Annotated in this window: 98 protein-coding genes and 2 riboswitches (2 of these 100 cut by a window edge); of the genes, 56 read left to right on the forward strand and 42 right to left on the reverse strand. The window is 33.0% G+C overall.

Annotated features, from left to right (window positions below; all coding sequences use genetic code 11):
• The 3 genes from ACFSC2_RS12835 to ACFSC2_RS12845 all read left to right on the forward strand — a co-directional run.
• Positions 1-600: the 3' portion of a hemolysin family protein gene (locus ACFSC2_RS12835; RefSeq protein WP_379815033.1), read on the forward strand. It extends 657 nt beyond the left edge of the window; only the last 600 of its 1,257 coding nucleotides appear in the window; its start codon lies beyond the left edge, outside the window; the stop codon is at positions 598-600.
• Positions 601-707: 107 nt separating this feature from the next.
• Positions 708-2,807, forward strand: a complete 2,100-nt coding sequence (locus ACFSC2_RS12840; protein WP_379815032.1) for a peptidylprolyl isomerase — start codon at positions 708-710, stop codon at positions 2,805-2,807.
• 264 nt (positions 2,808-3,071) lie between these two features.
• Positions 3,072-3,518 carry a hypothetical protein gene (locus ACFSC2_RS12845; RefSeq protein WP_379815031.1) on the forward strand — a complete coding sequence of 149 codons (447 nt, stop codon included), beginning with the start codon at positions 3,072-3,074 and terminating at the stop codon, positions 3,516-3,518.
• 20 nt (positions 3,519-3,538) lie between these two features.
• Here ACFSC2_RS12845 and ACFSC2_RS12850 read toward each other — a convergent pair whose 3' ends face one another.
• Positions 3,539-4,447, reverse strand: coding sequence for a GYDIA family GHMP kinase (locus tag ACFSC2_RS12850; RefSeq protein ID WP_379815030.1), 909 nt, complete (start codon positions 4,445-4,447; stop codon positions 3,539-3,541).
• 111 nt (positions 4,448-4,558) lie between these two features.
• Complete coding sequence (locus ACFSC2_RS12855) at positions 4,559-5,872, reverse strand: hydroxymethylglutaryl-CoA reductase, degradative (protein WP_379815029.1); 1,314 nt, start codon at positions 5,870-5,872, stop codon at positions 4,559-4,561.
• Between the two features lie 180 nt (positions 5,873-6,052).
• On the opposite strand from ACFSC2_RS12855, the gene ACFSC2_RS12860 reads away from it, so the two are divergent.
• The 6 genes from ACFSC2_RS12860 (at position 6,053) to ACFSC2_RS12885 (ending at position 13,320) form a co-directional block, all read left to right on the forward strand.
• The gene (locus tag ACFSC2_RS12860; protein WP_379815027.1) at positions 6,053-8,224 is read left to right on the forward strand and encodes a S9 family peptidase; all 2,172 of its coding nucleotides are present in this window, start codon (positions 6,053-6,055) and stop codon (positions 8,222-8,224) included.
• 35 nt (positions 8,225-8,259) lie between these two features.
• Positions 8,260-9,936 carry a peptide MFS transporter gene (locus tag ACFSC2_RS12865; protein ID WP_379815025.1) on the forward strand — a complete coding sequence of 559 codons (1,677 nt, stop codon included), beginning with the start codon at positions 8,260-8,262 and terminating at the stop codon, positions 9,934-9,936.
• 1 nt (position 9,937) lies between these two features.
• The gene (locus ACFSC2_RS12870; protein ID WP_379815024.1) at positions 9,938-11,422 is read left to right on the forward strand and encodes a peptide MFS transporter; all 1,485 of its coding nucleotides are present in this window, start codon (positions 9,938-9,940) and stop codon (positions 11,420-11,422) included.
• A 47-nt stretch (positions 11,423-11,469) separates the two neighbouring features.
• The gene (locus ACFSC2_RS12875) at positions 11,470-11,940 is read left to right on the forward strand and encodes a thioredoxin family protein (protein ID WP_379815023.1); all 471 of its coding nucleotides are present in this window, start codon (positions 11,470-11,472) and stop codon (positions 11,938-11,940) included.
• Between the two features lie 216 nt (positions 11,941-12,156).
• Entirely contained in the window at positions 12,157-12,609 is a 453-nt protein-coding gene (locus ACFSC2_RS12880; RefSeq protein WP_379815022.1) for a thioredoxin family protein, read from the forward strand.
• Between the two features lie 261 nt (positions 12,610-12,870).
• Positions 12,871-13,320: a thioredoxin family protein gene (locus ACFSC2_RS12885; RefSeq protein WP_379815021.1), complete on the forward strand. Its 450-nt coding sequence runs from the start codon at positions 12,871-12,873 to the stop codon at positions 13,318-13,320.
• Between the two features lie 3 nt (positions 13,321-13,323).
• Here the strand turns inward: ACFSC2_RS12885 and ACFSC2_RS12890 are convergent, their stop codons facing one another.
• From ACFSC2_RS12890 to surE, 5 genes are all read right to left on the reverse strand, one after another.
• Positions 13,324-15,354, reverse strand: a complete 2,031-nt coding sequence (locus ACFSC2_RS12890) for a ComEC/Rec2 family competence protein (RefSeq protein ID WP_379815019.1) — start codon at positions 15,352-15,354, stop codon at positions 13,324-13,326.
• A gap of 56 nt (positions 15,355-15,410) precedes the next feature.
• Entirely contained in the window at positions 15,411-15,896 is a 486-nt protein-coding gene (locus ACFSC2_RS12895; protein ID WP_379815018.1) for a C40 family peptidase, read from the reverse strand.
• A 7-nt stretch (positions 15,897-15,903) separates the two neighbouring features.
• Positions 15,904-17,022 carry a lipid-A-disaccharide synthase gene (gene lpxB, locus ACFSC2_RS12900; RefSeq protein WP_379815017.1) on the reverse strand — a complete coding sequence of 373 codons (1,119 nt, stop codon included), beginning with the start codon at positions 17,020-17,022 and terminating at the stop codon, positions 15,904-15,906.
• A gap of 61 nt (positions 17,023-17,083) precedes the next feature.
• Positions 17,084-17,356: a hypothetical protein gene (locus ACFSC2_RS12905; protein WP_379815016.1), complete on the reverse strand. Its 273-nt coding sequence runs from the start codon at positions 17,354-17,356 to the stop codon at positions 17,084-17,086.
• On the reverse strand, positions 17,349-18,128 hold the full coding sequence (gene surE, locus ACFSC2_RS12910) for a 5'/3'-nucleotidase SurE (RefSeq protein WP_379815015.1): 780 nt from the start codon (positions 18,126-18,128) through the stop codon (positions 17,349-17,351). The genes ACFSC2_RS12905 and surE overlap by 8 nt, the downstream gene beginning before the upstream one ends.
• Positions 18,129-18,341: 213 nt before the next feature.
• On the opposite strand from surE, the gene ACFSC2_RS12915 reads away from it, so the two are divergent.
• Together ACFSC2_RS12915 and ACFSC2_RS12920 are read left to right on the forward strand one after the other, a co-directional pair.
• Complete coding sequence (locus ACFSC2_RS12915) at positions 18,342-20,525, forward strand: carboxy terminal-processing peptidase (RefSeq protein ID WP_379815014.1); 2,184 nt, start codon at positions 18,342-18,344, stop codon at positions 20,523-20,525.
• Positions 20,526-20,619: 94 nt separating this feature from the next.
• Positions 20,620-21,408, forward strand: a complete 789-nt coding sequence (locus ACFSC2_RS12920; protein WP_379815013.1) for a DNA/RNA non-specific endonuclease — start codon at positions 20,620-20,622, stop codon at positions 21,406-21,408.
• Here ACFSC2_RS12920 and rpe read toward each other — a convergent pair.
• The 7 genes from rpe to ACFSC2_RS12955 form a co-directional block, all read right to left on the reverse strand.
• The gene (gene rpe / locus ACFSC2_RS12925; RefSeq protein WP_379815012.1) at positions 21,385-22,047 is read right to left on the reverse strand and encodes a ribulose-phosphate 3-epimerase; all 663 of its coding nucleotides are present in this window, start codon (positions 22,045-22,047) and stop codon (positions 21,385-21,387) included. The genes ACFSC2_RS12920 and rpe overlap by 24 nt on opposite strands.
• A 398-nt stretch (positions 22,048-22,445) precedes the next feature.
• On the reverse strand, positions 22,446-23,309 hold the full coding sequence (locus ACFSC2_RS12930) for a sigma-70 family RNA polymerase sigma factor (RefSeq protein ID WP_007804760.1): 864 nt from the start codon (positions 23,307-23,309) through the stop codon (positions 22,446-22,448).
• 145 nt (positions 23,310-23,454) lie between these two features.
• Positions 23,455-25,170: a hypothetical protein gene (locus ACFSC2_RS12935; RefSeq protein ID WP_379815011.1), complete on the reverse strand. Its 1,716-nt coding sequence runs from the start codon at positions 25,168-25,170 to the stop codon at positions 23,455-23,457.
• Complete coding sequence (locus ACFSC2_RS12940) at positions 25,158-26,339, reverse strand: DUF4249 domain-containing protein (RefSeq protein ID WP_379815010.1); 1,182 nt, start codon at positions 26,337-26,339, stop codon at positions 25,158-25,160. Before ACFSC2_RS12940 ends, ACFSC2_RS12935 begins: the two co-directional genes overlap by 13 nt.
• Before the next feature lie 6 nt (positions 26,340-26,345).
• The gene (locus ACFSC2_RS12945; protein ID WP_379815009.1) at positions 26,346-29,078 is read right to left on the reverse strand and encodes a TonB-dependent receptor; all 2,733 of its coding nucleotides are present in this window, start codon (positions 29,076-29,078) and stop codon (positions 26,346-26,348) included.
• 19 nt (positions 29,079-29,097) lie between these two features.
• The gene (locus ACFSC2_RS12950; RefSeq protein WP_379815008.1) at positions 29,098-29,817 is read right to left on the reverse strand and encodes a hypothetical protein; all 720 of its coding nucleotides are present in this window, start codon (positions 29,815-29,817) and stop codon (positions 29,098-29,100) included.
• A gap of 239 nt (positions 29,818-30,056) precedes the next feature.
• Complete coding sequence (locus ACFSC2_RS12955) at positions 30,057-31,019, reverse strand: hypothetical protein (protein WP_379815007.1); 963 nt, start codon at positions 31,017-31,019, stop codon at positions 30,057-30,059.
• Positions 31,020-31,123: 104 nt separating this feature from the next.
• Here ACFSC2_RS12955 and ACFSC2_RS12960 point away from each other — a divergent pair, with 104 nt between their 5' ends.
• The 3 genes from ACFSC2_RS12960 to ACFSC2_RS12970 all read left to right on the forward strand — a co-directional run bounded on the left by ACFSC2_RS12960 (position 31,124) and on the right by ACFSC2_RS12970 (position 33,263).
• Positions 31,124-32,200, forward strand: a complete 1,077-nt coding sequence (locus ACFSC2_RS12960; protein WP_379815006.1) for a fatty acid desaturase family protein — start codon at positions 31,124-31,126, stop codon at positions 32,198-32,200.
• 204 nt (positions 32,201-32,404) lie between these two features.
• Positions 32,405-32,575 (forward strand): hypothetical protein, encoded by a 171-nt coding sequence (locus ACFSC2_RS12965; RefSeq protein ID WP_379815005.1) that lies wholly within the window; start codon positions 32,405-32,407, stop codon positions 32,573-32,575.
• A 97-nt stretch (positions 32,576-32,672) separates the two neighbouring features.
• The gene (locus ACFSC2_RS12970; protein ID WP_379815004.1) at positions 32,673-33,263 is read left to right on the forward strand and encodes a hypothetical protein; all 591 of its coding nucleotides are present in this window, start codon (positions 32,673-32,675) and stop codon (positions 33,261-33,263) included.
• Positions 33,264-33,360: 97 nt separating this feature from the next.
• Here the strand turns inward: ACFSC2_RS12970 and ACFSC2_RS12975 are convergent, their stop codons facing one another.
• The 5 genes from ACFSC2_RS12975 to ACFSC2_RS12995 all read right to left on the reverse strand — a co-directional run bounded on the left by ACFSC2_RS12975 (position 33,361) and on the right by ACFSC2_RS12995 (position 38,234).
• Positions 33,361-35,496: a polyribonucleotide nucleotidyltransferase gene (locus ACFSC2_RS12975; RefSeq protein WP_379815003.1), complete on the reverse strand. Its 2,136-nt coding sequence runs from the start codon at positions 35,494-35,496 to the stop codon at positions 33,361-33,363.
• Between the two features lie 180 nt (positions 35,497-35,676).
• Positions 35,677-35,943, reverse strand: coding sequence for a 30S ribosomal protein S15 (gene rpsO / locus ACFSC2_RS12980; RefSeq protein ID WP_099710550.1), 267 nt, complete (start codon positions 35,941-35,943; stop codon positions 35,677-35,679).
• 160 nt (positions 35,944-36,103) lie between these two features.
• Positions 36,104-37,006 carry a TonB family protein gene (locus ACFSC2_RS12985; protein WP_379815002.1) on the reverse strand — a complete coding sequence of 301 codons (903 nt, stop codon included), beginning with the start codon at positions 37,004-37,006 and terminating at the stop codon, positions 36,104-36,106.
• Between the two features lie 64 nt (positions 37,007-37,070).
• On the reverse strand, positions 37,071-37,745 hold the full coding sequence (locus ACFSC2_RS12990; protein ID WP_379815001.1) for a toxin-antitoxin system YwqK family antitoxin: 675 nt from the start codon (positions 37,743-37,745) through the stop codon (positions 37,071-37,073).
• A 33-nt stretch (positions 37,746-37,778) separates the two neighbouring features.
• On the reverse strand, positions 37,779-38,234 hold the full coding sequence (locus ACFSC2_RS12995) for a GAF domain-containing protein (RefSeq protein WP_379815000.1): 456 nt from the start codon (positions 38,232-38,234) through the stop codon (positions 37,779-37,781).
• Between the two features lie 71 nt (positions 38,235-38,305).
• Here ACFSC2_RS12995 and xrtF point away from each other — a divergent pair, with 71 nt between their 5' ends.
• The 6 genes from xrtF to ACFSC2_RS13025 all read left to right on the forward strand — a co-directional run bounded on the left by xrtF (position 38,306) and on the right by ACFSC2_RS13025 (position 43,066).
• Complete coding sequence (xrtF, locus tag ACFSC2_RS13000) at positions 38,306-38,842, forward strand: exosortase family protein XrtF (protein ID WP_379814999.1); 537 nt, start codon at positions 38,306-38,308, stop codon at positions 38,840-38,842.
• On the forward strand, positions 38,832-39,278 hold the full coding sequence (locus tag ACFSC2_RS13005; protein WP_379814998.1) for an exosortase F system-associated membrane protein: 447 nt from the start codon (positions 38,832-38,834) through the stop codon (positions 39,276-39,278). Before xrtF ends, ACFSC2_RS13005 begins: the two co-directional genes overlap by 11 nt.
• A gap of 46 nt (positions 39,279-39,324) precedes the next feature.
• A complete protein-coding gene (locus ACFSC2_RS13010; RefSeq protein WP_379814997.1) occupies positions 39,325-39,723 on the forward strand; it encodes an HYC_CC_PP family protein in 399 nt (132 codons plus the stop codon).
• Between the two features lie 118 nt (positions 39,724-39,841).
• On the forward strand, positions 39,842-41,848 hold the full coding sequence (locus ACFSC2_RS13015) for a TonB-dependent receptor plug domain-containing protein (protein ID WP_379814996.1): 2,007 nt from the start codon (positions 39,842-39,844) through the stop codon (positions 41,846-41,848).
• A gap of 64 nt (positions 41,849-41,912) precedes the next feature.
• A complete protein-coding gene (locus ACFSC2_RS13020) occupies positions 41,913-42,254 on the forward strand; it encodes a heavy-metal-associated domain-containing protein (protein WP_379814995.1) in 342 nt (113 codons plus the stop codon).
• Positions 42,255-42,385: 131 nt separating this feature from the next.
• Positions 42,386-43,066 carry a DedA family protein gene (locus ACFSC2_RS13025; RefSeq protein WP_379814994.1) on the forward strand — a complete coding sequence of 227 codons (681 nt, stop codon included), beginning with the start codon at positions 42,386-42,388 and terminating at the stop codon, positions 43,064-43,066.
• A gap of 207 nt (positions 43,067-43,273) precedes the next feature.
• Here the strand turns inward: ACFSC2_RS13025 and rodA are convergent, their stop codons facing one another.
• The 6 genes from rodA to purH all read right to left on the reverse strand — a co-directional run bounded on the left by rodA (position 43,274) and on the right by purH (position 50,543).
• Complete coding sequence (rodA, locus tag ACFSC2_RS13030) at positions 43,274-44,509, reverse strand: rod shape-determining protein RodA (protein ID WP_379814992.1); 1,236 nt, start codon at positions 44,507-44,509, stop codon at positions 43,274-43,276.
• Positions 44,510-44,524: 15 nt separating this feature from the next.
• Positions 44,525-46,498 carry a penicillin-binding protein 2 gene (gene mrdA / locus ACFSC2_RS13035; protein WP_379814991.1) on the reverse strand — a complete coding sequence of 658 codons (1,974 nt, stop codon included), beginning with the start codon at positions 46,496-46,498 and terminating at the stop codon, positions 44,525-44,527.
• Positions 46,495-47,001, reverse strand: coding sequence for a rod shape-determining protein MreD (locus tag ACFSC2_RS13040; protein WP_379814990.1), 507 nt, complete (start codon positions 46,999-47,001; stop codon positions 46,495-46,497). Before ACFSC2_RS13040 ends, mrdA begins: the two co-directional genes overlap by 4 nt.
• The gene (mreC, locus tag ACFSC2_RS13045) at positions 46,994-47,824 is read right to left on the reverse strand and encodes a rod shape-determining protein MreC (protein WP_379814989.1); all 831 of its coding nucleotides are present in this window, start codon (positions 47,822-47,824) and stop codon (positions 46,994-46,996) included. The genes ACFSC2_RS13040 and mreC overlap by 8 nt, the downstream gene beginning before the upstream one ends.
• Positions 47,825-47,931: 107 nt before the next feature.
• Positions 47,932-48,960 (reverse strand): rod shape-determining protein, encoded by a 1,029-nt coding sequence (locus tag ACFSC2_RS13050; protein ID WP_008466528.1) that lies wholly within the window; start codon positions 48,958-48,960, stop codon positions 47,932-47,934.
• Between the two features lie 56 nt (positions 48,961-49,016).
• Complete coding sequence (gene purH, locus ACFSC2_RS13055) at positions 49,017-50,543, reverse strand: bifunctional phosphoribosylaminoimidazolecarboxamide formyltransferase/IMP cyclohydrolase (RefSeq protein ID WP_379814988.1); 1,527 nt, start codon at positions 50,541-50,543, stop codon at positions 49,017-49,019.
• 164 nt (positions 50,544-50,707) lie between these two features.
• Here purH and ACFSC2_RS13060 point away from each other — a divergent pair, with 164 nt between their 5' ends.
• Positions 50,708-51,955 (forward strand): ABC transporter permease, encoded by a 1,248-nt coding sequence (locus ACFSC2_RS13060; protein WP_379814987.1) that lies wholly within the window; start codon positions 50,708-50,710, stop codon positions 51,953-51,955.
• A 168-nt stretch (positions 51,956-52,123) separates the two neighbouring features.
• Here the strand turns inward: ACFSC2_RS13060 and ACFSC2_RS13065 are convergent, their stop codons facing one another.
• From ACFSC2_RS13065 to tamL, 5 genes are all read right to left on the reverse strand, one after another.
• Complete coding sequence (locus ACFSC2_RS13065; protein WP_379814986.1) at positions 52,124-52,720, reverse strand: hypothetical protein; 597 nt, start codon at positions 52,718-52,720, stop codon at positions 52,124-52,126.
• A gap of 89 nt (positions 52,721-52,809) precedes the next feature.
• Positions 52,810-53,211 carry a helix-turn-helix domain-containing protein gene (locus tag ACFSC2_RS13070; RefSeq protein ID WP_379814984.1) on the reverse strand — a complete coding sequence of 134 codons (402 nt, stop codon included), beginning with the start codon at positions 53,209-53,211 and terminating at the stop codon, positions 52,810-52,812.
• 288 nt (positions 53,212-53,499) lie between these two features.
• Positions 53,500-54,354 (reverse strand): acetyl-CoA carboxylase, carboxyltransferase subunit beta, encoded by an 855-nt coding sequence (gene accD, locus ACFSC2_RS13075; RefSeq protein ID WP_026728501.1) that lies wholly within the window; start codon positions 54,352-54,354, stop codon positions 53,500-53,502.
• 85 nt (positions 54,355-54,439) lie between these two features.
• Complete coding sequence (fbaA, locus tag ACFSC2_RS13080; RefSeq protein WP_035645669.1) at positions 54,440-55,507, reverse strand: class II fructose-bisphosphate aldolase; 1,068 nt, start codon at positions 55,505-55,507, stop codon at positions 54,440-54,442.
• Between the two features lie 61 nt (positions 55,508-55,568).
• Entirely contained in the window at positions 55,569-58,121 is a 2,553-nt protein-coding gene (tamL, locus tag ACFSC2_RS13085) for a translocation and assembly module lipoprotein TamL (RefSeq protein ID WP_379814983.1), read from the reverse strand.
• Between the two features lie 37 nt (positions 58,122-58,158).
• Between tamL and ACFSC2_RS13090 the strand changes: the two genes are divergently transcribed.
• Positions 58,159-58,887, forward strand: a complete 729-nt coding sequence (locus ACFSC2_RS13090; RefSeq protein WP_379814982.1) for a TrmH family RNA methyltransferase — start codon at positions 58,159-58,161, stop codon at positions 58,885-58,887.
• Between the two features lie 9 nt (positions 58,888-58,896).
• On the opposite strand, the gene porT is transcribed toward ACFSC2_RS13090, so the two are convergent.
• The 4 genes from porT to ACFSC2_RS13110 form a co-directional block, all read right to left on the reverse strand.
• A complete protein-coding gene (gene porT, locus ACFSC2_RS13095; RefSeq protein ID WP_379814980.1) occupies positions 58,897-59,613 on the reverse strand; it encodes a type IX secretion/gliding motility protein PorT/SprT in 717 nt (238 codons plus the stop codon).
• A gap of 1 nt (position 59,614) precedes the next feature.
• On the reverse strand, positions 59,615-60,346 hold the full coding sequence (gene ubiE, locus ACFSC2_RS13100; protein ID WP_379814979.1) for a bifunctional demethylmenaquinone methyltransferase/2-methoxy-6-polyprenyl-1,4-benzoquinol methylase UbiE: 732 nt from the start codon (positions 60,344-60,346) through the stop codon (positions 59,615-59,617).
• 578 nt (positions 60,347-60,924) lie between these two features.
• Positions 60,925-61,407: a dihydrofolate reductase gene (locus tag ACFSC2_RS13105; protein WP_379814978.1), complete on the reverse strand. Its 483-nt coding sequence runs from the start codon at positions 61,405-61,407 to the stop codon at positions 60,925-60,927.
• A gap of 12 nt (positions 61,408-61,419) precedes the next feature.
• Positions 61,420-61,764, reverse strand: coding sequence for a 2TM domain-containing protein (locus tag ACFSC2_RS13110; protein WP_379814977.1), 345 nt, complete (start codon positions 61,762-61,764; stop codon positions 61,420-61,422).
• A gap of 237 nt (positions 61,765-62,001) precedes the next feature.
• Here ACFSC2_RS13110 and ACFSC2_RS13115 point away from each other — a divergent pair, with 237 nt between their 5' ends.
• Complete coding sequence (locus ACFSC2_RS13115; protein ID WP_379814976.1) at positions 62,002-62,298, forward strand: isoamylase early set domain-containing protein; 297 nt, start codon at positions 62,002-62,004, stop codon at positions 62,296-62,298.
• 35 nt (positions 62,299-62,333) lie between these two features.
• On the opposite strand, the gene ACFSC2_RS13120 is transcribed toward ACFSC2_RS13115, so the two are convergent.
• The 4 genes from ACFSC2_RS13120 to ACFSC2_RS13135 form a co-directional block, all read right to left on the reverse strand.
• Entirely contained in the window at positions 62,334-63,185 is an 852-nt protein-coding gene (locus ACFSC2_RS13120) for a thymidylate synthase (RefSeq protein WP_379814975.1), read from the reverse strand.
• Positions 63,186-63,236: 51 nt separating this feature from the next.
• The gene (locus ACFSC2_RS13125; RefSeq protein ID WP_008466556.1) at positions 63,237-63,860 is read right to left on the reverse strand and encodes a bifunctional nuclease family protein; all 624 of its coding nucleotides are present in this window, start codon (positions 63,858-63,860) and stop codon (positions 63,237-63,239) included.
• A gap of 163 nt (positions 63,861-64,023) precedes the next feature.
• A complete protein-coding gene (locus ACFSC2_RS13130; RefSeq protein WP_379814974.1) occupies positions 64,024-64,992 on the reverse strand; it encodes an electron transfer flavoprotein subunit alpha/FixB family protein in 969 nt (322 codons plus the stop codon).
• Positions 64,993-65,132: 140 nt separating this feature from the next.
• Positions 65,133-65,879, reverse strand: coding sequence for an electron transfer flavoprotein subunit beta/FixA family protein (locus tag ACFSC2_RS13135; RefSeq protein ID WP_379814973.1), 747 nt, complete (start codon positions 65,877-65,879; stop codon positions 65,133-65,135).
• 501 nt (positions 65,880-66,380) lie between these two features.
• On the opposite strand from ACFSC2_RS13135, the gene ACFSC2_RS13140 reads away from it, so the two are divergent.
• From ACFSC2_RS13140 to ACFSC2_RS13160, 5 genes are all read left to right on the forward strand, one after another.
• The gene (locus ACFSC2_RS13140) at positions 66,381-67,358 is read left to right on the forward strand and encodes a pyruvate dehydrogenase complex E1 component subunit beta (protein WP_379814971.1); all 978 of its coding nucleotides are present in this window, start codon (positions 66,381-66,383) and stop codon (positions 67,356-67,358) included.
• Positions 67,359-67,428: 70 nt separating this feature from the next.
• Positions 67,429-69,930, forward strand: coding sequence for a DUF5686 and carboxypeptidase-like regulatory domain-containing protein (locus ACFSC2_RS13145; RefSeq protein ID WP_379814970.1), 2,502 nt, complete (start codon positions 67,429-67,431; stop codon positions 69,928-69,930).
• A gap of 207 nt (positions 69,931-70,137) precedes the next feature.
• Positions 70,138-70,737 (forward strand): DNA-3-methyladenine glycosylase family protein, encoded by a 600-nt coding sequence (locus ACFSC2_RS13150; protein ID WP_379814969.1) that lies wholly within the window; start codon positions 70,138-70,140, stop codon positions 70,735-70,737.
• 107 nt (positions 70,738-70,844) lie between these two features.
• Entirely contained in the window at positions 70,845-71,375 is a 531-nt protein-coding gene (locus ACFSC2_RS13155) for an inorganic diphosphatase (RefSeq protein ID WP_379814968.1), read from the forward strand.
• 111 nt (positions 71,376-71,486) lie between these two features.
• Positions 71,487-74,009, forward strand: coding sequence for a sodium-translocating pyrophosphatase (locus ACFSC2_RS13160; protein ID WP_379814967.1), 2,523 nt, complete (start codon positions 71,487-71,489; stop codon positions 74,007-74,009).
• 174 nt (positions 74,010-74,183) lie between these two features.
• Here the strand turns inward: ACFSC2_RS13160 and ACFSC2_RS13165 are convergent, their stop codons facing one another.
• Complete coding sequence (locus ACFSC2_RS13165; protein WP_379814966.1) at positions 74,184-74,798, reverse strand: deoxynucleoside kinase; 615 nt, start codon at positions 74,796-74,798, stop codon at positions 74,184-74,186.
• On the reverse strand, positions 74,798-75,613 hold the full coding sequence (locus ACFSC2_RS13170) for a hypothetical protein (RefSeq protein ID WP_379814965.1): 816 nt from the start codon (positions 75,611-75,613) through the stop codon (positions 74,798-74,800). Before ACFSC2_RS13170 ends, ACFSC2_RS13165 begins: the two co-directional genes overlap by 1 nt.
• A 212-nt stretch (positions 75,614-75,825) precedes the next feature.
• Between ACFSC2_RS13170 and ACFSC2_RS13175 the strand changes: the two genes are divergently transcribed.
• The 5 genes from ACFSC2_RS13175 (at position 75,826) to ACFSC2_RS13195 (ending at position 85,100) form a co-directional block, all read left to right on the forward strand.
• Entirely contained in the window at positions 75,826-76,728 is a 903-nt protein-coding gene (locus ACFSC2_RS13175) for a GLPGLI family protein (protein ID WP_379814964.1), read from the forward strand.
• A 31-nt stretch (positions 76,729-76,759) separates the two neighbouring features.
• The gene (locus ACFSC2_RS13180; protein WP_379814963.1) at positions 76,760-79,447 is read left to right on the forward strand and encodes a carboxypeptidase-like regulatory domain-containing protein; all 2,688 of its coding nucleotides are present in this window, start codon (positions 76,760-76,762) and stop codon (positions 79,445-79,447) included.
• A 94-nt stretch (positions 79,448-79,541) separates the two neighbouring features.
• Positions 79,542-81,812, forward strand: coding sequence for a hypothetical protein (locus tag ACFSC2_RS13185; protein WP_379814962.1), 2,271 nt, complete (start codon positions 79,542-79,544; stop codon positions 81,810-81,812).
• Between the two features lie 173 nt (positions 81,813-81,985).
• Positions 81,986-83,488: a hypothetical protein gene (locus ACFSC2_RS13190; protein ID WP_379814961.1), complete on the forward strand. Its 1,503-nt coding sequence runs from the start codon at positions 81,986-81,988 to the stop codon at positions 83,486-83,488.
• A 145-nt stretch (positions 83,489-83,633) separates the two neighbouring features.
• The gene (locus ACFSC2_RS13195; protein WP_379814960.1) at positions 83,634-85,100 is read left to right on the forward strand and encodes a M28 family metallopeptidase; all 1,467 of its coding nucleotides are present in this window, start codon (positions 83,634-83,636) and stop codon (positions 85,098-85,100) included.
• A 235-nt stretch (positions 85,101-85,335) separates the two neighbouring features.
• Here the strand turns inward: ACFSC2_RS13195 and metK are convergent, their stop codons facing one another.
• Positions 85,336-86,586 (reverse strand): methionine adenosyltransferase, encoded by a 1,251-nt coding sequence (gene metK / locus ACFSC2_RS13200; protein ID WP_379814959.1) that lies wholly within the window; start codon positions 86,584-86,586, stop codon positions 85,336-85,338.
• A gap of 540 nt (positions 86,587-87,126) precedes the next feature.
• Here metK and ACFSC2_RS13205 point away from each other — a divergent pair.
• The 11 genes from ACFSC2_RS13205 to ACFSC2_RS13255 all read left to right on the forward strand — a co-directional run bounded on the left by ACFSC2_RS13205 (position 87,127) and on the right by ACFSC2_RS13255 (position 100,828).
• Positions 87,127-89,970, forward strand: coding sequence for a TonB-dependent receptor plug domain-containing protein (locus tag ACFSC2_RS13205; protein ID WP_379814958.1), 2,844 nt, complete (start codon positions 87,127-87,129; stop codon positions 89,968-89,970).
• Positions 89,971-90,302: 332 nt separating this feature from the next.
• Positions 90,303-90,491: a hypothetical protein gene (locus ACFSC2_RS13210; RefSeq protein WP_379814957.1), complete on the forward strand. Its 189-nt coding sequence runs from the start codon at positions 90,303-90,305 to the stop codon at positions 90,489-90,491.
• A gap of 55 nt (positions 90,492-90,546) precedes the next feature.
• Positions 90,547-91,851 carry an O-acetylhomoserine aminocarboxypropyltransferase/cysteine synthase family protein gene (locus ACFSC2_RS13215; protein ID WP_379814956.1) on the forward strand — a complete coding sequence of 435 codons (1,305 nt, stop codon included), beginning with the start codon at positions 90,547-90,549 and terminating at the stop codon, positions 91,849-91,851.
• Positions 91,852-92,079: 228 nt separating this feature from the next.
• Positions 92,080-93,168, forward strand: a complete 1,089-nt coding sequence (locus tag ACFSC2_RS13220) for a homoserine dehydrogenase family protein (protein WP_379814955.1) — start codon at positions 92,080-92,082, stop codon at positions 93,166-93,168.
• A gap of 624 nt (positions 93,169-93,792) precedes the next feature.
• The gene (locus ACFSC2_RS13225) at positions 93,793-93,993 is read left to right on the forward strand and encodes a hypothetical protein (protein ID WP_379814954.1); all 201 of its coding nucleotides are present in this window, start codon (positions 93,793-93,795) and stop codon (positions 93,991-93,993) included.
• 188 nt (positions 93,994-94,181) lie between these two features.
• Positions 94,182-94,290, forward strand: a riboswitch (SAM riboswitch).
• 78 nt (positions 94,291-94,368) lie between these two features.
• Positions 94,369-95,352, forward strand: coding sequence for an alpha/beta fold hydrolase (locus tag ACFSC2_RS13230; RefSeq protein ID WP_379814953.1), 984 nt, complete (start codon positions 94,369-94,371; stop codon positions 95,350-95,352).
• A 1-nt stretch (position 95,353) separates the two neighbouring features.
• Positions 95,354-97,768 (forward strand): bifunctional aspartate kinase/homoserine dehydrogenase I, encoded by a 2,415-nt coding sequence (gene thrA / locus ACFSC2_RS13235; protein WP_379814952.1) that lies wholly within the window; start codon positions 95,354-95,356, stop codon positions 97,766-97,768.
• Positions 97,769-97,867: 99 nt separating this feature from the next.
• Positions 97,868-98,293, forward strand: a complete 426-nt coding sequence (locus ACFSC2_RS13240) for an OsmC family protein (protein ID WP_091493828.1) — start codon at positions 97,868-97,870, stop codon at positions 98,291-98,293.
• 147 nt (positions 98,294-98,440) lie between these two features.
• Positions 98,441-99,613: a trans-sulfuration enzyme family protein gene (locus ACFSC2_RS13245; RefSeq protein ID WP_379814951.1), complete on the forward strand. Its 1,173-nt coding sequence runs from the start codon at positions 98,441-98,443 to the stop codon at positions 99,611-99,613.
• A 164-nt stretch (positions 99,614-99,777) separates the two neighbouring features.
• Positions 99,778-100,290, forward strand: a complete 513-nt coding sequence (locus tag ACFSC2_RS13250) for an RDD family protein (RefSeq protein WP_379814950.1) — start codon at positions 99,778-99,780, stop codon at positions 100,288-100,290.
• A 127-nt stretch (positions 100,291-100,417) separates the two neighbouring features.
• The gene (locus ACFSC2_RS13255; protein WP_095952585.1) at positions 100,418-100,828 is read left to right on the forward strand and encodes an RrF2 family transcriptional regulator; all 411 of its coding nucleotides are present in this window, start codon (positions 100,418-100,420) and stop codon (positions 100,826-100,828) included.
• Between the two features lie 184 nt (positions 100,829-101,012).
• Here ACFSC2_RS13255 and ACFSC2_RS13260 read toward each other — a convergent pair whose 3' ends face one another.
• The gene (locus ACFSC2_RS13260) at positions 101,013-101,795 is read right to left on the reverse strand and encodes a sulfite exporter TauE/SafE family protein (RefSeq protein ID WP_379814949.1); all 783 of its coding nucleotides are present in this window, start codon (positions 101,793-101,795) and stop codon (positions 101,013-101,015) included.
• A 310-nt stretch (positions 101,796-102,105) separates the two neighbouring features.
• Between ACFSC2_RS13260 and ACFSC2_RS13265 the strand changes: the two genes are divergently transcribed.
• The 12 genes from ACFSC2_RS13265 to metH all read left to right on the forward strand — a co-directional run.
• The gene (locus tag ACFSC2_RS13265; protein ID WP_379814948.1) at positions 102,106-103,008 is read left to right on the forward strand and encodes a TSUP family transporter; all 903 of its coding nucleotides are present in this window, start codon (positions 102,106-102,108) and stop codon (positions 103,006-103,008) included.
• A gap of 22 nt (positions 103,009-103,030) precedes the next feature.
• Complete coding sequence (locus ACFSC2_RS13270; protein WP_379814947.1) at positions 103,031-103,741, forward strand: phosphoadenylyl-sulfate reductase; 711 nt, start codon at positions 103,031-103,033, stop codon at positions 103,739-103,741.
• 103 nt (positions 103,742-103,844) lie between these two features.
• Complete coding sequence (cysD, locus tag ACFSC2_RS13275) at positions 103,845-104,744, forward strand: sulfate adenylyltransferase subunit CysD (protein ID WP_012023580.1); 900 nt, start codon at positions 103,845-103,847, stop codon at positions 104,742-104,744.
• A 112-nt stretch (positions 104,745-104,856) separates the two neighbouring features.
• Positions 104,857-106,101 (forward strand): sulfate adenylyltransferase subunit 1, encoded by a 1,245-nt coding sequence (locus ACFSC2_RS13280; RefSeq protein WP_379814946.1) that lies wholly within the window; start codon positions 104,857-104,859, stop codon positions 106,099-106,101.
• Between the two features lie 83 nt (positions 106,102-106,184).
• Positions 106,185-108,275, forward strand: a complete 2,091-nt coding sequence (locus ACFSC2_RS13285) for a HEPN domain-containing protein (protein WP_379814945.1) — start codon at positions 106,185-106,187, stop codon at positions 108,273-108,275.
• Complete coding sequence (cobA, locus tag ACFSC2_RS13290; RefSeq protein WP_379814944.1) at positions 108,268-109,080, forward strand: uroporphyrinogen-III C-methyltransferase; 813 nt, start codon at positions 108,268-108,270, stop codon at positions 109,078-109,080. Before ACFSC2_RS13285 ends, cobA begins: the two co-directional genes overlap by 8 nt.
• A gap of 138 nt (positions 109,081-109,218) precedes the next feature.
• Positions 109,219-109,800: a precorrin-2 dehydrogenase/sirohydrochlorin ferrochelatase family protein gene (locus ACFSC2_RS13295; protein WP_379814943.1), complete on the forward strand. Its 582-nt coding sequence runs from the start codon at positions 109,219-109,221 to the stop codon at positions 109,798-109,800.
• Between the two features lie 97 nt (positions 109,801-109,897).
• Positions 109,898-110,950, forward strand: coding sequence for an NAD(P)/FAD-dependent oxidoreductase (locus ACFSC2_RS13300; protein WP_035645583.1), 1,053 nt, complete (start codon positions 109,898-109,900; stop codon positions 110,948-110,950).
• A gap of 457 nt (positions 110,951-111,407) precedes the next feature.
• The gene (locus ACFSC2_RS13305; RefSeq protein ID WP_379814942.1) at positions 111,408-111,539 is read left to right on the forward strand and encodes a hypothetical protein; all 132 of its coding nucleotides are present in this window, start codon (positions 111,408-111,410) and stop codon (positions 111,537-111,539) included.
• A 222-nt stretch (positions 111,540-111,761) separates the two neighbouring features.
• Positions 111,762-111,877, forward strand: a riboswitch (SAM riboswitch).
• Between the two features lie 333 nt (positions 111,878-112,210).
• Positions 112,211-113,209, forward strand: a complete 999-nt coding sequence (locus ACFSC2_RS13310) for a homocysteine S-methyltransferase family protein (RefSeq protein ID WP_379814941.1) — start codon at positions 112,211-112,213, stop codon at positions 113,207-113,209.
• A 14-nt stretch (positions 113,210-113,223) separates the two neighbouring features.
• Positions 113,224-113,733 (forward strand): hypothetical protein, encoded by a 510-nt coding sequence (locus tag ACFSC2_RS13315; protein WP_379814940.1) that lies wholly within the window; start codon positions 113,224-113,226, stop codon positions 113,731-113,733.
• A 248-nt stretch (positions 113,734-113,981) separates the two neighbouring features.
• On the forward strand, positions 113,982-115,343 hold the 5' portion of the coding sequence (gene metH / locus ACFSC2_RS13320; protein WP_379814939.1) for a methionine synthase. 1,314 nt of this gene lie beyond the right edge of the window; the window shows 1,362 of its 2,676 coding nt (coding positions 1-1,362); its start codon is at positions 113,982-113,984; the stop codon falls past the right edge of the window.

The raw sequence follows: 115,343 nt of genomic DNA on the forward strand, positions 1-115,343 counted from the left end.
GTAGATATCGATCTTTTTGATTCTGTTGATGATCTAAAAGCATTATTTATAGAAACAGGATATTCGAAAATTATTATTAGTCAAAATTCTTTAGACGATATCGTTGGATACGTGCATTCATTTGATTTGTTTAAAAAGCCAAGCACAATCAAATCAGTTTTGATGACGGTTGAGAATGTTCCAGAAACAATTTTAATTAAAGATGTTCTGAGTCTGCTGATAAAAAAACGAAAAAATGTCGCAGTTGTTCTTGATGAATACGGAGGGACTTCTGGAATACTTACGATTGAAGATATTGTAGAAGAGCTTTTTGGAGAAATTGAAGATGAACACGATTTGGATGAAGAATTAATCGAACAAGAATTAGAAGAAGGCAAGTATTTGTTTTCTACACGTTTAGATGTGGAATATCTAAATGAAACCTATAAATTGATGATTCCAGAAGAAGATGCGTACGGCACTTTAGGAGGTTTTATTGTGTATCATACCAAAGAAATTCCGCAGAAAGGAGATAAAATTGTAATAGATAAATATCATTTTGTCATCAAAGAAGCTTCAAATAAGAAGATTGAACTAGTGAAATTGACAGTTAAAGAATGATTTTTTAAATTAATGAAAAAAAATGTCGAAAATAAAACGCTAGTTGTATTGTTATTAACTAGATAATTGTATTTTCGCAAACTGAATATAAAATTAATAACAATAAAATGGCAGTTTTAGCAAAAATTAGACAGCGTTCCGCTTTATTGATTGGAGTTATTGCACTTGCATTATTTGCATTTATAATACAAGATCTTATCGGTAAAGGAACATTTAGTCAAAGTTCAAAAGATGTAGGAAGCATCGATGGAAAAGATATTTCATTTGAAGACTTTAGAATTAAAGTTAGTAATGTTGAAAAAAGTGGTCAAGGAATTACTTCCACTGAAGCTGCAAACCGAGTTTGGGATCAAGAGGTTTCAATCGCATTGTTGTCAACACAATTCGAAAAATTAGGATTAAGAGTAGGTGAAAAACACCTTATCGAAGTTTTAAAAGCAGATCCAAATATTGGTAAAAACCCTATGTTTTTAAACGCAGCGGGAATTTTTGATATTGTAAAATTCAAAGATTACTTTAAAGCAAATCCAGAAGCAGCACAATTTATTGCTGAAAAAGAAAAAGATGCTGAGTTAAACGCAAAATTTCAAATCTATAATACTTTAATCAAATCTGGACTTTATACTACAGCAAGCGAAGGAAAGTTGAAATATGAAATGGAGTCAAACAAAGTAAACTTTGCTTATGCTGCAGCTTTATATTCTTCTATAAAAGACAGTGAAGTAAAAATTTCTGATTCAGAAATTGTTGACTACATGAAGAAAAACGAGAAAAAATTCAAAGCAGACGAAACTCGTGAAATTCAGTATGTTTTAGTAGAAGACAAACCATCAAAACAAGATGAAGCTGAAATCAAAGCTAAATTAACAGCTTTATTAAGTGCTAGATCAGAATATAACGAAAAAACAGGTAAAACAGATACTTTGCCAGGTTTTAGAAGCGCAACAAACGTTGCAGAATTCGTAAACTCAAATTCTGATGTTCCTTACGATTCTACTTATGTTCCTAAAAATGCTTTACCAGCTGTAGATGCTGACAAATTATTCAGCTTGCCAGCAGGTGCTATTTACGGACCATACGTTTACGGAAGATATTATGCAATCTCTAAATCTTTAGGATTTAAAGCTGGTGTAAATGCAAAAGCAAGTCATATCTTAATTGGTTATGAAGGATCTCAAACTCCAAATCCAAAAGAGAAAAGAACTAAAGAAGAAGCAAAAGCAAAAGCGGAAGAAGTTTTAGCTCAAGTACAAGCTAATCCAGATAGTTTCATGATGCTTGCTTTTACAAGTTCAGATGATTCATCTGCACAGCAAGGTGGAGATTTAGGATATTTTGGTCCTAACCAAATGGTAAAACCATTCAATGATTTTGTATTCAGCAACGGTATTGGTAAAGTTGGTTTAGTAGAAACTCCTTTTGGTTTCCACATTATTAAAATTACAGACAAACAAGACGGAATTCGTTTAGCTACAATCGCTCAAAAAATTGAGCCTTCTGAAGCTACATCAGATAAAGTATTTACATTGGCTACTAAATTTGAAATGGAAGCTGGTAAAAAAGATTTTAACGCTGCTGCAAAAGAGTTAGGTTTAAAACCTTCTGCTCCTGTAACTGCAAAAGCTATGGATGAAGCGTTTGGTCCTCTTGGAAACCAACGTAACATTGTAAGATGGGCTTTTGATAAAGAAACAAATACAGGTGATGTTAAGCGTTTTGAATTGGCTAATATCGGACACGTTATTGCACAATACAAAGGTGAAAACAAATCAGGTTTGGTTTCTGTAACTATGGCAAGACCTTACGTAGAATCTATCTTGAAAAATAAGAAAAAAGCGGAATTATTAAAAGCAAAAATGACTGGCTCAACTATCGAAGCAATTGCTAAGAGTGCTGGTGTTGCTGTACAACAAGCTACTGATGTAACTTTAGACAATCCAGTTTTACCTGGAGGTGTTGGACAAGAGCCAAAAGTTGTTGGAAATGCATTTGCTTTAGCAGCTAATAAAGTTTCTGCTCCAATTGAAGGAAATACTGGGGTTTATGTTGTAAAAAACATCAAAACAGTAAAAGCGCCTGCAATTGCAAATCATGCAGCTTATGTTGAAAAAGTAAAAGCACAAAGTGCATCTGATGCTAACAGAGTATTGCCAGCTTTGAAAAACAATGCTAAAATTGAAGATAACAGACTACAATTCAACTACTAGAATTTAGTTATTTCGCAATAATTTAAAACCCGAACATTAGATGTTTCGGGTTTTGTTTTTTAATGCAAATTGTAAAATTATATTTTTGTAATAAAAACGGGTTAATTTTCTTATATAGATATAATCGAAATTTAATTTAAAAAATTTGGGATATTCAAATTATTACAGTTAATTTGTCCGATTTTTCATTTAACATACTTTTTCGTTATAAAATAAAATCAGTTCATAAAAAACCAAAAAATTACTTTAATAATCAGACATTTAATGTTTTTTACTTTTAAATTTTTTAAGAAAAAGCCAAGAGTATATACCAAAATTGAGAGTCATATTTATGGTATTATAATTGAACTTTTGAAAGTGAGCAGTACCGACATCAATGTAGATGAATTGGGAGGAAAATATTATTTAAGTAATGAAGAGCAGCACTTTAAAGTTACCATCTTAAGTAACGATTATGTTATTAGATTAACGAATACTCGTGATTCTGTAGCAGAAAAATATGATAAAGTTTTTGTTGAAGATGTTTTAAGAGCGGTAAAAGAAGAGAAACACCGCCGTATGGAATTGGTGTATGATTCTATTACAAACAGTATTGAAAAAATGGCCGAACGCCTGCATAATAGACTAATAGAGTCTAACGAACAAGAAAGCCAGAACGTTCGCCGTTTGGAAACAAAACAAAATGTAAAAAATAAAAAAGTAAACTTTTAATACTTTTTTAATCTTATTTTTTACAAAATCATTTCTTCATAAGTTAGAATTGTTTCATATCCTTTTTTAAGAAAATAGTCTTTCGGATTTTCTTTAGAAACAACCATTACAAAATCGCCGCCCCAAGCGCCAAGGCTTTTTATTACACCATTGAAATCTGAAAAAAGAGCTTCTTTAATAGTCTGCATTTCAAGAATATTACTCAAATGGATTTCGTGTTTTTGAACCGCAACAGCAAACTCTTTTAAGGTCTTTGCATGAAGAATTTCATGAGTGATTTTGTTATTCTCTAATACGCTGTGCGCTAAGTTATGGTTCTTGTTATTGTTATAAGCGTAAATTGCCGATTTGCTGTTTTGTTTTTTATTTAGATAAACAAAATAGATATGCTCTTTAAAATCAGGATTAAATTCAACTTGTTGTACAAAATTATCTTTGATGCGATATATAACCGGCGTATTGTTTTGAGCGCAGGCAATGTCATAGCCGCTTCCTCCAAAACTATTTTTTAATAAAGTAAAAGCGTTAATTTCTGCCCATTGAGCAATATTATTTATAAGAGTAGAAGAGGTGCCTAATCCCCAATTTCTTGGAAAAGACAATTCTGTACTTACGCTAAAACCTTTGGCATTATCAATAAATTTAGGATTTAAAACATAAGCTTCATGAAGAATGTCGATTAATGTCGACTTTACAGTCTCCACTTTTATTTCTGGACGATTTATGATTTCATCAAACGAAATTTTTTCCTCAAACCATAAATGCTGATCAAAGTCGTAACTTTTCCATTCGATTTCTTTGGTGTCTTTTTCTTCAATAATTAAATTTTGTCCAAATTTTGTAGGTAACGCAAAAGCATCAGCTCCATCTAATACTAAATATTCCCCAGCGATAAATAATTTTCCGTTACTATAAAAGGTTGTTGACATACTTTGTCCTTATAATTATATAGATTCCAATATCCAAATCTAAATTCCAAATTTCAATTTTGGGATTTGGTATTTATTCAAAAACTTTAAATATTGGATTTTTTAAATTCGTTATTTTCTTAAACTTTCAATGAATTCTACTACAGCGCTATGAGAGACAGCTGTTTTTTTGAAATGTACTTTTATCAAATGACGCTCTTCGTCTGTAGCTTCAAATTGATTGATGATATTATTAAGATGCATTTTCATGTGTCCTTCTTGGATTCCTGTTGTCGTTAAAGAACGTAAAGCAGCAAAATTTTGTGCCAAACCAGCCACGGCCACAACTTCCATTAATTCTTTTGCAGATGGTTTCTCTAATATTTCAAGACAAAACTTTACTAAAGGATGAAGTGAAGTAAGACCGCCGACAGTTCCTAATGCAAGCGGAATTTCAAGCCAGAATGTAAAAATTCCGTCTTCTATTTTCGCGTGTGATAAACTGGCGTATTGACCATTTTTAGAAGCATATGCGTGTACACCAGCTTCTACAGCTCTAAAATCATTTCCTGTGGCAAGAATTACGGCATCAACGCCATTCATGATTCCTTTATTGTGTGTAACAGCTCTAAAAGGTTCTACTTCTGCAATTTGAACTGCCTGAAGAAAACGTTCAGCAAAGTCTTGAGGATTTGTGATATGTTTTTCAGCCAATTCTTCAATCGGACAAGAAACTTCGGCGCGAACAAGACAATTTGGGACGTAATTAGATAAAATACTCATAATCACCTCTAGTTTTTCACCTTCAGCAAGTAAGTTTTCGTTTTGTACTTCTTCTTTTAAAGTAGCTGCAAATTGTTCAAGGCACGAATTAATAAAATTAGCGCCCATGCTGTCTTTGGTTTCAAAAGTGGCATGAAGCTGATAATAGTTTTCTAAAAGGCTTCTTTTGTCCTTAAGTTTTATATCTAAAATACCGCCGCCACGTTGTTGCATGTTTTTGGTAATAGACTGTGTTTCTGAAAAGAATTTTGGTTTTATTTTATCGAAAAAGGAATGTAATTTTTCGGCATCACCGCTGAAGGTAAAATGAACTTGTCCTATTTTTTCGGTATCAATGATAGTAGTTTTGAACCCGCCTCTTGAAGACCAGTATTTTGCCGCTTTAGACGCTGCAGCAACAACAGAACTTTCTTCAATAGCCATTGGAATGGTTTTGTATTTTCCGTTGATTAAAAAATTAGGTGCAATTCCAAGCGGAATGTATAAATTGGTAATCGTATTTTCGATGAATTCATCATGCAGCTGCTGAAGCTTTTCGTCTGAATTCCAGTAATTTCTTATAATCGAAAGTGCTTCTTCGGGATTTGAAAAGTAGGTTTCTGCAATCCAGTTTATTTTCTCTTTTTTGGATAATTTCGAAAATCCAGCAACGGCGTTGTTCATTCTCAATATTTTAAATAATAATGTTGCGGCAAATATACCATTTTAAGAGTTTTGTTTGCAACGTATTTCAAACATCAAAATACGCAATCGTTATTTTTTTTAACATTTAACACTTAAAATGTGTATTATGTTTATTTTTTTTACTAAAATTGGACTCTTTTTATATTTAAAATAATTATAATGAATACAAGTAAAATTACTCTAGTTCTTTTATTCTTGATTACAACCGCTTTTGGACAACAAAAGATCACTATCGAGAGCATTTATGGTGGTGCTTTTCGAGCTCAGGGTATGGACGAACTGCAATCGTTAAAAAATACAGATCAATATACTGTATTAAATGTAGATCAGGAAGGTAGAAGCATGCAGATTGGACTTTATGATTTTGCTACTTTAAAAAAAGTTACAAATTTAATTGATACGAAAGACTATAAAGAACTTTCGAACGGAATTGACAGCTATACTTTTGATGCTTCAGAGAAAAAGATTTTAATTGCTTGTAATTCAAATCAGATTTTCCGTCACTCTTTTACAGCAGATTATTTTTTATATGATATTGCTTCTAAAAAACTAACACAACTTGTTGATTTTCAAATTCAAGAACCTACTTTTTCTCCAGACGGAACCAAAATTGCTTACGCAAGAGAAAATAATTTATACGTTTACGATATTGCTTCAAAAAATTCGACAGCCGTTACTAATGACGGAAAGAAAAATGCGGTTATAAATGGTATTACTGACTGGGTTTACGAAGAAGAATTTGCATTTGTTCGTGCTTTTGACTGGAGTAAAGACAGTAAAAAACTGGCTTATATTCGTTTTGACGAAAGTCAGGTTCCAGAATTTTCAATGTCAATTTTCCAAAAAGATTTATATCCTAAAATTGAGACATTTAAATATCCTAAAGCGGGAGAAAAAAATTCAGAAGTTTCGCTTCACATTTATGATGTATCAGCAAATGCCACGAAGAAAGTAAATCTTGCAAATTATAATGATTTTTATATCGCAAGATTACAATGGACAAACGATGCAAATGTGTTGTCTGCTCAGGTTTTAAATCGTCACCAAGATAATCTTGATATATTATTTGTTGATGGAACAACAGCTGAAGCAAAAGTTGTTTTGAATGAAAAAGACAAAGCTTATGTTGATGTAACAGATAATTTAACTTTTTTAAAAGATAATAGTTTTATCTGGACTAGCGAAAAAGATGGTTTTAATCATATATATGTATATGATAAAACAGGAAAACTTAAAAATCAGGTTACAAAAGGAAACTGGGAAATAACTTCATACTACGGTTTTGACGAAAAAACAAAAACTATTTTCTACCAATCTACAGAAAATGGTTCTATCGTAAGAGATATCTACAGAATTGGTTTAGACGGGAAAAATAAATTACGTTTAACTCAAAAAACAGGAACAAATACGGCGACTTTCAGTCCTAATTTCAAATATTTTATTAATACATTTTCAAGTGCTTCTCAGCCTACAGTTTATACTTTAAACGAAGCTAAGGGAGGGAAAGAAGTTAAAGTGATTGAAGATAATAAGGCACTTGCTGATAAGTTAAAAGGTTATAATCTGCCTTCAAAAGAATTCTTTGTTTTAAAAACGGCAAAAGGAAACGAATTGAATGCTTGGATTATGAAGCCTAAAGATTTTGATCCTTCAAAAAAATATCCTGTATTTATGTATCAATATTCTGGTCCAGGATCGCAGCAAGTTGCAAATACATGGAATACTTCTAACGATTATTGGTTCTCTATGTTAACGCAGCAAGGTTATATTGTAGCTTGTGTTGACGGTAGAGGAACTGGTTTTAAAGGTGCTGATTTCAAAAAAGTAACACAATTACAGTTGGGGAAATATGAAGTAGAAGACCAGATTGATGCTGCAAAAGTAATTGGTTCTTATCCGTACGTTGATGCTTCAAGAATTGGAATCTGGGGTTGGAGTTATGGAGGTTTTATGGCTTCAAACTGTATTTTCCAAGGAAACGATGTGTTTAAAATGGCAATTGCTGTTGCTCCGGTAACGAACTGGCGTTTTTATGACAGCGTTTACACTGAAAGATACATGCAGACACCACAAGAAAATGCAAGCGGATACGATCAAAACTCTCCAATTAATCACGTTGAAAAATTGAAAGGGAAGTTTTTATTAATTCACGGAAGCGGTGACGATAATGTACATGTACAGAACTCTATGCAGATGATGGAAGCTTTAATTCAGGCAAATAAACAATTTGATTCTCAAATTTATCCAGATAAAAACCACGGTATTTATGGTGGTGCAACCAGAATTCAGCTATATAATAAAATGACTAATTTTATTAAGGAAAACTTATAATCTAAAAACTTAATCTATAATTAAATAACAAAAATATGGGAGAAACTCAAGTAAAAACTGCGCATCCAAAAGGGCTTTGGGTATTGTTTGGAACGGAGATGTGGGAGAGGTTCAATTTTTATGGAATGCGGGCACTGTTGACTTTATTCTTAGTGAATTCTTTACTAATGAAAGAAGAAGAGGCTTCGTTAATTTATGGTGGTTTTCTTGGGCTTTGTTATTTGACCCCAATGCTTGGTGGTTTTATTGCCGATCGTTATTTAGGAAATAGAAATTGTATTCTTTTAGGAGGTTTATTAATGGCAATTGGTCAATTGCTTTTGTTTACAAGTGGTAGTGTTTTTGAAGGAAATATTTCTTTTGCAAAAACAATTATGTACTGCGGTCTAGGAGCGATTGTTTTTGGTAACGGATTCTTTAAACCAAACATTTCTAGTATGGTTGGAAGTTTGTATCCAAAACAAGAAAAAACAAAATTAGATACAGCGTTTACAATTTTCTATATGGGTATTAATATTGGTGCTTTCTTAGGGCAGTCAATTTGTCCATTATTAGGAGATGTAAGAGATTCAGGAGGAATTAGAGATATTCATGCTTTTAGATGGGGATTCTTAGCTGCAGCGGTAGCGATGCTTTTAGGAACAATTTTGTTTTATTTCTTAAAAAATAAATATGTGGTTTCTCCAGAAGGAAGACCATTAGGAGGATTACCTTCTAAAAATGTTGCAGAAGACTTTGAAGAAGGAGAAGCACAAAAAGCTAATTTCTCTAGCAAAGCTCTTGCTTTAGCAGGTGTTGCGTTTCTAGCTTTAGGAGCGATTATCCATTATGTTTTTGGACAAAATTTAATTTATACTTTAATTTATTCAAGTGGTTTATCTTTAGCAGGATTAATTATTTCTGATAAATCGTTGACAAAAGTAGAACGTGATAGAATTTTTGTAATCTATATCGTTTCTTTCTTTATTATCTTTTTCTGGGCGGCGTTTGAGCAAGCTGGATCTTCTTTGACTTTTATTGCAGATAACCAAACAGACAGACATTTCTTTGGTTGGGAGATGCCGCCATCTATGGTGCAGATTTTTAACGGATTATTTGTTGTGGCACTTGCAGTTCCTTTCAGTATGTTGTGGGATTATTTAAGAGCTAGAGATAAAGAGCCAATTTCACCTGTAAAATTAGCAGCAGGATTAGTTATCATTACAATAAGCTTTTTTATGATAGCAAACCAAGTTTCTGAATTAGGAACTTCAGGGTTGTTATTGGTTAAATGGTTAATCTTATTATACTTTTTAAATACTTGTGCAGAGTTATGTTTGTCTCCAATCGGATTGTCATTGGTAGGTAAACTTTCACCAAAACGTTTTGCATCTTTATTATACGGAGTGTTTTTCTTATCAAATGCATCTGGATATGCTTTAGGAGGAACTTTAGGATCTATACTTCCTGCAACAGGTGATAAATTTGCAAAAGCAAAAGATTTAGGAATCGATCTTCAAGCAGTTTTAGATAAAAAAATTACGTTGACTGCTGAGCAGTTATCTCTTTTAGAACATAATCAAATTAGTGCTCAAAACCCAATTTTTGCTGGTTTTGAAATCCATAACTTATACGAATTCTTTATGGTATTTGTTGTGTTAACAGGTATTGCGGCAATTGTATTGTTTGCATTGACTCCATTATTGAAGAAAATGATGCACGGTGTTAGATAAAATGGAAAAAGAGATTACATTAGAACAAATTCAAAATTTTGAAGGCAAGTACCCTAAGCAATTGTGGTACTTGTTTTTAGTTGAAATGTGGGAGCGTTTTTGCTTCTACGGAATGAGAGGTGTTTTAGCATTCTTTATGGTAGACCAGCTTGGTTTATTAGAAGGAAAGGCAAACCTGCAATATGGGGCTATTCAGGCCTTTGTTTATGCTTTTACTTTTATCGGCGGTATATTCGCAGATAAAATTTTAGGATTTAAAAAATCGCTTCTTTTCGGAGGTATAATAATGATCTTAGGGAATTTGCTTATTGCGGTTTCTCCAAGCGATTTCTTTTATTATGGAATTACGCTTTCGATAATTGGAACAGGCTTTTTTAAGCCAAACGTTTCTTCAATGGTTGGTGAATTATATCATGAAAGCGATGGAAGAAGAGACGCAGGTTATGGGCTTTTTTACGCAGGAATTAATATCGGAGGGATGCTAGGTGGCGCAATTCCGATTTATTTAGGTAAAAATTATTCATGGAGTCTTTGTTTTCTTTCGTCGGCTGTTGTGATGATTATTGGGGTGGTAACATTTCTTTTAACTAAAAAATATTTGGCGCCAATTGGAAATTCTCCTTTAGAAAATCAACCGGCAAAAAAAAGAATTACATCAGAAATTGCAGTTTATGCAGGTTCTATTATAGTTATACCGTTGGTATATATTATGGTAATTAATTCTGATTTTACAGATTATTTCATGTATACTATTGGTGCGGTTGCAGTTGGTTACTTTTTATTCGAACTTTTTAGAATTGAGGATAGAAAGCAACAGTATAAACTAGCAGCTGCCTTTATTTTTATTTTTGGCTACTTTATGTTTATGGCCATTTCAGAGCAATCTGGAGGGTCGTTGTCATTATTTGCAAAAGACAATTTAACAAACAACTTATTGTTTTTTAATATTGATCCAAACGTGGTAAATAATAGTATAAATTCATTGTACGTTATTATTTTCAGTCCGCTAGTAGGTATATTGTGGATTATGATGGGGAAAAAGAAAATTGAACCTAATACAGTAATCAAATTTGGTTTCTCATTTATTTTATTAGCCATAGGGTTCTTTATTTTTTACAGTGCCAGATTCTTTGTTAATCCAGAAGGATTAAGTTCTTTAAATGTTTTTGCATTGGGATATCTAGTTTATACACTTGGGGAATTATGTATTGGTCCTATCGGAATGTCGGTAATTACTAAATTATCGCCTAAAAGATTATTTGGAATGATGATGGGATTGTGGTTTCTTTCAAGCGCATTCGGACAATTAGCAGCAGGTAAATTAGGCTCTGAAATGTCTAATGCTAATACAGGAACAACTTTGATGTCTAAACTTATCGCTTACACAGATGGTTATTACCAATTAGCTGTATATTCTTTAATTGCAGGTGTAGTTTTAATCGTTGCTACTCCAATCATCAAAAAATTAATGCAAGAAGTTAAATAATGTATTTGCAATCTGTTTTTGTTTAAATTTGTCGAAAATTACTCATTATGAAAAAACTAGTACTTATTGCTTTATTTTTAATTAGTGCATCTACAACAGTAAGTGCACAAGATTTAAAATGGTATACAGATGTCAGAGAAGCGATTACTGTAAGTAATAAAGAACAAAAACCAATGTTGATGTTTTTTACAGGCAGTGATTGGTGCGGATGGTGTATTCGTTTGCAGAATGAAGTTTTGAAAACGGACGAATTTAAAAAATGGGCTGCGACTAATGTAATTTTAGTTGAATTAGATTATCCGAGAGCTGTGCCACAGACTCCAGAAATAAAAAGTCAGAACAACGAATTGCAGCAAGCTTTCGGAATTCAAGGTTTTCCAACTGTGTACTTTACTAGTGCTGAAACAAAAGACGGCAGAGTAAATTTTAAAGGATTAGGCAAGACGGGTTATGTTGCAGGTGGGCCAAGCGCTTGGCTGTCTGTTGCAGAAGGAATTGTGCATCCTAAGAAATCGTAAAAACTTACATTTTAATATGGAAACTCCTTACTTTTAGTAAGGAGTTTTTTTTGTTTGGTAAGAAAAGTCTTTTATTTGGTTTTGATTAATTTGATTATTTGATATTTTAAAGCGGATAAAAAAACACATAATGTATTTTTTATGCCAATAAAAATTGGATAATTAAAATATAATGTTAATTTCGTTACGCTAATCTAACCAAAAACCAAATTTAGTATGACTAAAAAATTACTTATCCTACTGTTCTTTTTAGGTTCATTTTTTATGCAGGCACAAACTTTAGCATGGAGAACCAGCATGACCGATGCTATTGCAATAAGCAATGAAGAAAGAAAACCTATGTTGATTTTATTTACTGGAGCTGGAGTTTCAGATAATCTTCAAAATGAAATTTTTAAAACCCCTGATTTTGCCGTTTGGTCGAGAGATAACGTTGTTCTGGTAAAACTTGACCTGTCGGATTCTTCTGCTTCTGACGGAGATAGAGAGCAAAATCTTAAACTAAAAAATGCTTTTGGGGTTCAAGATCTTCCAGAAGTTTGTTTTGCACTGGCAACTGTTAGAAAAAATAAAACTACGTTTAGTGCACTTGGAAAAATTGCATATAAACCAGGTGGTGCAAAAGCTTGGATCGCCGAATCAAATTTGATTTTGCATCCTGTGGAATAAAAACAAAATGCGGTATAGCTTTTAAGACATTCTAAATCTCTTCTCGACATTCGAGAAGGGATTTCTTTTTAATTAATCGTTTTTATGAACGAGAATATGATTTTTTAAGGTCGATATTTTTTTCATATTAATAAAAATTTAGCAAATTATTGGAGAATTCTGTTTTATGCAACGAATGTTAAATTTTTATTAAAAAAATTTGTGATTTGATGATAATTTTGTCTTATTTTAGGCGAGTTAACTTAAATAAATCCAGATCGTATGACCCAAAAATTACTTATCCTACTGTTTTTTTTAAGTTCTTTTTTTACAAATGCACAAAATTTGGTTTGGAAAACTGATATGAATGATGCGATTGTGATGTGTATGGAACAAAAAAAACCACTATTAATCTATTTTACTGGTGCTGGTGCACCTCAGAAAATGCAAACCGAAATCTTCGCAACTCCAGATTTTGCTGTTTGGTCTCGTGATAATGTTATATTAGTAAAATTAGATTTATCTGATCCGAATGTTTCAAACGCTGTTATGGAACAAAATGTAAGTTTAAAAAATGCATTTGGAGTTGATGAACTTCCACAAGTTTGTTTCGCTATAGCTAGTGTTAGAAAAGGAAAAACTACTTTCAACAAGATAGGTTTAATGCCTTATAGACCAGGCGGGCCTAAAGGTTGGATCAAAGATTCAACATTGCTTTTAAGTCCAGAATAATTATTAAAATTTATAATATCCCTTCTCTGTCGTAGCATGAAAAGGGATATTTTTTTTAGAGCAGCTTTTCTTCCAAAGTGCTATAACGCCATAAGAATTAGAAGCGTCCGCGATTATTGTTTTAGGTTTTATTTTTTCTAATATTCTGTCAAGATTTAATTTTGGAGATTGCGTTAAAAGCAAGACATCCGGCTGACATCTTGAAGGAATAAAACCCGTGCTGTCAACGATTAATATTTTCTGATTTTTGAAATAAAGTGTGTTCTCTAATTTTTTTATTTTTTGAGAACCTATATAGTTTTCAATTAAATACGAACTCAGAATGTTTTGTTGTTTCTGATTTTTAATTGTATCACGAGTTAAAAAAGTAATATTCGATCCGACACGATCGGTTAAAAGTGTATTTTTTTTGACGTTATAAACAATCAATTCTTCTTCGCTTTGTGTTTTTTCTTTTGTTATTATAAAAGCCGTCTGCGTAAAAATAATGCTCACTAGAATAAAAATCAATTTTAGATAACTTCTTTTCTTGCAATAAATTATTATTGAAAAAGTCAAAAGATAAAAGGTAATGAGATAATAAAAATTGAAACTGATATTTTTGATTACAAACGATTCGATAGACGCGATTATATGAATGGTATAATTTAAAAGGAAAACACTTTTTTGAAATATTAGAATTATAAAATCTGGCGGAATAGTAAATACGGCTATTATCATTACAATTATTCCTGCGATCATAATGAATGATAAAATAGGAAGAATGACAATATTAGTTACAAAGAAAAGACTTGGAAATTGGTGAAAGTAATATAAACACAACGGAAATGTTCCTATTTGGGCAGCAAAAGACACTGTTAAAGCATCCCAAATGTAAATGGTCATTTTATGTTTTGGATTCCATAATTTTTTTAAAAGCGGCTGCAGCCAAAGAATAAAAAAGAGCGCAATATAACTTAATTGAAATCCGACATCAAATAAAAAATAAGGTTGAAAAAGCAAAATCAATAAAATAGAAACCAAAAGGGTGTGATAAATATTTCCGTTTCGGCGGAGATGATTACCGCAAGCTAAAAAAGAAAACATTACCACAGAACGTAATACGGAAGGTGATAAACCAGAAATAACGGCAAAGATTCCCAAAGCGGCCAAAATTGCAGTTAGTTTAATCAAAGAGCCTTTCTTGTTGTTCGGAATCGGTTTTAAAATAAAAGTAATAAAAAGCATAATAAAGCCGACATGAAGTCCAGAAACAGACAATACATGTGTTGCTCCAGAGTATTGATAATCTTGTATGATGTCGGCTGCTATTTCTTGCTGTTGCCCGAGAATAAGGGCTAAAGCAACATTCATTTCGTCTTTGCTGAAAGAGGCTTTTTCGAGATGTCGAACTATTCTGCTGTGTAGTTTTCCAGTGTAAAACCAAATATCTTTCTCGATAGTTGAAGAGACAAAAATTTCTGATTGATGACAGTAAATTTGAGCATAAATCTGTTTGCCCGAGAGGTATTTAGCATAATCAAATTGGTTCGGATTTTTATTGGGGCTATTGTGCTGTAAAGTTGTTTTTACTTTGATAACGTTACCTATTATTAAAGAATTTTTGGCGTTCTCTTTTTGTACATTCAAAATAACTCTTCCTGAATATGTTTGGTTATTTATAGTGTTTATCAGAGCAATGTAACGATCACTGTAATCATTACCCTTTAATTTTTCTCGTATCGTTAAAGTGATTTCATTAGTATTTGTAAATGCACTTTCTAAATTAGTATAATTTGTTTTATGTAGTTTTTCGGTATGAAATAAAAGAGTTATAATTCCAACAGAAAAAGAAATCAGGTAGACAGAAATTCCAAAATAGACAGCCAATTTTTTATTACTGCGATTTAGTAAAAAGACAGTCAATAAAAACAAACTGCTTAAAACAAGCAGAGAAACTGCGATTTTTATCGAAAAGCTTTGATAATAAGATAAAATGATGCCGGTTATAAAGCCAGTTGTAACTTTAGCCAACGGAAAATCTAATACTTTCATTTGCTAAAAGTATTAAATAATTGTAAGAAAATAACTATTTTTTTTTATGAAAAGAATTATTGCACGATTCTATTTATTTGTGCAAAAGATTTTTCGTAGTAAGGTTCTTTTGTCGAAGAAATAATAACACCTTTTGATGTTGAAGAATGTACAAACTTTATTTCGTTTGAATTAACTTCAGTTATAAGTCCAACGTGATTAATTTGTTTGCTTTTATTTGTTTTAAAAAAGATTAAATCGCCTTTTTGCGCATCCTTAAAAGATATAATGGTACCAATTTTTGCTTGGTCGAAAGAACTTCGTGGTAAAATTATACTTTCTGATTGAAAACTAGTAAACACAAGTCCCGAACAGTCAAAACCGTTTCTTGTTGTGCCTCCGGCTTTATATTTTACACCAATATTATCTGTCGCGTTTTTGATCAAATTATTGACAACAGATTTGTTCTCTTTTTTAGATTCTTTATTGCTTACGGTACTAGAAGTTGACTTACAAGAGGCAAATAGAAGCGTTAAAAGAAAAAATATTAGTGCTTTTTTCAAAATATAATTAATTCGATTTTAGATCTGCAGTAATCAGTTTTGCAGTTTTTTTACTAGCTCCAACACCGCCTAGTTTTTCTTCTAGAATGTCATAATTTTTTAGAAGTTTGGCGCGATGTTCGGGTTCTAATAATTTATATAACTCTTCTTTAATTCTTTTAGTATTGCAATCGCTTTGAATTAATTCGGTTACAACTTCTTGATCCATTATTAAATTTACCAGCGAAATATATTTTAAGGTAATGATACGTTTGGCAATTTGATACGAAATAGCGCTTCCTTTATAGCAGACAACTTCTGGTACTTTAAATAGAGCAGTTTCCAGTGTTGCCGTTCCGGAAGTTACTAATGCAGCAGTAGAAGAACGTAACAAGTCGTAAGTTTTGTTCGAAACAAATTTAATGTTTTTGTTACTGATAAATTGCTGATAAAATTCAAATTCCTGACTTGGTGCGCCGGCGATTACAAATTCATAATCTTTAAAATCGTCTACAACGCTTAACATTACACTCAGCATTTTTGTAATTTCTTGTTTACGACTTCCTGGTAAAACGGCAATAATTGGTTTTTCACCAAGTTTGTTTTCTTTTCTAAATAATTCTTCATCAAAAGCAGGTTGATTTTGTATTGCATCAATAAGCGGATGCCCGACAAAATCTACTGGAAAATGATGTTTGTCTTCGTAAAAGCCTTTTTCAAAAGGAAGAATCACAAACATTTTATCGACATCGTGTTTGATGGCAGTAATACGATTCTCTTTCCAAGCCCAGATTTGAGGAGAAATATAATAATGTGTTTTATACTTTAATGCCTTTGCCCATTTAGCAATTCGCATATTAAAACCAGGATAATCTATAAAAACAATAACATCAGGTTTGAACTGCGAAATGTCTTTTTTGCAGATTTTGATATTATTAAGGATTGTTTTTAAGTTGAAAATAACTTCAACAAAACCCATAAAGGCCAGATCGCGGTAGTGTTTTACTAGAGTTCCTCCAGCTTTCTGCATCAAATCTCCTCCCCAGAATCTAATTTCTGCTTGAGGATCTTCTTCGTATAAAGCTTTCATTAAGTTTGACCCGTGTAAATCTCCAGAGGCTTCGCCGGCAATTATGTAGTATTTCATAAAGTTTTTCGAAAAACGCCATTAGTAATATTGGCGATAGTTTGTAGTTACAAAGATAGAATTAAAAAAACAAAGTCGAAATGGCTAAAACAATTACTGCCAAAACAACACCTCGAGCCATCATTTCTTTGTTTCGATTTAAAAGAAGCAGAAAAACGGCTAAATCTAAAGTAGTGCCGATAGTGATAATTTTTCCCAAGTAACCATGTTCTTTAATGATTTGAATTCCAGAGGAAATATCAAATTTTGTAAAAAAGGTAATGAATAAATAACTTCCGAGTAGAGAAGTGAAAATTCCGATTAGGAATCCAGTAATAAAATCTTTATTAATCATTTAATTTCCAAGTGTTAAGTTGCTGCATGGTGTGATGAGCGGTTAAGTCAAATTGAACCGGAACTACAGAAATATATCCATTTTCAAGAGCCCATTCGTCGGTGTCTTCGCCTTGATCTTCATTGACAAATTTTCCGGCAAGCCAGTAATAATCTTTTCCAAAAGGAGTTTGCCTTTTGTCGAACTTTTGGGCGTAGTAAGCTTTCGCTTGACGACAAACTTTAATTCCTTTTATTTCCTTTTCTTTTAATCTTGGGAAATTGACATTTAAAACAACGCCTGAAGGTAGTTTATTGGCTAGGGTTTCTAAAGCAATTTTTTTGACAAAAGATTTAATTGGTTCAAAATCGGCATTCCAATCAAAATCTAGAAGAGAAAAACCAATTGCCTGAATGCCTTCAATTCCAGCTTCAACTGCAGCACTCATTGTTCCAGAATAAATGACATTAATCGAAGAATTTGATCCGTGATTTATTCCAGAAACGCATAAATCTGGTTTACGTTTTAAGATTTCGTTTACTGCCAGTTTTACGCAGTCAACAGGAGTTCCAGAGCAGCTATATTCTTCGATTGCGTCGCCTTCTTTGGATATTTTATCTAAAAATAGAGTATTATTTATTGTGATGGCGTGTCCCATTGCGCTCTGGGGTTTGTCAGGAGCAACAACAATTACGTCTCCAATAGTTTCCATGACGCTTATTAGAGTTCGTATTCCAGGTGCTAAAATTCCGTCGTCATTGGTTACTAATATTAATGGTCTTTCAGCTTTCATTTTAAAGGTATTATGTGTAATTTTAACAATTGTAAGATTTTAAAAACAAAAATGCGACATATTCTTTATGATATGTTACAAATATTATAAAATTTGTCAACTAAGGTAAAGAACTTTTTTGCGAATTAAACATTTTTATATCTTTAACAAAAAATTATCGTGACGTTAGCTCTCGTGGCATAGTTTTTAACGTAATTTAGATAAAAAATTTTGATGAATGCTATTATTAAGTTTATGAAAAGAAATTATAAGATACTTATAGCCGTATTGTGCCTGTCGCTGACATTGTTTGCTTTTAAAATGAATGCAGATAGAACAGTAGATCCGGATCCGAATAGAGATAAGACACTTTTAGAATTGTTAGCATTTGTTATTGAAAAGGGACATTACAGCCCTGCAGAAATAAACGATGAATTTTCTAAAGGTATTTTTAAGGATTATATAGAAGCGTTAGATCCGTCAAAAAGATTCTTTCTGCAGTCTGATATAGATGAGTTTAAACAGTATGAATTAATGCTGGATGATCAATTTTTGAATAAAGATATTACCTTTTTTAATCTTACTTATACCAGATTAATGAAGCGTATGGAAGAAAGTAAAAAACGTTACAAAACGATTTTAGCACAGCCTTTTAACTATACCGTAGATGAGACTTTTAATGCGGATTATGAGCACATTCCGTATGCGAAAAATTTACCAGAGATCAATGAAAGATGGAGAAAACAAATCAAATTGTCTACTCTTTCTTCTCTTGTTACAAAACAAAAAATTGAGGAAGAAAAGAAGAAAAAAGATCCTTCATACAAAGAAAAATCTTTTGAAGCTTTAGAGAAAGAAACTCGCGAAAGTTCTTTAAAATCATTAGATGATAACTTTAGTGTAATTAAAGATTTGAATAGAGAATATTGGTTTTCTGTGTATTTAAACTCTATTATGACTCGTTTTGATCCTCATACAAGCTATTTTGCACCAGAAGAAAAAGATCGTTTTGATGTAAATATTAGTGGAAAATTAGAAGGTATTGGAGCTCGTTTAACAAAGAAAAACGACTTTACTGCAATTGATGAATTGATTTCTGGAGGTCCAGCTTGGAAAGGAAAACAATTAGAAGCAGGAGATTTAATCTTAAAAGTAGCTCAAGGAAATGAAGAGCCGGTTGATGTTGTAGGAATGCGTCTGGATGATGTTGTAAAGAAAATTAAAGGGCACAAAGGAACTGAAGTAAAACTTACAGTTAAAAAAGTAGATGGTTCTATTAAAGTAATTTCAATCATTAGAGATGTTGTTGAAATTGAAGAAACATATGCAAAATCTAGTATTGTTGAGAAAAATGGTTTAAAATACGGAGTAATTTATCTTCCTAAATTTTATATCGATTTTGAAAATAAAGACGGACGTGATGCAGGAAAAGATATTGCTCGCGAAGTAGAAAGATTGAAAAAAGAAAACATCAACGGAATTGTTTTAGATGTTCGTGATGATGGTGGAGGATCTCTTTCTACAGTTGTTGATATTGCTGGTTTGTTTATTGAAGAAGGACCAATTGTTCAGGTTAAATCGGCTGGAAAAAAGAAAGAAGTTTTATACGATAAAGATAAAAAAATCGAATGGGATGGACCGTTGGTAATTATGGTAAACAGTTTCTCTGCTTCGGCTTCTGAAATTTTGGCTGCAGCTATTCAAGATTACAAACGTGGTGTTATCATTGGTAGTAAACAAACTTATGGTAAAGGTACAGTTCAAAATGTATTAGACTTAAACCAATTTGTACGTAATGCAAACTACGGAGATCTTGGAGCATTAAAAATTACAGGGCAAAAATTCTATAGAATCAATGGTGGTTCAACCCAATTAGAAGGTGTACATAGTGATGTTGTAATGCCGGATCGTTACGCTTACTTAAAAATGGGAGAGCGCGATATCGATAACGCAATGCCTTGGGATAAAATTGATCCAGCTGACTACAGCACTTGGAATTCTAATGAAAACTTTACTAAAGCAATTATGAATAGTAAAAATAGAATTTCACAAAATGCTCAGTTCAAATTGATTGACGACAATGCAAAATGGATTGATGTTAAAAATAAAGAAAACACATACAGCTTAAATATCCAAAGTTTTAAAGCAACGCAAGAGCAGGTAGAAAATGAAGGAAAGAAATATAAACCAATTTCGGATTATAAAAACAGCCTTATTTTCAAGTCCTTGCCTTATGAAGAAGCTGAAATGAGTGCTGACGCAACTTTAAAAGAAAAAAGAGAAGCATGGCACCAAGCATTGTCTAAAGATGTTTATGTAGAAGAAGCTTTAAATGTATTGGATGATTTGCAAACTAAAAGCTTAGTAAAAAATACCGTTTCTCCTAAAATGAAAAAGGATAAACTTGTGAAGTCTTAAATTCTGTAGAATTTAATTTGTTTAAATAACGCTCTGTAAATTTCGATTTATGGAGCGTTTTTTTGTATGTTTAATTCTTGTAAAATATAATATTATGAAAAGGTGTATAGGTTTGATTGTGATTACTTTGGTTTTGTTTTCGTGCAAAAAACAAGAAGATATATGGAATGAAAGAGTCGAATCTTATAATACAGCTGCTGATTTTGTAGAAAATAAAACCACTGCAGATTCTTTATACACGGTTCAGTATCTTCCGACTTCGACAACTAAACAAATTGTAAAGCATCAATATTATACGCTTTCTTACAATGAGAAGTTTGAACAGGCTGAATGGGTAGCGTATGAATTAAAAAAGGAATATTTAAAAAATAATAATTTTAAAAGACCATATTTCATTGAAGATCCGAAAGTAACTACAGGTTCCGCAGATTGGAGAAATTACAAAAAATCGGGTTATGATAAAGGGCATCTTTGTCCTGCGGGAGATATGGAATTTAGTGAAGATGCGTACAACGACACTTTTTATACTTCGAATATTTCTCCGCAACAAAAGGAATTTAATTCAGGTATTTGGAATAGGCTAGAGCAGAAGACACGTTATTGGGCTGAAAAATACAATGATATTTATGTTGTTACTGGCGGAATTTTGAAAGATTCAGACAAAAAAATAGGAACAGAAAAAGTTGCTGTTCCTAAATATTTCTATAAAATTATTTTAGCTAAATCTGGAAATGAACACAAAGCCATCGCCTTTTTGGTTCCAAACGAAAAAAGCGACAAATCGATTTATGATTTCGTGGTTCCGATTGAAACTCTGGAAAAAATGACCGGAATTGATTTCTTTCCAAATTTGAAAAACTTAAAAAGTAGTAAGGCTTTTTAATGCTGCAATGGTTTTAATTTGATTTTCGGCTTTAAAAACAAAGCTTCCGGCAACTAAAACATCAGCACCAGCTTCAACTAATTGTTTTGCATTTTTGCTGGTAACTCCACCGTCAATTTCAATAAGCGTTGAAGCATTTTTACGCGTGATTAAAGCTTTTAGTTTCTTTACTTTATCATAAGTGTTTTCTATGAATGATTGTCCGCCAAAACCAGGGTTTACACTCATAATACAAACAAGATCAATATCATTTATAACGTCTTCCAGCAAATCAACGTTGGTATGTGGGTTCATTGCTACTCCAGCTTTCATTCCTTCTGCTTTGATAGCTTGAAGGGTTCTGTGTAAGTGTGTGCAAGCTTCATAATGCACAGTTAACCCATTTGCGCCCAAATCAGCAAAAGTTTTAATGTAACGGTCAGGATCGACAATCATTAAATGTACATCGATATATTTTTTTGCATGTTTAGAAATAGCCTCTAAAACGGGCATTCCAAAAGAAATATTAGGAACAAAAACTCCATCCATAATATCGATATGAAACCAATCAGCTTGACTGATGTTAATCATTTCGACATCGCGCTGTAAATTGGCAAAATCGGCAGCAAGAACAGAAGGTGCAATAAATGTATTTTTCATTGTAGTGTGTTGTTTTTTTACAAAGATAAATTTTTTATAATTTGGATTAAAATTTAACCGCAAAGAGCGCAAAGAATTACGCAAAGTTCACCATCCAAGAAAATATGCACGCAAAGTCGCAGAGGCGCAAAGTTTATTACTTTTTGCGACTCTGCGTCTTTGCGAGATTCTTTAAAAAAAAACTTTGTGTGCTTTGCGCAATTCTTTGTGCTCTTTGCGGTTGAAAAAAGCTTTCCGCTAAAAAATAAAAAACTCCGGTAATCAGCCGGAGTTTCAATCATCAATCAAAAAACGAACAGTCAATCAAACTGTTGTTTGGGGTAAAATTCCAAATTATAAATACCAAATCCCAATTGGAATTGGAATTTGGGATTTTAAACATTGAAATTTAATATTGTTTATCCTAAGTATGTTTTAAGGATTTTACTTCTAGAAGTGTGTTTCAATCTACGGATTGCTTTTTCTTTAATCTGACGAACACGCTCACGAGTTAGGTCGAAAGTTTCACCAATTTCTTCAAGAGTCATTGGGTGTTGATCGCCAAGACCAAAATACAAACGTACAACATCTGCCTCTCTTGGCGTTAATGTTTCTAAAGAACGTTCGATTTCAGTACGAAGAGATTCGTGAATTAATTCTCTATCTGGATTTGGAGATTCACCAGAACGTAAAACGTCGTAAAGGTTAGAATCTTCTCCTTCAACAAGAGGAGCATCCATAGACAGGTGACGTCCAGAGTTTTTCATAGACTCTTTTACGTCGTTAACAGTCATATCAAGTTCTTTTGCAATTTCCTCAGCAGAAGGTGGACGCTCGTTAGATTGCTCTAATAACGCGTACATCTTGTTGATTTTATTGATAGAACCAATTTTATTTAATGGCAAACGTACAATACGTGATTGTTCAGCTAATGCTTGAAGAATCGATTGACGAATCCACCATACAGCGTAAGAAATGAATTTGAAACCACGAGTTTCATCAAAACGTTGAGCCGCTTTAATTAAACCTAAGTTTCCTTCATTAATTAAGTCAGGAAGAGTTAATCCTTGATTTTGATATTGTTTAGCTACCGATACTACGAAACGTAAGTTAGCTTTTGTTAGTTTTTCTAAAGCTCTTTGATCACCGGCCTTTATTCTTTGTGCTAATTCTACCTCTTCATCAGCGGTAATTAGGTCAACTTTTCCAATTTCTTGTAGATATTTATCTAACGATGCAGTTTCACGATTGGTTACCTGCTTGGTGATTTTAAGTTGTCTCATGTTGTTGTCTCCCTATTTTTAAAGTGTACAAATGGTTATACGTAAAGAGTATCGAAAAAGTTACAATTTGGGACAAATTATTTTAAAAAAAATCCAATACTTTTTTGAGTATTGGATTTTTTATGTTTCAATTTATTGGAAATCATTAATTTAAATTATTCTCAGATACTTCGAAAAAATCTCTAATAAATACAGGTTTACCGCTTTCTGAAAATCCTTCTAATACAATTTCAAATTTTCCAGATACATCAGAAGTATTAAAACTGAAATTTGAATTCTTTAAATTTACCTCAGGATTCCATAATAACTGATGTCTGTAATCAGGAATTCGATCATTTTTATCAGCAGTGTAATCTGGCTGATAATATAATTTTTTATTCTCAGGGCGTAGAATACTTGGCTTTATTATGAAATTGCCTTTTGAAGTTGTTTCAAAGTTTCCATCTTTAGTGGTTAAGATTATAAGACCGCTAAATGATTTTGATCCATAATAATAAATGCCTCTCACAACATTTATTTTTTCCACTTTTCTCGGATTATAAGCAAACAATTCATTCAAATCTTCAATAACAAAACCATCAGCTACCACTAAAACAGGAAGACTTGATTCGTAATTTGGATCGTAATCATAAACATGAATCGAATAGCCAGTTTTTGTTTTAGAATGTTCTACTCCTTTTAGTATTTCGGTAAAAGTTTCAGACATTGTCTTGAATCTAGTATAATCATCTAAAACAAATTCTGTTGATAACGAACCATAGAAAGGAACGCTGTCTTTAGGATTTAAAATACTGTCTTTTTTGATATTATAATAAGCGTTTTCAATTTGGCTTGAAACCAATCTTTCGGTAATATTATTTTTAAATTCAGGGCTAAACTGAGGTGTTGAAAATTGCAGGTTTGAAAAATCTATAGCAACAGGTTTGTCTACTTCGATTGTAAAATCTTGTTTGTTTTCTTCTACAACTTGGATTATAATATTCGCGCCGGCATTCGATTTTTCTAGATTAAAAACAAAGTGACCGTTATCATCTGTTTTGGTAAATTTTAATTCTGGATTTTTATCAATAATAGAAAAAGCAATTTTTTTGTTTTTAACATCAGAAGAACTAGAGGTAATTTTTCCTGAAATTAATTCACCTCGGAGCTCCGGCATAAAGAAATTACCGTTTCTAATTTCTGAATTTCCTTCTGTTTTGGCTTTAAATTCAGATTTGTTTTGAGATAAAAAGCCATCCGCTTTTCGAACAGAAATCATATATTTTCCATTCAAAATATCTTGAGATTGTTGTTTTATTCCAAATGATATTTGTTGTCTGGTTTGATATTTTTTTGTTTTTAAATCAAAAGAAATATTTGAGTCTGTTGTTGCTTGATCTGTTAGAAGTTCTTTTTGAATTGTTGGATAATTAGGGGTTTCCTTATAAGGGTTTACAATATAAAGATCTAAATTGAAAAAGGATTCGATGTTCTTATTCAGCATCCAGTTTGTATATCCGATCAATTTATAACTTCCAGTTTCTAACGTAGTAGGCAGAAAGAAATCGCCATTTCCAGTTCCATCTTTAAGAAATACTTTATGTATGAAAACACTTTTTTTATTGCTGTCTACTAACTGTATGTAAGCAATTTTACTATGAGTTTTTGTACTGTTTGTGATATTGTCAATACAGAAAACTTTATAAAGCACAGTTTCTCCAATTAAATATGAATCAGAATTTGTGCTTACATAAATTGACTCGTTCAGTTTTTTGTCAATTTGATTGAGTTCTACCAATGAATTACTTTTTTGAGCAATTGAGATTTGCCCAAAAATAATCATTAAAGCTGTTGTAACAAGGGGTTTGATTAGTCTATCCAAAATGATGGTTTTATGTTAGATGCATAAAAAGTACAGTCGCCGCATTGAATGTCATATAGAATAAAGCCAGTTCCTTCTGTAGGATAATAAACTTTAGTTCCAGTTTTTACTAAATCTATTGCGACAGCTTGAGAGAAAGAGTAGAAAATGTACTGATCTTGTTGGTCTTCTGGTATAGGCACAGGGCATTCATATGGATATGGCGGGCTAGGCAATTTTGGAAATATATCTGAAAAGTTAAAAAATAATCTTTTTTCAGAATAAGTAGAAACATTGAAGAAACCAATAACTTTCTCAGTAGGATTATTTACTGCTGTTATATTACCATAGAAAAAACCTGGCTGAGTTTGAGATAGAATGCTTCCTGAATTTGATATTTGTTGTAATGTTTCATAATAAGTCTGTGCCGCTAAATTTTGAACGTATTGTTTTACCAAAATGCTGTATCTGTTTTTTATTGTGATATCGGTACTGCTTATAAATCTGACAGGAAAATTAGTTACTTTATCTTCACTTAATTTGCTGGTATTTGTAAGTAATAATTCTTTTGATGTGTTGTAGAGAAAGCATGTTCTTGCTTCTTCTACACGATCAATTAATTGAATTCTGTTATTGACAATAATTGCCTTTTGTGGATAATATTTTGGTGCTACAACTGTGTAAGCTTCATCGTATTCATATCTGTAATATTTTGATGAATTAGTTGGGTCAGTACTATTTACTGTTATTTCTACGCCAACCTCGCCATTTTTGGTAACAGCATTTGCCTCCAAATTATCAATTTGAGTTTCTTGAGGCATTTTTTCAGTTGTTGAAATATAATTCTTGCCTTCTTTTGTTAAAATATGCAACTGATAATCTCTTCCAGCAACAGCTTGAAATTCACTAGTTGATTTGTATTGACCAGCATTTTCTTTATAATCATATCGATTGCCTTGATTGTCTGTTACATAAACGACTGCACCTTTTTCAAAATTTGGTGTGCTTTCTTCCAAAGTATATGTTCTGGAAATTTTAATAGTCTGGTATTTATATTGATTTGTCAATGTTGCTTCTACCACAATCAAATCTTCAAATTCATTAGCTTGATAAGTATATGGAGTTGTGCACCCAAAAAAGGATGCCAGTAATATAGTTAGAAGAACTCTAAAAAGTATGATTTTTTTCATGACTATTTAAAATTTAAAGTTATAAGTAATAGTTGGTATCGGAACGGCAAAAATAGAAGTCTTATAAGCTTTTATTTCGCCATTTTTGGTCACGAAAAATATAGAGTACGGATTGTTTCTTCCTAATAGATTATAAATCGAAATATTCCAGAAGCTGTGTGCCAGCTTTTTAATTTTGTGATTTCCTTCAATATTTAAACCAACGTCAAGTCTATAGTAATCCGGTATTCTAAACTTATTACGATCGCTATAAAGTGTATATTCGGCGCCATTATAATAATATTTCCCAATCGGGTACGTAATAGGTCTTCCTGTCTGATATACAAAGTTAGAAGAAAAACTGTAACGCTTTGTAAATTTGTAGTTTAGAACAATACTTACATCATGAGGTTTGTCAAAATTAGTTGGAAAATAATCCCCGCCATTTACTTTTTCATCATTAAACTGACTGTTTAATTTTATAAATGATCTAGAATAAGTGTAACCAATCCATCCATTTAATCTTCCGTACGATTTTCTTAAAAGAAATTCAATACCATATGCTTTTCCGTCACCTTGTAATAGTTCTGTTTCTAAATCTTGATTTAAGAGAATTTGAGATCCTACTTTATAATCTAAAATGTTTTTAGATGTTTTGTAATATCCTTCAACACTTATCTCTATATCCTTATAATCTAGTTTTTTAAATATACCCAATGAATATTGAATACCACTTTGAGGTTCAACATTAATATCAGATAATTTCCAAGTGTCTGTAGGCGATTGAGTTGTATTATTAGTTAATAAATGAATGTATTGATAGTTTTTATCAAAGCCAGCTTTCACAAATAAACTTTCATCAAAAATATAACGTAAACCAACTCTAGGTTCAAATCCGCTGTAGGTTTTAATCACTTCATTATTGTTGTAATGTTTTTCTTCAACAACAGTAGATGGTGTTTTTGGAACTCCATCCTCATAAATTTTTTGATTAGATTCTCCTAAAGCAGCATAAATTGAATATCTAGCTCCAACATCAAGCAGTAATTTCTCTGTTATTTTATATTTGTCAGAGAAAAATACGGCCGATTCTAATCCTTTTTCTTGTTCAACTTGAATAGGATCGACTAACGAATTAGATCCAGGAATTAATTCTCCAGGATTTACTTTGTATAGTTTACTTGTAAGTCCGTAAGTAAATTTATGACTTTTGCCTAATTCGCTGTTGAATTTTAAATGTCCCTGAGTCTCATCTATTTTATATTTCATAATAAATGATTCAGGATTAGCAGAACTATAATTTACACTGAATTTATATTCGCTATTAGTAAAATTAAGTTCGCTGTTATTTTTTTCGTTAAACGAATGTTTCCATTTTAAAGAAACAAGATGGTTACTATAGGTAAAAAGAGAATCAGGTGTAATATTGTAATTATCTTTACTAAAATATCCAGATCCTTCAATCGAATTATTTTTATTGATTTTGTGTGTATATTTTGCATACAAATCATAAAAAGAAGCCTTGCTGTTTTTTAAATTTTCATCATCAATGGCTTTTAAAATCCAATCAGAATAAGTCGCTCTTCCGGCGACTAATAAGCTGGCTTTTTCTTTTACGACTGGTATAGAAGCTGTAAGGTTGCTCGTTACAGGACCAATTCCTCCTTCTCCTGAAAATTTTTCAGTATTTCCATTTTTCGAAACAATATCAAATACAGACGAAAGCCTTCCTCCATATTCTGGCGGAATTCCTCCTTTGTAAATATCAACTTTATTGATTGTGTATGGATTTATAGCCGAGAAAAAGCCAAAAAGATGCGATGGATTGTAGATAGTTCCGTTATCTAATAACATTAAGTTTTGATCTTCTTTTCCTCCTCTAACATTAAAACCTGAAGAACCTTCTCCTGCTGTTTTTATTCCTGGGATTGTTAAGGCAACTTTTAAAATATCGCGCTCTCCAAGAACAAGAGGAATAGTTTTTACTCCTTCGGCTTCAATTGTGGTTACTCCAGTAATAGCAGTTCTAATATTTTGACTGTTTTTACCTTTTACAACAACTTCGTCCAGTTGATTAATTTTTTCAATAATAGTAAAGTCCAAAGTACCGTTACTGTAAATCATAATTTTTCTAGAAGCATTATTGTAAAGAATTGATTCTACTTCTATTGTACTCAATCCTGTTGGGATTTTCAAACTATAAAAACCCTCTGCATTTGTTACCGCAGTTATAGCAGTATTTTTTACTTTAACATGAATATCTGCTAGAGGTTTTTGATTTTTTAAATCAGTAATATGTCCTGATAATGTATAAAAATCAACATCAGAGTCAACAGCTTCTTTTCCAATTAGTTCTACAGAAGGGGTGTTTCCGGGCTGTTTTTTCTGTAATGAATCGTATTGTTGAAAAAACACGGGCGCATTAGAATTCTTTGTAGTCGAAACTTTATCATAAATCACACTATTTTTAGTTAGGATGATTTTGTTTTTGTCGATAAAAAAATTAAGCTCAGTATCGGCAAATACTTTAGATAAAACATCTTGAATGCTTTTGTTTTCAAAATTGCCGCTTATCAGGACTTTTTTATCAATCCATTCGTCTTGAAAGTAGAATTTAAAACTTGTTACAGTTTCTATCTTTTTTAAAACTTCAATTCTGTTGATATTACTGTAACTGATTGTAATATTATTTTGCTGGTCTTGTGAATGTAACAAATGGTTAAAACCTAGCAAAAGTAAAAGGAGTGTAAATATTCTCATTGCGTAATTTTTCCAGATTTTAATTGTTAATATACTTGATAAGATTTTTTATAAACAAAGCCGGATCCTGTTTTTTCAAGCTTTTGTACATAAAATAATAATCATTTATTTTTCTTTTACTTTCTGGAAATAATGCAATGATTTCTTTTTTATCATTGATTAAATGATACTTGTTTTCTTTTAAAAGAACAAATTCATATCGCGGTATAAATTGAATTAGATCGCTTTCTGCTTTTTGATCCTTTTTTTTCTCTTTGTAATATTTGATATAAAGTAAAGAGTTACCGTTGGTTAAAGCCTCTTCGTAGAATCCGCCCTTAAATAAGAATGTATTTAAAGTTTTTAAGTTTACAAACTTCTCATTATTGATGGTAAAATTTTCGACATTATCTTTAATTAAATTGATTTTTGTCGTATTCGCTTCGTCATAAGGATTTAAAACCAAATCGTCTTTATAAATGTCATATTTTAGAAGTACATCAAAGTAGTTTTGATTGTTGTATCTAACATTGCCTTTTCTGAAGTTTTCGGTAAAATAATAACGATTCTGGTTCTCAATTGTCTTGTCAAAATTGAGATGAGCTGCTCCATTTTTGATGTCTAAAGATTCTATTCCTAGATTTTTATCAAACCAATTGTAAATTTCGGTTTCTTTAGAAGTTTGACTTCGTAAATGATAATTGTTTAAGAATAACCCAAAGATGAACAAATAAATAGAATTTCTTTGTAAAGTTTTCAACACAATGGTGGATTTATTTAGATTAGTTTTGGTAAGAGCCAAAAATATATAAAAAATGTTAAAAACAGTATGTATGAATGTTAAAATGTAATAAAATGTTTATGATTTGCTTAAAAAAGCTAAAATCAATTAAAAAAACACTATTCTTAAGATTATGCAGTTAATTTTTGAGAACTGGAAAAAAACTGATGCAATTTTTTGACTACGGAGTAAAGTAAAAACGTACTAAACATCACTTTTTAGAATAATAAATCGACCTGAGAGTTTAGTTTTTCCTGATAATAATCTATTTTTCTAAGCATTCTATTGAAGAATAAGTTTTGTTCTTTGATTCCAGATTGTCCCAAAGGTTTTGAATTGATGATCTGTTGTTCAAAAAACTGATGAACATTTTTACAGCTGTCTCCATTGTCAGTTATAAAATAACCTAATAAAGTATAAGGAACAAACATAGTAAGTTTCTCATCAGTTTTTAACAGCATATTGTTGTTCAAAAGAATTAATTCATTGTAAAAAATCGCAAAATTAGAATTTGCGTTGTTACATTTTTCCTGAATTAAACCTATGATTCTCTTTAAATCTTTGCAAAGCGCATTGGCGCTTTTTAAATTCAAAAGTCCGGCTTCATAATAGTAGAGAATTTGCTGTAAACTGCTATTAATGGTGGTGTCGTTCCATACTTCATTTACGATCACATTTTCATAAGTGCTTTTTATTTTGTGCATATGTTCTGAAAATGATTCGTCAATTACAAAATTCTCGAATGCTATGTTTTTTTGTTCTTTATTTAAAAGATTCAGCCAGACATATGCCTTGAATTTTGATAATATCGTTCCATCCATAAAATAGAACAATGGAATATCTTTTGCTGAATAATATAATATGGTATTCGATTTTCGAGTTAACAATGCTATTTGCTCCGCCGATGATTTGAAATAATGAAGCATATCTTTTAATGTCTCTATTTCAATTGTCTTTTCTACGATTACCTTTTCTTTTTCCGAATATAAATTATCAAGCGAAATTTTAAAATGATCTGCTAATCGAATTGTTTCGTCTATCGAAAATTTACTTTTTTCAGATATTCGCCTGTATGAGGCATCGTAGCTTATCTCCAAGACAGAAGCGATTTCATCAATTAATGAAACCGAATTAGGAATTTTACTTCGTATGGCTTTTAAAAACTGTTGTTGATATTTCATAATTTGTGATAATCGCAAATTTAATAATTTATTTTATTGTTTTAAGCAAATCTGTCTGTGATTATTGCAATAGGTTTGTCCTGTAAATACTAAAATATTTTTTTATGAAAGCTAAATATTTCAACAAATCAGAAGATGAAAAGGTATTCTTTAATACTTTGAAAAATAGAGTACACAAAAAATTAGAAGGCAAAAATGTTTCGTATGGAGATTTAAGATTTTGGTTTAAAGGTCTATTTTGGACACTTGTATGTTACGCCAGTTATTCTCTTTTGTTTTTGGATTCAATAAATAAATTAAGTTTTTGGATTTCGTATGTAATTTTTCAACTTTCAGGCTTATTAATAGGTTTTAGTTTTGGTCACGATGCATCTCATAATACAGCATTCAAAAATAAAAAAGCAAATTCCATACTGCATTTTTTTAGTTTCCTTACTGTTGGTATAGACCCGCTTTTATGGGGACTAAGACATATTCGTTCACATCATTTATACGCAAATGTAGAAGGCAGTGATATTGATATCGATAAAAATCCTTTTTTAAGATTAAGTCCAACACATACTTGGAAACCCAAACATAAATATCAGGCCTATTATGCGCCCTTTGTTTATATGTTTACTTTACTGCACTCCGTTTTTATGAGTGATTGGGTGTATTTATTTTCAGAAGAATATGATTGGATGAAAAGAGGTGTGTCTAAGGCTGGACTGTATTTTAGATTTTTTATCTATAAAGTATTCTATTTTATGCTTGTACTGGTTTTACCATTACTATTTGCTGATTTTTCGTGGAGTTTTATTGTGATTACTTATTTTACAGCTAGTGCTTTTACCTCTTTGGTTTTTATTATAATGCTTGTCGGAACTCATTTTTTTGATGGAGCAGATTATCCACAGCCCGAAGGAGAATTTCTAGAACATACCTGGGCGGTTCATCAATTGTACACCAGCTGTGATTGGAATGCAGATAAAGGCTGGGCAAGATTTTTAAGCGGAGGTTCAAATTGTCACGCAGCGCATCATCTTTTCCCGAATATCTGTCATACGAATTACAGCGAAATAAATGAGATAATCGAAGAAACTACAAAAGAATATCAACAGCCTTATCACCATAAAACACTATTAGAAATGATGTTTTCGCATTTTAAACATTTAAATAAAATGGGGAATCCTAAAGAATAAAAATTTCTTTTTATATGAATTTCCTAAATGTTTGATTGAGTTTTTTTGTGTAGCATTTTCAGTGTTTTATGTCAAGATAAATTCGTTTAATGCCATTTTTCATATTGTGTATAGGATTCTTATGCAATTTTGGGTAACAAATTAATGTTAAACGAGGGAAGCTGAAAACTAATTAGAGTAGGCAGAAATTTAATACTTATTAAAATGGCAATTCAAATTAATGTAAACGCTGGATTAGATGCGGCAACATCAAGTGTTCAGGCATCAGGAAATGTAATTCATGTAATTACTGATTTAGAAAAAGGTACTTTTGATATTAAAGATGCCAATCTAAAAAAATTAGTAGAAAAAGTATTTTGGAAAATCACCAAATGATGCCTATCTGCATTCAGATACTCCGTGGGGAGATCTTTATAAGACTTATAATTGGCCTCAGGTACAAGTTAATCTTGTTGTCCAAAGTGCGAGTATTTTGGGTATTACATCTGAACCTCAAATTATTAATACTCAGAAGTTTTCTAATAATAGCAGTGTAAAAGGTAATTTTAATGTTGCAATTACACAACAAGTAAATAATACCAGTCAAAGCAGCTGGAGTACCTCAAATAAAATTTCAGTTGGCCAGAAAATTTCCTATAACATCGGATTTCTAGGGGTTGGAGTTAAAGGAGAAACCTCTTTAAGTTATGAACGTACATGGGGTGAAGGTGGATCTGTGTCAAAATCTGTTACAATTGGTACTTCAAGCGGAGTCAGTGTATCTCTTGATCCAGGTGAATCAATTTTGGCAGAATTAAGTGCGAGTAGAGGTGTGATGAAAGTAAGACTGGTATACAATGCTTATTTAACGGGAGTTAGTGCGGTAAATTATAATCCTACATTTAAAGGGCATCATTTTTTTGCACTTGATATTGGAGGATTGTTGCAAGCTGGCGGTATTACGAATTCTATTCAGGTTACAGAAGATATAGAAATTGGTTTCTTTGGGAATTCTGAGATTATCATAAAAGATGCAAAAGGTAAAGCTACATTGCTTTATAATTCAGCTGTTCAAGCAAAATAAGAAAATTAATAGTTTTCTTTTACAAATTTAAAAACCCCAATTCAACTAAATGAATTGGGGTTTTCTATGAATAAACCTTTAGTAAACTAAGATCTGATTACTCTTTTTTCTCCTCACGTGGAGGTCTTGGAACAAGTGCTTTTTTAGACACTTTTTCTTTTTTAGTTTTAGGGTCAACTCCTAAGTATTTCACTTGGAAAACATCTCCCATTTTAACTACGTCAGCAACGTTTTCAGTACGTTCCCAAGCCAATTCAGATACGTGAAGTAATACTTCGTTTCCTGGTGCAGCAGTATATTCAACTACAGCTCCAAAATCAAGCATTTTGATTACTTTAACTTCGTAAGCTTCTCCCATTTGAGGTTTGAAAGTGATAGAAGCAATTTTTGCTAATACCGCTTCAATTCCAGCAGGATCTGTACCTAAGATTTCGATTACACCTTGCTCGTCAACTTCGTTGATAACAATAGTTGTTCCAGTAGCTTTTTGTAATTCTTGAATTACTTTTCCACCAGGTCCGATTAATGCTCCAATGAAGTTTCCAGGAATAGTTCTTGTAATGATTTTTGGTGCGTGAGCTTTAACGTCAGCTCTTGGCGTTGCGATAGTTTCAGTAAGTTTACCTAAAATGTGTAAACGTCCGTCACGTGCTTGAGCCAAAGCTTGCTCCATAATGTCATAACGTAAACCATCAATTTTGATGTCCATTTGACAAGCTGTAATACCATCAGCAGTTCCAGTTACTTTAAAGTCCATATCTCCTAAGTGATCTTCATCTCCTAAAATATCAGACAATACAGCAAATTTCTCACCATCTGTAATTAATCCCATAGCAATACCAGAAACTGGTTTTACCATTTGAACACCAGCATCCATCAAAGCCATTGTTCCAGCACAAACTGTTGCCATAGAAGAAGAACCGTTAGATTCTAAAACCTCAGAAACAACACGGATTGTGTAAGGACAATCTGCAGGAATCATATTTTTTAATGCTCTTTGAGCTAAGTTACCGTGACCAACTTCTCTTCTTGAAGTTCCTCTAAGTGGTTTTGCTTCACCAGTAGAGAAAGGAGGGAAGTTATAGTGTAAGTAGAATTTCTCTTCACCTTGTTCAGATGGAGAATCGATTTGGTTAGCTTCTCTAGAAGTTCCTAAAGTTACTGTAGCCAAAGCTTGAGTTTCTCCACGTGTAAATAAAGAAGATCCGTGAACTCTTGGTAAATAATCAGTTTCACACCAGATTGGTCTGATATCTGTAGTTTTTCTACCGTCAAGACGAATTCCTAATTCTAAAACTACATTACGAACAGCTTCTTTGTTTGTTTTGTAGAAATATTTAGAAACTAAATCACCGTCAGCGGCCAATTCTTCTTCAGTAAATAAAGCTTTCACTTCTTCTTTTACTTCAGCGAATGCAGCACCTCTTTCGTGTTTAGCTGAACCTACTTTTGCAATAGCATAGATTTTGTCGTATGCTGCAGCTTTTACTTTTGCATAAATTTCTTCGTTTTCTCTCTCTCCTTCGTAAGTACGGATTTCTTTTTTACCAAAAGCTTCCTGTAAACGGTATTGAGCTTGAATTTGAACTTTGATAGCTTCGTGAGCAAATTTAATAGCTTCGATCATTTCAGCTTCTGAAATTTCTTTCATCTCACCTTCAACCATCGCTACAGAATCCATAGAAGCACCAATCATCATATCGATGTCTGATTTTTCTAATTCTTCTCTGCTTGGGTTGATTACTAATTTTCCGTCGATACGTGCAACACGTACTTCAGAAATTAAGTTGTAAAATGGAATATCTGAAACTGCTAATGCTGCAGAAGCTGCTAAACCAGCTAAAGCGTCTGGCATAACAGTTTCGTCGTGAGACATTAATTGAATCATAACCTGTGTTTCAGCATGGTAATCGTCTGGGAAAAGCGGACGCAATACACGGTCAACTAATCTCATTGTCAATACTTCGCTGTCGCTTGGACGTGCTTCTCTTTTAAAGAAACCTCCAGGGAAACGACCTGCTGCTGCGAATTTTTCGCGGTAATCTACCGTTAACGGTAAGAAATCAACGCCTGGATTTGATGTGCGAGCTGAAACTGCTGTTGCAAGAATCATCGTGTCGCCCATTCTAACTACTACAGAACCGTCAGCTTGTTTTGCTAAACGTCCTGTCTCGATTGTGATGCTTCTGCCATCACCTAAATCGATCTTTTCTACAAATAATTGTGGAATCATAAATTTTTTCCTTATTGATTATACAATGGGTTTTAGTTGTGTTGTAGTTGTTGTTGTGTGTAGTTGTTGTTATCTAAAACCCAATGAAAAACCAAACTTTTTTTCTTGTAATATGCTTATTATAAACAGCAGTAATTTAAAAACAAAAAGAGGCACTTTCGCACCTCTTTTCTATATTGATTATTTTCTGATATTCAATACTTTGATAATCTCACGATATCTGTTAATTTCTTTCTTTTTCAAGTAATCTAACAAAGCTCTTCTTTTACCTACTAATAGTACAAGAGAACGCTCAGTGTTGTAATCGTGACGATTTTTTTTCAAGTGTTCAGTTAAGTGAGAAATTCTATAAGTGAACAATGCAATTTGACCTTCTGCGCTTCCAGTGTTTGTTGCACCACCGTGTTGTGCGAAAATCTCTTCTTTCTTTTCTTTGCTTAAATACATTCCAATATTATTTTAATGATTTTTATGTATGTCAATACAACTTTTGTAAGACGGGTGCAAAATTAGATTAAAAAATCAAAAGAATCAAACAAAAATAAAAGAATCTTAAAATAGAATGCCGATTTTTGTTTTTTGAGTAATTTCGACTTTAATTATTGCATTAATTTGGCACCGTTAATGGTATTGCATATAATACTCTCACAGGTACACCTCTCTGTTTTCCAGGAATCCAGTTTTCATAATTGGTAATTACTCTTATGGCTTCTTCGTCTAAGCCGTATCCTAGTGATTTTAGAATTTTTGGCTCAACAATTTTCCCGTCTTTATCAATTACGAATTGAATAACCAGTCTTCCGCCTATTTTATTTGTTGCAGCTTCTCTTGTCTTTACAAAGTGATCTCCAAGATATTTATAAAAGTCGTTAATGCCTTTTTGAGGTAAGGGTTTTAATTCCAAAGCGTCATATTCTAATTCTTTTCCATCAGAATTAATGCTTTTTCCAGAAATAAATTTCCCATTTTTATAAATTTCGGTGTATTGAGATTTTGTAATTTCATTAATTCCTTTCCATTCGCCATCCTTAAGTCCTTTTTTTAAATTTCCTTTAGCGGAAGAGGTTCCCCAATCTTCTTCAAAAAAGCCGTTGCCCTTTTCTACAGTATGTTCGTTTTTGGAATTCCAAAAGTCATAGATTTTAATGTCAGAAGTAAATCCTTTTTCAGATTCCAAATATTCGCCCTTTGATCGTGGATTTCCATTTTCATACCACTCTTCAAAATCTCCGTTTAATCTTGATTTAAGATAATTTTCAGTTCTTTTTTTCTTTCCGTTTTCAAAATAGTACACATATTCACCTTCTCTGGAAAAGCCGTCTTTAGTTTTAGAATTTCCTTCCATTTTTATTGCACCTGATTTATAATAATCTTTAACTTGATATAAATCTTTTTCGGTGTAATAGTCTTTTATTATTCGGTAAGAAATATGTTTTTCTTTAGAAGCATCTTTTCCAATCGAGTCAAAATAGATAATTTTATCTGTAGAATTTTGTGAAAATATCCACATTGAAAAAGTTAAAAAAAGAAAATAGATAATTTTTTTCATTGAAGTTAATGTACTGGTGTAGATATTATTTTGATTTTAAAGGTTTTTTAGCAGGATAAGTATAGCTTACATTGTTTTCATCGGTCTTAGTTCCAGAAATCAAAATTCCTTTGTCATAATTTTCAATAAAGGTAACTTTGTTTAAACTATCTGTTCCCTGCCAAGCACCCTGTTTAAGTCCGTCTTTTATGGTTCCTTTTTGCGTTATAAAGCCTTCTGTTCCTTCATATTCTCCATTTCCGTCTGTAACAATCTGTTCTTTGTTTTCACTCCAAAAATTCAAAAGCAATGTTTGACACGTTTTAGTTTTCGGATTCCAAACATTCAGTTTCTCAGACTTTTTAGTTTGGTTTTCATACCAATTAACTTCCTTGCCTTCTTTATGATCTTCTTTGAAATTGATGACAGATTCTTTTGATCCGTTTTTAAAATAGTAAATAAACTCGCCGTCTTTTTTCAAAATATCTCGATCCAACGTACAGCCAGTCATTTTCTTTCTTCCATTTTTATAGAAGTCAGTCACAACGTAACGAATACTTTGCTGCGAATAATTCGTAATTACTCTGGTGTACATTTGATTTTCGGGTTTGCATTCACGGCTTAAAGAGTCTAAAAAGATTTTTTTAGACACCATGCCAATTTGCGCAGACAGACTAACTGAAATTATCAGAAGCAAAAATATAAAGATGTTTCTTTTCATTCAGTTCTATTTTTTCTATTAAAAATAGTTCTTCTAGAATAATTTAGCAACTTCTTGATTTACAAATTCTAAAAATCTTTCGTCAGCTTCTGTAAACGGATCAATTACGTGGCTGTCAATATCGATTTGGCCGATGTTTACACCATTAACAAATAACGGAACTACAATTTCTGATTTTACAGTAAGACTGCAGGCAATATAATTGTCTTGTGCTTTAACATCTGGTACTACAAAATTAGCATTGCTTTCTGCCACTTGTCCACAGATTCCTTTTCCAAAAGGAATAACTGTATGATCTGTTTCTGCACCTACATAAGACCCTAGGTGTAAAGTTTTAGCTTCGTGATTGGCAAAATAAAAACCAACCCAGTTGTAATATTCCACATTTTCATTTAAAAGCTGACAAACAGCTAATAATTTTCCATCTTTATCTATGTTGTTATCAGCAATAATAGCGCTAACTTTTGGTTCTAACTCTTGAAATGTCATGATATAAAAATTTTATACAAAAGTATTTAAAGCTGAAGTCAAAAAATACATAAATTTGAAAAAAAATCCCATTGAAAAAATATTTAATCCAGTTTAAACCATTCTTGATCTTTGTAGGCACCTTTTTTCTGGCTTATATTACACTGACTTTAATTTATGGGTTTTATTTAAATACGTACCAAACAAATGATTTAGATGCCATAACGGTGGTTAGCGGCCGAAATGCAGAGCAGTTAATGCACCTTTTGAATTATGATGTAGTAATTCAAAAAAATGCATTCGAACCTTGGTTAGATGTAATTTTTAATGGAGAAGCAGTAATTAGAATTATTGAAGGTTGTAATGCAGTAAGTGTCATGATTTTGTTTGTGGCTTTTGTATTGGCTTTTTCAGGAAAATTCAAAACAACTTTATTCTTTATTTTGTTCGGGATTTTATCTATTTATATTTTAAATGTGCTTCGAATAGTGCTGCTCACAATCCTTTTACATCATTATCCAAACCAAACTCATTTATTGCATGGGGTTCTTTTTCCATTAATTATTTATGGATTTGTTTTTATTTTGTGGATAATCTGGATCAATAGATTTTCGAAATATGCTAAATAAAATCAAAGAAAATAAGTTTAGAATCATTGCAGCGTTGCTGGTTATTTTTTCTTTTGCTGTAATTAGAGCTTTTGAAAATCAACTTTTTTATGATCCTTTTTTAGAATACTTCGAGAAAGATTTTAAAAAAATGCCTTTCCCAGAAATTGATACATTTAAGTTATTTGGAGGGTTATTATTACGTTATATTTTAAACACAGGACTGTCATTGGCATTAATCTATATTTTGTTCTCAGATAAAGATATTCTGAAGTTTAGCACGGCTTTATACAGTTTTTTTGGGATAATTCTTTTTGTACTTTTATACATTATACTTCAGTTTTATGCAGAAGGGAATTGGCTTCTTTTTTATGTTAGAAGATTTCTAATTCAACCTATTTTTATTTTAATTTTTATTCCAGCGTTTTATTACCAGCTGCAGTATTCCAAAAAATAACATTTATTTTAATCTTTTTTCAAGACTTTTTCAATAGTTTTGCAGTATGAATCTAAAAAAATGCACAGGATTATTTCTAGCGCTCCTATTGTTGGTTTCCAATATAGGTTTTGCTCTTGATGTGCATTATTGCGGCGGAAAAATTGCTTCAATTTCGCTGAATACAACTGTAAAAGCCGAGCCTGAAAAAAAATGCTGCGGTTCTAAAGAAAAAAAGAATTCCTGCTGTAAAGACAAATTAGTGCATATCGAGAAGAAATCAGATAATGCAACTTTTAAGTTTTTCTTCTTTCAACTAGATTTTCCTGCTTTTACAGAAAATTATAAGCCTTTAGTTTTTTCTGCGGTTTCTAATTTTAAAAACAAACAAGTCCTTTCGTATTATTCTGATGCGAATGCGCCCCCTTTATTCAAATTATACCATCAGTATATTTTCTATTCCTGATTTTAGTGTTAAGATGCTTTGCAAGTCTTGATAAGACTCTGCATATACATTTTGATTGTTTCTTTATTAATTGAAGCGTCAAAAATGTATTTCTATTTAACATTAAAATCATTTTTTTATGCAAAAAAATATACTGCTTTTAGCAGGCTTTTTGCTATCTCTCTCTGCATTTTCGCAGGAAGATTTAGATGAAGTAAAAATTACTAAAAAGAAAAAAGGAATTACAAAATCCTATACTTTAACTTCAAATACCTCTGTAATTACAAGTAAAGAACTGCTTAAAGCAGCTTGTTGTAATCTTGCGGAAAGTTTTGAAACCAATCCATCAATTGATGTTAACTTTTCGGATGCTTTAACGGGAACAAAGCAGATAAAAATGCTTGGTTTAACGAGTCCGTATTTAATGATTACCGAAGAAAATATTCCTTCAGTACGTGGTGCTTCTCAAGCTTATGGATTATCATTTACACCTGGGACTTGGATAGAAAGTGTTCAGATTACAAAAGGAGCGGGAAGTGTTATTAATGGCTACGAAAGTATTTCTGGGCAAATTAATACAGAGCTTTTAAAACCTTTAAATGATATTCCGTTTTTTCTGAATGCTTACGGTTCAACCGATTCTCGATTTGAATTAAATACTCATTTCAATAAAAAATTATCGGATAAATGGGCGACAAGTCTTTTCGTTCACGGAAATGCGCGTGTGGCTAAAAATGACATGAATGACGACGGTTTTCTGGATAATCCGTTAGGAAAACAAATCAATGTTTTGAATCGATATCAATATTATGATCCCGAAAGTGGTTTAGTAAGTTTTGTCAATTTCAGATATATGAATGATAAAAAGCAGACTGGAGAAGTTGATTTTGATAAAGATCGTGATCGCGGTACAACAAATCACTGGGGTTCAGAAATCAATACAGAGCGTTTTGAAGTTTCTACAAAAATAGGTTACGTTTTTAAAGATATGCCTTACCAAAGTATTGGTTTTCAGAACGCTTTTAACAGCCATAAACAAGATTCGTATTTTGGATTGAATTTATATGATATCAAACAGAATAGTTTTTATTCTAATTTAATTTTCAATTCGATTATCAACAATACGATGCATAAGTTTACAACGGGTTTAAACTTTACTTACGATCAATATCAGGAATTTGTAAATGCAAATGACTACAGCAGAATTGATAATTCGGTTGGGGCATTCTTTGAATATACTTATGATAATACCGATAATTTCAGTTTGATTTTAGGAGGAAGAGTTGATAATCATAACCGATTAGGATTGTTTGTAACGCCAAGACTGCATGTGAGATACAACCCGTGGATAAATGGTGTAATTCGTTTTTCTGCTGGAAGAGGAAAACGTTCTGCTAATATTTTTGCCGAAAACCAACAGCTTTTTGCTAGTTCAAGAACTTTTTCAATTTTAGATTCTAGCGGAAAAGTATACGGTTTAAATCCAGAAATAGCATGGAATTACGGTTTAAGTTTTTCGCAGAAATTCAAAATTTTCAATAAAAATGCAGAAGCAGGATTTGATATCTACAGAACCGATTTTCAGAATCAAGCCGTTGTAGATTTAATGCAAAGTCCGCAGGATGTTTTGTTTTATAATTTAAAAGGAAGTTCGTTTGCTAACAGCTTACAAGTAGAATTCAATTACGAATTAATTCACAATCTGAATCTTCGAACAGCTTACAAATATTATGACATTCAAACCGATTATTTAAGAGGAACTTTTCAACGTCCGCTTCAGGCGAAACACCGTTTTCTTGGAAACTTAGAATACGAAACGACTATGAAAAATGACAAACAATGGAAATTTGATTTCACGTACAATTGGTCGGGAAAACAGCAACTGCCATACACTGCAACAAATCCAGAAGCAGATCAATTTCCTGATTTTTCGCCGGCTTATGCTGTAATGAATGCCCAGGTAACACGTGTTTTTTCATCCGTTTTTGAAGTTTATATAGGAGGTGAAAACATCGGGAATTATAAACAAGAAAAAGCAATTCTTGGGTCAGAAAATCCTTTTGGACCAAACTTTGATGCTTCAATTGCATACGCGCCAATTTTTGGGCAGATGTATTACGCAGGATTACGATTTAAGATTAAGTAAGCAATTCAAAAAAAACAATTCAATAATATCAAATAGTATTTTTACAAACTTTAAATTTAATCAAATGAAAAAATTAGTTTTAATAGCAATAATTACTTTCTTCGGATTTTCGGCTCAGGCACAAACCAAGAAAAATAAGAATTTAAAATACACAACAGAAGTAAACGGTAATTGTGAGCAATGCAAAAAACGTATCGAAAAAGCAGCTTATGGTGTTCCAGGTATAAAAACGGCAAGCTGGGATATTAGTTCGCATCAGCTTTCAGTTATTTTGAATGAAGAAAAGTCTTCACCGCAAGATTTAAACAAAGCGATTGCGAAGGTTGGTCACGATACTAAAGAAGTTAAGGCGACCGAAGCAGATTATGATAATCTTCATAGTTGCTGCAAGTATGTACGCGAATAAGTAAATTATGAGCCCAAACAATTAGTTTGGGCTTTTTTTAATAGTTAATTTAAGTTTAAAATACCGCATTTTATTGCGGTTAAGGTAAATTATTGTTACTTTCACACACTTATATATATAAACAAATTTTTATGAATAATTTTGAATGGACCCAGTTGCTAAACCCCGAGTTTTACATTACTTTAAGTGTTGGAGGTTTTCAAATTGGTCTTTTTATTGTTTTGTTTATAGTTTTTGCTGAAACGGGACTTTTTGCAGGTTTTTTTCTTCCAGGTGATAGTTTACTCTTTTTGGCAGGTATTTACAGCCGTGATTTGATAGAAAATGTTCTTATTATTCCAAATGATTTTATAAATGTATTTCTGCTTTCAACTGCCGTAGCAATTATGGGAGTTCTAGGAAATATGACAGGCTATTGGTTTGGAGCAAAAAGTGGTTATTATTTGTTCAAAAAAGAAGATACCTTTTGGTTTAAAAAGAAATATCTTTTACAATCTAAAGATTTCTTTGAAAAATATGGTGGAAAAGCAATTATCTACGCACGTTTCCTTCCGATTTTTAGAACATTTGCACCGATCGTTGCCGGAATAGTTTCAATGGATAAAAAGAAATTCATGTTCTACAATGTTTTAAGTTCGTTCCTTTGGTCGTTTATCTTAATCTTCGCAGGACATTATCTATACGGAGTATTTTTAAAACATGATATAGATTTAAAGAAACATATCGAATACATTATCATTATTATCATCATCATCTCAACTTTCCCAGTTTTAATGAAATTGTTGAAAAAGAGACCAAATGAAAACATTTAATAAAGATAAAATAAAATAGAAAAGTCCGAAGTTGTAAAGCTTCGGACTTTTTTTATATATCATATTTGATTGTAAATGTAAAATTTTGAGCCTTAAAAGATATTCTAATTTATAATAAAACGATTCTTATTTTTAAGAGGCTTTACGACTAAAAAAGAAGCCTCAGAACCTTTGCGTCTTAGAACTTTTTAAGATAAAAACCTCAGACTACCATTCATTAACTTTATTGGCATCCATTTTAAGGAATATAAAGAGTAGAATTGTGAATCCCCAAAGTCCAGAACCTCCATACGAAAAGAAGGGCAGGGGCACACCAATTGTTGGGAAGATCCCAATAACCATTGCAATATTTACAAAGAAATGGATAAAGAGGATTCCGGAGACGCAATAACCGTAGACTCGGCTGAATTTTGTTTTCTGCCTTTCGGCTAAATAAATAACCCTAAGCAATAAACAGGTAAAAAGTAAAATAACAACAAAAGACCCAGCAAACCCCCATTCTTCACCTACAGTAGTAAAGATATAGTCGGTATGTTGTTCTGGAACGAAACCTCCTTTGGTTTGAGTTCCTTCAAGAAAACCTTTTCCAATCCATCCGCCAGATCCAATCGCAATCTCCGATTGATTGGTATTGTATCCTATACCTTTCATGTCGACAGTTTTACCTAATAGAATATTAAAACGGTCTCTGTGGTGCTGCTTGAAAACATTGTCGAATACATAATCTACAGATAAAACAAAACCTGATATTAATACTAATAATATTGCACTTAAAATGATATTACGGTCAACGGCTCTTCCTTTAAAGTGAATTATCATTAATACCACAAAAGCAATTATAATAACAACATAAGGTTCTAAAACCAGTGTTAATACAAATAAAACAATTGTAATAAATGCGGTCCAAACGTACCATGATGGCAGTCCTTCTCTGTATAAAACGAGAATAAAAGCGCTGTAAATCAAAGCACTTCCAGGATCGGGCTGAGGTAAAATCAACATTACCGGCAAAAGCATAATAGCAAGCGCCTGAATTTGCCTATTGGTTTCTTTCAGGTTAATTTGTGTATCACTCAGGTATTTTGCTAAAGCCAATGAAGTTGCTGCTTTTGCAAACTCTGAAGGTTGTAATGTAAAACTTCCAATAGCATACCAGCATCGCTGTCCGGCAATTGTTTTTCCAAAAAGAAATAATCCGGCGAGAGATAATAAAGCGACACCAAATATAATACTGGCATATTTTTCATAAAACTTACCGTCAACAAAAAGAACTACAAATATCAATGGAATTGTACAGCCAATAAAAATCAGCTGTTTTTGATAAGTCCCATCTGTTGATAAAAGAGAAGAAGAATAAATATTCAGCCATCCCAGCGTTACCAGTGCAATGTAGATAAAGACACTTATCCAATCGATATTATTTTTTACACTTTGATTTTTCATTTGAAATAACCTTTCTTAGTTCTTTTTAGTAGTGTCTACTGCTGTTTTCTTTACTTCAGTTGTTGGTGTTTTTGCAACAGGAGCTTTTGGTTTAACAATTTTTGCCTGCAAAACAGAATCTTTAGGTACAGATTCAATTTTAACTGCATCAGTCATTCCGCCTAATTTGGCATATTCCGCTGCTAAACTTTTATTTAAAACTCTTACTTCTAAATCAGTTCTTGTGATTTTTTTTCTAAGATATTTTTCAATCATTAAACTCGCAATTGGTCCTGCAACAGTTGCACCAAAACCTCCATTTTCAATCATAACGGCAATCGCAATCTTCGGATTGTCTTTTGGAGCAAAAGCCACAAAGATAGAGTGATCTTTAAGTTTTTCTCTTTTACCGTTTATTTTAGCATAGTTTTCAGCTGTCCCTGTTTTTCCGCAAATATCTATTCCTTCTACACGAAGAGCATAAGCGGTACCTCTGTTGTAAACATCAAACAAACCGCTGATAACTGGCGGGAAATACTTTTGATCAATCGTTGTTACGTGTTTTGTTGTAAACTTTTCGTCTATTTTTTCTCCCTCAATTTTTTTGATGATATGAGGAGTATAATAATAACCTTGATTGGCAACAGTTGCCATCATATTCGCTAATTGAATAGGAGTCATTAAAACTTCTCCCTGACCAATGGCATTAGATACGATGGTTGAACTTCTCCATCCGCCATTAGGATAAATTCTTTTATATGTTTTAGAAGTCGGAATATTACCTCTTTTCCCGGTAGGTAAATCGTAGCCCATAAATTGTCCTAATCCAAAACTTTTTACGTGATCACTCCAGACATCTACCGCCTTACCTGGATTAGCATATTTGTTAATAGTCAACATGTAAGCTTGACCAAAATAAGTGTTACAAGAATTGTAGATTCCGTTATGAAGTTGATGAGGTCCAAAACCGTGACATTTCATAAAACGACCGCCTCCATAACTAAATCCGTGGTGGCACATAAAAGTCGTCTGTTCGTTAATAACTCCTTCTTGAAGAGCTACTAGACCAGTAAGAATTTTAAATGGAGAACCTGGAGGATACTCAGCCAAAAGTCCTCTGTCATATAATGGTTTTGCGATAGAATCGTGATATAATAACGTGTAATTTTTAGATCTTTGACGCCCAACCATAATACCAGGATCGTAAGAAGGTGCAGTAACCAATGCTAAAATTTCTCCTGTTTTAGGCTCAAGAGCTACAATACCACCTCTTTTGTTGATCATCAATTCTTCACCATACTTTTGAAGTTCGGCATCAATAGTTATATTGATGTCTTCTCCCGCGACGGCAATAGTATCGTATTTTCCTTCTTTGTATGAACCGATTTCACGGTTGTATTTATCTTTTTGAATGTATTTTACACCTTTAATTCCGCGTAAAATCTCTTCATAGCTTTGTTCAACACCTTGTTGTCCAATTAAATCTCCACTATTATAATATGGATTTTTTTCGATTAATTTTTCGTTCACCTGAGTGATGAAACCAAAAATATTGGCTCCGTAATCTACTTCGTAATCACGTAGTGATCTTTTCTGAAAATAAAAACCTTCATACTTTCTGATTTTTTCCTGAAAAGCAGCAAATTCATTTTTATTTAATTGAGATAAAAATACAGAAGGAAGTCTTGGACTGTAAACCTTTGCTTTTTCAATACGCTTGTGATATTCTTCTGGAGTAATATTTAAAAGCGTGCAAAATTCTGCGATGTTTAAATCTTTTTTTACCTCTCTCGGAATTACCATAATATCATAAGAAGCCTGATTGGCTACCAATAATTTACCGTTTCTATCGTATATATAACCTCTTTCAGGATAGTCGTAGACTTTTTTTATCGCATTGTTTTCCGATTTCAATTTGAATGAATCATCGACAATCTGCAGATAAAAGATCCTGATTACTAGCAAAGATGCTGCAATAATAATTATAGTGGGCAGCAGAACTTTTCTCATCGTTTATTGGGCTTAATAAGATAAATTATTATTATGGAGGTAATTATGGTAAATATTGAACTGAATAAGGTTCGCAGTAAAACATCCCAGAAAAACTTGAACTCAAAAGCTAAGAGCACAAATAATACAATATGATGTAAGAGAACCGATACCAGAATAAAAGAAAAACGTTCTGGGGTTAAAGATTCATTTAGTTTAATAGTTTGATATTCGTAACTCAGTCCAAAAGAAAACTTAAAGATATAGGGTCTGTAATACGCTAAAATAACACAGGCAGTGGCATGTATACCGCCTGAATTACAAAACATATCCATTGTAAGTCCAAGTAAAAAACTAGAAATTATTAAACCAGCTTTGTTGCTGTTTACCGGATAAAGTATAATATACAATATATATGGGAAAGGACTTATGTATCCTAGGAAATTCATATTATTGAAAATAACAATTTGAATTGCCAGCAGCATAATAAATCTAAAAATATTTACTAATACAGCGCTACTCATTCTTTTCCTTGCTTTTGTTTTCTAAATTGATGATCTCTTCTCTGTCTTTACTTTTGATAATATAAACGTGTCCTAAGTTTGTCATATCATTAAATAATTTGACTTTTATGACATAAAAACTCGTGTTTTCTTTTTTATAAACAATATCAACCGTCCCGATATTAATTCCTTCTGGGAAAATTGAAGATTGTCCGCCCGTAACAATTGTATCGCCTTTTCTTATCGATGCCAATCTTGGAACGTCTTCTAGCTGCACATAACCAGTACTTTTTCCGTTCCAGGTTAAAGAACCAAAGTGATTTGATTTTTTGATCTTAGCATTAATTCTAGACTTCATATTTAAGATACTTACAACTGTAGAATATCTTGCAGAAGTATTGTCAACCACTCCAATTATACCTAAGCTGTTAATTACACCCATATCAGGTTTTACTCCTTGAGTAGCTCCAGAGTTTAAGGTAATAAAGTTCTCGTGTGTATTGTAAGTGTTGTGAATTACTTTTGATACAATAATGTCGGCAGGTTTTACACCTTTGATACTATCAGCGAGAGGTGCTTTTGTAGTGTCTTTTTGATTAAACAAAAGACTTTTTAGCCTCGCGTTTTCAAGTACAAGCTCATCATTTTCGGCTCTTAAATTCAAATATTCATTTACACGATTGATTTTTTCGTAAACACCTCCGCTTAAAAAATTAGCCGAATTGATTACTCTGCTTCTGTGGAAGGAATGTGATTGAATGGTGAGAGACAATGAAATACCTAAAAGCAGCAAAAACAGCAATCGATGGCTGTTTCGTATAATGAAATTAAAAATTTGCTGCATTTCTTGTTTGGTTATTTTGTTTCAGGATATGCTTTTAGTTTCAAATTTTATTAGAGTTAAATGATGAAATTTAACTCTAATAAAAAAAATGATTGTTATGTCGAATCTTATTTAATTAAGATACTTTTGAATTTTGCAATGTTTTTAAGTGCCATTCCAGTTCCACGAACTACAGCTCTTAATGGATCTTCTGCAATGTAAACAGGTAAATCTGTTTTTTGAGAAATACGTTTGTCAAGACCTCTCAACATCGATCCACCACCAGCTAAATAGATACCAGTGTTGTAGATATCTGCAGCTAACTCTGGAGGAGTTTGAGATAGCGTTTCCATAACAGCATCTTCAATACGCTGAATAGATTTATCTAACGCCTTTGCAATCTCACGGTAAGAAACATCAACTTGTTTTGGTTTACCTGTAAGCAAATCTCTACCTTGAACAGACATGTCTTCTGGCGGTCCGTCTAAATCTTCGATAGCCGCTCCAATTTGAATTTTGATTTTTTCAGCAGTACTTTCTCCAACAAATAAGTTGTGCTGTGTACGCATGTAATACACGATATCATTTGTGAAAACGTCACCCGCAATTTTTACCGATTTGTCACAAACAATTCCGCCTAATGCAATTACAGCGATTTCAGTTGTACCACCTCCGATATCTACGATCATGTTACCTTTTGGCTGCATAATATCGATACCAATACCAATAGCTGCTGCCATTGGCTCGTGAATTAAGTAAACTTCTTTTCCGTTTACACGCTCACAAGATTCTTTTACAGCACGCATCTCAACCTCAGTAATTCCAGACGGAATACAAACTACCATTCTTAAAGCTGGAGTAAACATTCTCTTTTTTAATGCAGGAATGCTTTTAATGAACATATTGATCATTTTTTCCGAAGCATCAAAATCGGCAATTACACCATCTTTCAAAGGCCTTATGGTCTTGATGTTTTCATGCGTTTTACCTTGCATCATGTTGGCTTCTTTACCAACAGCGATGATTTTGCCGGATACTCTATCACGTGCCACGATAGAGGGGCTGTCAATAACAACTTTATCATTATGAATGATTAAAGTGTTTGCGGTACCAAGGTCTATTGCAATATCCTCGGTCATGAAATCAAAAAATCCCATAAGTTTTTTAGGGGTTTAAAATGTTATAAATTATTTATCGAACAAAGTTAAACAAATTAATGTTTAAAATGACGCGTTCCAGTAAATACCATCGCAAGATTATTTTCGTTGCAATAATTTATGCTTAATTCGTCTTTTATCGAACCTCCTGGCTGAATTACAGCAGTTATTCCTGCTTTTTTGGCTAATTCTACACAGTCCGGAAATGGGAAAAATGCATCACTTGCCATCGAGGCTCCATTTAAATCAAATCCAAAAGCTTTTGCTTTGTCAACAGCCTGAATTAAAGCGTCAACTCTTGAAGTCTGACCTGTGCCAGATGAAATCAATGTTCCGTTTTTAGCAAATACAATGGTGTTTGATTTTGTATTCTTGCAGATTTTAGAAGCAAAGATCAAATCTTCGATCTCTTGAGCAGTAGGTTCTGTAATTGTAACGGTTTTTAAATGCTCTTTATTATCAGTAATATTATTTCTGTCCTGAATTAACAAACCATTAAGACAAGTTCTTACTTGACGAGATGGCAATTCAACATCGTTTTGAACTAAAATAATTCTGTTTTTCTTCTCTTGAAGTACTTCAATTGCCTCATTATCATATTCTGGAGCAATTACAACCTCGCAGAATAACTTGTTGATTTCTTGAGCAGTTTCTAAATCAATTTTAACATTTGAAATTAGAACTCCTCCAAAAGCAGAAGTCGGATCACAAGCTAAAGCTGCTAAATAAGCCTCGCTGATTGTTTTTCTAGAAGCCAATCCGCAAGCATTGTTGTGTTTTAAGATTGCAAATGTTGGTCCGTCAGTTTTGAATTCAGCAATTAAGTTTACTGCAGCATCAACATCCAATAAGTTGTTGTATGATAATTCTTTTCCGTGAACTTTTTTGAACATAGCATCAAAATCGCCAAAGAAAAATCCTTTTTGGTGAGGGTTTTCACCATATCTTAAAACTTGACCGTTTGCAATGCTTTCTTTGTAAATAGTCTCGTCTGTGTTGAAATAATTAAAAATAGCTCCGTCATAGTGAGAAGAAACGTGGAATGCTTTTGTAGCAAACAATCTTCTGTTTTCTAAAGTTGTAGAACCATTTTGCTCAGTAATTAAATCTAAGAGCAAACTGTATTCGTTTACTGAAGCTACAATTACAGTGTCTTTGAAGTTTTTTGCACCAGCACGGATTAATGAAATACCGCCAATGTCAATTTTTTCAATAATATCTTGTTCGCTTGCGCCAGAAGCAACTGTTTTTTCAAAAGGATATAAATCAACAATCACTAAATCGATCTGCGGAATATCAAATTCCTTCATTTGCTGCACATCACTTTCATTGTCTTGACGATTCAAGATTCCACCAAAAATTTTTGGATGTAATGTTTTTACTCTTCCACCAAGAATTTCAGGGAAAGAAGTAATATCTTCAACAGGAACTACCGGAATACCAAGGTTTTTGATAAAATCTTCTGTTCCTCCAGTTGAATAAAGTGTTACATTTTGTTCGTGTAATTTTCTAACAATTGGCTCTAATCCATCTTTAGAAAAAACTGAAATTAATGCTGATTGTATTTTTTTTGTTGTGCTCATTGTGTAGTTATGTTTTTCAGTCTGCAAAAGTAGTTTTTTTATATATTATTTTAAAGTAATTATTGTAACAAAATGGTAAAAAAATCTACTGATGAGTAAGTTAACTTTTATTAGGTTTTTGTTTTTAAATTATTGAATTTTACTCTATTGAAAAATACCAAAATATGATTGTCTATTTAAGATTATTAAAAGAAAGTCTAAGTTTCGCTATTAATGCACTTCGCAATAACAAATTGAGAACATTGTTGTCTTTGTTAGGCGTAACTATTGGAATTTTTTCAATTATTGCTGTTTTGGCTGCTGTTGATTCTTTAGACAAAAAAATCACTAAAGATTTGAGCAGCTTAGATAAAAATACGATTTATTTAATGAAATTCAGTTTTGGACCGTCCGAAATTCCACAATGGAAAAGAGAACAGTTCCCAAACGTAAAATATGACGAATACATTGCACTTAAAAATTCAATGAATAATACCGATCAAGTCGGATTTCAGCTTTTCGTAAATAGAGAAAGTTTAAAATACGATTCAAAAACCGTGAGCGATGTAAATATAATTCCGTCGTCAAGCGAAATGGTCGATATTGATGGATTAAGTTTTGATAAAGGAAGATTTTATAATGAATCCGAATCAAATTCTGGAACAGCAGTTGTTGTTTTAGGACATGATATTGCCGACGGACTTTTTGGAGAAAGTGATCCGATTGGTAAAAACATTCGTTTGTACGGACAGCGTTTTACTGTAATTGGTGTAATGGCAAAACAAGGAGCCGGTTTTTTTGGAGACAGTAACGATACTTCGGTTTATCTTCCTGTGAATTTTCTTCGCAGAATGTACGGGGACAGTGATGCAATGACGCCAATGATTGTTTTGAAACCTACAAAAGGTGTTGATATGGAGGCGTATAAAGCAGAAGTGACGCAAAAAATAAGATCAATACGCGGAATGAAAGCGGGAGAAATGGACAATTTTTTTATTAATGTACTTTCTGGATTCACCGATTTTATCGACGGAATTTTAGGTCAAATGAATTTTGTAGGCTGGATTATCAGCGGATTTTCTCTTTTAGTCGGCGGTTTCGGGATTGCCAATATTATGTTTGTTTCGGTTAAAGAAAGAACCAATCTTATTGGTATTCAGAAATCATTAGGAGCAAAAAATAAATTTATACTTTTTCAATTTTTGTTTGAAGCTGTAATTCTATCTGTTATTGGTGGAATCATCGGACTTCTAATGGTTTGGGGAATTGCATTCGCTTTAACCAAATTGCTCGATTTTGAGTTTGTTCTCAGTTTAGGAAATATAATTTTGGGGACAACTCTTGCTGCTATTATTGGATTGATTTCAGGGATTCTTCCTGCAATTTCAGCAGCGAATTTAGATCCAGTTGAAGCGATTCGAACAGGAATGTAGTTTTTTTTCTTAGGGTCAAAGGTTCAGAGAAACAAAGGGTCAAAGGTTTTTGAAATGGTTAAGGTACTGATTTATCAAGATTCAAAGATTTTTGTAAAGCTTTTAAAGTTTATATATGAATTGCCTCCAGCTTTAGCTGGAGGTTTATTTTTTTAAGAAGTAGAGACTTTAGTCGAATTGATTAGGAAGCTTTATTTTTGTTCGATCCCATTTAATAGAGTCAGGATAATAGTAAATATGTTCGTTTCTGTTGTTTTTATATTTTAAAACTGTGTCTTCTTCTTGCGTTGTTCTTCTTATTTCAAATGCCCGTAATTTGTTTTTATTTATAAAATTAAAAAAAGATGTGTTTTTTATTGTGTCATTTTGAGATGCAACAATTAGTATTCTGTATCTTTCTTCTTTGATTAAAATATTTTCAGAAAGAAAGTCGTTAATACTTCCTTTTGGAATTTTGACTATATCTTTTGGTTGCAAATTGATAAAATGAGGTAAAGTGTCATTCTCTAATCCTGTTCCGCATATAGCTCCTGTATATTCTTTTTGATAATAATAAAAATGACCTTTTTTATCAATTAATAATTGACTTTCATTGTAGAAACCTTTAGGTGGAAGAGGGATGTTTTTTCCCTTTAAATAATTTGAAAGTTTAATATCCTCATAAGAAATAATATATGGTTTGTTTTTTATGATGATGTTTTCTTTTCTCTTATCGCAATTGGAAAGAAGAAAACAAATCATAAAACCAATAAAAATTCTAGCCATAAAGAATAAGATTTAAAATAAAGATATAAAAAAATCCCAAGAAGTAATTTCCTAGGATTTTCTATTGAATTTATATGTTTGTGAGAGTTCTATTTCTCTTTTAATAATTTTTCTAAATATTCAACCTTTTCTTTTTCTGCCTGAAGCATACGTTCGTAAAGTTCAATAACTTTATCTAATGGATTGAATGTGCAATGAGTTGGATTAAACATTCCATTTATCCCAGTACTTGTGCTGTTATCATAAAAACTATTGAAATAATTAATCATATTTTCTTCAGTAAAGTTTTTAATTGCTTCAGTACTAACGCCAAGAGCTTTTGCTACTTCTTCAAGTTTTGCATCTTCTATGGTTTCGCTGTTTTCTAATATCGATACAGATTGTTGAGATATTCCCAAAGCTTGTGCCAATGCTTCTTGCTTCATGTCTTTAAGTTCGCGAATACGACTTATTTTTCGTCCTATATGAATTGGTTTTGTTGCTGTGCTCATAATTCAAAGATATTTATATTACTTTAGAAAAAAATAGATTTCGGTAAAAAACAAGTCAATTTATGTGCTATACATTTTTCAATTATTTTGACTGTTATCTTGTGTTTAGAAACAAAAATACAATTTTTCAGACAAGTATTCGTATTTGAAACGTAGTTTGCTTTCCTGCAAGGTTTCCAAAACCTTACAAGAGAACTTAACTGAACTTATATAACTTATATGGTTTAAAAACAAAAAAAATCCCAAGAAGCAATTTCTTGGGATTTCGTATTTTGAATAGTTTTAAAACTATCTAATATCATTGTTTTGAATTAAATCGATGTATAAGTTGATCTTATCTTTCAATTCTTTTCTAGGCGTGATAAAGTCTAAGAAACCGTGCTCTAAAAGAAACTCAGCAGTTTGGAAACCTTCTGGTAAATCTTTTCCTGTAGTATCACGTACAACACGCGGACCAGCAAAACCAATCAAAGCGCCTGGTTCAGAGATGTTTATGTCTCCTAACATTGCGTAAGATGCAGTTGTTCCACCCGTTGTTGGATCTGTACAAAGAGAGATGTAAGGTAATTTAGCTTCCGCTAATTGAGCTAATTTTACAGAAGTTTTTGCTAATTGCATTAAAGAATAAGCAGCTTCCATCATACGAGCTCCACCAGATTTAGAAATCATTACAAAAGGCAATTTGTTTTTGATCGCGTGATCAATACCTCTTGCGATTTTTTCTCCTACAACAGCTCCCATAGATCCACCAATAAAAGCGAAATCCATACAGCAGATTACAAGTTCTCTTCCTTTAGATTTTCCTACTCCCGTACGTACAGCGTCTTTAAGATGAGTTTTTTCCATTACATCTTTTAATCTTTCTGCATATTTTTTTGTATCCACAAAATGCAGAGGATCTTTAGAAGTCATGTTTTTATCTAACTCAACAAATTCGTTGTTGTCGAATAAAATTTCAAAATAGGTTGCGCTTCCAATTCGAACGTGAAAATCATCTTCAGGGCTTACGAATAAATTTCTCGCTAATTCGTCAGCATCAATAATTTTTCCAGTAGGAGATTTGTACCACAATCCTTTCGGAACGTCCATCTTGTCTTCTGTCGCGGTCGTAATCCCTTTTTCTTGTCTTTTAAACCAAGCCATTTTTTAAAATTTAAGATTTAAGATTTTAGACTTTAGATTTTAGATTCCAAAAAGAAATCTAAAATCTAAAATCAGATATCTAAAATTATAGTGTATTCACATTGTTTAAGTCAGCAAAAGCTTGTTCAAGTCTTGCGTTGAATGTTACTTCGCTTTCACGAACCCATCTTCTTGGATCGTAATATTTTTTGTTTGGAGCATCTGCACCTTCTGGGTTACCGATTTGAGATTTCAAATAGTCAAGATTTTTAACCATATAATCACGGATTCCTTCAGTGTATGCAAACTGTAAATCTGTATCAATGTTCATTTTGATAACTCCGTAGCTAATTCCTTCTCTGATTTCTTCAAGTGTAGAACCTGAACCTCCGTGGAAAACGAAATCAACTGGATTGTGTCCTGTGTTGAATTTGTTTTGTACGAAATCCTGAGAATTTTTTAAGATTTTTGGAGTCAATTTTACGTTTCCTGGTTTGTAAACACCGTGAACGTTTCCAAAAGCAGCAGCGATTGTAAATTTAGGACTTACTTTAGAAAGTTCTTCGTAAGCATAAGCTACTTCTTCTGGCTGCGTGTATAATTTTGAGCTGTCAACATCAGAGTTATCAACACCATCTTCTTCACCACCTGTAATACCAAGCTCGATTTCTAATGTCATACCCATTTTGCTCATTCTAGCTAAATACTCTTTACAGATCTCGATATTTTCTTCGATTGGCTCCTCAGACAAATCGATCATATGAGAACTAAATAATGGTTTTCCTGTTTCTGCGAAATGTTTTTCAGAAGCATCTAATAAACCATCAATCCAAGGCAAAAGTTTTTTTGCACAGTGGTCAGTATGTAGAATTACAGTTGCACCGTAAGCTTCTGCTAATGTATGAATGTGTTTTGCTCCCGCGATTCCTCCTGCGATAGCCGCTTTTTCTCCAGCATTTGATAATCCTTTTCCAGCGTTGAATTGTGCTCCACCATTAGAGAATTGAATAATTACCGGTGCATTTAATTTTGCAGCAGTTTCAAGAACTCCATTGATTGTGCTTGACCCGGTTACGTTTACTGCAGGTAAAGCAAAACCTTTTTCTTTAGCGTAATTAAAGATTTCCTGAACCTGATCTCCAGTAGCTACTCCCGGTTTAATGTTGTGTGCCATTTTTAATTTTTTTTATAGTTGTTTTTAGTTTTTAGGTTGCAAAAATAAGAATTAATTAGCATTAGAACGGATAATTTATACCAAAATTTAAAACGGAGTGCCCAAAATTGTACTCTTTAAACCATCGGTCTCCCTTCGCATGCGCCGGATTATAAGTCTTAAAGCCTAAATCTAAACGAATAACAAAAAAGCTTAAATCGTATCGTAAACCAAATCCTGTCCCTAAAGCAATTTCTTCTAAATCGTTTAAGTTGTTAAATTTTGCTTTCTCATCTATCACATTATCCATCACATTCCAGATATTCCCGGCGTCTGCGAAGATGGCTCCCTTCACATCTCCGAAAATTTTGAAACGAAATTCGCCGCTCAAAGCAATCTTCATATTGGCTTCATTAAAGTCGTTTACAGCATTTGTGCTTCCTGGTCCGAGAGCATACGGCTGCCACGCACGATTATCGTTGGAACCTCCTGCGTAATAACTTCGTGAAAACGGAATATAATTAGAGTTTCCAAAAGGAATCGCGATCCCGAAGAAACTTCTAACTGCCAAAACTTTTTCTTTACCAAAATCCCAGTGTTTGATATAATCAAATTCTGTTTTAATGTATTCAGAATATTCTAGATTGAAAATTTCATAGTTTCCTCTTGCATTTTTTGGCAGATTTCCAATAGCAGAAACGGCAGATAATAATGTTCCAGCAGATTCAATTTTTGCTCTTATTTGATAAAAAGTATTATCAGCAAGATCTTTTTTGGTTGTTTTTGTGAAAGTGTAATTGGTTGCTAGAATAAAATCATTTTCCGTCAAACGAATTCTTCTTTCCTCAATACTTTCAACTTCTTTGTACTGAGGGTCAGATGGAGTTAAATCGGTTTGGCCAGTTAAAACTTCATTGGTAAAATCGGTAGTTCCTTTTGGAATTGTTAAGTTATTATTGCCATCTACTTCTGCATTTTTATTGTAAACACTTGCTATATTATTCAAATCATCATAAGAAGAAGTGTAAACATTGTAATAATTACCAGGATTTAAATTACGAACAAATTGCGCATTTAAAAGTTCAAATTTAGCAGTATTGTGTCTTTTAGGTGTCCAGTTATAAGCAATACCTCCTGTAAAGTTTTCTTTATCCAGACCAATATTACGCTGTTTAGAAAAACCAGAAGATATTTGTGTAGAAGGAATCATACTTTTCGGAATAATCTTTTCTGTTCCAAAAGGCAGTAATATTCTAGGAAAATTCAGTTTTAAATCCAATCCATATTCAGAAACATTGAAGAAATTATCATTCGGATTGGCCATATCTCTTGAAGAACCAATATTTAAACGGGCAGAAATTTCTAAAGTTTCAGCGCGATTAAATACATTTCGAATTGTTTCAGAAACACTCGCTCCAATTCCAAAATCTTGAATGTTAGAGTGCGTGAAGTCAAGCGTGGCTCCAAAACTATATTTTTTTCTAGGCGTTAAATAAACATTTGCAATTAAAGATTCTGCTGCTGGATCTCTCTTATCAACTTCATATTGAATAGAAGGATAATTGAAGATCTTTAAATTATTTAAATATCGAGAAGAAAGGGTAGTTCTAAAATCGGCAAAAGAACCTCCTTTAGTAATAAAAATAGCATCAGTAATAGCTCGCGGTTTGTACTTTAATGTTTTATAACTGTATAAATTAAAGTTGTTGTATGTTGTGCTGTCGGTAACTGGCTTTTTTGCATTTGCAGCAGAATAATCGGTGTAAATATTTACGTCGCTTATTTTGTACAGTTTAAAAGGTTCTGTACGGCTCGAATCTCTTTCTTGAATATTATTGTTGTTAATAATTAAAGTAACATTGGCTTTGTTTTTTTTGCCAATGGTATCAATGTCAAAAGTTACATAAGTAGGCTGAAAATAGTAAGCTCCGTGATTTCTAAAATAAGTGGTAATTCTGTTTTTTTCTTCTTCAAAATCAGAAGTTTTGTATTGATTTCCAGATTTTATAAAAGAAGGTTCGTTATTTGTTTTATATAATGAATCAAGAGCCGGAGTCATGATTTTGGTCGAAATAGTATCAATAATATAAGCTGGACCTGTAGTTATATTATAGTTTACTTCGGCCTTTTTACGCCCGAGACTGTCAATCGTATAATCGGTTTTAATATCAAAAAAACCATTGTTAAAATAATAATATTTTAAACGAAGTAAGGATTTCTTTGTTTTAGAAGTGTCTATAATTACAGGCGGTTCACCAGTATTTTTTAAAAATTCATGAATACCTTTGTAATAAAAAGACTGCCCAAGACGATCGACTTGTTTTGCCGAATATATTTTGGACATACGCTCGTATTTACCAGGATGTTTTTTAAATTTTGCCTGATAGGTTGAATCGGGATTTAAATTGGCAAGATTATAAAGATTTAAACGTAAACGATATCCAAGTAAAGTTCCGTTTGGCTTTTGGTACATTTGATTAGAGGCAGTTTCATCATTTGTTGATTTGCCATTTACCAAAATATTATTTTTTACAAGAAGGTTTTTTCCATCAGGAACTCTTTTTACAGCATTACAAGCACAAATTAATGTTGCTATTAGAATAAATGCTGTTATTTTTGTGGAATTGTTTTTCAAGTGTTCTTAAATATTTAATTCAAAAGTACATTATTTTATGGTTAGTAAAAACCAAATAAAGCTTATCTCTAGTTTACATCAAAAAAAGCATCGTTTTGCTAATCAATTATTTTTTGCCGAAGGAGTAAAAGTAATTCAAGAATTGTTGGAATCCAATTTCGAATTAGACCATTTATATACTACGATAAATGATTTTGAAACAGTTCAGTCTTCAAAACGAACTCTTATTAATGAACAAGAACTAAAAAAAATAAGTGCTTTGTCAACTCCAAATACGTGTTTGGCGGTTTTCAAAATGCCATCCGAAAACAAAATGATCAATTCTGGTCTGATTCTGGCTTTAGACGATATTCGAGATCCTGGAAACCTAGGAACTATTCTTCGTCTTTGCGATTGGTTCGGAATAAAACAAATCGTCTGTTCTAAAGAAACAGTAGATATTTATAATCCAAAAGTAGTACAGGCAACAATGGGCTCTATTACTCGCGTAAATGTGAATTATGTTGATCTGAAAACGTTTTTAAATCAGACAGAAATGCCAGTTTTTGGAACTTTCATGGATGGAGACAATATTTATCAATCTGATCTTCCGCAGGACGGAATCATTATTATGGGTAATGAAGCCAATGGAATTTCTGCAGAAATTGAAAAATCAGTTACCAGTCGTTTAACGATTCCAAGATTTGGTGAGCTCCAAAAAACCGAAAGTTTAAATGTAGCAACAGCAACAGCAATTATTCTTAGTGAATTTAAACGAAAGAGTTAAGAAATTGTTTTAATGAAATGTGAAATTTATTAAAATAGCTCTAGATTTCATAGAATCAATATTATCAGTCCATGGACTTGGGCCATTTGCTGGATTGTCACGAATTAATTCGTCGCTAATACCAAACATTCCTCTTACTGAAGGAGAAAAGATAAAATATTCTGTAAAGATATCAATTCCTAATCCCAGTTCGTAAGCTCCAGTCCATTGTTTTACTCTAAATTTCTGCTGGAAGTTATCGTCTTTAGACTTCGCATTACTGGATAGATTTAATGTCGTAGACATACCTCCTACCAAATAAGGGCGAATGTTTCCAGTTCGCAGAGCAGAAAACTTTAATAACAAAGGAAAATGAATATAGGTGCTGTTTACCTCGCGCAGATAATCTCTTTCTAGATTACCCATTTCTGGATAATACAAATCACGTTTTGTATAATACAAACCTGGTTCAAAACGCAGATTTAAATATTCCTGCAGTCTTAAATCGGCTACAACACCTACGTTAAATCCAGTTGTCTTTTTTACCTGAATATCTGCTTTTGGCGGTGTTTTGTAATCAAATTTAAAGTCGAAACTATTAAAACCTAAATAATAACCGAAATAAAGGCGTTGTTTCTGCCAGTTTTCAAGGTTAATAATAGGATCCTTGCTAAACATATTTTTAGCAAATTGGGAATAACCTTTTGTCGTTAAGACCAATAAAATTAAGATTACAGCTTTTTTCATACTATTTTTTAGATGCAGAATAAATCGTTGCAACGCCAAAAGTTTGCGGCATAGCTACAACATTTATAAACCCAGTTTTTCTCAAAATATTGTTTAAGGCTTCTCCATACGGAAAAGCAGCAGCAGATTCAGATAAATAACCGTAAGCATTATTATCTTTAGAAAACAATTTTCCAATTAATGGAAGGATGTTTTTGCTGTAAAATTTGTAACCTTGTTTGTACGGAAATTTGTCTGGAACAGAAGTTTCTAATATTACAAAAATTCCGTTTGGTTTTAAAACACGTAAAATTTCCGCAAAACCTTTTTCTAGATGTTCAAAATTTCTAACGCCGAAACCTACAGTAATAGCGTCAAAATAATTATCTTCAAAAGGCATATTTTCAGAATCACCAAGTACTAATTCAATAGTATTAGATAAGTTTTTTTCAGCTACTTTCTTTTTACCAACTTCAAGCATACCAGCAGAAATATCCAGACCTATAATTTTTTCAGCATTAGTCTGCGCTAATAAAATAGCCAAATCTCCAGTTCCTGTAGCAATATCTAGAATAACCTTTGGTTTTGTGTCCGAAACTAATTTTAATACTTTTTTGCGCCATTTAACATCGATTCCAAATGAAATGACACGGTTCAAATTATCGTAATTCCCAGAAATGTTGTCAAACATTTGAGTTACTTGTTCTTTTTTACCTAAGGTAGAATCTTTATATGGAGTTATTTTTTCAGACATTTTTTTTATTTAGGGCAAATATAAACAATCTAGCTTAACTGTAATTGAGTTTTTTAAATTGTAAATTAAATGTTTTGAGAAGGTTTGTTATAGGATATCTCAAAAGAAATTTCAGCATCCCTAAATCTAGGTATTTTGCAAATATCCCTAAATCTTGGTATTGTCTAGTAGGCCTATTCTTTGCAACTTTGTTAAAGTAAAAATGATTAAAGTTTTAATGATTGATAATTGAAACTTAGGCTCAATCAAATGAGTATTTTTTGCACTGGTAAGCATTTGTTCTTGCAGGTAGTTTTGTAAGTATTGTTCTTGGGGGAAATACTATTAAAAGTGCGAAATACGTTCTTAGGATTAAATTTGTTTTTGGAAATTTTAATTTTCTGCCTTTAATATCTTAGTGGTATTTGTTATTAAAGGCGTTTTGAGATTTAGGTCTCAATTTACATTAAATGTTATTCAGTTATTTCAAGTGTTTTAAACATTTGTGATTTTTTTTAACAAAACTATTTCTTGAGCGAGTCAGGTCTAAAAAATCAATTGTTTGTAAAAACACCCTTCAAAAGAGGGTGTTTTTTATTTTATTTACGAATGTAAGTTTCGTAAGTATAATCATAAAGATGTTTGTCGTCTTTAAAATTCTCTTCAGATTCTACCAAAAGCCATTCGTCCTTATTTATTTTAGGGAAAAAAGTATCAGCATCAAAAGTGTGATGCACTTTGGTTAATTCTATAATATCTGTAAACGGAAGAGCAAGATTATAGATTTCACCGCCGCCAATAATATAATTATCCTCGTCTTCAGGACAAACTTCAATAGCTTTTTCGATACTGTCAACAACAATGCATCCTTCTGGCTTGTAATTTTCCTGACGCGTGATTACGACGTGTGTTCTATTAGGAAGAGGTTTAGGAAAACTTTCAAAAGTTTTTCTTCCCATAATGATGTAATGACCAGTTGTAAGCGTTTTGAATCTTTTAAAATCATTTGGCAAATGCCATACTAAATCATTGTTTTTTCCAAGTGCATTATTTTCGGCCACAGCCGCTATCATTATAATCATGGTAAGCTTATTCTAAATTTTAGTTTCATTGTCTTCGTTTACAGAAGACTCAAGTTGACTTATTCTTTTTTGCTGCAAGGCAACCAATCTGTCAATTTGTTCTCTTTCCCATTTTTTGTTCATAAAACGATCGGTAATATAAACTTTTATAAAATGAAGAATAAAAATAAAAAGCCAGATCGTAACGCCCCAAATACACCAGTTTTGTGTCGTTCCTTCACCAAATCCAAAAAATCTATTGGCAACAAATAAAAATAAACTTCCTATCAGAAAAAGTACAAAATGAAAATAAAGGATTTTTTTTTGTCTTAATCGTCGTCTAGCATACTCGTATTGTTCGTGTACTTCTTTTTCCATAAGATAAAAATGAGATTATAAAGTTAAAATTTATTTTTAAAAGACACTATTTTGTTGTTGGAATATTTGTTTTAAAAGCATCTGCAGGTTTGAATTATAAAATTTAAGGTACATTAAATTATTGATATCATTAAAAAACTGTAGTGTTTTTCGGATAATCGCAAATCGATCAGGCAGATGCATATCTTGTAGTGATTTTGTTTAATTTTATTTTATAAATCTAAAAACTAAATAGTTATGTCTTTGAAAAAACAATTTGTTAAAACGAAACCAGTATGTAAAGTTACTTTTTCGATAGATGCAAAAGAGGCCAGTTCGGCAGCAGTTGTAGGTGATTTCAATAATTGGAATGCCGAAGAAGGGGCTTTGAGTAAATTAAAAAACGGAACTTTTAAGGCTACCTACGATTTAGTTAAAGATGCCATTTATGAGTTTAAGTATTTAATTGACGGAGCATACGTAAACGATCCCGAAGCTGATTCTTATAAATGGAATGATTATGCTGGAAGTGAAAATAGTGTTTTAGTTGTATAAAAAAATCCGCTTAAATTTTAAGCGGATTTTGTTTTTTATACGGCAACACTTCCCTTTATAGCGGGATGCGGATCATAATCGACCAATGTAAAATCATTATAGTCAAAATCAAAAATGTTTTTGATCTCTGGATTCAAAATCATTTTTGGTAATGGTTTAGGTTCTCTTGACAATTGCAGTTCCAATTGTTCAAAGTGATTGTTGTAAATGTGAGCATCACCAAATGTGTGAATAAAATCTCCTGGCTCTAAATCGCAAACCTGAGCAATCATCATTGTTAATAATGCATAAGATGCAATGTTAAATGGAACGCCTAAAAAGATATCAGCACTTCTTTGATATAATTGACAAGAAAGTTTTCCTTTAGTTTCTCCTTTTTCAAGATCTGGACTTGCTACATAAAACTGAAAAAAGGCGTGGCATGGAGGTAAAGCTGCTTTGTTATTAGCAACATTTTCTTCGAATGACTTTTTAGTATCAGGTAAAACAGAAGGATTCCAAGCAGAAACCAGCATTCGACGGCTGTTTGGATTAGTCTTTAATTCTGTAATTAATTCAGAAATCTGATCAATTTCTTCGCTGTTCCAGTTTCTCCATTGATGTCCGTAAACTGGTCCTAAATCGCCGTTTGTATCGGCCCATTCATCCCAGATTTTAACACCGTTTTCTTTTAAATAATTGATGTTTGTATCGCCTTTTAAAAACCAAAGCAATTCGTAAATAATAGATTTTAAATGCAGTTTTTTGGTTGTTACCATTGGGAAACCTTCACTTAAATCAAAACGCATCTGGTAGCCAAAAACACTTTTTGTTCCCGTTCCCGTTCTGTCGCCTTTTTGATTGCCGTTTTCTAAAACGTGTTTTACTAAATCTAAGTATTGTTTCATTTGGATAAAATCTAATATTAATCTGAAATTCTAAAATCTGCTATTGAGATTTTATCTTCTAGAAATTTCGTCTCTAATTTTGGCTGCTTTTTCGTAATCTTCCTGCGAAACCGCTTGATCCAAAAGCTCATTTAATTCCTGAAGTGAATGTTTGGCATAAACATCTCCAGATTGGTTGCTTTCTTCTTCGTGTCCAAAAGTTTCTGGATTAGACAAAACATCATCGATTTCCTGCGCGCCAGAATCAGTTTCTGCAGTATTTGACTTTAGATAGATACCAGCTTTATCTAAAATATTTTTATAAGTAAAAATTGGAGCATTAAAACGTAATGCCAAAGCAATTGCGTCTGATGTTCTCGCGTCGATGATTTCTTCAATTTTATCTCTTTCGCAGATTAAACTTGAATAAAATACGCCGTCAACCAATTTGTGAATGATTACTTGTTTTACAACAATATCAAATCTCTCAGCAAAATTTTTAAATAAATCGTGCGTTAATGGGCGAGGAGGTTTAATCTCTTTTTCTAAAGCAATCGCAATAGATTGAGCTTCAAAAGCGCCAATAACAATCGGAAGTTTTCTTTCGCCGTCAACCTCGTTCAAAATCAAAGCATAAGCTCCATTTTGCGTTTGGCTATATGATATTCCTTTTATGGATAGTTTTACTAGACTCATATATGTAAATAAAAAGGGCATTTAATGCCTCATTTTGTGCTTTTTTTGGTTGAAAAATAAAGCTGCAATTTTAGTCAAAAAATATGGAACAAAAAAGCTGCCTATAAACAAAGATACAATATCTTGTTTTTAGGCAGCAATATTTTTTAAGAGAATTCTTGAATTAAGAATGCTGTGCTTTAAAAGCTTTTAATTTCTCAATTAATTGAGGTACGATCTCAAAAGCATCACCAACAACTCCGTAATCTGCCACTTTAAAGAAAGGAGCTTCTGCGTCGTTATTGATTACAACTTTAACTTTAGAAGAGTTGATACCTGCAATATGCTGAATCGCTCCAGAAATACCTACAGCAATGTATAAGTTAGTTGCAACAGGTTTTCCTGTTTGTCCAACGTGCTCGCTGTGAGGTCTCCATCCTAAATCTGAAACTGGTTTAGAACAAGCTGTAGCAGCACCTAAAACAGAGGCCAATTCTTCGATCATTCCCCAGTTTTCAGGACCTTTTAAGCCACGTCCGCCAGAAACTACGATATCCGCGTCAGCGATAGAAACTTTTCCAGAAACTTTTTCTACAGAATCCACTTTAATTCCGAAGTCATTGTCACCAATTGTTGGGTTGAAATCTTCAACAGCTCCAGCTCCAGTACTTTCGAAAATTCCGTAAGAGTTTTTAGCCAAACCAAGAACTTTTACATCTGTGCTGATTTCTGTTATGTTGAAAGCTTTGTTAGAAAAAGCATTTCTTTTTACTTGAAATGGTGAAGTGCTTACCGGAAGACCAACCACATTTGAAGCGAAACCTGCTTCTAGAGCAACAGCTACAAGTGGAGAAAGGTAAATACTGTCTGTTGTAGAAGAAAGTAAAATTACTTTTGCTCCTTCTTTTTGAGCAGCTTGTTTGATAACATCAGCATAAGCCTTTGCATTGAAGCCAGCTAATTTATCATTGCTTACTTTTAATACTTTATCAACGCCATATTTTGCTAATTCGCTAACGTCGCTGATGTTTACAGTTACAGCAGTAACTGTTGTTCCTAATGATTCTGCTACTTTTTTAGCGTAAGAAGCCAATTCGAAAGCAACTTTTTTAAATTTTCCTTCTGCAGATTCTGCGTATATTAATAATGACATAATAATTTTAGATTTTGGATTTTAGATTTCAGATTTTAAAATTGAAATCTAAAATGATTATTGATTTAGATTTTGAAGTGAATCAAATGTTGATTTAGATTTAGTTGCGGTATGCAATCTAAAATCTAAGCGCTACAATCTTAAATCACCTTCGCCTCGTTGTGTAACAAATTAATTAACTCGTCTAAATTGTCTGGAGAAACTAATTTTACTGCAGATTTTGGAGCTGGTTTTTCAAATTTCACCGCTTTTGTATTTACTGTAGCATCAACTGGCTCAAGAATAGTAAGTGCTTTTGTTCTTGCTGTCATAATTCCTCTCATGTTCGGGATACGCAAATCTTTCTCTTCAACAAGACCTTTTTGAGCTCCAATAATTAATGGAAGAGAAGTGCTGACAGTTTCTTTTCCACCATCAATTTCACGAACTGCTTTTACGTTAGTTCCATCAACAGTTAAACTTGTACAAGAATTTAAGAAGTTAGAACCTAAAATTCCAGCAATCATTCCAGGAACCATTCCACCGTTATAATCTAAAGACTCTTTTCCTGCAATTACTAAGTCGTAACCACCGTTTTTAATTACTTCTGCTAATTGTTTTGCAACAAAAAATCCATCAGTTGGGTTAGCGTTTACACGAATTGCTTCGTTAGCACCAATTGCAAGAGCTTTACGTAAAGTTGGCTCAGTATCAGGACCTCCAACGTTTACAACCGTTACATTTGCACCTTGCTGCTCTTGAAACCAAATTGCACGTGTAAGACCAAATTCGTCGTTAGGATTAATTACATATTGTACGCCGGCTGTATCAAATTCTGAATCACCGTTTGTAAAGTTAATTTTTGAAGTAGTATCAGGCACATGGCTGATGCAAACTAGTATTTTCATAAGTATATATTTTGAATTTATAATATGCTTTACAAATTTAGAATTTAATTTGGAATAATTATACTATGCATGCATAATATTTTTTAAAACTATTACGATTTCGCAGATTACGTGATTTTGAATGGTTTTCATCGGAGTCTAAAAATAAAAAAGCACTCTTTTTCTCTGATTGTTAGGAATTTTGCAATGATTGACTCTTTAATGCAACTGTTAAAATTGTCTGAGAAATACTAAAATTTGCTTTTATTCGTTTTAGAGATTGAATTCTGGAGCAATAAGAATTAAACAAATAAACCAAAGTTTGTCAAAAAAATGATTTCAATGGTTTTAAGTGTGAATTATACGCTATTATATCGATTTCGTAAATATCACAATAAACTTAAAAAAGTTAAAAGCTAAAGGCAGATCAAACTAAGTGCGATTTTAAATTCAATTTATGCTTTTAAGTTATTTAAAATATTTATTTTTGCTCTTCAGAAAATTCAACATACAATAAAAAATATGAGAACAATACAATTTAGAGAGGCCATTTGTGAAGCAATGAGCGAAGAAATGCGTCGCGATGAATCCATATATTTAATGGGAGAAGAGGTTGCAGAATACAACGGAGCTTACAAAGCTTCAAAAGGAATGCTTGCTGAGTTTGGTGAAAAAAGAGTAATCGATACTCCAATTGCTGAGCTTGGTTTTTCAGGAATTGCAGTAGGTTCTGCAATGAATGGAAACCGCCCTATTGTAGAATATATGACATTCAACTTCTGTTTAGTTGGTATTGATCAAATTATAAATAACGCTGCTAAAATGCGTCAAATGACAGGAGGACAATTTAATGTGCCTATCGTTTTCCGCGGACCAACTGCTTCTGCAGGTCAATTAGGAGCTACTCACTCACAAGCTTTAGAAAACTGGTTTGCTAACACTCCAGGTCTTAAAGTTATTGTTCCTTCAACTCCTTACGATGCAAAAGGACTTTTAAAATCTGCAATTCGCGATAATGACCCTGTAATTTTCATGGAGTCTGAGCAAATGTATGGTGACAAAGGTGAAGTGCCAGACGGAGAATATACAATTCCAATTGGTGTTGCAGATATTAAACGTGAAGGAACTGACGTAACTATCGTTTCTTTCGGAAAAATCATCAAAGAAGCTTTTATTGCTGCAGATGAATTAGCTAAAGAAGGAATCTCTTGTGAGATTATCGATTTAAGAACAGTTCGTCCTATGGACAAAGACGCGATTTTAACTTCTGTTAAAAAAACAAATCGTTTAGTAATTCTTGAAGAAGCTTGGCCAGTTGCAAGTATTTCTTCTGAGATTACATATATCGTTCAGGAACAAGCATTTGATTTCTTAGATGCGCCAATCCAACGTATTACAACTGCAGATACTCCTGCACCTTACTCTCCTGTTTTACTAAAAGAATGGTTGCCAAATGCTGGTGATGTAGTAAAAGCAGTGAAAAAAGTAATGTACAAATAAGAAATTAGTAACAATACCTTAAAAACTTCATCAGTCATATTAATAATTGATGAAGTTTTTTTTTGCCAATATGAAAAGAATAATTTTACTCAGCCTACTCTTTGTATTTGTTTTTGCAGGTATTGGTCTTGCGCAAACTAAAGTGAGTGGAATTGTTTTGGATAAATCAAATCAGCCTATTCCTTTTGCTAATGTGGTTTTTAAAGGCACAAATATTGGAATAGTTTCTAATGAAGACGGCCGCTTTTATTTGGAATCCCCAAATTCACAAAAAACGCTGGTTGTAAGTTCTGCTGGATTTTCAGACAAAGAAATTACGCTCGAAAAAGCTATAAATTATGATTTTAAAATAGTGTTAGGCGAAGCCGAAGCACTAAATGAGGTTGTAATTTTTACAGGAAAAACTTCAAAAAAGAATAATCCCGCGCTGGATATTTTAAGGAAAATCTGGGAGAGAAAACGTAAAAACGGATTGTATCAATTCAATCAATATCAAATGCAGAAGTACGAAAAAGTCGAGTTTGATATGAACACGATTGATAGTGCTTTTATGAAAAATAAACTCTTTAAAGGAATGGAGTTTGTCTTTAACCATGTTGATACTTCTGATGTTACTGGAAAAACCTATCTTCCTATTTTTATTAATGAATCTGTTTATGATGTTTACGGAGATAATAAATTAAAGAAGGTAAAGGAAAATATAACTGGAAATAAAATGTCTGGTTTTAACGGAAATCAGCAGATTTTATCTTTCGTAAAAGACCTTTATTCGGACTATAATATTTACGATAATCATCTTAAATTTTTTGATAAAAGTTTTACAAGTCCGCTTTCAAGAACAGGGATCGATGTCTATAATTATGTTCTAAAAGACAGTGCATTTGTAGATAAAAAATGGTGTTATAATATTGTTTTTTATCCAAGACGTAAAAACGAATTAACTTTTAAAGGAGATTTCTGGGTAAACGATACTACTTTTGCCATCAAAAAAATTAATATGGGCGTTACTAAAAGTGCCAATATTAACTGGGTAAAAGATATTTATATCGAGCAGGAATTTGAGGTAGAAAACGATTCTGTTTTCCTTTTAACCCGTGATTATATGATGTCTGATTTTGCTTTGAATAAGAAAGAAAAATCAAAAGGAGTTTATGGAAAACGTACGACATTATACAGAGGTCATAAATTCAATATTCAGAAACCAGAGAAATTTTATAAAGAGGAAGTCAATTTTATAGACAATGCTGTTTATGAACGACCGCCCGAATTCTGGGAAGAAAACCGTTTTGAGAAATTAAACAAAGATGAAGCGGGTATTTATAAAATGCTTGATACACTGCAAACAGTCAAGCGCTTTAAACAATTATATAGTCTCGTTTCTATTTTAGGAAGTGGCTACGTCGAATTTAAGAATTTCGATTACGGACCTATTTTCTCGACTTTTGGATATAATGAAGTCGAAGGTTTGCGTTTAAGAGTAGGAGGAAGAACGTATTTTGGACCAAACGATCCTTGGCGTATACAAGCTTATACTGCCTATGGATTTGATGATAATAAATTCAAATATGGCGTTTCTGGAAAGTGGATGCTTGACAAGAAAAACCGTTTGATTATTTCTGGTGGAAATAGACGCGATATCGAACAAATAGGGGCGAGTTTGACAACTACAAATGATATTCTAGGAAGAAGTTTTGCATCTTCGGCCTTATTTACAACGGGAAGTAATGGAAAATTAACGAACATTAATCTGAGCAATGTTTCTGTAGAAATGGAGCCTAAGAAAAATTTTATCGTTTCTGCCGGATTCTCCTATAGAACATTAGAGTCGGCTTCGCCAACATTTAGTTTAGATTATTATACTACTCTGCCAAGTACGACAAACCCGCTGGGAGTTGTTAAAAGTGATGTAAAACAATCAGAAGCCAATATTCAGTTTGAATATATGCCAAACCGTAAAACTATTGGTTACGGAGTTGAAAGAGATTTAGTTGACAGCCCTTTTAGTCATTTCTTTGTAAATTTTAGTTATGGATTGAAAGGCGTTTTAGATAGTGATTTTGCTTACGAAAAAATTCAAGTTTTTTACAGACAGCCAATCATTATCGGACCTTTAGGAAGAACCAATATCACAATTGAAACAGGAAAAACATTTGGGACAATTCCGTTAGGATTAATGAGTGTAATTCCGGGTAACCAAACCTATTTTACTATCGAAAATACCTTTAGTAATTTAAATTTTTACGAATTCGTAACAGATCAATATACAACCTTGCAATGGAATCATGATTTTGGTGGAAGATTATTCGCAAGAATTCCGTTTATGAGAAAATTGAATTGGCGAGAATTTGTTGGAGTGAGAGCGGTTCATGGAACTATTTCTGAGGCCAATCGCGCTATTAATGCATCAGGACTGCCTTATAATGCACCAGAAAAAGTCTATTATGAATACCATGCTGGAATTGGAAATATCTTCAAAGTATTTAGGCTTGACTTTTCTTGGAGAGGAAATTATTTAGATATGCCAGACGCACATAAATTTGCTATAAAAGGATCTTTTGGGTTTTATTTTTAAAAGTGACAAAGGTTCAAAGTTACAAAGCTGCAAAGAGTTAATATTCTTTGCGGCTTTTTTTATTTTGTTTCACGCAGATTTAAGCTGATAATTAAAGATTAAAAGCTGCTCTATCTGCATAATCTGCGGAAAACAAAACTTTGTGCTTAGCGTCTTAGAGAGATTCTTTTTTTTATTTAATTTTGAAATAAAGCTAAAACACAAACCATGCAGGAAGCCATAGATTTTCTTTCATCCAAAAATAGCATCTTCAAGGAAATCATTGAAAGATATGGATTGCCTCAAATTCCTAAACGCCCGCAAGGATTTGAAACGCTGGTTTTATTAATTCTCGAGCAGCAGGTTTCTATTGATTCGGCGAAAGCTACTTTCATGAAAATAAAAGCTTATACTGTTTGCGATCCGGAAAATATGGCCGTTTTGTCTGATGAAGAATATAGAAATCTCGGTATCAGTCGTCAGAAAACAAAATACATTAAAATTTTAGCGGAAGCGGTTTTAAATAAAGAATTAGATATTGAAAGTCTGGCATCAAAATCGGCGCTGCAGGTTCGAGAAGAATTAATTAAATTAAAAGGCATAGGAAATTGGACGATTGATATCTATTTAATGTTCTGTCTTCAAGAACCAGATTTGATCCCGTTAGGCGATATAGCAGTGATAAATACAATCAAAGAACTGTTTGATATTCATGATAAATTAGAAATGGAAAAGTATGCGCAAGAGTGGAGTCCGTATAGATCTTATGCAACTTATTTATTATGGCATCACTATTTGACCAAGCGAAATAGGAAAATAACTTTTTAATGCCTAATTTTTAAAAACTTAATGTAGATATTACACTGTTTTTTATTGTAAAAAAGGATTCTTTGCTTACTTTTGCAACCGAAATTATAGAAACAATATAAAACAAAATGACCGCAGACAAATTAACGACTTTCGATGTATTGATCGAAATACCAAGAGGAAGCAGAAATAAATATGAGTACGATTTTGAAATCAAAAGAATGCGTTTTGACAGAATGTTATTCTCTTCAATGATGTACCCGGCAGATTACGGATTTATTCCAGAAACTTTAGCTCTTGACGGAGATCCTCTAGATGTATTGGTTTTAGTAAACGAACCAACTTTCCCTGGATGTGTTATGGAAGTTAAGCCAATCGGAGTTTTCCATATGGCAGATGATAAAGGACCAGACGAAAAAATTATCTGTGTACCAGTTTCTGATCCAATTTGGAATTCATTAAACGATCTTTCTGATATGAATCCTCACTTAGTAAAAGAAATTGAGCACTTCTTCCAAGTTTATAAAGATCTTGAAAACAAAAAAGTTGATGTAGAAGGATGGGGAGACGTTAACGAAGCTTATGCAATTATTGCTGAGTGTACAAAGCGTTTTGATGATATTGAAAATAAACCTGCAGGATTATTTAGTATTAAATAATTTATACAGCATTTTATTATAAAAAAAGCAATACTCCGTTAGGAGTATTGCTTTTTTGTTTAAATTCGTTTTGTTAGTTTGTTGACTATTAATCAAAACCATTAAATTATTATGAATGCATTTATGATTTATCTGCCAATTGTAATGGCAGTTTTAGGGTTACTTTTCATGGGAATAAAAAGGTCTTGGGTTTTAAAACAGGATGCCGGAGACGGTAAGATGAAAGAGATTTCAGATTACATTTACGAAGGCGCACTTGCATTTCTAAAAGCAGAATATAAGTTACTAACCATTTTCGTAATTATTGCCAGTATAGCTTTGGCAGGAATTACATTTATTCCAGGTGTTAAAACACATTTATTAATCGTAATTGCATTTATTTTTGGTGCCTTGTTTTCTGCTTATGCAGGAAATATAGGTATGAAAATAGCAACCAAAACAAATGTTAGAACTACTCAGGCAGCACGTACAAGTCTTCCTCAGGCTTTAAAAGTTTCTTTTGGAGGAGGAACCGTAATGGGGCTTGGAGTTGCAGGTTTAGCCGTTTTAGGTTTAACGACTTTCTTTATAATTTTCTTTAATCTTTTCTCAGGCGGCGTCTGGAAAGATACCGATACCATGACTATAGTGCTGGAAACTTTAGCAGGATTTTCACTTGGCGCAGAGTCAATCGCTTTGTTTGCAAGAGTTGGCGGTGGAATTTACACGAAAGCTGCCGATGTTGGTGCCGATTTAGTGGGTAAAGTCGAAGCTGGAATTCCAGAAGATGATCCGCGTAATCCGGCAACAATTGCAGATAACGTAGGAGATAACGTGGGAGACGTTGCAGGTATGGGAGCCGATTTATTTGGGTCTTATGTAGCAACTGTTTTAGCGGCAATGGTTCTTGGGAATTATGTAATTAAAGATATGGGCGGAAGTATCAATGATGCTTTCGGCGGAATCGGACCTATTTTACTTCCGATGGCAATTGCCGGATTCGGAATTCTATTCTCCATTATCGGAACTTTATTAGTAAAAATTACAGATGATAATGCGCGAGAAGCGCAAGTACAAAAAGCATTAAATATAGGAAACTGGGTTTCTATTATCTTAACTGCTGTTGCTTGTTTCTTTTTGGTACAGCATATGCTTCCAGAAACTATGCAAATGACATTTTTTGGCGAAGGATCAAAAGCTATCTCTTCTATGCGTGTTTTCTATGCGACATTAGTCGGATTAATTGTTGGAGGAGCTATTTCATCGGTAACAGAATATTATACAGGATTAGGTACGAAACCCGTATTGGCAATCGTTCAAAAATCATCAACGGGAGCAGGAACAAACGTTATTGCAGGATTGGCAACAGGAATGATTTCTACTTTTCCAACGGTATTATTGTTTGCTGTGGCAATCTGGATTTCGTATGCTTTAGCAGGATTTTATGGAGTTGCATTGGCGGCTTCTGCAATGATGGCTACAACAGCAATGCAATTAGCAATTGACGCTTTTGGACCAATCTCTGATAACGCAGGAGGAATCGCTGAAATGAGCGAATTGCCAAAAGAAGTTCGTACAAGAACTGATATTTTAGATTCAGTAGGAAATACAACTGCTGCAACCGGAAAAGGATTTGCAATCGCTTCTGCAGCCTTGACGTCTTTGGCGTTATTTGCAGCGTACGTAACTTTTACAGGAATTGACGGAATTAATATTTTTAAAGCGCCTGTTTTAGCGATGTTATTTGTCGGAGGTATGATTCCGGTTGTTTTCTCCGCTTTAGCGATGAATTCAGTTGGAAAAGCTGCAATGGACATGGTTTATGAAGTTCGCCGTCAGTTTAAAGAAATTGCTGGAATTATGGAAGGAACCGGAAAACCGGAATACGGAAAATGTGTTGAAATTTCGACAAAAGCCGCTTTGCGTGAAATGATGCTTCCAGGAGTTTTGACAATTGGTTTCCCGATTCTAATTGTTCTTTTAGGAAAATTAGTTTACTCAGATAACAATCAATTGATTGCTGAAATGCTAGGAGGATATATGGCAGGAGTTACAGTATCTGGTGTACTTTGGGCAGTTTTCCAAAACAATGCCGGAGGTGCTTGGGATAACGCCAAAAAATCTTTTGAAGCTGGTGTAATGATTAACGGCGAAATGACATATAAAGGTTCTGATGCACATAAAGCGGCTGTAACAGGAGATACAGTTGGAGATCCGTTCAAAGATACTTCTGGCCCTTCAATGAATATCTTAATCAAATTGACTTGTTTAATCGGATTGGTAATTGCGCCAATTTTAGGAGAAGGACATGCACCTTCTGATATTGCTGCAAAAGCTTCTTGTTGTGTAAAAACAGAAATGCATAAAGACGGTTTCTCTAAATGCGGTGACATGTCTGGAATGACAAAAGAAGAATGTGTTAAAATGTGCAAAGAAAAAGGCTGTTCTCCAGAAGAAACTGCTAAATGTTTAGCTCAATTTGATGCAGCGGGAAAACATTCTCATACAGAAAGCCAATCAGTTCATGTTGAGGTTAAAAATATAAACGGTAAAACTACAGGAACTGTTACCAAAACCGAAAACGGCAAAACAACAACAGAAGTTTTTGAAGGAACTGAAGAAGAGGTTTTGGCAAAAGTCGAAGCTGCGAAATAATATGATATCCTAACAGATTTCCAAAACCTGTTAGGTCTTTTTTGAATTTAAAGAGACGTAGATTACATACCTAACAGGTTTTGGAAACCTGTTAGGATAATAAATGAAAAAGCCTCTAAAATTAATTATTTAGAGGCTTTCTTTTATTTCGTGAAAATCTGTGAAATTCGTGTTCTAAAACAATCCGTTCAATTCAGCATCAATTTTATTAATGATGTTTCCTAAATCTTCTGGGTTATCAACAAAATTAATATTGTCAACGTCAATGATTAATAATCTTCCTTTAGTGTAAGTCTGAATCCAGGCCTCATATCTTTCGTTCAAACGGCTTAAATAATCGATAGAAATTGAGTTTTCGTACTCGCGTCCACGTTTGTGAATTTGACCAACAAGATTCGGAATTGAACTTCTTAAATAAATCAATAAATCTGGCGGTTTAACCAATAGTTCCATTAATTCAAAAAGAGAAGTATAATTATCAAAATCACGGCTTGTCATTAATCCCATCGAATATAAATTGGGAGCAAAGATGTACGCATCCTCATAAATCGTTCTGTCCTGAATGATTTTTTTACCGCTTTCTCGAATTTGCTGCACCTGGCGAAAACGGCTGTTCAAGAAATAAATCTGAAGATTAAAAGACCAGCGTTCCATTTGATGGTAAAAATCATCCAAATACGGATTATCAACTACATCTTCATAATGAGGTTCCCATTTAAAATGTTTGGCTAATAATTTGGTCAGAGTAGTTTTTCCTGCGCCTATATTTCCTGCTATTGCTATGTGCATTACGGTGTTACGATTTTATAATTTAAAATTTCTGCAGCTGTAAAAATAGATAAAATTTGTTCTTTGTAATCAAAATTATCAAAGGTTTTTTCTAAAATTTTGATTTCAGAAATGGTCTCTACACCAGATTTGTTAATCTCTTTAAGAAACAGCTTATTAGCTTGACTAAAAATGTATTTTGAACTGCTGATTATTTGGATTTTATCAAACTCTGGAATTTTGCCCAATGAGGTGATTTTTCCGAAAATAGTACACGAATACCAGTTGTTTTTTTTATCAATCCAATAGAAAGTATTAAAATCGGTTTGATAGTATTTTATCTGTTCTGTCAGTGGAATGGATACTGTTTTATATTCATTTTTTAAATATTCAAAAAGACCAATCTGCTGATTTAAAGTATTGTAAATCCAAAGTTGATTTTGAGTTGACATTCCGATTGCCGAAACTACAATTGGAGTAGGATTCTGAGAAAAATTAATTTCAGTAACTTTATTCAGCTGGTTATCCAGAAGAACCACACTATTAAAATCTTCATAAAACAAAACCATTTTCAACGGATTTTGTAAATCGACTTTTGTAATTTTTCCTAAAGAAACATTTTTGTATTCAAAGATCTCATTTCCTTTAATTTTACTAAAAACATTATTCTTTATTTGATACGAATATCCAAACGCATCATAACCTAAAAAGACATCCGAAGTATTCGTCTGCTTCGAGATTAAGACGGGATTTATGGTTAATGTTTGTGCAGATCCAATACAGGAAATGCTTAAGGCAAATAAAAAAAATAAAAAGTTTAACTTAATCAGACGCATTAGCAGCAATTTTAGAGCATGCAAATTACGAAAAACAGGTCTTAAAATTACTTGTAGTACTTTTAAACCTTTTTTAATTCTAACGGTCTAAAAAATAGGCACTTTTGTCTATACACTAAAGCTATTGATATATTTAATTTTTTAATTTTTAAAAATAATAATAAATTTGAGTGTAAGTTCTTTCGATTTACCCACTTTTTAAAGAAAATAAAATGAAGAAAATATTTTTTTACATGACTTTGATGCTTGCTTGTACGCAAATTCAGGCTCAAAAAGACTTTCAGGGAATGGCTGTTTATGAGTCAAAAACACAAGCTCCAAAATTGGAAGGAATGCGCACCAATCGTGACATTACACCAGAAATGCAAAAGAATATGGAAGAGCGCATGAAACAAATGCTTGAAAAAACATTTATTTTAAACTTCGATAAATCGGCTTCTATTTACAAAGAAGAAGAGAAATTAGACGCTCCAGGACAGCAAGGTGGTATGCGAATCATGATGAATTCGTTTATGGGAGGCGGAGGCACTTTCTACAAAGATGTAAAAAGTAAAACGTATACAGTTGATAAAGAATTTATGGGAAAAGAATTTCTAGTTGTAGATTCTCTGCCTAAATTAAATTGGAAATTAGAACAAGAAACTAAACAAATTGGCGGTTATACATGTTATAAAGCGACTGCGGTAAAAGAAGCGAGTAAAACCGATTTTAGAAATTTAAGACCTAAAAATAACGACGATAAAGACAAAAAGCAAGACGAAAAGAAAACTTCTGGAGAAACAAAAACGAATTTTCAGGATAACTTCGAAATGCCAAAAGAAATTGTCATAACAGCTTGGTATTCGCCTGAAATTCCGATCAATCAAGGGCCAGAAAATTACTGGGGTCTTCCTGGATTAATCTTGGAAGTAAACGATGGAAGAACTACTATTTTATGCTCTAAAATTGTTTTGAATGCTAAAGATAAAGTCGAGATAAAACCTTCTAAAAAAGGAAAAGTGATTTCTCAAAAAGATTATGATGAAACGGTAATCAAAAAAATGGAAGAATTTAGAGAAATGAATCGCGGTCGTGAAGGCGGTCCAGGCGGTGGTCCAGTAATGATTAGACGTTAATTTTTAGAATTTTATCCCTTAGGTTTTTCCCATGAAAAATATTTTTGCTTTTGTCATTTTATTAATGACCTCGATTTCTTTTGCTCAAAGTGTTCGTTTTGATGGAGTAATTCAGGACGAGAAAAAAAATCCTTTGGAAATGGCCAATATTATGGCGGTTAACAATGCGACAAAAGCAATGGATTCATACGGAATTACTAATGATAAAGGTAAATTTCAGCTGACTTTAAAACCTAATACAGCGTACACAATTAAAGTGAGTTATCTTGGAATGAAATCTAAGGAAATTCAAGTAGCGACATTAATGCAAAACATGGTTCAGAATATTGTTTTGGACGGTGCTGGAATCGAATTGGAAGGTGTAGAAATTGTTCGCGAAATGCCCGTTTCTATAAAAGGTGATACCATAGTGTACAACGCAGATTCTTTTAAAACTGGAACAGAAAGAAAGCTGGAAGACGTTTTGAAAAAACTTCCTGGTGTTGAGGTAAATGCCGATGGAGAAATAGAAGTTGAAGGAAAAAAAGTATCAAAATTAATGGTCGAAGGTAAAGATTTCTTTGATGGAGATACTAAACTTGGCGTTAAAAATATTCCTGCCGATGCAATTGATAAGGTTCAAGTACTGAGAAATTTTAATGAAATAAGTCAGTTAAAAGGCTTAGAAAATGATCAGGAAAATGTAGCCATGAACATTAAACTGAAAGAAGGTAAAAAGAACTTTTGGTTTGGAGATGTTACGGCCGGAACTGGAGTTGGAGAGCTAGACAGCCGTTATATCATTAATCCAAAACTGTTTTATTACAGTCCGAAATACAGCATTAATTTAATTACCAATTTTAATAATATCGGCGAGCTCCCTTTGACAGCGCAGGATTATTTTAAGTTTACGGGTGGTTTTAAAAACATGATGAAAAAAGGCGGCAGTAATTTTAATATTTCGTCAAATGATCTCGGAATTTCCCTTCTTAGAAACAATCGCGCTAAAGAAATTGAGACCAAATTTGGAGCTACAAACTTCTCCTATTCGCCAACAAAAGCGTGGACTTTGAGCGGTTTCGGAATTATTTCGACCTCAAAAACAGATTTAGAAACAAAATCACAAACTACAATTCTGGATTCTGGAGATCAGCAGAAAAGAGACGAATTGACACATCAGAAAAATAATCTCGGACTTTTTAAACTGAGTTCAACTTATAAACCAAATGATAAATTTCAGTTTGATTATGATATCTTGACTAAGTTGTCAAAACAAGATGAAGACTCCGATTTGCTTAGAGAGCAAGTAGTGCAGAATATTACTAATTCTGAGACTATTTTTACAACCAAAAAACAAGATCCGACTTCGATAAATCAAAACTTGAATTTGTATTATACGAAAAACAGTAAAAATATTTTTGCTTTTGAAATGCAGCATTTGTATCAGGATGAAAACCCATTTTATAATGCCAATTTAAGAACAATTCCTTTTAATTTAAGCGGTTATACAGTTGGTCAACAGCGAAATGACTACAATCAGGATCGTTTTGTGAAAACTAATAAATTGGATGCCAAACTTGATTATTATTATATGGTAACTCCAAAAAGCAATATCAATATTACTTTAGGAAATACGTATTCGCATCAGAATTTTAATTCGCATATTTTCCAGATTTTGGATAATGGAGATCGAAATGATCTTGATGATTCAACAAATAATAACGATGTAAATTATAATTTTAATGATGCTTTTGTAGGCTTTCATTACAAAATTCTAACTGGAAAATTTACATTTACACCTGGAGTAAGTCTTCATACTTATAAAATGACAAACTCACAGCTGGGTACAGATTATTCGCAGAATTTTGTAAAAGTGCTTCCTGATTTTTTTGCTTTATATCAAATCAAAAAAGCAGAAACATTGACTTATAATTTCTCTTTGACAAACGATTTTACCGACATTAACCAATTAGCAGAAGGAAAAGTTTTGTCGGATTACAGCAGTTTGTTTCGTGGAAATCGTACCTTAGAAAATGCAACTTCGCAAGTGCATTCGCTTCGTTATTTTAAATACAACATGTTCAACTTTGAGAATATTTTTGCCAATGCGACTTATACAAGAAAAGTAATGGCAATTAAAACAGAAGCTGATTTTGATGGAATAAATCAGTCTTCAGTTCCGTACAATTCTAATTTAGCAGATGAAAGCTTCATCGGAATGGGAACTTACGGCCGTTCTTTCTTAAAAAATTATAAAGCATCATTAAGTGCAAGTTTAAACTGGTCAAAGTTTAATAATAAACAAAATGGTGATTTTACAACAACAGAAAGTTTTGTTCAGAATTACACGATTAAAGCGTCAACCAATTATAAAAAGCTGCCAAACATTGAATTCGGATATAATCTTTTGGTTAATAAATACAGCGGTTCTACTTTTTATACCGATAAACCTTTTGCACGTTTAGATTATTATTTTTTGAATAGTTTTTCGTTTGTTTCAGAGTATGAATTCTATCATTATTATAATGGAAACAAGTCTGTTGATAACGAATATGATTTCTTAAGCGCCAGTTTAATTTATCAAAAGAAAGACAGTAAATGGGAATATAAAGTTTCTGCAACCAATTTATTGAATACAAGATATCTTAATGATGACAACTTTACGCAGTTCTCTACGCGTGTTTCGCAATACACTGTACAGCCGAGATATATTATCTTTTCGATGAAATATAATTTATAGTAATTCGATTACATTTTTTGTCTTTTTTATTGGCTGTATTTGCTTCGAAAGAAATATCTTTACATTCGTTATTAACAGCCAAAAAAATATAGTAATGCGCAATTTTGTATGGAGTCTTTCCATTTGTATTAGTGTTGTTTTTTCTTCTTTTTCACAAACAAAAAACATTGAAAAAGGGTCTTATCTTTCAACAGCCAAAGGACAGCAGATTAAATTAAATCTGCTTGATAACAATAAGTTCGAATTGGTTTTTTATTCTGGAGAATATCAAATCAAAGGAGATTCGCTTTTATTTGTCAATAATAAAAATGAAAACGGCGGTTTTGATCTAGAATTTAAAAGAGAAAAAAAGGCGCAAAAAATAAAAGTAAAATTTTTAAATCCTTCTTATTATTCCATTTATATAGGAACACAGAAAGGTTCTGAAGCCGTTTCCTATCAGAAATTATGGGATATCCAATCAAAAGTAAATCCTAATTTTGATAAAGAAACTTTAGAGTTTGATATAGATCGTGCCGACTATTTATATTTAGTAAATGAGGGTTATTCAGACCTTAAAACCCAAGTTTTTAAATATGAAATACCAAAAGACGCTGGCGAAGTTAGTATTAAATACGAACCCAATCTTATGAGCGGTCTTGAAATTTCGGGCTTTTTGGACAAGAATACCAATGAATTAAAAATAGCTGAAAAAGCAGGAAGAAATCCGTTGGTTTTTAAGAATGAAAAAGACATTCAGGCTGAAAACGTTTCTAAAACCAATACAAAAGTTAAGCCTGTAGATACACAAAGTGTAACCAATTGGACTTATCCTGGAAAAGAAAATACTTTACTGAATGATGATTTTGGAAATGTTATAGTAGATAGTGCTAGTACTGTAATAGAAGCTCCAATAGTAGATTACGCAGTTGATTCGACAGCAAGTTATTCGAATTATAACTTTAAACTAAAAATAGAGAATAATTTAAAAAGTGCTTTGAGCGCTACAAAAGACGCTAAAAGTAAGTATTTGGTAGTGTATATTGACAATAAAAATGAGACTGCTAAAAAAGATTTTGATGCCTTTGTAAAAAGCCAAGAAAAAGAAGCGTCTTACAATATGTATGATAAATACAATTCCGTTTATGACATCTTTAATTATTACTTAGCGGGAAAAGACGATAAAAAGTGGCTGAAAAGCAATAAAATTGAAAGCGAACCAAGTATTGTAATTTTAAACGGCAATGGGGATATTTTAGCAATAGCAAAATCTAATCTTTCAGAAAAACAATACCAATTTAGTTATTATGGAGATTTGTATCGCAAATTGCAGCGCACAAATGCTTTAGTTTTACTAGATAAAACTTTCAAAAACAAAAAAGCCACAGATGCGGATTTAATTAAAGCTTATAATTTTGCGTCTGTTTTAGAATCTTCATATTATTATGATCAAGAAGAACTTAGCGAAGGAGATTTTGTAATGACAAAAGCTGCTTTGGATAAAAAAGAAGTAGCACAGACTTGGAAAAAACTGATTGAAGCACATCAAAAAGATACAAAACCAGATATGTATTTAGTGGAAGCAATTGTAAAGGAAATCAAAAATCAAGGATTTACAAAACAGCTTTTTAACGAAGACAGAATCTTAAATGATACCGACTTTTTGTCGATAGATTATTTGTTGAAACATGCGGTAAGCATTGAAGAAAAACGTCAGGAATTCATTTCTAAAGAAGATGAAATACATGTTTTATTAAATGTTTATTCTGAGATTTCTTCTGCATTACAGCAGAATTTGTATTTGTCTCAGGACGGAGTTTCGGGCGAAATTAATAAAGACAAAGTGATTTCGATCTATAAGAAAATAGTAGCTTCTGGAAATGGAAATTTTGATGCCTATAGAAACTATTTTGATTATGTAAGTCAGATAGAAGATAAAGATGGTTCTAATACCCTTTTCTTAAAAGAGTTTAGCTCGTATTTTGACAATCAGCTGACTTCTGGAAAAGAAAGCCCTATCGAAAAACTGGATGCTGTTTTTTCTACTTTAGGAACTTCTTCAAGTTATTCTTATGAGGATTGGAATTCATTCAAAGATTATCATTCCAATCTTTGTAATAACGCAGCTTGGACAGTGGTGCTAAAACCGCAGCATTCAAACTTTATTAAAGACGCTATAAAATGGTCAGAATATAGTTTGGTAGTTACCAAAAACAATCCGTACTATTTAGATACATTGGCTCAGTTATATTATAAAGATGGTCAAAAACAAAAGGCTTTAGAAACACAGGCATTGGCAGTAAAATATTTAAATAATACTGTTGATGAAACTACTGCAGAAGATATTAGAAATACATTAGAAAAAATGAAAAACGGGACTTATTAAAAGAAGTCGCAAAACAGATAAAAAAAAGAGCATTCAAATTATAGAATGCTCTTTTTTTTATCTGTTTTTTCGAATCAATAGAATTATAATATCGAAGCTGTAAATTATAAGATTTTTAACACAGGAAAATCGTGGGTTAAATACCTTTGCGCTTGATTAATAACTTTATGATAATGCGTAATGTGGTATGGGGATTTTTTGCATTCCTCAATAGTGTGTGTGTTTCTTTTGCTCAAGAAAAAACTATCGATTTCAAATTCAAAATACAGAACAATCTTAAAGATGCAATTACTGTTACAAAGCAAGATAATAGTAAATTTTTAATCGTTTATTGCGATGAAAAAAATCCCAATGCAATACAAGATTTTGACAGCTTTATTGAGTATAAGGAAGAAATAATTAATTCTGATATGTACGATAAGTACGATCCTCAATATGATTTGTTTAATTATTATTTAGCATCAGCTGCTGATCAAAATTGGATAAAATCGAACAATATTTCAGATTTTCCTGCTGTTATAATCCTTAATGGAGATGGTGATATATTGGCCTCAAAAAAAGCAAAATTATCTAGAGCAGCAGATGAACTTTGCAGTTACTGTGGTGAATACAAAAAAGTTAATACAGTAAATGCAATAGCAAATTTTAATAAAGTTGCTAAAAATACAGCATCTACTGATAATGACTTGATCGAAGCATTTTATTCGATTTCAGATTTTGTAGATTATTACAATTACGATTATGTATATGAAGGCAATACAGAGAAATACCCAAATTCATTTAAAATGCAACAAATTGTAAATGAAGAACAGGTTAATAGTATTTGGAAAAAAATAATCGAGCTGCATCAAAATGACCAAACACCAAATTTGAAATTGGTTTCTGTTATTTTAAGGGAAATTCAAGACAAAGGATTTTCGAAAGTTTTTTTTAATGGAGGTAAAATTTTAAATAATGTAGATTTCTTATCGATTGATTATTTATTAAAACATTATGATGCAATAGTAGATGCAAGAAATAAATTAACGGATGAAGATTCTTATTTATCAAAAATTGATAATCTCAACGTATATATAGCATATGCATTGAATGATAATATTAATATAGAAAAAGAAGGAAAAACTGGAAAAAGTAATCTGGAGAAAATTATAAATGTTCACAAAAAATTGATTGAATTAGGAAAAAGTAATTATCCTTGTTGTCAATACTATTTTTCATATTTAATAGATCAAAGCAGTGATTCTGGCAGCGATCTTGTTTTCATAAAAGAATTTGAAGCATACTTCGACAAATTTCTATTTACAGAAAAAGGAGATTATATTGAAAAACTAGACCAGCTTTTTTCTTCTGGTTTTTCTTATGATTATGGATGGGATTCATTCAAAGAATTTCATTCCAATCTATGTAATTCCGCGGCGTGGAGAGTAGTATCAAAACCTGAGAATAGCATCTATTTAAAAAAGGCCATTAAGTGGTCAGAATATAGTTTGGTAGTTACCAAAAACAATCCGTACTATTTAGATACATTGGCACAATTGTATTATAAAGACGGTCAAAAAGAAAAGGCTGTTGAAACACAGACTTTGGCAGTAAAATATTTAAATAATACTGTTGATGAATCTACTGCAGAAGATATTAGACAGACTTTAGATAAAATGAAAAACGGGACTTATTAAAGTATAATACTTATTAAAAATGCAATGGCTGTCAATATTGGCATCCATTTGTGCATAGAATTAATTGAAATTAGGAGTTTTTGCTATTAAAAACCAAAGTTTTTCTATTTGAAATGATTAAGTTTGAATAATTAAATTTAAACTTATGAAAAACAAATTGATCCTTGGTTTGCTTGTTACAAGCAGCTTTGCTTTTGCGCAGGCGATAAAGAAACCATTAGTTACGGCAATAACTGAAAAAGATCTTAGAACGGATATGTTTCAAATGGCGGCCGATCATTTTAACGGACGTGAAGCTGGAACATTAGACGAATTAAAAGTGTCGATGTGGCTGGCAAATAAAGCCAAAGAAGCAGGAATGTCTCCAGCGGGCGATGATGGTACTTTTTTTCAGTTTTTTGATATGTACAGACATCAGGTTACTTCGAATACAAAATTCAAAATCGGACAGAAAGAATATAAACTTTGGAAAGAAGTTTTAGTTGCGGAAACTACAAATACCACTGTAAATGCTCCATTACTTTATTTAGGAGCTGCTACAAAAGAACAAATTGAAAAAACAGATGTAAAAGGAAAAGCAGTGGTGCTTTTGGCTTCAAAAGAAGGAATTGCAGATGATATATCTCTTTTTGACAGACGTTATCCAGGTTTAGTTCGAAACAAATATTATGATTTATTAGTTAAAAAAGGAGCTTCTGCCTTGATCATGGTTACAGATGAACTGGCAGAACAAAGCTGGTCTCAGGTAGAACCGCAAATGACAAGAGGAATTTACGGAATTGAAGGTTTTCGTGATAAGTTAACAGAAACTATGCCTGTTTTCTGGCTTCACAACGATCAGTTAGATTTCCTTAAAAATACTAAAGAAACATTATCTACACAGGTTTTCTCTGAAACTTACAAATATCCGTCTGTAAATGTGGTTGGAACAATTGAAGGAACGGATGCTAAATTGAAAAATGAATATGTACTTTTCAGCGGTCACCAAGATCATGACGGAGTTCGTCAGAAATACGGTCAGGATTCCATTTACAACGGAGCCGATGATAATGCAAGTACATGTGTGGCAATGTTAGCAATTGCTAGAGCTTATAAAAAACAGCCTGGAAAAAGGACTGCATTATTTGTTTTTCATGGATCTGAAGAAAGAGGTTTGCTAGGATCTAGATGGTATGCAGCACATCCTACAGTTCCCGAAAAAGATATTATTGCCGTTTTAAACGGAGATATGATTGGAAGAAATAATGTAAATCAGGCCGCCTTATTAGGTTCGAGTTCGCCTCACGAAAACTCTTCAGACTTGGTAGCAATTGCAAAAAGAGCCAATGACGAAGGACCAAAATTTGATTTAGACAAACTTTGGGACAGACCAGAACATCCAGAATATTTCTATTTCCGTTCAGATCACCTTCCGTATGCAAGAAGAGGAATTCCATCAGTATTTTATACAAGTGTACTTCACAGTCAATACCATACGCCAATGGATGAGTCAGAAAACATCGATTACGTGAAATTGCACAAAATGACCGAATGGATGTATCGAACAGGTTGGATTTTATCTAACGACCCAGGTCGCCCAAAAACGTTGCCAAACGTACAATTAGAAAGATAAAAGTTATTATTAGCGTTAATTTTAGACGCGGATAAAACAGATTCGCTATCGCGAAAACGCGGATAAAACGGATTTTAAATTGTTTTTAGAAATTAAACTAAGAAAAATCCGTTTTGATCCGCGCCTTTACGAATTAAATCCGTTTCATCTGCGTTTTTCACACCTAGGAATAAAAATAAAAGAGGCTGTTTAAATGAATAAACAGCCTCTTTTTGTATGTAAGTTTCAGATCGAATTATAATCCGAAAGCAGTTTTTACTTGGTCAACAAAATCAAGTTTTTCCCATGTAAACAATTCAACAGTAACTGTTTTTTCGTTTCCGCCTGGAGCAGAGAAAGTTTTAGTAACTGTTTCTGGTTTACGTCCCATGTGTCCGTAAGCAGCAGTTTCGCTGTAGATTGGGTTTCTTAATTTTAAACGTTGCTCGATAAAGTAAGGACGCATATCAAAGATAGCTTCTACTTTTTTAGCGATTTCACCGTTAGTTAAATTTACTTTAGAAGTTCCGTAAGTTTCAATGAAAATTCCCATTGGTTCAGCAACTCCAATTGCGTAAGAAACCTGAACTAAGATTTCGTCAGCAACACCTGCAGCAACTAAGTTTTTAGCGATATGGCGCGTTGCGTAAGCAGCACTTCTATCTACTTTACTCGGATCTTTTCCAGAGAATGCACCACCACCGTGAGCACCTTTTCCACCATAAGTATCCACGATAATTTTTCTTCCTGTTAAACCAGTATCTCCGTGAGGTCCTCCGATAACGAATTTTCCTGTTGGGTTAATATGGTAGTTGATTTTATCATTGAATAAATGAGCGTGTTCTGGGTTTTTAGCGATAATTCTTGGAATCAAAATTTCAATAATATCTTTTTTGATTTTAGCCAACATAGCAGCTTCTTCGTCAAAATCATCGTGTTGAGTAGAGATAACAATCGCATCAATACGAGTTGGTTTGTTATCGTCGCTGTATTCTAAAGTTACCTGAGATTTAGCATCTGGACGTAAATAAGTGATTTCTTTGTTTTCACGTCTTAAAATTGCTAATTCTTGTAATAATTTATGAGATAAATCTAATGCAAGAGGCATGTAGTTTTCAGTTTCGTTGGTAGCGTAACCAAACATCATTCCTTGGTCACCAGCACCTTGCTCTTCTGGCTTAGCTCTGTCTACACCTTGGTTAATGTCTGCAGACTGCTCGTGAATTGCAGAAAGAATACCACAAGAGTTTGCTTCAAACATATATTCACTTTTAGTATATCCAATTTTACGGATTACCTCACGTGCAATATTTTGTACATCTAGATATGTATTCGATTTTACTTCACCTGCTAAAATTACCTGACCAGTTGTAACCAATGTTTCACAAGCTACTTTTGAGTCAGCGTCAAATGCCAAAAAGTTATCAATTAATGCATCCGAAATTTGATCTGCAACTTTGTCTGGATGCCCTTCACTAACAGATTCTGACGTAAATAAATAAGCCATAATAATGTATTAAATTTGTATAAATTAAAATTTAGCGAGGAAAAATAATTGCTAAAAAGGGCTAAAGGAGAGTTCCTGCTTTAGCATTTTTTAATGCCGAAATTTAACTCCCGGCAATCATAATGAATCATTTCATTATGAAGAGGTTGCAATCAGTTCAAATTTTTCCTCTGTATTCGCGTGCAAAGGTATGAAACCATTTTGATTTGCAAATTAAAGTTCAACTTTTTTTATTTTTTATCGCAGAAATTTAACAGAAGTATAGTATTTTGATAGGGTAATGGTAAATATTTTTGTTTTTGTTTGGTGGTTTCGAAAAAAGTTTTAAACTTTGCCGAGTCAAAAACACAAAATCAATGAAATTAATCGCAAAAAAGAACATGTCTTGTATGATGCCGGAGAATTCCGCAGAGAGACTATTGTGATTATTTTTTAAAAGATATAAATAGAACCTCTGCCACCGCAGAGGTTTTTTTTTGCCTAAAACGAACCATTAAAAACCTTTAATTCTTTAATCATTTTATTAATAAAAACAGAATAATGAGAAATAAATTAATCATAATAGCCCTTACTGCATTCTCGGGATTATATGCTCAGGATAATAAAAAAGAACAGGACACTTTGAAAAATAATGAATTGTCTGAAGTAACGATCGTAGGTTCAAGAAGCAAGAATCGTGTAAAAACTGATGTTCCCGTTCCTGTTGATATTTTTAATATTAGTGAAATCACAAAAGGAGCGCCGCAAACCAGTGTTACCCAAATTTTAAATTATGTTGCGCCTTCCTTTACAAGTAATCCAACTTCTACAGCAGATGCAACAGATCACGTAGATCCAGCACAATTGAGAGGTTTAGGTCCCGATCAAGTTTTAATTCTGGTGAACGGAAAACGTCGTCACTCAAGTGCATTAGTTAATATAAATGGTTCTCCGGGAAGAGGTTCTGTTGGTACAGATTTAAATGCAATTCCATCTTTTGCTATTGAGAGAATTGAAGTTTTAAGAGATGGAGCTGCTGCACAGTATGGTTCTGATGCAATAGCAGGAGTTATCAATATTGTACTTAAAAAGAATGCCAACTTTATTTCGGGAGGCATTCAATATGGAGCAAACTTATCTTCTGGCTCTAATAATTTTGAAGGAGGAAGCGATGGACAGACATTACAAGCAGACATTAATTACGGAACTTCATTGGGTAAACCAGGAAGTTATCTTAATGTTACAGGAACTGCAGTTACTCGTGATGCTACTAGCCGTGCAGGTATAAGAAGTAATGCGATTTTTAATGCCTACAATGCAGTTGAAAACAGAGCCGCACAAAATGGTGTTGAGATAAACTCATTGTTTAGTAATATTAATGCGACTCCAAACTCGACTGAAATAATCAATAATTTAAAGCAATACGCTCCTCAGGTGGGTTATTTTACCACAGCGCAGCAAAATGCTATTGCTTCTGCAAATACGATTGGACAAATGCAGACCGCTTTAAATTTTGATGTAACTAATAATGAATTGAATTACAGAGGACAGCAAAGAAGCGATTATAATATGAGTGTTGGACAGTCAGAATTGGCTTCTGGGCAGGCTTATTATAATTTAAAATATCCTTTAAGTGATAATACTGCTTTGTATTCTTTTGGTGGAGTTTCTTATCGTAACGGAAAATCATATGCTTTTAACAGACTTCCAAATGGTTCGGGAACTTTTACGCAAGTGTATTCAAACGGATTTCTTCCTGAAATTGAATCAAAAATTGTAGACTTATCTTCTGCAGTTGGAGTTACAACCCAATTCTTAGGTTTTGATACTGATCTTAGTACCAATTTAGGAACCAATTCTTTTAATTATGATGTAAATAATTCCATCAATGCAACTTTAGGAACAAACTCTCCGAGCAGTTTTGATGCGGGAAAAGTATCTTTTTTGCAAAGTACGACCAACTTAGATTTCAGTAAAAAACTAGATGTTCTTTCGGGATTGAATATAGCTTTTGGAGGAGAATTTAGATATGAAAATTATCAGATTAAGTCAGGAGAAGAAGCCTCATACGGATTGTATGATACAAATGGAGATTTAGTTTCTGGAGTACTGCCTACAACATCGCCGCTTATTGTGACTGATTTTTTTGGAAACAAGCGTGGAGCAGGAGCGCAAGGGTTTTCTGGATTCCAGCCTTCAGATGCTAAAGAAAAAGACAGAAAAAGTGTGGCTGCTTATGTAGATTTAGAATTAAATCCAACCGAAAACTGGCTGCTTAATGGTGCCGTACGTTTTGAGAATTATTCAGATTTTGGAAATACAGTAACCTTTAAACTGGCATCTCTTTTAAAATTAAATGAATTTATCAATTGGAGAGTTTCGGGACAAACAGGTTTTAGAGCACCATCTTTGCAGCAAAAATATTTCGAAAGCAGTTCTACTCAATTCATAAATGGTTCGCCCTATCAAGTTGGATATTTTACAAATGATTCTCAGGCGGCAAAAAGTATTGGAGTTGAAAATTTGAATCCAGAAAAATCTAAAAGTGTAAGTACCGGATTTACATTCAAAATTCCTGAAGCCAACATTACGATTTCTACAGATGCTTATTTTACGAGAATCGACGACAGAATTGTTCTTACTGGACAATATTCAAGACCAACAGATGCGCAAATTGGAGCAGCAACTTCTCCGCAGCAAGCTGAGGCGTTAACTTTATTTCAAGAAGCATTTGACCTTAAAGGAGTAGAAAGAGCTTCGTTCTGGACAAACGGAATCAACTCGGAGACAAAAGGAATAGATTTAGTAATTTCTCAAAAATATGACGTTATTCAAGATTTTACCATCAGAAATGATTTTGCATTGAGTTATAATGAGACCAAAAGAGTAGGAGGTTTAAATGTACCGCAATCCATTATAAATGCGGGAGGCGATCCTTATATCTATTCTTTCTTCCCAGAATCAAGCCGTGTTTATTTAGAAGAAGCAATTCCAAAATTAAAAGCCAATCTAACGACAACATTCAGTATCAAAAAACTAGATATTTATTTAAGAAACAGCTATTTCGGAAAAGTAACAGATCCTGGAGCAACAGATGTAAACTTAGACGGATTTTCATCTGTGTATGAGCATCCAGAATACAGTGCAAAAATTGTAACCGACTTATCTTTTGGATATCAGATAAATGACAAATTCAGATTAACAATTGGATTTAATAACATAGGTGATGTTTATCCAGATAGAAATAATCCTGCAACACCAGCTTTTACCAATACAACGCCAACATTGTCTCCAGCACCAAGTGCAGATTTGAGTAATGCCAATCAGTTTGCTTATTCAAGAGCCGTTTCGCAATTTGGATTAAACGGGCGATTTGGTTTCGCACGATTAGGATTTAAATTCTAATCAAAAAAGGTTCTCTTTAAGTCCTTTATTTAAAGGGCTTAAAGAAGATTTTTTAAAATATAATAGAAATTTTCAATTTTAATTTGGTTGTTAAACAAATACTTACTACTTTTACTCTATAGAAATAGTCGAGTTTAAAAAATAGATTAGTTTAAAACATGAAAGCAATAGCAAAAAGAAATATGATGTGTTGTAAAATGATGCCGATGTGCATCCCTCATTGCTGTTGCCAAAAGTGAAAGATCGAGTCTTTGTTATAGTTTCAACTATAAGCCCTTTTGGTAAGCCATCCGAAAGGGCTTTTTTTATTTCAACATTTAAAAATTAAAATCATGAAAACACTAGATATAAATACAATTGCATTTCAATACTTATTGAAAACAGAATCTCAAAAAATCGAGAACAAATTTGCAGAACAAACGATACAAAAAATCGAATTTAATCAGGATAAATATTTAGAAAGCCAAAACTCTTTACTCTTACAATTATACAATCTGGAAGAAGAAGATCTATACGTTTAAGCCAAAATCTATAACAATATAATAGTATTAACAATACCTAAAAAACTAAGAAATCATGAGCACACAAAAATTTGCAACCAACGCACTTCACGCAGGACACGATGTTACTAAAAACGCAGGAACAAGAGCAGTACCAATTTACCAGACTTCATCGTATGTATTTAATAATGCCGATCATGCAGCGAATCTTTTTGGTCTTGCAGAAGCTGGATTTATTTATACAAGATTAAATAACCCGACAAACGATGTTTTAGAACAGAGACTAGCGGCGCTTGAAGGCGGAATCGGAGCTGTGGTAACAGCATCTGGAGCATCGGCAATTTCGACAACTTTATTAACACTATTAAAAGCTGGAGATCATATTGTGGCTTCAAACAGTTTGTATGGCGGAACTTATAATCTGCTAAAAGTAACTTTGCCAAGATTAGGAATTACAACAACATTTGTAGATCCTTCAAAACCAGAAAATTTTACTAAAGCAGCAAAAGAAAATACAAGAGCATTTTTTGTAGAATCTCTTGGAAATCCAAAATTAGATGTATTGGATTTAAAAGGGATTTCGGCAGAAGCCAAAGCATTCAAAGTGCCCTTTATAGTAGATAATACAGTTGCGACACCTTATTTATTAAACCCAATTAAATACGGTGCCGATATTGTTATTCATTCCTTAACTAAATATATTGCTGGAAACGGAACTTCGTTAGGAGGCGTTATCATTGATGCTGGAAATTTTGATTGGTCTAACGGAAAATTCCCAGAATTTACAGAACCATCTGCAGGATACCATGGATTAGTATATCATGAAGCTTTAGGAAATGCGGCTTTTATAGCAAAAGCAAGAATCGAAGGTTTACGTGATTTTGGTGCTGCTTTGAGTCCGTTTAATGCTTTTCAAATTATTCAAGGATTAGAAACACTTCCAATCAGAATTAAAAAGCACAGCGAAAATGCTTTGGCATTAGCCGAATGGTTAGAAAAACAAGATGAGGTTGTCTGGGTAAATTATCCAGGTTTAAAATCAAGTAAATATCATGATTTAGCAAAAGAATATTTGCCGCAAGGTCAAAGTGGTATTATCACTTTCGGATTAAAAGGCGGTTTTGATGCTGCTAAAAAAGTAGTAGACGAAACAAAGTTATTCTCTTTATTGGCGAACATTGGCGATACAAAATCACTGATTATTCACCCCGCAAGTACTACACACCAGCAATTGACAGAAGAGGAACAAATAGAAACTGGAGTTTCTAAAGATTTAGTTCGCCTTTCTGTGGGAATTGAAGATATAGAAGATTTGATTGCAGATCTTCAAACTGTTTTTGCAAGCGTTACCCAATCGCAATACAGCATTAATAAAAATTAGGTTTTTTTGTTTTTTGTTTGAAAGATTGCCTTTAGCCAATGTGCTAAAGGTAATTTTTTATGAAAAACATCATTATAAAAAATTAAACCATATAAGTGATATAAGTTCATTTTAGGTATGGCGTATTGTAGAAGACGCACCGCAGTGCGTCTAATTCTGTCGTCTGAATTGCGAGCGCGATTTTAAATGAACTTATATCACTTATATGGTTAAAAAAAAACAGAAATTATGTCAAAGCTTAAAATAAATATTATCCTTTTTGGGATTGGAAATATCGGAAGCACTTTGATCAATCAGATTATCGAAAGCCAGGATTTTTTTCTGGAAAGTAAAAACGTAGATTTTCATTTTCCGATAATAACCAATTCGACGGTTGCTTTTTTTGAAAAAGAAGGTGTAGGTTATTCCTGGGAAACCAATTTTAGACAATTGGCAGTTCCTTTTAAAGTAGAAGATATTATCGAATTTGCGAAAGAAAATGAATTCGAAAACCTAATTGCCGTAGACGCAACAGACAGTGATGAATTGGTAAAACATTACAATACGTTAATTGAAAACGGATTTAACATCGTAGCGGTCAATAAAAAAGCAAATACGCTTCCGATAGATTTATACAAAGAACTACGATCGAATCTTAAAAAGTTCGATAAAGAGTTTTTGTATGAAACATCTGTCGATACAGGAATTCCGGTTTTACAGACTTTGAGAGATTTGTATTATTCTGGCGAAAAAATAACCAAGATCCGAGGTGTTTTCTCAGACAATTTAAGTTATGTATTTAACCGATTTTCGGCAGAAGATGTTTCGTTTTCATCTGTTTTAAAAGATGCCAGTTTGTTAGGATTAATGAAATCAACTTTTAAAGAAGATCTGTCCGGAAATGATACGGCGAGAAAACTGCTCATTTTAACACGAGAAATAGGCAGGGATTTTGATTTTGCAGATATCAAAATAAAACCTTTTATCACAGAAGATCATCTGGAAAAAAATGGTGTTCTAAATAAAGATGCATTAGATAAATCATTCAAAATTGCAAAAATCACGCAAGCAGATAATCACGTGCTTCGGTATGTAGGAGAATTTGATTTTGAAAAAAATATATTAGAAGTAAAATTAATTTCAGAACCATCAGATTCTGCCATCGGACAATTAAAAGGCTCTGATACCATTTTCGAAATTTATACCAAATCTTATGCATCAGTTCCTATTGTGATTCAAAGTGCGCCGCCATGTAAGCAGGCAATTTCGAGGGGGGTAATCGCCGATATTTTGAAAATTACCGAGAAAATAAAGAATAAAGAGGCCGTCTGGCTTTAAAAAGTGCTAATATTTGAATAAAGTTCTTTGAAAGAGTGATGCTGAAAAGTTTTTGAAAAAACAGTTATTGTAGGTTTTTTACTTAGTAATTACTGTTTTTTAGTTTTGTAAGATGTTTTTAATCGTTAAAAAGAGTTTTTTAACGATTTTTGTAATTAAATTCCTGAATTTCATTTGTATAATAAAAAAAATATTTGCATATTTGTTATACCCAAAAACTACTAGAAATCAAATGAACTTAAAAGTCAACAAAATGTTTTATGCCATTTCGGTTATTACCGAGGCTGGGTTGTCTATTGCTTAAAAAATTGTAAGAAACATAATTATATAGCAAAAGCCTCCCGAAACATTTTCAGGAGGCTTTTTAAATTATTAAAAATGCAGAAATTTAAAATACAATATAAATCACAGATGAATAAATCCTTACAGATAAACAAGATGTTTACTGTCGCGCTTATTTGCGTATGCGTCTGTTGATACTAAAAGTATAAATGAGTTTAAAAAACTTAAACCCTTTTGGTATCCGAAATTCCAAAAGGGTTTTTTTATTCTGTCAAACGAATTAACGAAAACATAAAAGAGAAATAAAGATTATAAAACACAACTGAACTAAAACTTAATATCATGAGCACATTTAACTACTTAGCAGAAAAAATTTCTAACTTGAAAAACAGAAGAACAAAAAGAAACAATCCGCCGCCAGCAAACGAATTAAATCACCCAAGATTCGGAATGACAGAAACGGATAAAAACGCTGAAAAAAAAGTACCAAATTCTTTATTGTTTTTGATGTATTCAAAAGAAAATGAAACACTTTTTATATAAACTGACAAGTGATATAAACTAGGTTAAAACCTGCTTAATTTTACTGGGCATTCCTGTTCGGTAATTTTTTGCGTACAATAGTTTTTGCTGCAGTATGTTCATGAAATTGAACAAACAGTTTCGATAAAATTTGTTTGTTTAAGAAATTAGTAGTTAATTTGCACCGTTAAGTTCAAATACGTATTGAAATGTTATAAAGAAAGGAGGAGGGATTAGACCCGATGAATCCTTAGCAACCCTTCGTTAATTCGAAGAAGGTGCTGCATTCTACCACGCCCAAACGTGGAAAGATAACAACAAGAATTTTTCTAGTACAACTCTAGACTTTCTTTCTAATATTTCCACATATACAAATCAAAATTAAAGATTTGAAAATTGGAAAATAGACCTAATCCCATTATAATTCAAGATTTCATCACCGAAAGTGGTGCAGATTATCATTCGTTGCCATTAAATTTCACATTGTCAGGACAACCTCTGCACAGTGCACCTATTGTTTTGGTAAATCATGCCTTAACAGGAAATGCAATTGTTACCGGCGAAAACGGCTGGTGGAATGATTTGATTGGTGAGGGTAAAACCATTGATACTGCTGTTTATACTATTCTCGCTTTTGATGTTCCAGGAAACGGAAACACTTCTTATCTTATAGAAAATCATCATGATTTTACTGCAAGAGATGTTGCGAGAATTTTTATCCAAGGAATTAAAGCTTTAAATATTCAGCAGCTTTTTGCTATTATCGGAGGTTCTGTCGGAGGTGGTATTGCGTGGGAAATCTTAGCATTAGAACCCAACATCACTGAACATCTTATCCCGATTGCAAGCGATTGGAAATCGACAGACTGGCTTATTGCGAATTGTTTTCTTCAGGAACAGATTCTCAATAATTCTTCAAAACCAATCGAAGATGCCAGAATTCACGCCATGTTATGTTACCGATCTCCAGAATCATTCAAAGAAAAATTTCAGAGAACAATCAATCAGGATCTTCTGATTTTTAATATCGAAAGCTGGCTGGCACATCACGGAAAAAAATTGCAACAGCGATTTCAGCTTTCTTCTTATAAATTAATGAATCAATTGCTCAAAACAATTGATATCACAAGAAATACAGAAAACTTTGAAAATTTATTGTCGAAATCCAAAGCTTCAATTCATATCGTCGGAATCAATTCGGATTTGTTTTTTACAGCTAAAGAAAACAAAGAAACCTATGTAGAACTGAAGAAATTTAAAGACAATGTTTTTTACAGCGAAATTGATTCGGTTCACGGACATGACGCTTTTTTAATCGAGTACAAACAATTAGACTATTTACTTGCCGACATTTTTAAGGCAGAAACTATAAAGAAATAAAATGAAAGTATTAAAATTTGGAGGTAAATCATTATCAAACGGAGAAGGACTTAACAAAGTTGTTTCAATTATTACAGATAAAGTAAATCAAGGCGAGCAGATTGCCGTTGTTGTTTCTGCCCGCGGAAATGCTACAGACGAACTAGAATTCATCTTGAGCATTGCTGCAAAAAACGGCAGTTACAAAGAATTATTAGAAAATTTTAAAAAATACCAGATTTCAGATTATCCGCAAGTTGATTTATCAGAAGAATTTAATGTTTTAGATAAACTGTTTGAAGGCGTAAGCTTAATTGGAGATTACAGCAACAAAATTAAAGATCAGATTTTGTCTAAAGGCGAATTGCTTTCGGCGAGATTACTGACTGCAATTTTGATTGAAAAAGGAATTCCAGCAAATTTTGTTGATACAAGATCATTGCTGAAAACAGATTCTAAATTTGGCGATGCACAGCCATTAGAACAGCTTTCTAAGAAAAATGTGGTTAACTATTTTAAAGAACATAACGGGAAAACCGTAAATATTGTAACAGGTTTCATTGGTTCAAACAACAACAACGACACAACAACTCTAGGAAGAAACGGAAGTAACTACACCGCTTCTTTAATTGCCAATTACCTAAATGCAGAAGAATTACAAAACTTTACACACGTTGACGGAATTTACACTGCAAACCCAGATTTGGTTGCTGATGCTAAAAAAATCGAATTTTTATCTTTTAACGAAGCAAATGAATTAGCCAATTTTGGAGCAACAATCCTTCATGCCAAAACGATTATTCCGTTATTAGAAAAAAACATTCCGCTTCGAATTTTAAACACTTTCAACCATGAAAATCGCGGTACTTTAATCACTTCAGATTCTTCAAAAGAAGGAATTAAGACACTTTCAGTTTTAGAAAATGTTTCTCTGGTAAATCTTGAAGGTCGCGGATTACTTGGGAAAGCAGGAGTTGATGCCCGAATTTTTAAAGTAATGGGAGATAATAATATTTCGGTAAGTATTATTTCGCAGGGATCTTCAGAACGAGGAATCGGATTGGTTGTAGCTACAGAAAAAGCAACAACAGCAATGGTTGAATTAGAAAAGGAGTTCGAAAATGACTTTTATTCTAAAGACGTAAACCAAATTACAGTGACAGATAATGTATCGGTTATTTCGATTATTGGTCAGGATTTGAGTACTTTCCACAAGCCTTATACAGCATTAATCAAAAACAAAATTGTCCCGATTTTATTCAACAACACAGTTACGGGTAAAAACGTGAGTTTGGTGGTGAAAAAATCAGAACTAAACAGAGCGTTAAGTGTAATTCACGGAGAGATTTTTGGAGTTTCGAAAAAAATCAACATCGCAATTTTCGGTCACGGATTGGTTGGAGGAACTTTAATTAATCAAATCTTAGAATCAACTGCAGCAATTGAAAAACGTAAAGGAATTAAACTGAATGTTTTTGCTATCGCGAATTCTAAAAAAGTGCTTTTAAATAAATATGGTGTAACTTCAGACTGGAAAAATGAGATTCAAAAAGAAGGTCAGGCTTACACTATAAATGATGTTATCGCCTACGCGAATGAGCACCATTTAGAAAACTTGATTGCGATTGATAATACAGCAAGTGCATCATTTGTTGAGAATTACATTTCGTTAATCGAAAGCAGTTTTGATTTGATTTCTTCGAATAAAGTGGCTAATACATTAAGCTATGGTTTCTATAAAGACATCAGAAAAGCTTTGGAAGAAAATCAAAAGAATTATTTGTACGAAACTAACGTTGGCGCAGGTTTGCCATTAATTGATACGATAAAATTATTACACCTTTCGGGTGAAAATATCACGAAAATAAAAGGAGTTTTCTCTGGAACATTAAGTTATTTATTTAATAATTTTTCTGCGAAAGATGCTCCATTCAGTCAGATTCTACAGGAAGCAATTGATAACGGATACACAGAACCAGACCCGCGTGAAGATTTATGCGGAAATGACGTTGGTAGAAAATTATTGATTTTAGCGAGAGAATTAGATTTGCAAAATGAGTTTGAAGAAATCGCAATTCAGAACTTAATTCCAGAACACTTACGTGAAGGAAGCGCAGCCGATTTCTTGACGAAATTAAAAGAATTCGATCCGATTTACGAAAAAGTAAAAGCCGATCAAGAACCAAATCACGTTTTAAGATATATTGGAGAATTATCTGGAGATTTGCAGAATGACAAAGGAATTTTAGAAGTAAAATTAGTTTCAGTTCCAAAAGATACTGCATTAGGCGGATTAAAAGGTTCTGATTCTTTCTTCGAAATTTACACAGAATCTTACGGAGATCGACCAATCGTTATTCAAGGAGCTGGTGCGGGTTCTGCAGTAACAGCAAGAGGAGTTTTTGGAGATATTTTGAGATTGTCTGAAAAGGAGTAATCTGATTGCAGATTTAAGAGTTTAGATTTAAGATTTATAGGTCTAGTTCCTCGAAAGGACAAGATTGCGAAGAATAAAAAACAAAAAAATAACAACACAATGAAAGTAACTTTAAACAGAGTAAACGACGCATTTCATTTCAAAGTAAAAAATGAACGCGGCCACATAGTTGACGTTGACAGCAGAGCCGAATTTGGCGGAAGTGATTTAGGTGCAAGTCCAATGGAATTAGTGTTAATGGGTGTTGCAGGATGCAGCGCAATTGATATGATTTCGATTTTAAAGAAACAGCGTCAGGAAATCACTTCTTTTAATGCTGAGGTTGAAGGAACAAGAGTTCAAATTGAAGAAGCAAAACCTTTTAAAGAAATTGATGTGGTTTTCTATTTAGAAGGAGAAATCAATCCAGAAAAAGCAAAAAAAGCGGCACAGCTTTCTTTCGAGAAATATTGTTCAGTAGCCAAAACAGTTGAGCCAACAGCAACTATTAGTTACAAAGTGGTTTTAAACAACGAAGCTTTGTAAAATTATATAATTAGTCAATTTAGAGAATTAGATAATTCTTTTTTGGCTTATAAAAATCACATAGTCCCTTTGTGAAACTCTGTGAAATTTACAAAAACGAATTCGTGCCAATTGGTGCAATTCGTGTTAAAACAAAAAAACAACACAATGAATACAGAAGAATTTGGTTTTGAAACACAAGCCATTAGAACACAATTAGAAAGATCGCAGTATCTAGAGCATTCGGTGCCATTATACTTATCATCAAGCTTTGTATTTGAAGATGCTGAAGATATGCGAGCTTCATTTACAGAAGAAAAAGAAAGAAACATTTACAGCCGTTTCAGTAATCCAAACACAACAGAGTTTGTAGACAAGATCTGCAAAATGGAAGGAGCAGAATCTGGTTACGCATTCGCAACTGGAATGGCAGCAGTTTATTCAACATTCGCAGCGTTATTAGATTCGGGAGATCACATCGTTTCTGCAAGCAGCGTTTTTGGATCGACTCACGCTTTGTTTATGACGTATTTCCCAAAATGGAATATCGAAACTTCTTATTTTGAAATCAATAAGCCGGAAACAATCGAGAGTTTCATTAAGCCAAATACCAAAATATTATACGCCGAATCTCCAACAAATCCTGGAGTAGATGTAATTGATTTAGAATTGTTAGGGCAAATTGCAAAAAAACACAACTTGATTTTAATCATCGACAACTGTTTTGCAACGCCATATTTACAACAGCCAATTAAATTTGGAGCGCATTTGGTTATCCATTCTGCGACAAAATTAATCGACGGGCAAGGTCGTGTTTTAGGTGGCGTTACGGTTGGAAGTGAAGATTTAATCAGACAGATTTATTTGTTTTCTAGAAATACAGGACCTGCTTTATCACCATTTAATGCCTGGGTTTTGTCTAAAAGTTTAGAAACTTTAGCTGTTCGTGTTGACAGACATTGCGAAAATGCTTTAAAGGTAGCGGAGTTTTTAGAATCGCATCCAAATGTAAACAGCGTAAAATATCCGTTCTTAAAATCGCATCCGCAATACGAAATTGCTAAAAAACAAATGAAAGCGGGTGGAAATATCATCGCTTTTGAAATTAAAGGAGGTATCGAAGCAGGAAGAAAATTCTTAAACAGCATAAAACTTTGTTCGTTATCTGCAAATATTGGAGATACCAGAACTATTGTTACACATCCGGCTTCTACAACACACAGTAAATTATCTGAAGAAGATCAATTAGCAGTTGGAATCACGCAAGGTTTAGTTCGTGTTTCAGTTGGTTTAGAAACTGTCGAAGATGTAATTGCAGATTTGAAACAGGCACTTGCTTAATAATTTAGAAAGTAGATTTTAGATTATCTACAGCTATATAAAGACGATTTTTGATAGTAGATTTTTACTATTAAAAATCGTCTTTTTTTAATGTTTGTTTTTGAAAAAGGAATATTTTTGTTTTAATCTAAATCTACTCGAATCATTTTAAAACACAGTGAAATATGAATGAATCTATTTATGTTATAAATGAAGGAATAACAGCTTCGGGCAATAAACGTTTCGCTAATTATATTGTAGACTATGCTGCTACCTATATTTTGTCTTATTTGTTTGGAATTGCACTTCCTTTTATAATCAATATTATGGATTCATTTGGTTATACAGGTTTGGGATTTTGGTATTTTAATTTGAGTATCTTTTATTCGTTTTTGATTGGCATTTTCTTAACGATAATTTATTACTTTGCAATGGAAGCTTTAAGCGGAAGATCTTTAGGCAAATTTGTTACTGGAACTATTGTTGTTGATGAAAATGGTTTAAAGCCTACGCCTAAGAAAATTCTAATACGAACTTTATGTCGTTTTATTCCTTTTGAGGCTTTTACTTTTTTAAATTCAGCAAGAGGATGGCATGATTCAATTTCAGATACCTACGTCGTTAATAAAAAAGAATTGGACGAAGAGGTAAAACTATTCCATGATTTTAATTTAATTGGACAAGAAGAAGTAATTTGATAGAATTAGTAGAATTTAACTTTCTTCGTATGTGAAAGTTCAAACAAAAAGCCTATTTTTGCTTTCTAATAAAATTTAGAATGAAGATTATAGTGAAATCTAAGTTCTAAAATCTAAAATCTAGTACGTGCTTTCAAAGAAAACAAAATACGGAATTAAAGCTTTGACTTATTTAGCAAGACGCGACAATAATGAACCTGTACAAATAGCAGAAATAGCAAAGAGCGAACATATTTCGATTAAATTTTTAGAAAGTATTCTGTTGCTTTTAAGAAATTCTGGTTTTCTTGGAGCTAAAAAAGGAAAAGGCGGCGGTTATTATCTTATAAAAGATCCAAAAGACATAAGTATGGCTAAAGTCTACAGAATTTTGGAAGGTCCGATTGCACTTTTGCCTTGCGCGAGTCATAATTTCTACGAAAGATGTGATGACTGTGATGACGAAACTACCTGCGCTGCAAGACGTTTAATGACAGAAGTTAGAGATAATACGCTGAAAATATTAGAAAGTAATTCTTTGGCAGATATAGCTTTCTAAAAAATTAAACCATATAAGTGATATAAGTTCATTTAGTTTCTCCTGCAAGGTTTTCAAAACCTTGTAGGTATGATTTTTTTACCGGCAAATATAAAACTTAGAAAAACCTACAAGGTTTTGAAAACCTTGCAGGAGCGCTGATTCTAAAATGAACTTATATGACTTATATGGTAAAACTAAAACCTTAAAAGATCAGTTTATATCCTGCAAGGAAAAGCATTACTGCGATAGCATTTCTAAGAAACTGATCAGGAATTTTTCCGCTTAACATACTTCCCATGTAGATTCCTGGAAGCGATCCCATTAATAATTGACCTAATAATCCTAAATCTAAATTTCCCATAGAAGCATGACCGATTCCGGCAACTAAAGTTAAGGGAACGGCGTGAGCGATTTCTGTTCCAACCAATTTTGGGGTAGGTAATAAAGGATAAAGAAAAAATAAAGTTACAGTTCCTAAAGCTCCTGCACCAATTGAAGTTAAAGTTACCGTTGCGCCTAATAAAACTCCAATTCCAATAGTCAGCATGTTTTGAGTAGTGCTTTCGCTATGAAATTTATCGCCGGCGTGTTTCTGTGAAAACTTCATTAATTTCTGTTTGAAGATAATAGCAACAGAAGTAAATAACAATGCCCAGCCTAAGCTTTGTTTGATAACACGATTTATAGTTTCGATATCTGTTTTAATACTGTGAAGTATCCATAAAGTTACCAAAGCGGCGGGAACACTTCCTAAAGTAAGCCATCCTGTGATTTTCCAATTGATGTTGCCTTTTTTATTGTGTACAAAAATTCCTCCGGCTTTAGTAAACGCGGCATAAAGTAAATCGGTCCCAACGGCTGTTGTAGGGGGGATATTAAAGTATAATAAAATAGGCGTCATCAAAGAACCGCCTCCTACACCAGTTAATCCAACAATAAACCCAACTACTAAACCTGCAATGACAAGACCAATCTGAAAATCCATAAAAAAAATTTGGCGCTAAAATAATAACATTTTTATAATTATCCTATAGATTTGGTAGAGATTAAATGTGTATTTTTACAAATCACAAAATTGGGGTGTACTGTTACGATTTTAAGGAGCAGTGCATAATTTGTTAAATTAATTACTAATCGTTCTTTAAATATCTTCTACATTGGTTTAGAGGAGAATAGCTATTGTAAAAAAGTAAATATATTGTTTTGATATTTCGAAATATGTAGTACATTTGCAAAGTAATCTACTAAGCCGATAGGGTAATGTATTTTTAAGGACAAAAGCAAATTCTTAAAACATGGAAAATGAACTTAAGTTAAACAACACAGCGGTAAAGTCTAATGCTTTATCAAAGGAAAATTTATGGGTTGTAATACCTGTAGTTTTGTTGTTAGGTTTGGTAGCTACAATAATTTATAATCATCACGCAGAATTTTCGTGGAATGGTTTTTTAGAAGGTTTTGATGATAATCTTTTAGCGTTCTTTTTAATTGGAGTTTTTGCGCAATTGGTAGACGGAGCGTTGGGAATGGGTTATGGAGCAACTTCTACGTCATTTTTGTTGGCTTATGGAGTACCGCCGGTTGTAAGCAGTACAGCAGTTCACGTTTCAGAAATGTTTACTACGGGAGCTTCCGCGCTTTCGCATCATCGTTTTGGAAACATCAACAAAAAACTAGTAAAACATTTGTTGATTCCAGGAGTTTTAGGTTCCATTACAGGAGCTTATTTATTGTCTGATGTGATTAGTGGAGATGTAATTAAACCTTTTATTGCAGTTTATATGATTGTTTTAGCAGCAATTATCATCAAAAAAGCGTTGAAGAAAAATATTGAAAAAAAGAAAACCAAAAAATTAAGTGTTTTAGCTGTTTTTGGAGGTTTTATGGATTCTGTTGGAGGTGGAGGCTGGGGGCCGATTGTAACTTCAACCTTATTAGGAAGAGGAAGAAATCCGAAATATACTATTGGGTCTGTTAATGCAGCTGAGTTTGCAATTTCATTCGCAAGCGGTATCACTTTCATGCTTTTTGGCGGTATCCACGGCTGGCAGGTAATCATCGGATTGATTGCGGGAGGCGTTATAGCGGCTCCGATTGCAGCATTTTTAGTAACTAGAATTAAAAGAAAACCAATGATGATTGCGGTTGGAATCTTAATCATTTTATTGAGTTTAAAAACATTATCTAAATTGTTATAAAGATTTAGAAAGGAAAGAGAATATGAGTGCGAAAGTTGCAGAATTATTATTAGAAGAAACAAAAGATTTTTCGCTAGAACAAACATTATGTTTTCTAGCAGAAAAATATCCGAATCAGGTTATTTTTTCGACTTCATTTGGGCAGGAAGATCAGGTAATTACTGATTTTATCTTCAAAAATGACATCGATATTACGGTTTTCACTTTAGATACCGGAAGATTATTTCAGGAAACGTATGATGTTTTTCACAGAACATTAAAAAAGTACAAAAAACAAATCGAAGTTTATTTTCCTGAAGCAGCAGCAGTTGAGAATTTACTTCAGACAAAAGGTCCGAACAGTTTTTACGATTCGGTTGAAAACAGAAAGGAGTGCTGTTTTATTCGAAAAGTAGTTCCGTTACGAAAAGCTTTAGCAGGAAATGCAGTTTGGATTACAGGTTTAAGAGCTGAACAATCAGAAAACCGACACGATTTAAGTTTGTTTGAATACGACGGAGGTTTCGAAATCATCAAATTCAATCCGTTATTAAAATGGACTTTAGAAGAAGTAGAAAATCATCTAAAAGAATTTAATGTTCCGCAAAATGCATTGCACAAAGAAGGTTTCGTAAGTATTGGATGCGCACCTTGTACAAGAGCAATTTTCCCTGGAGAAGATATCAGAGCTGGAAGATGGTGGTGGGAGTCCAGTCATAAAGAATGCGGTTTACATGGTGCAAAAAAAGAGTAAACTGAGAGAATAGAAAATAGAGTATAGAATAAAGAGAATAGCAAGTTTTTAGATTTCAATGAACTTGAAACCTAAAACTTGAAACAAAAAAATAACAACAATAATGAGTTCAGTATTAAAAACAAACGCTTTAGAGAGTGAAGCGATATACATTTTCAGAGAAGTAATTTCACAGTTTGACAAACCGGTTTTACTTTTCTCAGGAGGAAAAGATTCTATTACATTGGTGCGTTTGGCACAAAAAGCATTTTTTCCTGCTAAAATTCCGTTTCCTCTATTGCACGTTGATACGGGACACAATTTCCCTGAAACAATAGCTTTCAGAGATAAATTAGTTGAAGAATTAGGTTTAGAGTTGATCGTTCGTAATGTTCAGGATGCTATTGATGAAGGAAAAGTGGTGGAAGAAACTGGAAAATATTCTAGTAGAAACAGTTTACAGACTACAACACTTTTAGATGCAATTGAAGAATTCAAATTTGATGCTTGTATTGGTGGTGCGCGTCGTGATGAAGAAAAAGCAAGAGCTAAAGAACGTATTTTCTCTGTTCGTGATGATTTCGGACAATGGGACGAAAAAAATCAGAGACCTGAGTTATTTGATATTTTGAATGGAAAAATCGAAAACGGACAAAACGTTCGTGTTTTCCCAATTTCAAACTGGACAGAATTAGATGTTTGGAGTTATATCGAAAAAGAAAATATCGAGATTCCATCGATTTATTTTTCACATAAAAGAAAAGTTTTTTTGAGAGACGGTTTAATCTGGTCACATTCTCCTTTTGTGTACCAAGAGGAAGACGAACAAATCGAAGAAAGAATTGTTCGCTTCAGAACCGTTGGAGATATGAGTTGTACAGCGGCTGTTGAATCTTACGCAGCAACAATTGAAGAAGTTGTGGGCGAAATCAGATCATCAACCATTTCTGAAAGAGGAGCCAGAATCGACGACAAACGTTCTGAAGCTGCAATGGAAAAAAGAAAGCAACAAGGATATTTTTAATTTCTGGTAAGAAGTTAAAATTAGAAGAAGAATCAAAAAACAAAAACATACGGATTTATAAGTTTCAAGAGAACATGAAACCTGAAACTTTAAACCTGAAACAATATATAAAATGGACGTTTTAAAAATAGCAACAGCAGGAAGTGTAGATGACGGAAAAAGTACTTTGATCGGAAGATTATTGTATGATACAAAATCATTGACTACAGATAAAATTGAAGCAATCGAAAAAAGCAGTAAACAAAAAGGATACGATTATTTGGATTTCTCTTTGGCTACTGACGGATTGGTAGCAGAAAGAGAACAAGGAATCACGATTGATGTTGCGCATATTTATTTTTCGACTGCAAAGAAAAGTTACATTATTGCCGATACTCCGGGTCACGTAGAATATACGAGAAACATGGTTACAGGAGCTTCAACTTCTCAGGTTTCTATTATTTTGATCGATGCCAGAAAAGGCGTTATCGAGCAAACATACCGTCACTTTTTCATCAATAATTTATTGAGAGTAAAAGAAGTAATCGTTGCCATAAACAAAATGGACTTAGTAGATTACTCAGAAGAAGTTTTCAATAAAATCAAAGCTGATTTTGAGGCATTAAATGCAAAAAGTACTTTCAAAGAACAAAACGTAAGTTACATTCCGTTAAGCGCAATCAATGGTGGAAATGTGGTTGATAAATCAGAGAATATGCCTTGGTACGAAGGACAAACTGTTTTAGAGCATTTAGAAGGATTACATTCTCATGATGTTTATGAAGCAGGAAAAGCGCGCTTCCCAGTTCAGACCGTAATTCGTCCGAAAACAGAAGAATACCACGATTTTAGAGGTTACGCAGGAAAATTATACGGAAACTCCATTAAAGTTGGAGATGCTGTAACGGTTCTTCCTTCTTTAACAGAATCAAAAGTTTCAAAAATTCACTTCTTCGATAAATCATTTGACGAGGCTACAGCAGGATCTTCAATTACAATCGAATTAGAAAATGACATCAATGTAACGAGAGGCGATATGATTGTAAAATCATCGGAACTTCCAAAAATTGAAAAAGATATTACAACCACAATTTGCTGGATGGACAGCAAAAAACTGGTTGCAGGAACAAAATATTTGGTTCAGCACAATACCAACAGAATTTTAGCAAAAGTAGAAAGCATTAAAAACACGATTGCAACTGATTACTCAGGAACAACAGAAGCTTCACAATTGGCAATCAACGAAATTGGAGAAGTAACAATCAAATTAAGCAAACCGTTATATTTTGATTCATACAACGAAAACAAATCAAACGGAGCTTTTATCTTAATTGATACAGCAACAAACACAACAGCAGGAGTAGGATTCATTCGCTAGTTGATAGTTGATGGTTTTTGGTTGATAGTTATTCTGCCAGCAAACCAACAACCAACAACTAACAACCAACAACTAAAGACAAAATGGAAAGTTTTAGAACAGAAATAGAAAATCCGGTAGTTCAGAAGGAGATTATCGAATTAGAAAAAAAGATTCACTTATTCCGTGGAGGAAAAATTGATGATGAGCGTTTTCGTAGTCTTCGTTTAGCGCGTGGAATCTACGGTCAGCGTCAGGAAGGCGTTCAGATGATTCGTATCAAATTACCTTACGGTAAAGTGACCAGCGAACAATTGAGAAGAATTACTGAAGTTTCAGATAAATATTCTACTGGACGTCTGCATATTACAACACGTCAGGATATTCAAATTCACTATGTAAGTTTGGACAGAACACCAGAACTTTGGGCAGATTTGGCTAAAGATGATATTACGTTGCGTGAAGCTTGTGGAAACACCGTTAGAAATATTACAGGAAGTGAATTGGCTGGCGTAGACGTAAACGAACCATTTGATGTTTCGCCTTACGCACACGGACTTTTCCAATATTTGTTAAGAAACCCAATCTGTCAGGAAATGGGACGTAAATTCAAAATTTCGTTCTCTTCTTCAGATGAAGATACAGCTTTGAGTTATTTACACGATTTAGGATTTATTCCAAAAATCAAAGACGGACAAAAAGGATTCAAAATCATGTTCGGAGGAGGTTTAGGATCTCAGCCAGCGCATGCCGAATTACTTTCGGAGTTTGTTCCTGTAAACGAAATCATTCCGACAGCAGAAGGAATTATTAGAATTTTTGACCGTTATGGAGAACGTGCAAAAAGAATGAAAGCGCGTATGAAATTCTTAATCAAAGAAATGGGGAAAGATGCTTTCCTTGATTTGGTTGAAAAAGAGAAAAAAGCAATCGCTTTTGAAACATACGAAATTGATACAACTGCTTTTGAGGGCCCAATTGCTGAGCCACTTTTAGAAGTGCCACAAGTTACAATCGAAGATACCGAAGCTTATGAAGCTTGGAAAAAATCGAATGTAATTGCGCAAAAACAAGCAGGATACTACGCTATTGGAATCAAAGTTTTATTGGGAGATTTTTATACGGATAAAGCCAGATTATTAGCCGATTTAATTAAAAATTACGGAGCAAATGAATTGCGTTTTTCATTGCGTCAAAATATTGTAATACGAAACATAAAAGAAGAGAACCTTCCTTTCTTTTATCAAGAATTAGCCAAATTGGACTTTGTTCAATTAGGATATAATTCAGTTGGAGATATTACGGCATGTCCAGGAACCGATACTTGTAATTTGGGGATTGCAAGCAGTACTGGTATTGCCGAAGAATTAGAAAGAGTTTTAAGCGCAGAATATCCTCAATATTTAAACAATCGCGAAATCGAAATTAAAATTTCTGGTTGTATGAATGCCTGCGGACAACATAATATGTCTGCAATTGGATTCCAAGGAATGTCTATCAACTCAGGAAAACTGGTAGCTCCGGCTTTACAGGTTTTATTGGGTGGAGGAAGATTAGGAAACGGCGAAGGACGTTTTGCCGATAAAGTAATCAAAATTCCAAGCCGTAGAGGACCAGACGCATTACGTACAATCTTAAATGATTTTGATACAAATGCAAACGGAGAAAAATTCCTTAATTACTACGATGCAAAAGGAGAGAAATATTTCTATGAAATCTTAAAACCTTTCGCAGATGTAACCAACCTTACAGAAGCCGATTTTATTGATTGGGGGAATGCTGACAACTATGTAAAAGCAGTTGGAGTTGGAGAATGTGCCGGAGTTGTTATTGACTTGGTTGCGACTTTATTATTAGAAGCTAAAGAAAAACTCACTTTTGCTCAGGAAGCATTCGACGAAGGAAAATGGGCAGATGCTATTTACCACGCTTACGCTGGATTTGTAAACGGAGCAAAAGCATTGTTATTGGCAGAAAACCAAAAAACAAATCACCACGCTGGAATCGTAGATTTATTTGATACGGTTTTCATCGAAACGAATAAAATAGAGTTGAATTCAACTTTCAAAGATTTGGTCTACCAAATCAATAAAAATGAACCGTCTGAGGCTTTCGCTAAAGATTACATTGCTCAGGCAATTGTTTTCTTTGATAAAATCGAAACTTTCAGAGCACAAGAATTAGCAAATGCATAATACAATAAAACCCAAAGTAACTTTAGTTGGCGCAGGTCCCGGTGATCCGGATTTGCTTACGCTGAAAGCTGTAAAAGCGCTGGCTGAAGCCAATGTGGTTTTGTATGATGCTTTGGCCAACGAAGAAATTTTAGCGCATGCTTCTAAAGATTCCATCAAATTATTTGTGGGAAAACGAAAAGGAAATCACAGTTATACGCAGGATCAAATCAATCAATTGATTGTAGATAATGCTTTAACGTATGGAAATGTCGTGCGATTAAAAGGCGGTGATCCGTTTATTTTTGGAAGAGGAAGCGAAGAAATCGAATTCATAGAAAGCTTCGGAATCAAAACCGAGGTCGTTCCAGGAATTTCATCGGTAGTTGCAGTTCCGGCAAGTCTCGGAATTTCAATTACCAAAAGAGGAGTTTCAGAAAGCTTTTGGGCGATTACTGGAACAACATCAGACAGAAAATTATCTGAAGATGTAGCTCTTGCAGCACAATCATCTGCAACAGTTGTAATCCTAATGGGAATGCACAAACTGGATCAAATCGTTGAACTTTTTCAGAATGAAAACAAAGGAGATTTACCTGTAGCGATCATTCAAAACGGAACAACAATAGAAGAAAAAGTGGGTGTTGGAACCGTAGATTCGATTTTAGAAATCGTAAAAGAAAAAGAATTAGGTTCACCAGCCGTTATCGTTTTAGGAGAAGTGGTTCGCGAAAGCCATAAATTAAAAGGATTTTACGAAGAATTTTGTCAAAAAAAGGAGTTGGATAAAATGTTCCGCCAGAACCAATTCGTTGCTAAAAAATAAACGTTTAAATAAATGTTCCGAAGGAACATCTGGTCGGTAGAAATGAATGTTCGATAAAAAAATGTTCCAGAGGAACATCTGATTGGTTATCCGATTCAATAAAAACATTTAATTTTGATCGGAGGAAAATAAATTAAAATGGAACAAAACGAATTATATCCAATATTTTTAAAGCTTCACAATTTAAATGTTCTAATTGTGGGCGGAGGAAATGTAGGTCTGGAAAAGCTTTCTTTCTTGTTAAAGTCAAGTCCGAATGCAAATGTTGAAGTTGTGGCAAAAGATTTTCATTTGGATATTAAAGTTTTAGCTGAAAAACATCCGTCGGTTAAATTAACCGAATCGAAGTTTAAAAAGAAAATGCTCAAAAAACGCCATATGGTAATTGCGTGTACGGACAATTTAGAAGCAAATAAAAAAGTATACGATTTAGCTAGAAAGCGTTATTTGATTTGCAATATTGCCGATACGCCAGATTTATGTGATTATTATTTAGGCGGAATCGTAACAAAAGGAAATGTCAAAATTGCCATTTCGACCAACGGAAAATCGCCAACAACGGCAAAAAGGCTAAGAGAGTTTTTTGAAGAAGTAATTCCAGAAGATATTAACCAAATGGTTGAGAATCTTAACGAATATAGAAAAACGCTTAAAGGTAATTTTGAGGATAAAGTGAAACGAATGAATGAGATTACCTCGTTATTAAAAAATAAAGAGTAAAAAATACCGCATAGAAATGAATGATAAAAATCATTGTCAGTAGAATAAATTATTCGTTTCTTTGTATTATTAAGAATGATTATAAACAACAACCATAATGATTAAAACAGATATACTTATAATTGGAGCAGGACCAACAGGTTTATTTGCCGTTTTCGAGGCAGGACTATTAAAATTAAAATGCCACATTCTTGACGCTTTACCACAGCCGGGAGGACAACTTTCAGAATTATATCCAAAGAAACCAATTTATGATATTCCTGGATTCCCAGAAGTATTAGCCGGAGATTTAGTTGATGGTTTAATGGAACAAATCAAACAATTTGAGCCAGGTTTTACTTTAGGAGAACGTGCTGAAACGATCGACAAACAAGAAGACGGAAGTTTTATCGTAACTTCAAACAAAGGAACTAAATTCCATGCGCCAGTTATCGCTATCGCAGGAGGTTTAGGAAGTTTCGAGCCTCGTAAACCACTTATCGAAGATATCGAGTTTTATGAAGATAAAGGAGTAAAATACTTCATCAAAAATCCGGAGAAATTCAGAGACAAAAGAGTTGTAATTGCAGGAGGAGGAGATTCAGCACTTGACTGGTCAATTTTCTTAGCAAATGTAGCATCAGAAGTAACTTTGATTCACCGTAGAAACGAATTTAGAGGTGCATTAGATTCTGTAGAAAAAGTACAGGAATTAAAATCAGCTGGAAAAATCAAATTAGTAACTCCGGCAGAAGTAATCGGAATCAACGGCGCTGAGCACGTAGAATCTTTAGATATAGAAGAAAACGGAGCACATCGTAAAATCGAATGCGATTATTTCATCCCACTTTTCGGATTAACGCCAAAATTAGGTCCAATTGGAGACTGGGGATTAGAAATCGAGAAAAACGCCATTAAAGTAAACAATGCTTTAGATTATCAAACTAATATTCCTGGAATCTTCGCAATCGGAGATATCAATACGTATCCAGGAAAATTAAAATTAATCCTTTGCGGTTTCCACGAAGCAACATTAATGTGTCAGGCTGCTTACGGAATCATCAACCCAGGTAAAAAATATGTATTAAAATATACAACAGTTTCTGGAGTAGACGGTTTCGACGGAACTCGTAAAGAAGCGCCAAAAGCGGTTGTGAAAGCGATTGTTTAATCTGAGGTGCTGAGGTTCTAAGGGACTAAGACGCTAAGGTTTTTAAATATAGTAAAGCCCAAACTTTTTAAAAGTTTGGGCTTTTTTTATTTAGCAAGGAAAATCCCCAGAGGGATGAAATATTTATAGAAAAGAAATCATTCATCTGTAAAAGAGCTCCAGCGGAGCGAAATATATTTCACTCCTCTGGAGCTCTTGCTGGGGGGGTTAAATTGTATTCTATAAATATTGCGCTCCTCTGGAGCTCGAAAAGTTAAAGATAATACCCCAAAAAAAACTTAGCCACTCAGTATCTTAGAATCTCAGAATCTAAGCAGCTTTGAAAAAACATCACATTAACTTAATCTTACTTCTTTTGACCCGAAGAATTGGGATAGTAACTTTGCTTCATAAAAGAAAAATTTTGAAGAATCAAGATAAAATGCTAACTTTAGAAATGTATTAAAAATTATCTATTATGAATTGGGATGAAGAAACACTACTAGAAGAAAAGGCCAAATTTGAAAATGATATGAGCATGACAGATAATGAATTTACAGATCATCAAGAAGTCATGGATACATTTTTAAATTGGGAAAGAAGTTTTTAAAGACTTTCTGATCAAAAGAAAATAAGCTCAATTTTACTTGAGACGGGAAAAAATCAACCAAAAGCTCAAACTTTATTTACAAAGTTTGAGCTTTTGGTTTTTAAACTTAGAATCTCAGAACCTTAGTATCTTAATGCCTTCAATAAGAACTTAGAAACTTTAAAAAACACTTGCAATTGTTTAGGTTATGTCGTTACTTTGCAGCGTTCATAATTTTATTGAAAGTTATCACGAAAGGCGGAGGGATAGACCCGATGAAACCTTAGCAACCCTTTATCATAAAGAAGGTGCTAAATTCTACTTTACACTACAAACACAGTGATTAAGATAGATAACACAAATACAAACAGTATTTCTCAAAACTTTTCCTGACAACATTACAACAAAATTTCACCGAATAATATTTAGTGAAAGGAGCGAATCATTGGCGCATTTTTGCCGTCATGGGTTCCCGCTTTACACAAATATCTTTTATTCTGAACCCCAGAATAAAAGGATATTTGCTTCAATCGGGGCTAATGAGCCAGCAATAATGCACTTTTGGAATCAATGTAAAAAAACATCGAAGCTTAAACCCGACAGGTTTTCAAAACCTGTCGGGTTTAAATAAGAATTATAAAAAACTTAGCAACTCAGAACCTTAGCATCTTAGTAGCTTAAAGAAAAGAGAAATGTCAATACAACAAGCAATAAAAGAAAGAATCCTAATCCTTGACGGAGCAATGGGAACCATGTTACAACGTTACAACTTCTCAGAAGAAGATTTTCGTGGCGAACGTTTCAAAGATTTTCCACATCCGTTAAAAGGAAATAACGATTTATTATCACTAACACAACCGCAGGCAATTCGTGCCGTTCACGCAGCATATTACGAAGCCGGAGCAGATATTGTCGAAACCAATACATTCTCAGGAACTACAATCGGTATGGCCGATTATTTCATGGAAGATCTGGTTTACGAATTAAACTACGAATCGGCAAAAATTGCAAGAGAAGTTGCAGACGAATTCACAGCAAAAAATCCAAATAAACCACGTTTTGTAGCCGGCTCAATAGGACCGACAAACCGTACGGCAAGTATGTCACCAGATGTAAACGATCCAGGTTACAGAGCTGTAACGTTTGACGATTTACGAATCGCGTACAAACAACAAGTAGAAGCTTTGTTAGACGGAGGTTGCGATTTACTTTTAGTAGAAACGATTTTCGACACACTAAACGCAAAAGCGGCACTTTTCGCCATTGAAGAAGTAAAAGACGAACGCAATATCGATGTGCCAATCATGGTTTCAGGAACGATTACGGATGCTTCAGGAAGAACACTTTCTGGGCAGACAGTTGAAGCGTTTTTGATTTCCGTTTCACATATTCCTTTATTAAGCGTTGGTTTCAACTGTGCTTTAGGAGCCGATTTATTGAAACCATATTTAAAAACATTAGCGCACAACACGCAATTCAATGTTTCGGCACACCCAAATGCGGGATTGCCAAACGCTTTCGGACAATACGATGAAACACCAGAACAGACTCAGGTATTCATTAGAGAATATTTAGAAGATAATTTAATCAATATTATTGGAGGTTGTTGTGGTACAACTCCGGATCATATTCGATTAATGGCGGAAGTTGCGAAGGATTATAAGCCGAGAGTAGCGCCTGTGTTGACTTAGTAAAATTCTATACAATGAAGCAATTGAAAGTAATAATAATTGGGTTTGTACTTTTCGGCTTATTTGGTTTCAGTAAAAAACCTTTATTGACAGTTAAAGAAGAAATACCGACAGATTTTTATTTTGTAATTGAAGATGGAGGAAATGATTATTATAATTCTCAGAATAATAATTTTCATAGAAAATATGTCAAAGAAGAAAAAGTAATAAAAGTAAAATTAACAAAGGACGAAAAGGAGAAGATATATTCGCTCATTTTGAAAATCAAATTTTTTGAAATGCCAACAAAATTTGAATCAACTGATAAGAAAAACATTGTAATCAGAAGTCCCAGTTTTTTACAAAGTATATTAATTAAAGCAAATGGCAAAAATAAACTTGTAAGTTATAATACCGGTTTTACAAGTAATAAAAATGATGAAAAAGCGAAGCCGTTTTTAGAATTATATAACAAGATTTGGGAAGTTTTATATAAAAAAGAACAAGTAAAGAAAATGCCAAAGTCGGATTATTTTTATGAGTAGTTGATTCAGAATATAATTATGAAACCGAATCTGCGTGAGGGATAGAAGTGAAAAGCTCACAGACCAATGTAGTGAAACGGAATTGGTCGAGGACTTGTAACGGATAGCCCGGTTCGCCGCGGCGAAACACGCCCAAAATAATAAACATAAAATACCTACAAGGTTTTGAAAACCTTGCAGGAGAGAAATAAAAGAATAAAAAAACTCAGAATCTAAGCATCTTAGAATCTCAGTAACTTTAAAAAAAAATGACTGAAAAAAGAAGAGACCTTGTATTATCAGGATTAGAACCTTTGATTATTACGCCGGAAAGCGTTTTTGTGAACGTTGGGGAGCGTACGAATGTAACAGGTTCGCGAAAATTCCTGCGCTTAATCAAGGAAGAGAAGTATGACGAGGCACTTGATATTGCAAGACAGCAGGTAGAAGGAGGAGCACAAATCATCGATATTAATATGGATGAAGGAATGTTGGACGGCGTAAATGCCATGACCAAATTCCTAAATTTAATTGCTGCAGAACCAGATATTTCGAGAGTGCCGATTATGATCGACAGTTCGAAATGGGAAATCATCGAAGCAGGTCTGAAAGTAGTACAAGGAAAAAGTGTTGTAAACTCGATTTCGTTAAAAGAAGGAGAAGAAGCGTTTATTCATCATGCTAAATTAATCAAACGTTACGGAGCAGCTGCTATTGTTATGGCATTTGACGAAGTAGGTCAGGCTGATAATTACGATCGTCGTGTAGAAATTTGTGCGCGTTCGTATGATATTTTGGTGAACAAAGTAGGTTTCCCTCCACAAGATATTATTTTCGATTTGAATATTTTCCCGGTTGCAACGGGAATGGAAGAACACCGCTTAAACGCTTTGGACTTTTTTAGAGGAACGAAATGGGTTCGCGAGAATTTGCCGCACGCACATATTAGCGGTGGTGTTAGTAACGTTTCGTTTTCTTTTAGAGGAAATGACGTGGTTCGTGAAGCGATGCACTCGGTGTTTTTATACCATGCCATTAAAGAAGGGATGACGATGGGAATCGTGAATCCGGAGATGTTGACGATTTACGATGATATTCCAAAAGACTTATTAGAACACGTTGAAGACGTAATTTTAGATAGACGTGACGATGCTACAGAAAGACTTTTAGATTTTGCAGAAAATGTAAAAGGCGAAGTAAAAAGCGACGAAAAAGCCGTTCAGGAATGGCGTTTAGGATCGGTTCAGGAGCGTATTACGCATTCATTGGTAAAAGGAATTGATGCTTTTATTGAAGAAGATGTAGAAGAAGCGCGTTTAGCAGCAACAAAACCAATTGAAGTTATCGAAATCAATTTAATGGCCGGAATGAATGTCGTAGGAGATTTATTCGGAAGCGGAAAAATGTTCTTGCCTCAGGTAGTTAAATCGGCACGTGTAATGAAAAAAGCGGTTGCTTATTTATTGCCGTTTATTGAAGCAAGTAAACAAGCCGGAGACAAACAAGGAAATGGTAAAATCCTGATGGCAACCGTAAAAGGAGACGTTCACGATATTGGAAAAAATATTGTTTCGGTAGTTTTGGCTTGTAACAATTACGAGATTGTAGATTTAGGAGTAATGGTTCCTCCG

The organism is Flavobacterium artemisiae, assembly GCF_042678225.1.
Lineage (GTDB): Bacteria > Bacteroidota > Bacteroidia > Flavobacteriales > Flavobacteriaceae > Flavobacterium > Flavobacterium artemisiae.

Excerpts from the sequence above, each read along its gene's own strand:
- ACFSC2_RS12840 (WP_379815032.1), top strand. The coding sequence starts at position 708 with ATGGCAGTTTTAGCAAAAATTAGACAGCGTTCCGCTTTATTGATTGGA.
- ACFSC2_RS12845 (WP_379815031.1), top strand. The coding sequence starts at position 3,072 with ATGTTTTTTACTTTTAAATTTTTTAAGAAAAAGCCAAGAGTATATACC.
- ACFSC2_RS12850 (WP_379815030.1), bottom strand. The coding sequence starts at position 4,447 with ATGTCAACAACCTTTTATAGTAACGGAAAATTATTTATCGCTGGGGAA.
- ACFSC2_RS12855 (WP_379815029.1), bottom strand. The coding sequence starts at position 5,872 with ATGAACAACGCCGTTGCTGGATTTTCGAAATTATCCAAAAAAGAGAAA.
- ACFSC2_RS12860 (WP_379815027.1), top strand. The coding sequence starts at position 6,053 with ATGAATACAAGTAAAATTACTCTAGTTCTTTTATTCTTGATTACAACC.
- ACFSC2_RS12865 (WP_379815025.1), top strand. The coding sequence starts at position 8,260 with ATGGGAGAAACTCAAGTAAAAACTGCGCATCCAAAAGGGCTTTGGGTA.
- ACFSC2_RS12870 (WP_379815024.1), top strand. The coding sequence starts at position 9,938 with ATGGAAAAAGAGATTACATTAGAACAAATTCAAAATTTTGAAGGCAAG.
- ACFSC2_RS12875 (WP_379815023.1), top strand. The coding sequence starts at position 11,470 with ATGAAAAAACTAGTACTTATTGCTTTATTTTTAATTAGTGCATCTACA.
- ACFSC2_RS12880 (WP_379815022.1), top strand. The coding sequence starts at position 12,157 with ATGACTAAAAAATTACTTATCCTACTGTTCTTTTTAGGTTCATTTTTT.
- ACFSC2_RS12885 (WP_379815021.1), top strand. The coding sequence starts at position 12,871 with ATGACCCAAAAATTACTTATCCTACTGTTTTTTTTAAGTTCTTTTTTT.
- ACFSC2_RS12890 (WP_379815019.1), bottom strand. The coding sequence starts at position 15,354 with ATGAAAGTATTAGATTTTCCGTTGGCTAAAGTTACAACTGGCTTTATA.
- lpxB (WP_379815017.1), bottom strand. The coding sequence starts at position 17,022 with ATGAAATACTACATAATTGCCGGCGAAGCCTCTGGAGATTTACACGGG.
- ACFSC2_RS12905 (WP_379815016.1), bottom strand. The coding sequence starts at position 17,356 with ATGATTAATAAAGATTTTATTACTGGATTCCTAATCGGAATTTTCACT.
- surE (WP_379815015.1), bottom strand. The coding sequence starts at position 18,128 with ATGAAAGCTGAAAGACCATTAATATTAGTAACCAATGACGACGGAATT.
- ACFSC2_RS12915 (WP_379815014.1), top strand. The coding sequence starts at position 18,342 with ATGAATGCTATTATTAAGTTTATGAAAAGAAATTATAAGATACTTATA.
- ACFSC2_RS12920 (WP_379815013.1), top strand. The coding sequence starts at position 20,620 with ATGAAAAGGTGTATAGGTTTGATTGTGATTACTTTGGTTTTGTTTTCG.
- rpe (WP_379815012.1), bottom strand. The coding sequence starts at position 22,047 with ATGAAAAATACATTTATTGCACCTTCTGTTCTTGCTGCCGATTTTGCC.
- ACFSC2_RS12930 (WP_007804760.1), bottom strand. The coding sequence starts at position 23,309 with ATGAGACAACTTAAAATCACCAAGCAGGTAACCAATCGTGAAACTGCA.
- ACFSC2_RS12940 (WP_379815010.1), bottom strand. The coding sequence starts at position 26,339 with ATGAAAAAAATCATACTTTTTAGAGTTCTTCTAACTATATTACTGGCA.
- ACFSC2_RS12945 (WP_379815009.1), bottom strand. The coding sequence starts at position 29,078 with ATGAGAATATTTACACTCCTTTTACTTTTGCTAGGTTTTAACCATTTG.
- ACFSC2_RS12955 (WP_379815007.1), bottom strand. The coding sequence starts at position 31,019 with ATGAAATATCAACAACAGTTTTTAAAAGCCATACGAAGTAAAATTCCT.
- ACFSC2_RS12960 (WP_379815006.1), top strand. The coding sequence starts at position 31,124 with ATGAAAGCTAAATATTTCAACAAATCAGAAGATGAAAAGGTATTCTTT.
- ACFSC2_RS12965 (WP_379815005.1), top strand. The coding sequence starts at position 32,405 with ATGGCAATTCAAATTAATGTAAACGCTGGATTAGATGCGGCAACATCA.
- ACFSC2_RS12975 (WP_379815003.1), bottom strand. The coding sequence starts at position 35,496 with ATGATTCCACAATTATTTGTAGAAAAGATCGATTTAGGTGATGGCAGA.
- rpsO (WP_099710550.1), bottom strand. The coding sequence starts at position 35,943 with ATGTATTTAAGCAAAGAAAAGAAAGAAGAGATTTTCGCACAACACGGT.
- ACFSC2_RS12985 (WP_379815002.1), bottom strand. The coding sequence starts at position 37,006 with ATGTGGATATTTTCACAAAATTCTACAGATAAAATTATCTATTTTGAC.
- ACFSC2_RS12990 (WP_379815001.1), bottom strand. The coding sequence starts at position 37,745 with ATGAAAAGAAACATCTTTATATTTTTGCTTCTGATAATTTCAGTTAGT.
- ACFSC2_RS12995 (WP_379815000.1), bottom strand. The coding sequence starts at position 38,234 with ATGACATTTCAAGAGTTAGAACCAAAAGTTAGCGCTATTATTGCTGAT.
- ACFSC2_RS13005 (WP_379814998.1), top strand. The coding sequence starts at position 38,832 with ATGCTAAATAAAATCAAAGAAAATAAGTTTAGAATCATTGCAGCGTTG.
- ACFSC2_RS13010 (WP_379814997.1), top strand. The coding sequence starts at position 39,325 with ATGAATCTAAAAAAATGCACAGGATTATTTCTAGCGCTCCTATTGTTG.
- ACFSC2_RS13015 (WP_379814996.1), top strand. The coding sequence starts at position 39,842 with ATGCAAAAAAATATACTGCTTTTAGCAGGCTTTTTGCTATCTCTCTCT.
- ACFSC2_RS13020 (WP_379814995.1), top strand. The coding sequence starts at position 41,913 with ATGAAAAAATTAGTTTTAATAGCAATAATTACTTTCTTCGGATTTTCG.
- ACFSC2_RS13025 (WP_379814994.1), top strand. The coding sequence starts at position 42,386 with ATGAATAATTTTGAATGGACCCAGTTGCTAAACCCCGAGTTTTACATT.
- rodA (WP_379814992.1), bottom strand. The coding sequence starts at position 44,509 with ATGAAAAATCAAAGTGTAAAAAATAATATCGATTGGATAAGTGTCTTT.
- mrdA (WP_379814991.1), bottom strand. The coding sequence starts at position 46,498 with ATGAGAAAAGTTCTGCTGCCCACTATAATTATTATTGCAGCATCTTTG.
- ACFSC2_RS13040 (WP_379814990.1), bottom strand. The coding sequence starts at position 47,001 with ATGAGTAGCGCTGTATTAGTAAATATTTTTAGATTTATTATGCTGCTG.
- mreC (WP_379814989.1), bottom strand. The coding sequence starts at position 47,824 with ATGCAGCAAATTTTTAATTTCATTATACGAAACAGCCATCGATTGCTG.
- ACFSC2_RS13050 (WP_008466528.1), bottom strand. The coding sequence starts at position 48,960 with ATGGGATTTTTTGATTTCATGACCGAGGATATTGCAATAGACCTTGGT.
- purH (WP_379814988.1), bottom strand. The coding sequence starts at position 50,543 with ATGAGCACAACAAAAAAAATACAATCAGCATTAATTTCAGTTTTTTCT.
- ACFSC2_RS13060 (WP_379814987.1), top strand. The coding sequence starts at position 50,708 with ATGATTGTCTATTTAAGATTATTAAAAGAAAGTCTAAGTTTCGCTATT.
- ACFSC2_RS13065 (WP_379814986.1), bottom strand. The coding sequence starts at position 52,720 with ATGGCTAGAATTTTTATTGGTTTTATGATTTGTTTTCTTCTTTCCAAT.
- ACFSC2_RS13070 (WP_379814984.1), bottom strand. The coding sequence starts at position 53,211 with ATGAGCACAGCAACAAAACCAATTCATATAGGACGAAAAATAAGTCGT.
- accD (WP_026728501.1), bottom strand. The coding sequence starts at position 54,354 with ATGGCTTGGTTTAAAAGACAAGAAAAAGGGATTACGACCGCGACAGAA.
- fbaA (WP_035645669.1), bottom strand. The coding sequence starts at position 55,507 with ATGGCACACAACATTAAACCGGGAGTAGCTACTGGAGATCAGGTTCAG.
- ACFSC2_RS13090 (WP_379814982.1), top strand. The coding sequence starts at position 58,159 with ATGGTTAGTAAAAACCAAATAAAGCTTATCTCTAGTTTACATCAAAAA.
- porT (WP_379814980.1), bottom strand. The coding sequence starts at position 59,613 with ATGAAAAAAGCTGTAATCTTAATTTTATTGGTCTTAACGACAAAAGGT.
- ubiE (WP_379814979.1), bottom strand. The coding sequence starts at position 60,346 with ATGTCTGAAAAAATAACTCCATATAAAGATTCTACCTTAGGTAAAAAA.
- ACFSC2_RS13105 (WP_379814978.1), bottom strand. The coding sequence starts at position 61,407 with ATGATTATAATGATAGCGGCTGTGGCCGAAAATAATGCACTTGGAAAA.
- ACFSC2_RS13110 (WP_379814977.1), bottom strand. The coding sequence starts at position 61,764 with ATGGAAAAAGAAGTACACGAACAATACGAGTATGCTAGACGACGATTA.
- ACFSC2_RS13115 (WP_379814976.1), top strand. The coding sequence starts at position 62,002 with ATGTCTTTGAAAAAACAATTTGTTAAAACGAAACCAGTATGTAAAGTT.
- ACFSC2_RS13120 (WP_379814975.1), bottom strand. The coding sequence starts at position 63,185 with ATGAAACAATACTTAGATTTAGTAAAACACGTTTTAGAAAACGGCAAT.
- ACFSC2_RS13125 (WP_008466556.1), bottom strand. The coding sequence starts at position 63,860 with ATGAGTCTAGTAAAACTATCCATAAAAGGAATATCATATAGCCAAACG.
- ACFSC2_RS13130 (WP_379814974.1), bottom strand. The coding sequence starts at position 64,992 with ATGTCATTATTAATATACGCAGAATCTGCAGAAGGAAAATTTAAAAAA.
- ACFSC2_RS13135 (WP_379814973.1), bottom strand. The coding sequence starts at position 65,879 with ATGAAAATACTAGTTTGCATCAGCCATGTGCCTGATACTACTTCAAAA.
- ACFSC2_RS13140 (WP_379814971.1), top strand. The coding sequence starts at position 66,381 with ATGAGAACAATACAATTTAGAGAGGCCATTTGTGAAGCAATGAGCGAA.
- ACFSC2_RS13145 (WP_379814970.1), top strand. The coding sequence starts at position 67,429 with ATGAAAAGAATAATTTTACTCAGCCTACTCTTTGTATTTGTTTTTGCA.
- ACFSC2_RS13150 (WP_379814969.1), top strand. The coding sequence starts at position 70,138 with ATGCAGGAAGCCATAGATTTTCTTTCATCCAAAAATAGCATCTTCAAG.
- ACFSC2_RS13155 (WP_379814968.1), top strand. The coding sequence starts at position 70,845 with ATGACCGCAGACAAATTAACGACTTTCGATGTATTGATCGAAATACCA.
- ACFSC2_RS13160 (WP_379814967.1), top strand. The coding sequence starts at position 71,487 with ATGAATGCATTTATGATTTATCTGCCAATTGTAATGGCAGTTTTAGGG.
- ACFSC2_RS13165 (WP_379814966.1), bottom strand. The coding sequence starts at position 74,798 with ATGCACATAGCAATAGCAGGAAATATAGGCGCAGGAAAAACTACTCTG.
- ACFSC2_RS13170 (WP_379814965.1), bottom strand. The coding sequence starts at position 75,613 with ATGCGTCTGATTAAGTTAAACTTTTTATTTTTTTTATTTGCCTTAAGC.
- ACFSC2_RS13175 (WP_379814964.1), top strand. The coding sequence starts at position 75,826 with ATGAAGAAAATATTTTTTTACATGACTTTGATGCTTGCTTGTACGCAA.
- ACFSC2_RS13180 (WP_379814963.1), top strand. The coding sequence starts at position 76,760 with ATGAAAAATATTTTTGCTTTTGTCATTTTATTAATGACCTCGATTTCT.
- ACFSC2_RS13185 (WP_379814962.1), top strand. The coding sequence starts at position 79,542 with ATGCGCAATTTTGTATGGAGTCTTTCCATTTGTATTAGTGTTGTTTTT.
- ACFSC2_RS13190 (WP_379814961.1), top strand. The coding sequence starts at position 81,986 with ATGCGTAATGTGGTATGGGGATTTTTTGCATTCCTCAATAGTGTGTGT.
- ACFSC2_RS13195 (WP_379814960.1), top strand. The coding sequence starts at position 83,634 with ATGAAAAACAAATTGATCCTTGGTTTGCTTGTTACAAGCAGCTTTGCT.
- metK (WP_379814959.1), bottom strand. The coding sequence starts at position 86,586 with ATGGCTTATTTATTTACGTCAGAATCTGTTAGTGAAGGGCATCCAGAC.
- ACFSC2_RS13205 (WP_379814958.1), top strand. The coding sequence starts at position 87,127 with ATGAGAAATAAATTAATCATAATAGCCCTTACTGCATTCTCGGGATTA.
- ACFSC2_RS13210 (WP_379814957.1), top strand. The coding sequence starts at position 90,303 with ATGAAAACACTAGATATAAATACAATTGCATTTCAATACTTATTGAAA.
- ACFSC2_RS13215 (WP_379814956.1), top strand. The coding sequence starts at position 90,547 with ATGAGCACACAAAAATTTGCAACCAACGCACTTCACGCAGGACACGAT.
- ACFSC2_RS13220 (WP_379814955.1), top strand. The coding sequence starts at position 92,080 with ATGTCAAAGCTTAAAATAAATATTATCCTTTTTGGGATTGGAAATATC.
- ACFSC2_RS13225 (WP_379814954.1), top strand. The coding sequence starts at position 93,793 with ATGAGCACATTTAACTACTTAGCAGAAAAAATTTCTAACTTGAAAAAC.
- thrA (WP_379814952.1), top strand. The coding sequence starts at position 95,354 with ATGAAAGTATTAAAATTTGGAGGTAAATCATTATCAAACGGAGAAGGA.
- ACFSC2_RS13240 (WP_091493828.1), top strand. The coding sequence starts at position 97,868 with ATGAAAGTAACTTTAAACAGAGTAAACGACGCATTTCATTTCAAAGTA.
- ACFSC2_RS13245 (WP_379814951.1), top strand. The coding sequence starts at position 98,441 with ATGAATACAGAAGAATTTGGTTTTGAAACACAAGCCATTAGAACACAA.
- ACFSC2_RS13250 (WP_379814950.1), top strand. The coding sequence starts at position 99,778 with ATGAATGAATCTATTTATGTTATAAATGAAGGAATAACAGCTTCGGGC.
- ACFSC2_RS13260 (WP_379814949.1), bottom strand. The coding sequence starts at position 101,795 with ATGGATTTTCAGATTGGTCTTGTCATTGCAGGTTTAGTAGTTGGGTTT.
- ACFSC2_RS13265 (WP_379814948.1), top strand. The coding sequence starts at position 102,106 with ATGGAAAATGAACTTAAGTTAAACAACACAGCGGTAAAGTCTAATGCT.
- ACFSC2_RS13270 (WP_379814947.1), top strand. The coding sequence starts at position 103,031 with ATGAGTGCGAAAGTTGCAGAATTATTATTAGAAGAAACAAAAGATTTT.
- cysD (WP_012023580.1), top strand. The coding sequence starts at position 103,845 with ATGAGTTCAGTATTAAAAACAAACGCTTTAGAGAGTGAAGCGATATAC.
- ACFSC2_RS13280 (WP_379814946.1), top strand. The coding sequence starts at position 104,857 with ATGGACGTTTTAAAAATAGCAACAGCAGGAAGTGTAGATGACGGAAAA.
- ACFSC2_RS13285 (WP_379814945.1), top strand. The coding sequence starts at position 106,185 with ATGGAAAGTTTTAGAACAGAAATAGAAAATCCGGTAGTTCAGAAGGAG.
- cobA (WP_379814944.1), top strand. The coding sequence starts at position 108,268 with ATGCATAATACAATAAAACCCAAAGTAACTTTAGTTGGCGCAGGTCCC.
- ACFSC2_RS13295 (WP_379814943.1), top strand. The coding sequence starts at position 109,219 with ATGGAACAAAACGAATTATATCCAATATTTTTAAAGCTTCACAATTTA.
- ACFSC2_RS13300 (WP_035645583.1), top strand. The coding sequence starts at position 109,898 with ATGATTAAAACAGATATACTTATAATTGGAGCAGGACCAACAGGTTTA.
- ACFSC2_RS13305 (WP_379814942.1), top strand. The coding sequence starts at position 111,408 with ATGAATTGGGATGAAGAAACACTACTAGAAGAAAAGGCCAAATTTGAA.
- ACFSC2_RS13310 (WP_379814941.1), top strand. The coding sequence starts at position 112,211 with ATGTCAATACAACAAGCAATAAAAGAAAGAATCCTAATCCTTGACGGA.
- ACFSC2_RS13315 (WP_379814940.1), top strand. The coding sequence starts at position 113,224 with ATGAAGCAATTGAAAGTAATAATAATTGGGTTTGTACTTTTCGGCTTA.